Source organism: Pseudomonas nitroreducens NBRC 12694 (assembly GCF_002091755.1).
GTDB lineage: Bacteria > Pseudomonadota > Gammaproteobacteria > Pseudomonadales > Pseudomonadaceae > Pseudomonas > Pseudomonas nitroreducens.
Window position 1 is genome coordinate 1,063,227 of the sequence record NZ_BDAI01000001.1, and the last position, 109,610, is coordinate 1,172,836.

General features: G+C 62.6%; 118 protein-coding genes, 3 pseudogenes and 1 riboswitch (2 of these 122 cut by a window edge). Of the genes and pseudogenes, 39 read left to right on the forward strand and 82 right to left on the reverse strand.

Going from position 1 to position 109,610, the window contains the following annotated elements:
* From queC to PNI01S_RS05110, 15 genes are all read right to left on the reverse strand, one after another.
* Window positions 1-197, reverse strand: partial view of a 7-cyano-7-deazaguanine synthase QueC gene (gene queC, locus PNI01S_RS05040; RefSeq protein ID WP_024763372.1) — the 5' end (the start) only. Its footprint begins 496 nt before the window's first position; the window shows 197 of its 693 coding nt (coding positions 1-197); its start codon is at window positions 195-197; its stop codon lies off the left edge, out of view.
* A gap of 20 nt (window positions 198-217) precedes the next feature.
* A complete protein-coding gene (queE, locus tag PNI01S_RS05045; protein ID WP_084357528.1) occupies window positions 218-865 on the reverse strand; it encodes a 7-carboxy-7-deazaguanine synthase QueE in 648 nt (215 codons plus the stop codon).
* Window positions 866-1,062: 197 nt separating this feature from the next.
* Entirely contained in the window at window positions 1,063-1,905 is an 843-nt protein-coding gene (gene ybgF, locus PNI01S_RS05050) for a tol-pal system protein YbgF (protein ID WP_065084497.1), read from the reverse strand.
* Window positions 1,906-1,911: 6 nt separating this feature from the next.
* Window positions 1,912-2,418: a peptidoglycan-associated lipoprotein Pal gene (pal, locus tag PNI01S_RS05055; RefSeq protein WP_017522099.1), complete on the reverse strand. Its 507-nt coding sequence runs from the start codon at window positions 2,416-2,418 to the stop codon at window positions 1,912-1,914.
* Window positions 2,419-2,470: 52 nt separating this feature from the next.
* Window positions 2,471-3,769 carry a Tol-Pal system beta propeller repeat protein TolB gene (gene tolB, locus PNI01S_RS05060; protein ID WP_065084496.1) on the reverse strand — a complete coding sequence of 433 codons (1,299 nt, stop codon included), beginning with the start codon at window positions 3,767-3,769 and terminating at the stop codon, window positions 2,471-2,473.
* Complete coding sequence (gene tolA, locus PNI01S_RS05065; protein WP_089285722.1) at window positions 3,766-4,821, reverse strand: cell envelope integrity protein TolA; 1,056 nt, start codon at window positions 4,819-4,821, stop codon at window positions 3,766-3,768. The genes tolB and tolA overlap by 4 nt, the downstream gene beginning before the upstream one ends.
* Window positions 4,818-5,282, reverse strand: coding sequence for a protein TolR (tolR, locus tag PNI01S_RS05070; RefSeq protein WP_024763368.1), 465 nt, complete (start codon window positions 5,280-5,282; stop codon window positions 4,818-4,820). Before tolR ends, tolA begins: the two co-directional genes overlap by 4 nt.
* A 23-nt stretch (window positions 5,283-5,305) precedes the next feature.
* A complete protein-coding gene (tolQ, locus tag PNI01S_RS05075; protein WP_024763367.1) occupies window positions 5,306-6,001 on the reverse strand; it encodes a protein TolQ in 696 nt (231 codons plus the stop codon).
* A 1-nt stretch (window position 6,002) separates the two neighbouring features.
* Window positions 6,003-6,449, reverse strand: a complete 447-nt coding sequence (ybgC, locus tag PNI01S_RS05080; protein ID WP_015478279.1) for a tol-pal system-associated acyl-CoA thioesterase — start codon at window positions 6,447-6,449, stop codon at window positions 6,003-6,005.
* 52 nt (window positions 6,450-6,501) lie between these two features.
* Window positions 6,502-7,560, reverse strand: a complete 1,059-nt coding sequence (gene ruvB / locus PNI01S_RS05085) for a Holliday junction branch migration DNA helicase RuvB (RefSeq protein ID WP_017522105.1) — start codon at window positions 7,558-7,560, stop codon at window positions 6,502-6,504.
* Between the two features lie 10 nt (window positions 7,561-7,570).
* Window positions 7,571-8,176, reverse strand: coding sequence for a Holliday junction branch migration protein RuvA (gene ruvA, locus PNI01S_RS05090; RefSeq protein WP_024763366.1), 606 nt, complete (start codon window positions 8,174-8,176; stop codon window positions 7,571-7,573).
* A gap of 34 nt (window positions 8,177-8,210) precedes the next feature.
* Complete coding sequence (ruvC, locus tag PNI01S_RS05095; RefSeq protein WP_024763365.1) at window positions 8,211-8,735, reverse strand: crossover junction endodeoxyribonuclease RuvC; 525 nt, start codon at window positions 8,733-8,735, stop codon at window positions 8,211-8,213.
* A gap of 116 nt (window positions 8,736-8,851) precedes the next feature.
* On the reverse strand, window positions 8,852-9,598 hold the full coding sequence (locus tag PNI01S_RS05100; protein ID WP_024763364.1) for a YebC/PmpR family DNA-binding transcriptional regulator: 747 nt from the start codon (window positions 9,596-9,598) through the stop codon (window positions 8,852-8,854).
* Between the two features lie 74 nt (window positions 9,599-9,672).
* Entirely contained in the window at window positions 9,673-11,451 is a 1,779-nt protein-coding gene (gene aspS / locus PNI01S_RS05105) for an aspartate--tRNA ligase (RefSeq protein ID WP_024763363.1), read from the reverse strand.
* Window positions 11,452-11,494: 43 nt separating this feature from the next.
* The gene (locus tag PNI01S_RS05110) at window positions 11,495-11,764 is read right to left on the reverse strand and encodes an FmdB family zinc ribbon protein (RefSeq protein ID WP_017522110.1); all 270 of its coding nucleotides are present in this window, start codon (window positions 11,762-11,764) and stop codon (window positions 11,495-11,497) included.
* A gap of 240 nt (window positions 11,765-12,004) precedes the next feature.
* Between PNI01S_RS05110 and PNI01S_RS05115 the strand changes: the two genes are divergently transcribed.
* From PNI01S_RS05115 to PNI01S_RS28785, 3 genes and pseudogenes are all read left to right on the forward strand, one after another.
* On the forward strand, window positions 12,005-12,475 hold the full coding sequence (locus PNI01S_RS05115; RefSeq protein WP_024763362.1) for a Dps family protein: 471 nt from the start codon (window positions 12,005-12,007) through the stop codon (window positions 12,473-12,475).
* Between the two features lie 217 nt (window positions 12,476-12,692).
* Window positions 12,693-13,004, forward strand: a pseudogene (locus PNI01S_RS28780) (cold shock domain-containing protein membrane protein); the annotation flags it as partial.
* A gap of 45 nt (window positions 13,005-13,049) precedes the next feature.
* The gene (locus tag PNI01S_RS28785; RefSeq protein WP_192430913.1) at window positions 13,050-13,289 is read left to right on the forward strand and encodes a cold-shock protein; all 240 of its coding nucleotides are present in this window, start codon (window positions 13,050-13,052) and stop codon (window positions 13,287-13,289) included.
* A 448-nt stretch (window positions 13,290-13,737) separates the two neighbouring features.
* Here PNI01S_RS28785 and PNI01S_RS05125 read toward each other — a convergent pair whose 3' ends face one another.
* From PNI01S_RS05125 to PNI01S_RS05180, 15 genes and pseudogenes are all read right to left on the reverse strand, one after another.
* Window positions 13,738-14,496 (reverse strand): hypothetical protein, encoded by a 759-nt coding sequence (locus tag PNI01S_RS05125; protein WP_024763359.1) that lies wholly within the window; start codon window positions 14,494-14,496, stop codon window positions 13,738-13,740.
* A gap of 99 nt (window positions 14,497-14,595) precedes the next feature.
* Window positions 14,596-14,700, reverse strand: a pseudogene (locus PNI01S_RS05130) (transposase); the annotation flags it as partial.
* 322 nt (window positions 14,701-15,022) lie between these two features.
* Window positions 15,023-15,265, reverse strand: a complete 243-nt coding sequence (locus PNI01S_RS28270; protein WP_128082494.1) for a hypothetical protein — start codon at window positions 15,263-15,265, stop codon at window positions 15,023-15,025.
* On the reverse strand, window positions 15,266-16,555 hold the full coding sequence (locus PNI01S_RS05135) for a DUF637 domain-containing protein (protein ID WP_024763358.1): 1,290 nt from the start codon (window positions 16,553-16,555) through the stop codon (window positions 15,266-15,268). It abuts the gene before it with no gap.
* Between the two features lie 150 nt (window positions 16,556-16,705).
* A complete protein-coding gene (locus PNI01S_RS05140) occupies window positions 16,706-17,026 on the reverse strand; it encodes a hypothetical protein (protein WP_081753970.1) in 321 nt (106 codons plus the stop codon).
* Window positions 17,027-17,796: 770 nt separating this feature from the next.
* The gene (locus tag PNI01S_RS05145; RefSeq protein WP_081753969.1) at window positions 17,797-18,171 is read right to left on the reverse strand and encodes a hypothetical protein; all 375 of its coding nucleotides are present in this window, start codon (window positions 18,169-18,171) and stop codon (window positions 17,797-17,799) included.
* A gap of 2 nt (window positions 18,172-18,173) precedes the next feature.
* Window positions 18,174-18,437, reverse strand: a complete 264-nt coding sequence (locus tag PNI01S_RS28755; RefSeq protein WP_081753968.1) for a deaminase domain-containing protein — start codon at window positions 18,435-18,437, stop codon at window positions 18,174-18,176.
* Window positions 18,438-18,479: 42 nt separating this feature from the next.
* A complete protein-coding gene (locus tag PNI01S_RS05155) occupies window positions 18,480-18,938 on the reverse strand; it encodes an Imm42 family immunity protein (protein WP_024763356.1) in 459 nt (152 codons plus the stop codon).
* 189 nt (window positions 18,939-19,127) lie between these two features.
* Window positions 19,128-19,373: a hypothetical protein gene (locus PNI01S_RS28275; protein WP_143514244.1), complete on the reverse strand. Its 246-nt coding sequence runs from the start codon at window positions 19,371-19,373 to the stop codon at window positions 19,128-19,130.
* Window positions 19,370-23,728, reverse strand: a pseudogene (locus tag PNI01S_RS28590) (hemagglutinin repeat-containing protein); the annotation flags it as partial. The gene PNI01S_RS28275 and the pseudogene PNI01S_RS28590, both read right to left, overlap by 4 nt.
* 141 nt (window positions 23,729-23,869) lie before the next feature.
* A complete protein-coding gene (locus tag PNI01S_RS05160) occupies window positions 23,870-30,394 on the reverse strand; it encodes a two-partner secretion domain-containing protein (RefSeq protein ID WP_256576529.1) in 6,525 nt (2,174 codons plus the stop codon).
* 39 nt (window positions 30,395-30,433) lie between these two features.
* Window positions 30,434-32,134, reverse strand: a complete 1,701-nt coding sequence (locus tag PNI01S_RS05165) for a ShlB/FhaC/HecB family hemolysin secretion/activation protein (RefSeq protein ID WP_084357529.1) — start codon at window positions 32,132-32,134, stop codon at window positions 30,434-30,436.
* A 250-nt stretch (window positions 32,135-32,384) separates the two neighbouring features.
* On the reverse strand, window positions 32,385-32,591 hold the full coding sequence (locus PNI01S_RS05170) for a SlyX family protein (protein ID WP_024763353.1): 207 nt from the start codon (window positions 32,589-32,591) through the stop codon (window positions 32,385-32,387).
* A 3-nt stretch (window positions 32,592-32,594) separates the two neighbouring features.
* A complete protein-coding gene (locus tag PNI01S_RS05175) occupies window positions 32,595-33,020 on the reverse strand; it encodes an HIT family protein (protein WP_024763352.1) in 426 nt (141 codons plus the stop codon).
* Between the two features lie 29 nt (window positions 33,021-33,049).
* Window positions 33,050-33,292: a hypothetical protein gene (locus PNI01S_RS05180; RefSeq protein WP_024763351.1), complete on the reverse strand. Its 243-nt coding sequence runs from the start codon at window positions 33,290-33,292 to the stop codon at window positions 33,050-33,052.
* A 441-nt stretch (window positions 33,293-33,733) separates the two neighbouring features.
* Here PNI01S_RS05180 and PNI01S_RS05185 point away from each other — a divergent pair, with 441 nt between their 5' ends.
* Window positions 33,734-35,077 (forward strand): OprD family porin, encoded by a 1,344-nt coding sequence (locus PNI01S_RS05185; protein WP_084357530.1) that lies wholly within the window; start codon window positions 33,734-33,736, stop codon window positions 35,075-35,077.
* 85 nt (window positions 35,078-35,162) lie between these two features.
* Here the strand turns inward: PNI01S_RS05185 and PNI01S_RS05190 are convergent, their stop codons facing one another.
* Complete coding sequence (locus PNI01S_RS05190) at window positions 35,163-35,525, reverse strand: PaaI family thioesterase (protein WP_089285724.1); 363 nt, start codon at window positions 35,523-35,525, stop codon at window positions 35,163-35,165.
* A gap of 156 nt (window positions 35,526-35,681) precedes the next feature.
* Between PNI01S_RS05190 and PNI01S_RS05195 the strand changes: the two genes are divergently transcribed.
* Complete coding sequence (locus PNI01S_RS05195; protein ID WP_024764549.1) at window positions 35,682-37,397, forward strand: proline--tRNA ligase; 1,716 nt, start codon at window positions 35,682-35,684, stop codon at window positions 37,395-37,397.
* 8 nt (window positions 37,398-37,405) lie between these two features.
* Window positions 37,406-38,362 (forward strand): YceB family lipoprotein, encoded by a 957-nt coding sequence (locus PNI01S_RS05200; RefSeq protein WP_084357531.1) that lies wholly within the window; start codon window positions 37,406-37,408, stop codon window positions 38,360-38,362.
* 3 nt (window positions 38,363-38,365) lie between these two features.
* Here PNI01S_RS05200 and PNI01S_RS05205 read toward each other — a convergent pair whose 3' ends face one another.
* Together PNI01S_RS05205 and PNI01S_RS05210 are read right to left on the reverse strand one after the other, a co-directional pair.
* A complete protein-coding gene (locus PNI01S_RS05205) occupies window positions 38,366-38,641 on the reverse strand; it encodes an acylphosphatase (RefSeq protein ID WP_024764551.1) in 276 nt (91 codons plus the stop codon).
* The gene (locus PNI01S_RS05210; RefSeq protein ID WP_065085797.1) at window positions 38,641-39,111 is read right to left on the reverse strand and encodes a TlpA disulfide reductase family protein; all 471 of its coding nucleotides are present in this window, start codon (window positions 39,109-39,111) and stop codon (window positions 38,641-38,643) included. Before PNI01S_RS05210 ends, PNI01S_RS05205 begins: the two co-directional genes overlap by 1 nt.
* A 30-nt stretch (window positions 39,112-39,141) precedes the next feature.
* Here PNI01S_RS05210 and PNI01S_RS05215 point away from each other — a divergent pair, with 30 nt between their 5' ends.
* Window positions 39,142-40,551 carry a PilZ domain-containing protein gene (locus tag PNI01S_RS05215; protein WP_024764553.1) on the forward strand — a complete coding sequence of 470 codons (1,410 nt, stop codon included), beginning with the start codon at window positions 39,142-39,144 and terminating at the stop codon, window positions 40,549-40,551.
* Between the two features lie 185 nt (window positions 40,552-40,736).
* The gene (locus tag PNI01S_RS05220; RefSeq protein ID WP_037013718.1) at window positions 40,737-41,132 is read left to right on the forward strand and encodes a hypothetical protein; all 396 of its coding nucleotides are present in this window, start codon (window positions 40,737-40,739) and stop codon (window positions 41,130-41,132) included.
* 3 nt (window positions 41,133-41,135) lie between these two features.
* Here PNI01S_RS05220 and PNI01S_RS05225 read toward each other — a convergent pair whose 3' ends face one another.
* Together PNI01S_RS05225 and PNI01S_RS05230 are read right to left on the reverse strand one after the other, a co-directional pair.
* Window positions 41,136-41,330, reverse strand: coding sequence for a hypothetical protein (locus PNI01S_RS05225; RefSeq protein ID WP_084357532.1), 195 nt, complete (start codon window positions 41,328-41,330; stop codon window positions 41,136-41,138).
* Between the two features lie 158 nt (window positions 41,331-41,488).
* Window positions 41,489-42,718 carry a YihY family inner membrane protein gene (locus PNI01S_RS05230; RefSeq protein ID WP_024764555.1) on the reverse strand — a complete coding sequence of 410 codons (1,230 nt, stop codon included), beginning with the start codon at window positions 42,716-42,718 and terminating at the stop codon, window positions 41,489-41,491.
* A gap of 125 nt (window positions 42,719-42,843) precedes the next feature.
* On the opposite strand from PNI01S_RS05230, the gene arsC reads away from it, so the two are divergent.
* From arsC to PNI01S_RS05245, 3 genes are read left to right on the forward strand one after another with little or no spacing between them, the layout of a single operon-like run.
* Complete coding sequence (gene arsC / locus PNI01S_RS05235) at window positions 42,844-43,197, forward strand: arsenate reductase (glutaredoxin) (protein ID WP_084357533.1); 354 nt, start codon at window positions 42,844-42,846, stop codon at window positions 43,195-43,197.
* Window positions 43,194-43,790 (forward strand): NAD(P)H:quinone oxidoreductase, encoded by a 597-nt coding sequence (gene wrbA / locus PNI01S_RS05240; protein ID WP_024764557.1) that lies wholly within the window; start codon window positions 43,194-43,196, stop codon window positions 43,788-43,790. The genes arsC and wrbA overlap by 4 nt, the downstream gene beginning before the upstream one ends.
* Complete coding sequence (locus PNI01S_RS05245; protein WP_065085793.1) at window positions 43,791-44,240, forward strand: DUF2069 domain-containing protein; 450 nt, start codon at window positions 43,791-43,793, stop codon at window positions 44,238-44,240.
* Window positions 44,241-44,264: 24 nt separating this feature from the next.
* Here PNI01S_RS05245 and hda read toward each other — a convergent pair whose 3' ends face one another.
* Window positions 44,265-44,969 (reverse strand): DnaA regulatory inactivator Hda, encoded by a 705-nt coding sequence (gene hda / locus PNI01S_RS05250; RefSeq protein WP_024764559.1) that lies wholly within the window; start codon window positions 44,967-44,969, stop codon window positions 44,265-44,267.
* 145 nt (window positions 44,970-45,114) lie between these two features.
* Window positions 45,115-46,155: a DUF2066 domain-containing protein gene (locus PNI01S_RS05255; RefSeq protein ID WP_065085792.1), complete on the reverse strand. Its 1,041-nt coding sequence runs from the start codon at window positions 46,153-46,155 to the stop codon at window positions 45,115-45,117.
* 213 nt (window positions 46,156-46,368) lie between these two features.
* Between PNI01S_RS05255 and purM the strand changes: the two genes are divergently transcribed.
* Genes purM through PNI01S_RS05270 form a run of 3 tightly spaced genes read left to right on the forward strand, consistent with a single transcriptional unit; the run spans window position 46,369 to window position 48,807 of the window.
* Window positions 46,369-47,430: a phosphoribosylformylglycinamidine cyclo-ligase gene (purM, locus tag PNI01S_RS05260; RefSeq protein ID WP_084357534.1), complete on the forward strand. Its 1,062-nt coding sequence runs from the start codon at window positions 46,369-46,371 to the stop codon at window positions 47,428-47,430.
* Window positions 47,430-48,080 carry a phosphoribosylglycinamide formyltransferase gene (purN, locus tag PNI01S_RS05265; RefSeq protein ID WP_024764561.1) on the forward strand — a complete coding sequence of 217 codons (651 nt, stop codon included), beginning with the start codon at window positions 47,430-47,432 and terminating at the stop codon, window positions 48,078-48,080. The genes purM and purN overlap by 1 nt, the downstream gene beginning before the upstream one ends.
* 10 nt (window positions 48,081-48,090) lie before the next feature.
* On the forward strand, window positions 48,091-48,807 hold the full coding sequence (locus PNI01S_RS05270) for a DUF3108 domain-containing protein (RefSeq protein WP_024764562.1): 717 nt from the start codon (window positions 48,091-48,093) through the stop codon (window positions 48,805-48,807).
* 250 nt (window positions 48,808-49,057) lie between these two features.
* On the opposite strand, the gene PNI01S_RS05275 is transcribed toward PNI01S_RS05270, so the two are convergent.
* The 5 genes from PNI01S_RS05275 to PNI01S_RS05290 all read right to left on the reverse strand — a co-directional run bounded on the left by PNI01S_RS05275 (window position 49,058) and on the right by PNI01S_RS05290 (window position 52,573).
* Entirely contained in the window at window positions 49,058-49,990 is a 933-nt protein-coding gene (locus tag PNI01S_RS05275; RefSeq protein WP_038803295.1) for a DUF2167 domain-containing protein, read from the reverse strand.
* Between the two features lie 179 nt (window positions 49,991-50,169).
* Window positions 50,170-50,721 carry a glutathione peroxidase gene (locus tag PNI01S_RS05280; RefSeq protein WP_037007123.1) on the reverse strand — a complete coding sequence of 184 codons (552 nt, stop codon included), beginning with the start codon at window positions 50,719-50,721 and terminating at the stop codon, window positions 50,170-50,172.
* A gap of 48 nt (window positions 50,722-50,769) precedes the next feature.
* On the reverse strand, window positions 50,770-50,892 hold the full coding sequence (locus tag PNI01S_RS28595; RefSeq protein ID WP_255302887.1) for a hypothetical protein: 123 nt from the start codon (window positions 50,890-50,892) through the stop codon (window positions 50,770-50,772).
* Complete coding sequence (locus PNI01S_RS05285; protein ID WP_089285744.1) at window positions 50,889-52,082, reverse strand: MFS transporter; 1,194 nt, start codon at window positions 52,080-52,082, stop codon at window positions 50,889-50,891. Before PNI01S_RS05285 ends, PNI01S_RS28595 begins: the two co-directional genes overlap by 4 nt.
* A 74-nt stretch (window positions 52,083-52,156) precedes the next feature.
* Window positions 52,157-52,573, reverse strand: coding sequence for a MarR family winged helix-turn-helix transcriptional regulator (locus PNI01S_RS05290; RefSeq protein WP_084357535.1), 417 nt, complete (start codon window positions 52,571-52,573; stop codon window positions 52,157-52,159).
* A 174-nt stretch (window positions 52,574-52,747) separates the two neighbouring features.
* Here PNI01S_RS05290 and PNI01S_RS05295 point away from each other — a divergent pair, with 174 nt between their 5' ends.
* Window positions 52,748-54,568, forward strand: coding sequence for an acyl-CoA dehydrogenase C-terminal domain-containing protein (locus PNI01S_RS05295; RefSeq protein ID WP_084357536.1), 1,821 nt, complete (start codon window positions 52,748-52,750; stop codon window positions 54,566-54,568).
* 162 nt (window positions 54,569-54,730) lie between these two features.
* Here the strand turns inward: PNI01S_RS05295 and PNI01S_RS05300 are convergent, their stop codons facing one another.
* Genes PNI01S_RS05300 through cobO form a run of 10 tightly spaced genes read right to left on the reverse strand, consistent with a single transcriptional unit; the run spans window position 54,731 to window position 63,724 of the window.
* Entirely contained in the window at window positions 54,731-55,549 is an 819-nt protein-coding gene (locus PNI01S_RS05300) for an adenosylcobinamide-GDP ribazoletransferase (RefSeq protein ID WP_178072229.1), read from the reverse strand.
* Window positions 55,550-55,560: 11 nt separating this feature from the next.
* Window positions 55,561-56,148: an alpha-ribazole phosphatase family protein gene (gene cobC, locus PNI01S_RS05305; protein ID WP_084357537.1), complete on the reverse strand. Its 588-nt coding sequence runs from the start codon at window positions 56,146-56,148 to the stop codon at window positions 55,561-55,563.
* Window positions 56,145-57,200: a nicotinate-nucleotide--dimethylbenzimidazole phosphoribosyltransferase gene (gene cobT, locus PNI01S_RS05310; RefSeq protein ID WP_084357538.1), complete on the reverse strand. Its 1,056-nt coding sequence runs from the start codon at window positions 57,198-57,200 to the stop codon at window positions 56,145-56,147. The genes cobC and cobT overlap by 4 nt, the downstream gene beginning before the upstream one ends.
* Window positions 57,197-57,718, reverse strand: coding sequence for a bifunctional adenosylcobinamide kinase/adenosylcobinamide-phosphate guanylyltransferase (gene cobU, locus PNI01S_RS05315; RefSeq protein ID WP_024764569.1), 522 nt, complete (start codon window positions 57,716-57,718; stop codon window positions 57,197-57,199). The genes cobT and cobU overlap by 4 nt, the downstream gene beginning before the upstream one ends.
* Window positions 57,719-57,745: 27 nt before the next feature.
* Entirely contained in the window at window positions 57,746-59,185 is a 1,440-nt protein-coding gene (locus tag PNI01S_RS05320) for a cobyric acid synthase (protein ID WP_084357603.1), read from the reverse strand.
* Window positions 59,186-59,214: 29 nt separating this feature from the next.
* Window positions 59,215-60,216: a threonine-phosphate decarboxylase CobD gene (gene cobD, locus PNI01S_RS05325; protein WP_084357539.1), complete on the reverse strand. Its 1,002-nt coding sequence runs from the start codon at window positions 60,214-60,216 to the stop codon at window positions 59,215-59,217.
* Complete coding sequence (gene cbiB / locus PNI01S_RS05330; protein ID WP_084357540.1) at window positions 60,216-61,145, reverse strand: adenosylcobinamide-phosphate synthase CbiB; 930 nt, start codon at window positions 61,143-61,145, stop codon at window positions 60,216-60,218. Before cbiB ends, cobD begins: the two co-directional genes overlap by 1 nt.
* Entirely contained in the window at window positions 61,142-61,792 is a 651-nt protein-coding gene (bluB, locus tag PNI01S_RS05335; protein WP_084357541.1) for a 5,6-dimethylbenzimidazole synthase, read from the reverse strand. The genes cbiB and bluB overlap by 4 nt, the downstream gene beginning before the upstream one ends.
* A complete protein-coding gene (locus PNI01S_RS05340) occupies window positions 61,789-63,084 on the reverse strand; it encodes a cobyrinic acid a,c-diamide synthase CobB (RefSeq protein WP_084357542.1) in 1,296 nt (431 codons plus the stop codon). The genes bluB and PNI01S_RS05340 overlap by 4 nt, the downstream gene beginning before the upstream one ends.
* Before the next feature lie 28 nt (window positions 63,085-63,112).
* Window positions 63,113-63,724 carry a cob(I)yrinic acid a,c-diamide adenosyltransferase gene (gene cobO, locus PNI01S_RS05345; RefSeq protein ID WP_024764575.1) on the reverse strand — a complete coding sequence of 204 codons (612 nt, stop codon included), beginning with the start codon at window positions 63,722-63,724 and terminating at the stop codon, window positions 63,113-63,115.
* Window positions 63,725-63,994: 270 nt separating this feature from the next.
* Window positions 63,995-64,219: riboswitch (cobalamin riboswitch) on the reverse strand.
* 131 nt (window positions 64,220-64,350) lie between these two features.
* On the opposite strand from cobO, the gene PNI01S_RS05350 reads away from it, so the two are divergent.
* The 4 genes from PNI01S_RS05350 to PNI01S_RS05365 are packed head-to-tail and all read left to right on the forward strand — an operon-like array spanning window position 64,351 to window position 67,840.
* The gene (locus PNI01S_RS05350) at window positions 64,351-65,496 is read left to right on the forward strand and encodes an ABC transporter permease (protein ID WP_084357543.1); all 1,146 of its coding nucleotides are present in this window, start codon (window positions 64,351-64,353) and stop codon (window positions 65,494-65,496) included.
* Complete coding sequence (locus PNI01S_RS05355) at window positions 65,493-66,278, forward strand: ABC transporter ATP-binding protein (RefSeq protein ID WP_024764577.1); 786 nt, start codon at window positions 65,493-65,495, stop codon at window positions 66,276-66,278. Before PNI01S_RS05350 ends, PNI01S_RS05355 begins: the two co-directional genes overlap by 4 nt.
* Window positions 66,279-67,217: an MlaD family protein gene (locus tag PNI01S_RS05360; RefSeq protein WP_024764578.1), complete on the forward strand. Its 939-nt coding sequence runs from the start codon at window positions 66,279-66,281 to the stop codon at window positions 67,215-67,217.
* Entirely contained in the window at window positions 67,214-67,840 is a 627-nt protein-coding gene (locus PNI01S_RS05365) for an ABC-type transport auxiliary lipoprotein family protein (protein WP_084357544.1), read from the forward strand. The genes PNI01S_RS05360 and PNI01S_RS05365 overlap by 4 nt, the downstream gene beginning before the upstream one ends.
* Before the next feature lie 6 nt (window positions 67,841-67,846).
* Here the strand turns inward: PNI01S_RS05365 and PNI01S_RS05370 are convergent, their stop codons facing one another.
* From PNI01S_RS05370 to PNI01S_RS05380, 3 genes are all read right to left on the reverse strand, one after another.
* Window positions 67,847-68,098 (reverse strand): hypothetical protein, encoded by a 252-nt coding sequence (locus PNI01S_RS05370; protein WP_024764580.1) that lies wholly within the window; start codon window positions 68,096-68,098, stop codon window positions 67,847-67,849.
* A gap of 200 nt (window positions 68,099-68,298) precedes the next feature.
* On the reverse strand, window positions 68,299-68,505 hold the full coding sequence (locus PNI01S_RS05375) for a hypothetical protein (RefSeq protein WP_024764581.1): 207 nt from the start codon (window positions 68,503-68,505) through the stop codon (window positions 68,299-68,301).
* A gap of 120 nt (window positions 68,506-68,625) precedes the next feature.
* Entirely contained in the window at window positions 68,626-68,988 is a 363-nt protein-coding gene (locus PNI01S_RS05380; protein ID WP_037007137.1) for a hypothetical protein, read from the reverse strand.
* Between the two features lie 325 nt (window positions 68,989-69,313).
* Here PNI01S_RS05380 and PNI01S_RS05385 point away from each other — a divergent pair, with 325 nt between their 5' ends.
* The 5 genes from PNI01S_RS05385 (at window position 69,314) to PNI01S_RS05405 (ending at window position 73,495) form a co-directional block, all read left to right on the forward strand.
* Entirely contained in the window at window positions 69,314-70,315 is a 1,002-nt protein-coding gene (locus tag PNI01S_RS05385) for a D-cysteine desulfhydrase (protein ID WP_084357545.1), read from the forward strand.
* A 119-nt stretch (window positions 70,316-70,434) separates the two neighbouring features.
* Window positions 70,435-71,235: a cystine ABC transporter substrate-binding protein gene (gene tcyJ / locus PNI01S_RS05390; RefSeq protein ID WP_065085781.1), complete on the forward strand. Its 801-nt coding sequence runs from the start codon at window positions 70,435-70,437 to the stop codon at window positions 71,233-71,235.
* A complete protein-coding gene (gene tcyL / locus PNI01S_RS05395) occupies window positions 71,235-71,906 on the forward strand; it encodes a cystine ABC transporter permease (protein WP_024764585.1) in 672 nt (223 codons plus the stop codon). Before tcyJ ends, tcyL begins: the two co-directional genes overlap by 1 nt.
* Window positions 71,903-72,670, forward strand: coding sequence for an L-cystine ABC transporter ATP-binding protein TcyN (tcyN, locus tag PNI01S_RS05400; protein ID WP_024764586.1), 768 nt, complete (start codon window positions 71,903-71,905; stop codon window positions 72,668-72,670). The genes tcyL and tcyN overlap by 4 nt, the downstream gene beginning before the upstream one ends.
* A 126-nt stretch (window positions 72,671-72,796) precedes the next feature.
* On the forward strand, window positions 72,797-73,495 hold the full coding sequence (locus tag PNI01S_RS05405; RefSeq protein ID WP_024764587.1) for a pirin family protein: 699 nt from the start codon (window positions 72,797-72,799) through the stop codon (window positions 73,493-73,495).
* Between the two features lie 62 nt (window positions 73,496-73,557).
* Here PNI01S_RS05405 and PNI01S_RS05410 read toward each other — a convergent pair whose 3' ends face one another.
* The 6 genes from PNI01S_RS05410 to ttcA all read right to left on the reverse strand — a co-directional run bounded on the left by PNI01S_RS05410 (window position 73,558) and on the right by ttcA (window position 77,853).
* Window positions 73,558-74,220, reverse strand: a complete 663-nt coding sequence (locus tag PNI01S_RS05410; protein WP_065085779.1) for a class I SAM-dependent methyltransferase — start codon at window positions 74,218-74,220, stop codon at window positions 73,558-73,560.
* A gap of 15 nt (window positions 74,221-74,235) precedes the next feature.
* On the reverse strand, window positions 74,236-74,766 hold the full coding sequence (locus PNI01S_RS05415; RefSeq protein ID WP_037010232.1) for a C40 family peptidase: 531 nt from the start codon (window positions 74,764-74,766) through the stop codon (window positions 74,236-74,238).
* An 80-nt stretch (window positions 74,767-74,846) separates the two neighbouring features.
* Window positions 74,847-75,437, reverse strand: coding sequence for a C40 family peptidase (locus PNI01S_RS05420; RefSeq protein WP_081754010.1), 591 nt, complete (start codon window positions 75,435-75,437; stop codon window positions 74,847-74,849).
* Window positions 75,438-75,542: 105 nt separating this feature from the next.
* Complete coding sequence (locus tag PNI01S_RS05425; RefSeq protein WP_024764591.1) at window positions 75,543-76,307, reverse strand: NAD-dependent deacylase; 765 nt, start codon at window positions 76,305-76,307, stop codon at window positions 75,543-75,545.
* A 28-nt stretch (window positions 76,308-76,335) separates the two neighbouring features.
* Window positions 76,336-77,007, reverse strand: a complete 672-nt coding sequence (locus PNI01S_RS05430; protein ID WP_024764592.1) for a DNA-3-methyladenine glycosylase I — start codon at window positions 77,005-77,007, stop codon at window positions 76,336-76,338.
* Between the two features lie 18 nt (window positions 77,008-77,025).
* Window positions 77,026-77,853, reverse strand: coding sequence for a tRNA 2-thiocytidine(32) synthetase TtcA (gene ttcA / locus PNI01S_RS05435; protein WP_084357546.1), 828 nt, complete (start codon window positions 77,851-77,853; stop codon window positions 77,026-77,028).
* 269 nt (window positions 77,854-78,122) lie between these two features.
* Here ttcA and PNI01S_RS05440 point away from each other — a divergent pair, with 269 nt between their 5' ends.
* A complete protein-coding gene (locus PNI01S_RS05440; RefSeq protein WP_159457341.1) occupies window positions 78,123-79,310 on the forward strand; it encodes an AlbA family DNA-binding domain-containing protein in 1,188 nt (395 codons plus the stop codon).
* Between the two features lie 56 nt (window positions 79,311-79,366).
* On the opposite strand, the gene PNI01S_RS05445 is transcribed toward PNI01S_RS05440, so the two are convergent.
* The 11 genes from PNI01S_RS05445 to PNI01S_RS05500 form a co-directional block, all read right to left on the reverse strand.
* Window positions 79,367-80,365 carry a phage integrase gene (locus PNI01S_RS05445; protein WP_084357548.1) on the reverse strand — a complete coding sequence of 333 codons (999 nt, stop codon included), beginning with the start codon at window positions 80,363-80,365 and terminating at the stop codon, window positions 79,367-79,369.
* Window positions 80,365-81,660, reverse strand: coding sequence for a phage replication initiation factor (locus tag PNI01S_RS05450; protein ID WP_084357549.1), 1,296 nt, complete (start codon window positions 81,658-81,660; stop codon window positions 80,365-80,367). Before PNI01S_RS05450 ends, PNI01S_RS05445 begins: the two co-directional genes overlap by 1 nt.
* A gap of 233 nt (window positions 81,661-81,893) precedes the next feature.
* A complete protein-coding gene (locus tag PNI01S_RS05455; protein WP_084357550.1) occupies window positions 81,894-83,189 on the reverse strand; it encodes a zonular occludens toxin domain-containing protein in 1,296 nt (431 codons plus the stop codon).
* 7 nt (window positions 83,190-83,196) lie between these two features.
* Window positions 83,197-83,553: a DUF2523 family protein gene (locus PNI01S_RS05460; RefSeq protein ID WP_084357551.1), complete on the reverse strand. Its 357-nt coding sequence runs from the start codon at window positions 83,551-83,553 to the stop codon at window positions 83,197-83,199.
* Between the two features lie 4 nt (window positions 83,554-83,557).
* On the reverse strand, window positions 83,558-84,532 hold the full coding sequence (locus tag PNI01S_RS28435; protein ID WP_159457342.1) for a hypothetical protein: 975 nt from the start codon (window positions 84,530-84,532) through the stop codon (window positions 83,558-83,560).
* A gap of 356 nt (window positions 84,533-84,888) precedes the next feature.
* On the reverse strand, window positions 84,889-85,140 hold the full coding sequence (locus PNI01S_RS05470; protein WP_084357552.1) for a major capsid protein: 252 nt from the start codon (window positions 85,138-85,140) through the stop codon (window positions 84,889-84,891).
* Window positions 85,141-85,153: 13 nt separating this feature from the next.
* Entirely contained in the window at window positions 85,154-85,405 is a 252-nt protein-coding gene (locus tag PNI01S_RS05475; RefSeq protein ID WP_084357553.1) for a hypothetical protein, read from the reverse strand.
* 1 nt (window position 85,406) lies between these two features.
* A complete protein-coding gene (locus PNI01S_RS05480) occupies window positions 85,407-85,628 on the reverse strand; it encodes a hypothetical protein (RefSeq protein ID WP_084357554.1) in 222 nt (73 codons plus the stop codon).
* A gap of 16 nt (window positions 85,629-85,644) precedes the next feature.
* Window positions 85,645-86,079, reverse strand: coding sequence for a DNA-binding protein (locus tag PNI01S_RS05485; protein ID WP_084357555.1), 435 nt, complete (start codon window positions 86,077-86,079; stop codon window positions 85,645-85,647).
* Window positions 86,080-86,626: 547 nt separating this feature from the next.
* Window positions 86,627-86,956, reverse strand: coding sequence for a lysogeny maintenance protein PflM (gene pflM / locus PNI01S_RS05495; protein ID WP_084357557.1), 330 nt, complete (start codon window positions 86,954-86,956; stop codon window positions 86,627-86,629).
* A 267-nt stretch (window positions 86,957-87,223) separates the two neighbouring features.
* Window positions 87,224-87,445, reverse strand: coding sequence for a hypothetical protein (locus tag PNI01S_RS05500; protein ID WP_084357558.1), 222 nt, complete (start codon window positions 87,443-87,445; stop codon window positions 87,224-87,226).
* A 263-nt stretch (window positions 87,446-87,708) separates the two neighbouring features.
* Here PNI01S_RS05500 and PNI01S_RS28605 point away from each other — a divergent pair, with 263 nt between their 5' ends.
* The 7 genes from PNI01S_RS28605 (at window position 87,709) to PNI01S_RS05525 (ending at window position 93,285) form a co-directional block, all read left to right on the forward strand.
* Entirely contained in the window at window positions 87,709-87,972 is a 264-nt protein-coding gene (locus PNI01S_RS28605) for a hypothetical protein (RefSeq protein WP_256576537.1), read from the forward strand.
* 437 nt (window positions 87,973-88,409) lie between these two features.
* Window positions 88,410-89,231, forward strand: a complete 822-nt coding sequence (locus tag PNI01S_RS05510; RefSeq protein ID WP_084357560.1) for a TIGR04255 family protein — start codon at window positions 88,410-88,412, stop codon at window positions 89,229-89,231.
* Window positions 89,231-89,923 carry a hypothetical protein gene (locus tag PNI01S_RS28290; protein ID WP_143514245.1) on the forward strand — a complete coding sequence of 231 codons (693 nt, stop codon included), beginning with the start codon at window positions 89,231-89,233 and terminating at the stop codon, window positions 89,921-89,923. The genes PNI01S_RS05510 and PNI01S_RS28290 overlap by 1 nt, the downstream gene beginning before the upstream one ends.
* Window positions 89,913-90,809 carry a hypothetical protein gene (locus PNI01S_RS28295; protein ID WP_143514246.1) on the forward strand — a complete coding sequence of 299 codons (897 nt, stop codon included), beginning with the start codon at window positions 89,913-89,915 and terminating at the stop codon, window positions 90,807-90,809. Before PNI01S_RS28290 ends, PNI01S_RS28295 begins: the two co-directional genes overlap by 11 nt.
* 392 nt (window positions 90,810-91,201) lie before the next feature.
* Window positions 91,202-91,798, forward strand: coding sequence for a DNA-J related domain-containing protein (locus PNI01S_RS05515; RefSeq protein ID WP_024764593.1), 597 nt, complete (start codon window positions 91,202-91,204; stop codon window positions 91,796-91,798).
* 160 nt (window positions 91,799-91,958) lie between these two features.
* Window positions 91,959-92,555, forward strand: coding sequence for a Yip1 family protein (locus tag PNI01S_RS05520; RefSeq protein ID WP_024764594.1), 597 nt, complete (start codon window positions 91,959-91,961; stop codon window positions 92,553-92,555).
* Between the two features lie 232 nt (window positions 92,556-92,787).
* Window positions 92,788-93,285 (forward strand): SprT family zinc-dependent metalloprotease, encoded by a 498-nt coding sequence (locus PNI01S_RS05525; RefSeq protein WP_024764595.1) that lies wholly within the window; start codon window positions 92,788-92,790, stop codon window positions 93,283-93,285.
* A gap of 6 nt (window positions 93,286-93,291) precedes the next feature.
* On the opposite strand, the gene PNI01S_RS05530 is transcribed toward PNI01S_RS05525, so the two are convergent.
* Complete coding sequence (locus PNI01S_RS05530; RefSeq protein WP_084357561.1) at window positions 93,292-94,473, reverse strand: CaiB/BaiF CoA transferase family protein; 1,182 nt, start codon at window positions 94,471-94,473, stop codon at window positions 93,292-93,294.
* Window positions 94,474-94,515: 42 nt separating this feature from the next.
* Window positions 94,516-95,655: an acyl-CoA dehydrogenase family protein gene (locus tag PNI01S_RS05535; RefSeq protein ID WP_024764596.1), complete on the reverse strand. Its 1,140-nt coding sequence runs from the start codon at window positions 95,653-95,655 to the stop codon at window positions 94,516-94,518.
* A 145-nt stretch (window positions 95,656-95,800) separates the two neighbouring features.
* Here PNI01S_RS05535 and PNI01S_RS05540 point away from each other — a divergent pair, with 145 nt between their 5' ends.
* Window positions 95,801-96,265 (forward strand): GNAT family N-acetyltransferase, encoded by a 465-nt coding sequence (locus tag PNI01S_RS05540; RefSeq protein ID WP_084357562.1) that lies wholly within the window; start codon window positions 95,801-95,803, stop codon window positions 96,263-96,265.
* A gap of 195 nt (window positions 96,266-96,460) precedes the next feature.
* Here the strand turns inward: PNI01S_RS05540 and PNI01S_RS05545 are convergent, their stop codons facing one another.
* Window positions 96,461-97,777: an OprO/OprP family phosphate-selective porin gene (locus tag PNI01S_RS05545; RefSeq protein WP_084357563.1), complete on the reverse strand. Its 1,317-nt coding sequence runs from the start codon at window positions 97,775-97,777 to the stop codon at window positions 96,461-96,463.
* A gap of 299 nt (window positions 97,778-98,076) precedes the next feature.
* On the opposite strand from PNI01S_RS05545, the gene PNI01S_RS05550 reads away from it, so the two are divergent.
* Complete coding sequence (locus PNI01S_RS05550; RefSeq protein ID WP_024764599.1) at window positions 98,077-98,991, forward strand: DedA family protein/thiosulfate sulfurtransferase GlpE; 915 nt, start codon at window positions 98,077-98,079, stop codon at window positions 98,989-98,991.
* A gap of 133 nt (window positions 98,992-99,124) precedes the next feature.
* Here PNI01S_RS05550 and PNI01S_RS05555 read toward each other — a convergent pair whose 3' ends face one another.
* Genes PNI01S_RS05555 through PNI01S_RS05565 form a run of 3 tightly spaced genes read right to left on the reverse strand, consistent with a single transcriptional unit; the run spans window position 99,125 to window position 101,090 of the window.
* On the reverse strand, window positions 99,125-99,364 hold the full coding sequence (locus PNI01S_RS05555; RefSeq protein ID WP_037010226.1) for an anti-sigma factor family protein: 240 nt from the start codon (window positions 99,362-99,364) through the stop codon (window positions 99,125-99,127).
* Entirely contained in the window at window positions 99,358-99,966 is a 609-nt protein-coding gene (locus PNI01S_RS05560; protein ID WP_024764601.1) for an RNA polymerase sigma factor, read from the reverse strand. The genes PNI01S_RS05555 and PNI01S_RS05560 overlap by 7 nt, the downstream gene beginning before the upstream one ends.
* 2 nt (window positions 99,967-99,968) lie before the next feature.
* Window positions 99,969-101,090: a beta-ketoacyl-ACP synthase III gene (locus PNI01S_RS05565; protein ID WP_037010238.1), complete on the reverse strand. Its 1,122-nt coding sequence runs from the start codon at window positions 101,088-101,090 to the stop codon at window positions 99,969-99,971.
* A gap of 426 nt (window positions 101,091-101,516) precedes the next feature.
* Here PNI01S_RS05565 and PNI01S_RS05570 point away from each other — a divergent pair, with 426 nt between their 5' ends.
* On the forward strand, window positions 101,517-102,029 hold the full coding sequence (locus PNI01S_RS05570) for an ankyrin repeat domain-containing protein (RefSeq protein ID WP_084357564.1): 513 nt from the start codon (window positions 101,517-101,519) through the stop codon (window positions 102,027-102,029).
* Window position 102,030: 1 nt separating this feature from the next.
* Here the strand turns inward: PNI01S_RS05570 and PNI01S_RS05575 are convergent, their stop codons facing one another.
* The gene (locus PNI01S_RS05575) at window positions 102,031-102,933 is read right to left on the reverse strand and encodes a LysR family transcriptional regulator (protein WP_084357565.1); all 903 of its coding nucleotides are present in this window, start codon (window positions 102,931-102,933) and stop codon (window positions 102,031-102,033) included.
* A 115-nt stretch (window positions 102,934-103,048) separates the two neighbouring features.
* On the opposite strand from PNI01S_RS05575, the gene PNI01S_RS05580 reads away from it, so the two are divergent.
* A complete protein-coding gene (locus tag PNI01S_RS05580; RefSeq protein WP_084357566.1) occupies window positions 103,049-104,233 on the forward strand; it encodes an MFS transporter in 1,185 nt (394 codons plus the stop codon).
* An 87-nt stretch (window positions 104,234-104,320) separates the two neighbouring features.
* Window positions 104,321-105,364, forward strand: a complete 1,044-nt coding sequence (locus PNI01S_RS05585) for an acyltransferase family protein (RefSeq protein WP_084357567.1) — start codon at window positions 104,321-104,323, stop codon at window positions 105,362-105,364.
* On the opposite strand, the gene PNI01S_RS05590 is transcribed toward PNI01S_RS05585, so the two are convergent.
* On the reverse strand, window positions 105,346-106,410 hold the full coding sequence (locus tag PNI01S_RS05590) for a GGDEF domain-containing protein (protein WP_024764607.1): 1,065 nt from the start codon (window positions 106,408-106,410) through the stop codon (window positions 105,346-105,348). The genes PNI01S_RS05585 and PNI01S_RS05590 overlap by 19 nt on opposite strands.
* A 174-nt stretch (window positions 106,411-106,584) precedes the next feature.
* Here PNI01S_RS05590 and PNI01S_RS05595 point away from each other — a divergent pair, with 174 nt between their 5' ends.
* A complete protein-coding gene (locus tag PNI01S_RS05595; protein WP_024764608.1) occupies window positions 106,585-107,004 on the forward strand; it encodes a hypothetical protein in 420 nt (139 codons plus the stop codon).
* A 14-nt stretch (window positions 107,005-107,018) separates the two neighbouring features.
* Here PNI01S_RS05595 and PNI01S_RS05600 read toward each other — a convergent pair whose 3' ends face one another.
* Window positions 107,019-107,456, reverse strand: coding sequence for an HIT family protein (locus tag PNI01S_RS05600; protein WP_065085771.1), 438 nt, complete (start codon window positions 107,454-107,456; stop codon window positions 107,019-107,021).
* Window positions 107,457-107,588: 132 nt separating this feature from the next.
* Here PNI01S_RS05600 and PNI01S_RS05605 point away from each other — a divergent pair, with 132 nt between their 5' ends.
* Window positions 107,589-108,293 carry a glutathione binding-like protein gene (locus tag PNI01S_RS05605; RefSeq protein ID WP_084357568.1) on the forward strand — a complete coding sequence of 235 codons (705 nt, stop codon included), beginning with the start codon at window positions 107,589-107,591 and terminating at the stop codon, window positions 108,291-108,293.
* Window positions 108,294-108,424: 131 nt separating this feature from the next.
* Here PNI01S_RS05605 and hrpA read toward each other — a convergent pair whose 3' ends face one another.
* Window positions 108,425-109,610, reverse strand: partial view of an ATP-dependent RNA helicase HrpA gene (gene hrpA, locus PNI01S_RS05610; protein WP_084357569.1) — the end only. 2,834 nt of this gene lie beyond the right edge of the window; the window shows 1,186 of its 4,020 coding nt (coding positions 2,835-4,020); the start codon falls outside the window, past its right edge — the gene reads right to left on this strand; it ends in the stop codon at window positions 108,425-108,427.

Genomic DNA, 109,610 nt, shown 5'->3' on the forward strand with positions numbered 1-109,610 from the left:
TGCTCGACCACGCCCAATTGGCGGGCGACGCGCTCGGCGGCCTGCAACTCGGCACGGTGACGCTGGCCGTAGTCGAAGCTCATGGTGTAGCAGGCGTAGCCCTCGGCCTTGGCCATGGCGACCACTGTCGCGGAATCCAGGCCGCCGGAGAGCAGGATCACGGCTTTCTTGTCGTTCGCAGCATTCTTGTCGGACATAAACAGGGGCTCCTCCGCGCTCAGTGGCCCGGCTCATCGTTCCAGAGAATCTTGTGCAATTGCAGCTGCAGGCGGACCGGCAGGTTGTCGCTGACGATCCAGTCGGCCAGCGCGCGCGCATCCACCTGGCGATGGCTGGGCGAGAACAGAACCTCGCCGGCTCGCTCATCCAGGCGGTACTCGATCAGCTTGGACACCGCCCAGTCATAGTCCTCGCGGGAACAGATGACGAACTTGACCTGATCGTTGAGCGTCAGCTCGCCGATGTTCTCGTAACGATTGCGCGCCACTTCGCCGGAGCCGGGGGTCTTCAGGTCGAGGATACGGCTGACGCGGCGGTCGGTGGCCGAGATGTCCAGCGCGCCACTGGTTTCCAGCGATACTTCGTAGCCGGCATGGCACAGCCGTTCGAGCAGCGGGATACAGTTGGGCTGCGCCAGCGGCTCGCCGCCGGTCACACAGATGTAGCGCGGGCGATACCGCGCAACCTGGTCGAGGATGGCGTCAAGGCTCTGGATTTCGCCGCCACTGAAGGCATAGGCGGTATCGCAGTAGTTGCAGCGCAGGGGGCAGCCAGTCAGGCGTACGAACACGGTCGGCAAGCCGGCGGTGCGCGTTTCCCCCTGCAACGAGTAGAAAATCTCGGTAATGCGCAGGGTCTGTTGCATATCAGCCACGGGCGTGACGGCTATACAGGCCATCCGCCTCCGTTGCGTTGGAGTCGTGGGCGCACTGGAGAGGCGCCCGGCAATCCCGGAACACAGCAGACATCAGCGCAGCTGAAACCACTGGCTTTTCCGGGGGCGGCAATTCTAACGAAAAAACCCGCGGCGGGCGCGGGTTTTCAGACTGCGAGATAGGAAGCCTACTTCAGGTTCTTCAGATCACGCTGGGACAGTTGGGCAGCGGAAGTGCCCGGATACTGCGCGACCACCTGCTGCAGGATGCCGCGAGCCTTGTCATTGTTACCCAGGCGGCGCTCGACATCGGCGAGCTTGTACAGCGAGTCCGGCACCTTGGCGCTGCTCGGGTAGGCCTGGCTGACGCGGGCGAAAGCCTGGCCGGCGCCCTGCAGGTCGCCTTTCGCGAGATTCACTTCACCCAGCCAATACTGCGCGTTACCCGCGTACTGGCTGTTCGGGTACTTGCGCAGGAAGGCGCCGAAGGCCTGGCTGGCCTTGTCGAAGTCCTTGGCCTTGATCAGGTCGAAGGCGGCGTCGTAGTAGAGCTTCTCTTTGGCCGGGTCACCCGGCTCGCTGCTGGCGGCGGGCTGCTGTTGCTGGGCGGCGGCTACGCCTGCTCCGGTAGCAGCTCCGGCACTGGCGCCGGCAGCGGGGGAATTCTGTTGAACAGCAGCACCGGCCGCTCCTGCACCTGCACCGCTGGAAAGGCGGCTGTCGATGTCCTGGAAGCGCTCCTGGTTCTCCTGCTTCATTTGCTGGATCTGGTTCTGCTGCTCTTCGAGCATGCCGCGCAGACGGGACATTTCGTCCTGCATCTGCTGCAGCTGCATGAACAGCTGAGCCTGACCGGAGACGGGAGTTGTCATCCCGCCTCCGGCGTAGGCGCCATCAGCGCCTGCGGTGCCATAACCCGAGGGCGGCGTGCTGGCATAGCCACCATTGCCGTCCTGTACCGGAACCGCGGCTGCCGCCATGAGGGGCAGTCCGCATGCGATCAAGGTCAGAAAACGCAGGCGCATCGGCATCACGTCTTACTTCTTCAGCTCAACGCGACGGTTCTGGGCCCAGGACTGCTCGTCGTGGCCAGTGGCAACCGGACGCTCTTTGCCGTAGGAAACCAGTTCCAGCTGAGCCGGGGAAACGCCCTGCAGTACCAGGTAGCGCTGAACGGCCTTGGCACGACGCTCGCCCAGAGCCATGTTGTACTCGCGGGTGCCGCGCTCGTCAGTGTGACCTTCCAGGACTACGCGCTGGCCGGAACCTTTCAGGTCCTTGGCGTGTACGTCCAGGGCACGCATGGCTTCCGGCTTCAGGTCGGAGCTGTCGTACTCGAAGTAGAAGGTGGTGATAGCGCGCAGAGCGGCTTCGTCGCTCAGGGAGCCGTCAACGGCACCGCTGTTGGCGCCGTAGCCAGCGTTCGGGTCAACGCCGCCATTGGCGCCTTCACCAGTTGCATCGCCTTTCTTGGACGAGCAACCAACGGCTACGGCCATGGCGAGGGCGATAACGGCAAATTTGCCGAATTTCAGCATTTCCATCATGTAACTCCTAATGAACCCCAGTGTATAAGTTTGAAACAGTTGGCAACCGTCAGTTCAGGTAAGGGGACCAGGAAGGCTCGCGCACGTCGCCTTGAGCGGTGGGTAGCGGTAACCGAACACGTCCGTTGATGCTCACGAGCATCAACACGCCCCGGTCCTGCTGGCGGGTGGCGTATATTAGCATCGTGCCATTTGGCGCAACAGTGGGCGAATCGTCCAGATTGGTGTTGGAAAGTACCCGGAGATTACCGCGCTGAAGGTCCTGCGCTGCGATCTGGAAGTTGGTGAATCCGTCCTGGCGGTGAACCATCACCAGGGTCTTCTCATCCGCCGAGAGTTTCGGGTTGGCGTTGTAGTTGCCGATGAAGGTCACGCGGTCGGTAGCGCCCGAGTTCACGTTCATCTTGTAGATCTGCGGTTTGCCGCCACGGTCCGAGGTGAAGTACAGGGTCGAGCCGTCCGCGCCCCAGAAAGGTTCGGTGTCGATCGCCGAGTTGTTGGTCAGGCGACGCAGCTGGCGGCTGCCCAGGTCCATCACGTAGATCTCCGGGTTGCCGTCGCGCGACAGCACGAAGGCCAGGCGGTTGCCGTCCGGCGAGAAGGCCGGGGCGCCGTTGAGGCCTTCGAAGTTGGAGATCTGCTCGCGGCGGCCGGTGTCGACGTACTGCATGAAGATGCGCGGACGCTTCTGCTCGAAGGACACATAGGCGATACGGCGACCATCAGGCGAGAAGCGCGGCGAAAGGATCGGCTCGCGCGATTGCAGCAGGGTCACCGGGCGAGCGCCGTCATAGTCGGAGCGCTGCAGGGTGTAGCGGGTGTTGTCCACCGAGAAGCGCTCGGCAGTCACGTAGAGCAGCCGGGTGGAGAACGCACCCTTGATGCCGGTGAGCTTCTCGAACGACTGGTCGGCGATGTAGTGCGACATGTCGCGCAGTTGGTCGGTAGTGCCGCCCACGCTGCCGGTCAGGACCTGCTGCTGGGTCGCCACGTTGAGCAGGGCATACTGGATCTGCAGGCGGCCACCGTTGGGCACGATGCTGCCGACCAGCACGTACTGCGCGCCGAGGGCCTGCCAGTCACGGTAGATCACTTCGCTGGCCTGGACCGGCTGGCTGATCATGTTCTGGCGCGGGATCGGCTCGAAGTAACCGGAATTGCGCAGGTCGTTGCCGATGATGTTCGACATGTCTTCGGGCAGCACATTACCGCCCTGCCAGCCGAACGGAACCACGGCGATCGGGACGGCCGAGTCACGACCGCTGGAGATCACCAGCGGGTCGGCGGCCTGCGCTGCGCCGGCCACCAGGGCCAGGGCGAAGAGCGCGAAGCGAATCAGGGTACTCACAGATCTAAATCCTCCGGTTTGAAGACCATTCGGCGCTGACGATACAGGCTATCGAACGTGGCGCGATCCAGTTTTTGCAGTTCGGGAATACGGCCCACATTTCGGACCGCTGCCACTGCCGAATCGTCGAAAGGCTTGTCACCACTGGAGCGAGTCACGCTCACATTAGTGATGGCGCCGCTCGGCAACATCTGAATCAGCACTTCTACGCTCATTCCATTACGAGCTGAAGGAGGACGGCTCCACTGCTGGCTCACCAGGCTGACGATCAGGTCGTCAAAGTTGCCCGCCACCTCATTACCTTGCTCGTCGGCCAGGGCCTGCTGCCGCTGCGTGTCATCCGACAGCAGTTCAGCCAGGGCCTGGGCCTTCTTGTCTTCCGTCGCCTTGCGAGCTGCGGCAGCGGCTGCGGCAGCAGCCTTTTTCTTCGCAGCCTCGACCGCGGCAGCCTTCTTCTTGGCTTCATCCGCGGCGGCTTTTTTCTTCGCGTCCTCGGCGGCCTTCTTCTTGGCCTCCTCGGCAGCTTTCTTCTTCGCCTCTTCTGCGGCCTCTTTCTTGGCCTCTTCCTCGGCTTTCTTCTTGGCTATGTCAGCCTGCTGCTTCTGCTCGGCGGCCTTGGCCTCAGCTGCTTTCTTGGCGGCTGCGGCAGCATCGGCCGCCTTCTTGGCGTCATCTGCCTTCTTCGCTTCTGCAGCTTTCTCAGCGGCATCTGCAGCCTTTTGAGCCGCATCGGCCTTCTTTTGTTCCTCGGCTTTCGCAGCAGCCAATGCCTGCTGCTCAGCCTTCTTCTGCTCGAGCTGCTCCTGCTCGTATTGCTTGGCCGAGGTTTTCTTCGCCTCGCCGGCTATCTTCTGGTTGGTCTGCTGGGTCGCCTGGCTCTTGGACTTCAGCTGGTACAGGGTAGCCTGGACGATCGGCCGCGAAGGCGGCAGTTCAGGCGTGCTGGCCCAGCTGACGAACAACATGGCAAAAATCAGCACATGCAGGGCCACGGCCAGGACCGTTGGCCAGAAGTAGCCTTCCGATTGAGAGCGCTCGAGCTGGTGCATCAACTACCTGGTGCCTCGGTAATCAGACCGACGTTGCCGACCCCGGCTTTCTGCAGACCGCCCATGACGGCCATGACCGAGCCATAGTCGACTGCCTTGTCCCCACGGACGAAGACCTGGACTTTCTTACCCTGGCGGCTGTTCTCGGCCATGATGCCGGTGGCAGCGTTGACCAGCTGATCGAGGTCCACGGCAGTCTGGCTGCCCTTGCCCTGATCCGGGTCCACTTCCGAGCCCATGTTCCAGTAGTAGGTCTTGTCGGCCTTGATGGAGATGGTGAGCACGCGGGAATCGTTATCCTGCGGCAGCGCTTCGCTGGAAACCTTGGGCAGGTCGACCTTGACCCCCTGGTTGAGCATGGGCGCGGTCACCATGAAAATGACCAGCAGTACCAACATCACGTCGATGTAGGGCACCACGTTCATTTCCGCGACCGGCTTGCGCTTGTGACGAACTCTTGCCATGACGGCTTACCTCTTGGTCGTCTTCAATCGTCGCTGGTGTGCACTTTGCGGTGCAGGATGGCCTGGAACTCGTCGGCGAAGGTGTAGTAGCGGCCGATGAGCATTTCCGAGCGAGCGGCGAAACGGTTGTAGGCGATGACCGCGGGGATGGCCGCGAACAGGCCGATGGCGGTAGCGATCAGCGCTTCGGCGATACCCGGCGCCACGGTGGCGAGGGTGGCCTGCTGCACGGTGGCCAGGCCACGGAAGGAGTTCATGATGCCCCACACGGTGCCGAACAGACCAATGTACGGGCTGGTGGAACCGACGGTAGCAAGGAACGGCAGGCTGGTTTCCAGCTTCTCTTCCTCGCGGGAAATGGCGACGCGCATGGCGCGGGAAACGCCCTCCATCACTGCATCCGGGTCAACGCCGGCCTGCTGGCGCAGACGGGAGAATTCCTTGAAGCCGGCACGGAAGATCTGCTCGACCCCCGAATCCGGATCGGGGTTGCTGCCCGCCTGACGATAGAGCTTGGACAGGTCGATGCCCGACCAGAAGCGCTCTTCGAAAGTATCCAGGGCCTTCTTCGCCGAGCGCATCATGTTGCTGCGCTGGAAAATCATGATCCAGGAAGTGACCGATGCGGCCACCAGGGTCAGCATCACCAGCTGTACCACGACGCTGGCGTTACTGATCAAGCTCCACATGGAAGTATGGTCGACGACGTTCGGTTCCACGTTAATCTCCTGCTGAAAGGGTGTCCGGACTGCCGGCAAATGCCGCACGCAACACATCTGGGATAGCGCGGGGTTTCAGGGTGTCCGCCCGCACGCACGCCACCAGGAATCGCCCCTCGCAGAGCAAGGTCGAATCCGACGCCCGTCGAACCTGTTGACGAAACTTCAGGCTCGCACGGTTCAACTCCTCCACTTCGGCGCTGACGAGCAGTTCGTCGTCCAGGCGAGCCGGCGCGTGATAGCGCGCCTCGGCCGAATGAACGACGAAAAGCAGGTTCTCCCCCGCCAGCTGCGACTGGGCAAAGCCCAGATCACGCAGCCGCTCGGTACGAGCCCGCTCCATGAACTTGAGGTAGTTGACGTAGTAGACGATGCCGCCGGCATCGGTGTCCTCGTAATAGACCCGATACCGCTGCTGGAACGGCTGACCCCCGTGTTGCGCGCGCATACTCTAAAACCAAGTCCTGGCTTTGCCAATCGGCAATCGCCTACAAATGCAATTAATTACCATCTTCAGGGGCGAACAGATCCGGCGTTGCCCCCTCCCCCATCCGCTTCGGCACATTCAGGCCGAAATGCAGGTACGCATGCCGGGTCACTACACGGCCGCGCGGTGTGCGCATGATATAGCCTTGCTGGATCAGATAGGGCTCCAGCACATCTTCAATCGTGTGTCTTTCTTCGCTGATGGCGGCCGCCAGGTTGTCGACACCCACCGGCCCTCCGTCGAACTTGTCGATCATGGTCAGCAACAGGCGGCGATCCTGGTGATCGAAGCCCCTTTCGTCCACGTCCAACAGGTTCAGCGCCTTGTCGGCGATGTCGCGACTGATGTGTCCGGTGCCACGCACCTCGGCGAAATCCCGTACACGGCGCAGCAGCCGGTTGGCGATCCGCGGCGTACCACGGGCGCGCCGGGCGATCTCGAAGGCACCCGCCGGCTCGATCTCCAGGCCGAGAATCCCCGCCGAGCGGGCGACGATGCTGGACAGGTCGTCCACACCGTAGAACTCAAGACGCTGCACGATACCGAAGCGGTCACGCAGCGGATTGGTCAGCATGCCGGCGCGAGTCGTCGCGCCGACCAGGGTGAAGGGCGGCAGGTCGAGCTTGATCGAGCGCGCGGCCGGGCCTTCGCCGATCATGATGTCCAGCTGGAAGTCTTCCATGGCCGGGTACAGCACTTCCTCGACGATGGGCGACAGGCGATGGATCTCGTCCACGAACAGCACGTCGTTGGGCTCGAGGTTGGTCAGGATCGCCGCCAGGTCGCCAGGGCGTTCCAGCACCGGGCCGGAGGTGCTCTTGATCGAAACCCCCATCTCCTGGGCGATGATGTTCGCCAGGGTGGTCTTGCCCAGGCCGGGCGGGCCGAAGATCAGCGTGTGATCCAGCGCTTCCTGACGCCCGCGGGCCGCCTGGATGAACAGCTCCATCTGCTCGCGCACCACCGGCTGACCGACGTAGTCCGCCAGCTTGAGCGGGCGGATGGCGCGGTCGAACTGCTCTTCGCGGTCGCGACTGGAGGCTGAGGAAATCAGGCGATCGGCTTCGATCATCAATATCTACCTAGACCATGCCCTTGAGGGAACGGCGGATGAGTTCTTCGCTGGACAAGCCTTCCTCCTGCACGGCGGCCACGGCGCGGCTCGCCTCCTGAGGTTTGAAACCCAGGGCGATCAGCGCGCTGACCGCATCGGACTCGGCGCTTGAGACTGCGGCAACCCGCATGGGTTCCACCACCAGCGGCGCGATGGACGGAATATTCTCCCACGCCTTGAAGCGATCCTTCAGCTCCACCAGCAGGCGCTCGGCAGTTTTCTTGCCGACGCCCGGAATCTTCACCAGGGTCGAAGTATCCTGCGCCTGCACGCAACGCACCAGCTCATCGACCTCCAGCCCCGACATCAGCGCCAGTGCCAGCTTCGGCCCCACGCCGTTGAGGCGGATCAGCTCGCGGAACAGCTCGCGCTCGCGCTTCTCGGCGAAGCCGTAGAGCAGGTGGGCATCCTCGCGCACCACCAGATGGGTATGCAGGGTCACCGGCTCGCCCAGGCTCGGCAGGCGGTACAGGGTGGTCATCGGCACTTCCAGCTCGTAGCCCACGCCGTTCACATCGACGATCAGGTGCGGCGGCTGCTTCTCCGCCAGGGTGCCACGCAGGCGTCCAATCACGGGTGTTTGTCCTTGCTCAAAGTTTTTCCGGATATCACAGGCGCAGACGTCCGCCGCGACGGCGGGCGCCCATCAGGCCATGCGGCACCAGGCTTTGCCGGGTGTGCGCGTGGCACAGGGCGATGGCCAGGGCGTCGGAGGCGTCGATCTGCGGCTTCTGCACCAGCTTGAGCAGGTGCATCACCATCATCTGTACCTGCTGCTTGTCCGCACCACCGGTGCCGGCAATCGCCTGCTTGACCTGGCTGGCGGTGTACTCGGCGATCTGCAATCCCTCTTCCGCCGCCGCGACTATGGCCGCGCCGCGCGCCTGCCCCAGCTTCAGCGCCGAATCGGCGTTGCGCGCCATGAACACCTGCTCGATGCCCATCATGGTCGGCTGGTAGGTCTGGATGACCTCGCGCACACCACGGAAGACGATCTGCAGGCGCTCGAACAGCTCGCCATTGCCGGTGCGGATGCAGCCCGAGGCCACGTATTCACAACCACGGCCGGTGTCGCGCACCACGCCGAAGCCGGTAATTCGTGAACCTGGGTCGATGCCGAGAATCAGGGTCATGTCCGTTCGATCACACCTAGTCTGCAACGCGCATTTCAGATAACAAAAACCGGAAGCGGGAGGCGCCGCTGACGACCACTCCCGCTTCCGGCTTCAGCACATCGCCGATGGTGGGATCAGCCCAGCTGGGCCATCACCTCGTCCGGGATGTCCGCATTCGAGTAGACGTTCTGCACGTCGTCCAGGTCTTCCAGCATGTCGATCAGCTTGAGGACCTTCTGCGCGGTGTCCAGGTCCAGGGTCGCCACGGTCGACGGGATCATGGTGATCTCCGCGTCCTCGCCCTTGAAGCCCGCTTCGGTCAGTGCTTCGTTGACCGAGATGAAATCGGCGAAGGTGGTGAAGACGTCGATGGAACCGTCGTCGTTGACCACTACATCGTCGGCGCCGGCTTCCAGCGCGGCATCCATCAGGGCCTCTTCGTTCACGCCCGGCGCATAGCTGATCTGCCCCTTGCGCTCGAACATGTAGGCCACCGAACCATCGGTACCCAGGTTGCCGCCGCACTTGCTGAAGGCATGGCGCACTTCGGCCGCGGTGCGGTTGCGGTTGTCGGTCATGGCCTCGACGATGATCGCCACGCCGCTGGGCGCGTAACCTTCGTAGGTCAGCTCAGCCATGTTGTCCGCTTCGCTGGAGCCCACGCCGCGCTGGATGGCACGGTCGATGGTGTCGCGGGTCATGTTGGCGGTCAGCGCCTTGTCCACGGCCAGGCGCAGGCGCGGGTTGTCCGCCGGCACCCCGCCGCCCTGCTTGGCGGCGACGGTCAGCTCACGAATGAGCTTGGTGAAGATCTTGCCCTTCTTGGCGTCCTGACGTTCCTTGCGGTGCTTGATGTTGGCCCATTTGGAATGACCAGCCATAACTCACTCCGTATCGCTTGTTTGCTTCGCTGGCGGCGCCCGCAGTGCAGGTACCGCCAGCTATTCGAATCGACTTACTCGGCGGCCTTCTGCTGCTCGCGCAGGCGGATGTTCAGCTCGCGCAGAGCCTTGGCATCCACGGTGCCCGGAGCCTGGGTCATGACGTCGCCGGCGCTCTGGGTTTTCGGGAAGGCGATGACTTCGCGGATCGAGGCCGCGCCGGTCATCAGCATCACCAGACGGTCCAGGCCGAAGGCCAGGCCACCGTGCGGCGGTGCGCCGTACTTCAGGGCGTCCAGCAGGAAGCCGAACTTCTCTTCCTGCTCCGCATCGTCGATGCCCAGCACGCGGAAGACCGCCTGCTGCATGGCCTTGTCGTGGATACGGATGGAACCGCCGCCCAGCTCGGTGCCGTTGAGCACCATGTCGTAGGCACGGGACAGCTTGCCGGCCGGGTTGGCCTCCAGCTCTTCCGGGGTGCACTTGGGCGCGGTGAACGGGTGGTGCAGCGAGGTCAGGCTGCCGTCGTCGTTCTCTTCGAACATCGGGAAGTCCACGACCCACATCGGCGCCCACTCCTTGGTGAGCAGGTTGAGGTCATGCCCGACCTTGATGCGCAGCGCGCCCAGGGCGTCGCAGACGATCTTGGCCTTGTCCGCGCCGAAGAACACGATGTCGCCATCGACCGCACCGACGCGATCGAGGATCTCGTTCAGGTTCGGCTCGGCGATGTTCTTCACGATCGGCGACTGCAGGCCTTCCACGCCCTTGGCGCGCTCGTTGACCTTGATATAGGCCAGGCCCTTGGCACCGTAGATGCCGACGAACTTGGTGTAGTCGTCGATCTGCTTGCGCGGCATGCTCGCACCGCCCGGAACGCGCAGGGCGGCAACACGGCCCTTCGGATCGTTGGCCGGGCCGGAGAAGACCTTGAACTCGACGTCCTTCAGTTGATCGGCGACGTCGACCAGTTCCAGCGGGATACGCAGGTCAGGCTTGTCCGAACCGTAGCGGCGCATGGCCTCTTCGAACGGCATATGCGGGAATTCGTCGAACTCGACGTTCAGCACTTCCTTGAACAGCTGGCGCACCATCTTCTCGGTGATCTCGATGATGTCGCTTTCTTCGAGGAAGCTGGTCTCGATGTCGATCTGGGTGAATTCCGGCTGGCGGTCGGCACGCAGGTCTTCGTCGCGGAAGCACTTGGCGATCTGGTAGTAACGGTCGAAGCCGGCCACCATCAGCAGCTGCTTGAACAGCTGTGGCGACTGCGGCAGGGCGAAGAAGTGGCCCGGATAGGTGCGGCTCGGCACCAGGTAGTCACGCGCGCCTTCCGGTGTCGGGCGACCGAGGATCGGGGTTTCCACGTCGAGGAAGCCGTTCTCGTCCAGGTAGCGGCGGATGCTGCTGGTGATGCGCGCGCGCAGCTTCAGCTTGGCGGCCATCTCCGGACGACGCAGGTCGATGAAGCGGTAGCGCAGGCGGGTTTCCTCGCCAACGTCGGAGTACTCGTCCAGCGGGAACGGCGGGGTCTCGGCCTGGTTCAGTACTTCCAGCTCGTGGCCCAGCACTTCGATGGCACCGGAAGCCATGTTCGAGTTGCGCGCGCCTTCCGGGCGCAGGCGCACCTTGCCGGTGATCTTCACCACGTACTCGCTGCGCACGCGGTCGGCCTTGGCGAAAGTCTCGACGCGATCCGGGTCGAACACCACCTGGGCCAGACCTTCACGATCACGCACGTCGAGGAAGATCACCCCGCCGTGGTCGCGGCGACGGTGTACCCAACCGCAAAGAGTGACTACCTGGCCGTCCAGGCTCTCGTTCAACTGGCCGCAATAGTGGCTGCGCATCATGGTGTGTTTCGCTTCTCGAAAGTCTTGAATTCTAGGGAACCGCTCATTCGCTGGCGGAGCAGGCGCCGGCACCGCAACCGGTGGCCGGACAGGCCGCTGGGGCATCGCCGGAGGCCAGGTTCTTCTTCGCTCCGGTCTTGAAGTCGGTCTCGTACCAACCGCTGCCGCCCAGGCGGAAGCCCGGAGCCGACAACATCTTCTTCAATTCGGGAGCCTTGCAGGCCGGACAATCGACCAACGGCGCATCGCTGATCTTCTGCAGCGATTCCAGCTGATGCGCGCAGGACTGGCACTGGTACTCGTAAATCGGCATGGAACACCTTGGCTGTGTAACGCCACGGGTCCGCGTCCCGCGGCAAAGAGGCCGATTATAGCCTGAAAAATCCGCAGGTTGCAGCCGGGCTCCGGTGGCGGAAAAGCCTGCCGGGCGCACAGCCTTTTAATAGAAAACATCAATCGATTGCCTTGATATAGACCAAGAGCTTCGCACCTACCCCGGTGATAGCCTCGAATCCAGCGTTTTAAATCATTCATGCTCGATGAGGAGATCGCCATGGACATCGATATCGGAATCGCCAAAGAAGATCGCGCCGCCATCGCCGACGGCCTGTCCCGCCTGCTGGCCGACACCTACACGCTGTACCTGAAGACCCACAACTTCCACTGGAACGTCACCGGGCCGATGTTCAACACCCTGCACCTGATGTTCGAAGGGCAGTACAACGAACTGGCGCTGGCCGTGGACAGCATCGCCGAACGCATCCGCGCCCTGGGCTTCCCGGCGCCCGGCACCTACGCCGCCTACGCCCGCCTGTCCTCGATCAAGGAAGAAGAAGGCGTACCGGACGCCCAGGAAATGATCCGCCTGCTGGTGCAGGGCCAGGAAGCCGTGGTGCGCACCGCCCGCAGCATCTTCCCGCTGGCCGACAAGGTGGCGGACGAGCCCACCGCCGACCTACTGACCCAGCGCATGCAGGTCCACGAAAAGACCGCCTGGATGCTGCGTAGCCTGCTCGCCGAATAACCCCTTCCCTTTATAAGCAGCCGGCCAGAAAGCCGGCTGCCTCCCCCTACGAATGGCCTAAGCGGTTGATTTGAGAAGGCAACTGGATTGCGGTTAAATACCCGCCGTGCGTTTCTCGCATAGGCCGCCCGGCACGCTTTCATTTTTCCTTTCTGGCGTCGCACCCGGGGCTGGCTGCTTCTTTATCTCGTTACCCGCTCAAGGTGAATCCGTAGCCATGTTGAAGATCGTCCATCTCGTGACGGGCGTCGCCGCACTCTTGCTGTCCTTGATCCCGAGTCTGCGTAGTGATGCCCTGCCCTACCTGCAACAGAGCGATGCCATCTACCTGGCACTGCTCGGTCTGACCAGCCTCCTGCTCGCCCCGAGCAGCAACCTGAAACACCCCTCTGCCCTGCAAAGCCTCGCCACCGCCCTGGTCGTGCTGGCCGTGGTCCTGCAGATCCTGATCCTGCTCGCCCCCCTGCCCTTCATCGGCGATCAACCGGCCATCGTGCTGCCGCTGCTAAGCCTGGCCGGCGCCGTCATCCTGCAATGGATCGCCAGCCTCAACAAACCGAGCGCCAGCGCTTCCATCGAAACCTTCGCCGGCGTCGACCGCGAAACCGGCACGGTGAAGTGGTTCAACACCTCCAAGGGCTTCGGCTTCATCTCCCGCGACTCCGGCGAGGACATCTTCGTCCACTTCCGCGCCATCCGCGGCGAAGGCCACCGCATCCTGATCGAAGGGCAGCGGGTGGAGTTCTCCGTTGTCCAGCGTGACAAGGGGTTGCAGGCTGAGGATGTGATTGCTGCGCTGCCTAACCGGCGCTAAATATCGCTGAAATGAAAAGCCCGCCAATTGGCGGGCTTTTTCTTGGTGATACTTATTGGGGAAATTAAAAATGGCGGGGGCAGGTTTACTTTCCGCACCCTAACCCCTTGGCCTTATCCGGAGCAAAAAAGGGGACAGATCTATTTTTCTACTCTAACCCTGACTCCGCGTCCAGTTTCAGAGTAGAAAAATAGATCTGTCCCCTTTTCAGTCCCTCGGAGATGAAATCCAGCCAGGCGGCCAGAGCTGACTCGAACTCCTCAAGGCTGACCGTCGCGCTACAACGTTCCTCATACAGCGAGCGGAGAGTGACTTGCTCAACGGTCAGCGTTGCTGCCCAAGAGGAGACAAAAGGGGACAGATTTATTTTCTATACTCCAACCCGAACTCACAATTCGGCTTTAGATTAGAGAGTAAATTCTTTCGATTTTCGCTGCTCAGCAAGGCGCTAACGCTTAAGGCTCTGTATTTCCTTTTCCAATCCTTCACTGAATGCCTCCGCTCCCGGACAGTCCTGTGCTTGAGCTTTCTGTATGCGACTCCGCGCCTCATCGACCTGCCCAAAGGTCGGAATAGTGAGGATGGCCACCAGCAGGTTCGCCTCTCCCTGGAACTCGGTGTAACTGGTCATCCGAGAGGGTCGAATTGGGATCGGTGAACCTGGAATCGACACCCGTTCGGGCGGAGGGACGCACATCCCCATGAACAACGGTAGGGGATACCACCTCCAATTGGCGTCCTTCGCTTCGGCCATTCTGGCAAGCCGTGAGAGCATTCTGTGATGCTCACGATCCCCGAAGTCCTGCTTTCTGAATCCATCATCGCACTTGTATATCTGAACGACTGCTGCTGCCAAAAGCCCGCTTTCCGCCGCCTTATCAATCAGCTGACAGTACTCTTCGCGCTTCTTAGGGTTACCGATGGCCTGCTTGTCCACCAACTGGGCCAGGTAGAACTGTGCGACCGGATGGCCTGACTGGGCGGCGCTGACAAGTGACCTTTGCATTTCGAACCCGGCTTTGAGGGCAGCACTTTTCAACCCTGCAGCAGCTTCTGGGCTTGTCTCGCTGGCCTGCTCACTCAAGAGCTGTTGCAACGTTTGGCGGGCCTGCAAGGCGTTATTCAACTCCTGCTCTCCCAACGACGCGCCTGCCAAGGCAAGTTCCGACAGAAGCAATAGAGATAACAAAACCTTTTTGAAAATCATCTGTTACCTCAAAAACAGAGAAAACGGGGACAGATTTATTTTCGACACTCTAATCCTGACTCCGCGTCCAGCTTTAGAGTAGAAAAATAAATCTGTCCCCTTTTCGTAGTCCTCGCTCTCAACGAACACCACCTGTCGGTTATGGCCCCGTTGAACGACATGGTGTGGGTAGTTAGGCAATATGACACGACCAACCCTAGGCATCGCTCTCTCCATGCGTATTGGGTTTTGGAGAAAGGCTGCCACCTATAAAGGTACCTAGTCACCTTCGCATCAGCCGAGATTAGAGTAGGAAAAATAAATCTGTCCCCTTTCTTCTCTCACGAGACAGATGATGTCGGCTGGTCGCTCAGCGGTAAACGCAGGAAATCAGAGGAGAGACGCGAAGAAATTCAGTCGAAAATCCGACAAGCGGGAGGTAGTAGCAGGCGTTTTTGACGCCTAACCCACGAAAATCCTCCCGCCAATTAAGCAGGGAAATTGAATTGGACGCTTGGACGGGACAACGGGACAACGGGACAGTAAACTATGAAAAATCCCCATTCTCTAATGCCTCCGGGAGAAATTCAGCCCCCCGGCTAAGTATCTCCCTGAGGTCACCTGCACTAAGGTACAAATTTAAGGCGCGTGAATACACCACGAATTCGAGGCTTCGATCTTCAGCAACTGATATTTCCATGAACGGCTCTTTTTCTTCAGAAAAATAGACGCACAAATATGGATATTCACTATGAATATCACCAACTTTTTCGAATACAAGATCTTTCATTTAATTCTTCACCCCTCTAAACCCAATAAACTCACCATTTACCCCCCAACTAGCTGCCCGTCCATCAGGAAGAGTATAGGTTACCCATCCACCAGGATACCGACCACCCGCACCGGCAGTCCTAACGCCGCCTTGGAGTATTTCTTGGATGGCGTTACCTGCCAACTCATTCAGCATGGCATCAGATCTATAAATCTGACGCAATTCCAGAGTAGAATTAAAGCCAAAGCACTCAGGATGTTTAGTTACCCCCCGACCAGCGGCACTAATAACTTGTCCACTTGTATATGGTTCTTTGGCCGACTGCCAAAACAAGCCCATTTCTCTCGCAGCATTTGCGGAAGGCAGGTACCGACCTGCCACCCCCAATGCCACTCCCAGACTTAGCTCACCCCAGAATCCAGGCTCCGTCAACATGTAGCCATAATGGTCAAATGCAGGTGAGAACTCCCCATCGAACATTCTTTGGGTGTAGGAGGAAAGATCGAGCTTCCAGGCAGGCTCCATCATGTAGCCTTCCTGCCAAGCTACCGGCAACTGGCTATACAGCCCGAACTCCTTGGGCTCCATGATCATCAACGGTTGGCCGCTTTCCCCCAAAATGGTGTAGCTGACCACGTTACCCGAGGAATCCAGATTCCTAATGACGCCGTCATCCATTGGTTGCGACGATGTGCCCGCCATTTTGAGAATCGTGGAACAACCTGCACTAGAAGGGTTCTTCTGGCAGGCACTGAAGTCCTCCTCGAAGTCATCCCAATGTGAAGAGTAGTTGTACTGCGTGGCATTCTCCGCCACCCACTTGCCTTTATTCAGATCATCGATAGTGGCGTCCTTCTGCGCTGCAGCCGCCAACACACCCACCAGTTGCGAAGTCATGTTCAGCAGAGTTTGATCGCCACCGACCCAGGTGTTGAGCTGGTCTACCAGCGCCTCGTTGGCGCCCCCGGCTAATGCACCAGTCTTGAAGTCGCCGCCGCTCGCTTCCGCAAGTAAGCCGCCGACCATGGCGTGGATCATGATCTTCTGGATGCTGCCGTCTGCGTAGACACCTTTGGTGTAGTCACCCACCGCGTTGAAGCTGGCGGCGGCCAGGGTGTTGTAAAGCGTGTTTTGCAGGACGTCTCCCAGATTGCCCCCCTGACCGAGAATCTTGCTCAGGCCAGCGGCAGTGCCGTTCTGAAGGGCCTGCTGTGCAGCAAATCGACCGATGCCTTCGAACGAATTGAGGCCAACACCGGAAGTGAAGGATATTTTTCCTGTATTGATATCGGTATATGTGCCCGTCAAAAGAAAAAGGGGACAGATTTATTTTCGACACTCTAATCCTGACTCCGCGTCCAGCTTTAGAGTAGAAAAATAAATCTGCCCCCCTTTTTCGCAAATAGCTCTTTCATACCAACTCTCATTCTGGATGGAAGTTAGTAACCCGGTGCATTTCTAGAATACTTCATGCCTGAGCAGCTTAAAGCATGCACCCTTCTTGATTGCCTCCTCTACGTCAGATGAACGTGCTGTGGCGTTTATATAGAGCAGAACAGGGTAGTCAGGAAAACTTTGCTCCACTGGCTCATCATCAAAAGGGTCAAGATTAGCCTTCAGAATAAAATTCTCCGAGTCATTACCACCAAACATGTAGTAAATCCCTCCTTGATAAGTGCTATTTCTTTCATCAAGAGATACTCCAAAAACCCCCTCTATATGCTCTCTTGCCAGCAGAAGGCTGAGGGTTTTCGCTCCGTACAAGTCATATGCAATCATTTTGGAAGTACCAAGCTCGGCGCGCGGCTGGCAGCCGTTGCCGCGGAGTCATAAATCATAAAATTAACCTCACGTCCTGCCTGTGCGCTTAGCTTGCTAGCTAGGTCTTTTAATCCAAGTGCTTGCAAATCTCTTGCACTCAGAGGACCGGTGCGAGTACCGCCGCTTCTTAAGCCTATTCCTAACGACTGCGCACGCTGAAGGAGAAAAAGGGGACAGATTTATTTTCGACACTCTAATCCTGACTCCGCGTCCAGCTTTAGAGTAGAAAAATAAATCCGTCCCCTTTTCGGTCCAGAGCAAAAGACTCCCGAAGACAAGAATAAAATCTTCACCAGAACCTTTTTTGCAAATCCATAAAGACCTCAATATGGAACAGTTTGAGCAGGAAGAGAGTATAAAAAAGGGGACAGATTTATTTTCCGTACTCTAAGCCTAACTCCGCGCCTAGTTGTAGAGTAGAAAAATAAATCTGTCCCCTTTTCAGTCCCCTTTTCAACCCGTATTTGGTTTTGGAGAAAAGCTGCCACCTCTAAAGGTACCTAGTCACCTTCACATCAGCCGAGATTAGAGTAGGAAAAATAAATCTGTCCCCCTTTTTTCTTAATCGGCGCTGAGTGTTACGCCCATGAAAAAGCCTGCCGATTGGCGGGCTTTTTATTGCGGCCTCAATGAAAAAAGGGGGAATTTATTTTCCGCACTCTAATTCTGTCTCCGCGTCCAGTTTTAGAGTAGAAAAAATTCGTCCCCTTTTCGATTTCTTGATACAACTATTCAGAGAATAGATATTTCTCTCGAACCTGCCTCATGCAGTCAATCACACTCTCCAACCGCTCGCCCTCAAGACCAATCGCTACCAAATCGTCAGCGCAGCAATTATCATACGCTCTAGCCAAAACCTCCAGCAGGTCTTCTGCATAAGGACTTTCTCTAGAAAGCTCCAATCCATAGCGCATTCCCTCCTTAAATATTGCTGTCTGCAATACCGCAAAAAATCCTACATCATCAGTCGTACAAAGAGAGCCCGCTTCATCCTGGACATATGCAAAGGCTTGCTCTGGCCGAAGGTTAATCTGAGATATCGCCTTTTCATAAAGTCGAGAAACTACTGAGCATATCTCCTCCACGGTCAAGCCGAATGACATCTTCATTTCTCCATGGTAAAGATATTTAATTGAATATTAGGATATCTCTCGCGAAACTGATTAACAATATCACTACAGCTTGGGCAGACCATTTTTTCTGAAATCAAATTTATGCGGCCTGATGCTTGCGAACTCAAAAAAGGGGACAGATTTATTTTCCGTACTCTAACCATGACTCCGCGCCTAGTTTTAGAGTAGAAAAATAAATCTGTCCCCTTTTCTTCACTAACTCGTTTCGCGCATCTGTACCAAACGCGCGAAATCATCGACACTCGTGAAAACTTTGGGAATCGTAGTCCAATTTGAAACTATAAATCACAGGAGCGAAGCTCCCTGATCGCATCCAAAACGGAGCCCTCTTCCAGATAAACTTCTTTTACAGGTCCCCCATTTGCACTCCAAACAAGTCTATCCCCAAAGCTAGTCCTTATAAAATAAAGGAAACACTTGCTGTCACTCATCGCAGTGGGCGTCAAGTCAAACAAACCATCCACCAACTCAATACCGTCGCCCCAAAAATAGTCACTAGCACTCTTGTAAAGCTCAGCCTTATTAAGCTCTGAGTCATTAACAGGCAACCTCTCTACCAGAGCATTGGAGTAGAAAGAAAATATCGCCCTCAACTCAAATACATCAACCGCGCTAAAAACCCTCTCACCTTTTATATACAAAGAGAAAACGCCATTCCTCCAAGAGTCACCAGGCAAATTCCAACCAACAACAACGTCAAATTGAAGAGCAAAACAAAAAGGATCCCCTACTATCACTTTACTTTCACCCCCAACTGTTTCTGTACATCACTTGGTATCTAGCTGCCCGCCAATGGGTTTCTCCAACCAAAAAGGGGACAGATTTATTTTCTGCACTCTAATTCTGACTCGCCAGCCAGTTTTAGAGTGGAAAAATAAATCTGTCCCTTTTTTCCATTTTCTTGTAAGGCGGGATCGGTGCAGGTATCAGCCACCACGAGATTTAAAGTAATTAACCGCAACAACAACCCCAAGAAATAACGCCATCACCCCCCCACCTCTCAATGCATTTTTTGCAGCAGAAACCATAACACTTAAAAAATCGAATTCCTGCCCTCTAAAATACAGGACAAATGCTATTGAAATGGCCGACGCCAGAAAAATCGCTCCTCCACATATTAGAAACCATTTAACAACCAGAACAGTCAGTTTAATAATTTTTGCACTAGTCATTTCTTACTCGCACCGCTACTGACGGCATCACTAACAATTTCAGAGGATATTGCACCACCAATGGTTTCCGCATGCTCTCTAACAGTTGCAGACACCTCCGACGCTATACCATTCCCCAGAGCTTTCCCAGCTGCGCTGCCTCCCACAGCCCCCACTCCCGCCCCAATGACTGCGGGAAGAGGGTCGGCACCCTTCACTTGGCTTCCTATGTAGGCGCCTCCCATGTTTGTGGCGACAGAGGCAGGAATAGATTTACCTTGAGTAAATACTCCGACTAAAGCAGCCACCGTAAGGTCGGGGAAGCTGAATTGAGTCGGGTCTTTTGTCAGTTGGTAACTTGCGTTTGCACCGCCTCCAATAGCCCCTCCAGCAAGCGCCCCACGAATCCCAACCGCAATGCCTCCTTCAAGTGCAAAAGGTGCTGCAGACACCACGACACCCCAAGCTTGAAGATAATCCCCAATAATATTCGGCCCTACATATCCTACATTTCTATCAACAGCTATCGCTGCTTCTCGAACCTGTTCCGGTGTAGCACCAGCAAGAGCTTCCTGTATTTTTTTCGCAATGTAGTACTCACTACCTGTTGCCATTTGCTGAGCGTTGGCGGGGAAAAGATCATTGTTTTCCACAGCATTTTTCCCGGCTGCTGCTCCAGCTACTACACCACTTGAATCCCCACCTACCAACCCGCCTGTCATTCCCGCAGCAAGGGTCGAGAGTGCAGATACGATCTGGCGCTCTTTTTCGGTGAGCTGGTCGTGAGGCTTATTTGGGTAGAGCTGCTTAGCAATCAGCTCACCCGTCGCAGCCCCCGCAGCACCGGCCACGCCGGAGTTGCCCTGGGCATTCGCCACAATGGCCCCGAGTACCGCTTGGGCCATGATGCGGGCGGTGTCGTTGTCGCCGGTTTGCTTCTTGATCAGCGTCGCCACATAGGGCGCCGAGGCTCCCGCGACGGCCCCACCGATATCTCCACCGACCAGGTACTGCAGTGCTGCGGTGACGGCCTGGGCAGCCTGCTGATAATTGCTGCCCGTGCCGTATTCACGCATTACATCCTGGTAGGCCTTGGAGTTGACCAGAGCGTCGTTGTACTTCTTGATCTCATCGGCCGAGGCGCCTTCACCCGGCGGATACTTGCCGTCCTTCTCCAGCGCCTTGCGCCCTTCTTCGTTCGCCTTGATCTCGCCGTTGGTGCGAATGATGTCCATCGACTGGCTGCCGATCTGGGCGATCAGTTGCACTTCCTGCAGGCGGCGCTGTTCTTTCTCCTTGTCGAAGATGGGGCTGATGCTGCCGTTGGCGTGTTCGACGTCGCGGCTCAGGCTGGCGACGTCCTGCTGCTGGGCTTCGCCATTGCGGATGTCGATCGTGCCGGCGGAGATGGCGGAGTGGGTGGTGCCGCTGTCGCTGTCGCCGTGGGTGTAGGCGGTGACCATGCCGTTGGGCGCGTTACCGATGAACATCGGCCCATCGCCACCGCCGGAGCTGACGCTGACGCCCTGTTGCTGCGTCTTGTAGTCGGCCTCGTTGCGGATATCGCGCCAGCCGAGGGTGTCGGTGCTCAGGCGGTTCTGGTCGGCGTTAGCGGTACTGGAGATGACGGCGCCGTCGAGCTGGGTGTGCTTGCCCACCTCGATGTCGTAGCCGCCCTTGCCGGCATAGAGCCCGGTCTGTTCCTGCACGCTGTCGTAGTTGGAGTGGATCTTGCTCTTGTCGACCGAGAGGCTGGCGCTGCCGCCGGAGCCGATGATGGCGACGCTGACGCCGCCGCTGACGTTCTTCTGCTCCGATTTGTACTCGTCAGTATCCTGCAGGCTGCGCAGGGTAAGGTCGCGGCCGACCTTGGCGGTGATCTGCTCGCCACTGACCTGGGCACCGATGAGGCTGGTATCGCGGCCGCTGACGAGGGTGACCTGGCGGCCGGCATCGACGGTGGTTTCGCTCCAGGTTGTGCCGTTGCCGTGTTCGAAACCGGTGCCCTTGTTGCCGTTGGCGAAGACGCTCAGGCCACCACCACTGCCGCCGAAGCCCAGGCTGACACCGACGTTGCCGCCGCTGCTGCTGTTCTTGCCGTCGAGCTTCTGGGTGTTGGAGGCCGCTTCGAGGAGGAGGTCACGATTGGCGGCAAGCATGACGTCCTGGCCGGCCTTGAGCTGGCTGCCCTGGATGCGGATATCGCCGTCTTCACCGACCTTGCCCGCGCCAGTGGCGAGGATGTTCAGGTTGTTGCCGGCGGTCAGGGTGCTGCCCAGGCCGAGGCTTTGCTCCTGGACGGTTTTCGACTTGGATTGCTGCGAACCGGCGGATATGGAGATGCCGACGAACTGGTCGGCGTTGGCAGCGGTCATGCCGCCGTTCTGCTGCGCCGCCTGCCACGCCTGGTAGCCGGTCAGGCCAGCCTTGATGCCCTGCAAGGCGCTCAGGCGGGAGTCATCTTCGTCGCGCGCTTGGCGGGAGGTTTCGTAAGCGCTGTTCACCGCGCTGCCGACGCTGCCGGACAGGGCCAGGGTCAGGCCGCTCTTCTTCTGCTCGCGAGTCTGCTCGCTGCGGTTCTGGTTCTGCGCCTCGAGGATGCTGACGTTTTGCCCGATGAGGTTGATGTCCTTGCCGGCGACGAGGTCGGAACCACGGATGGTGAGGTCCTTGCCGGCCTGGATGTCGACGTTGCCGAGCACGCTGCCGATGGTGCTGCCACGGGTCTGTTCGGTGTGGTCGTCCTGGGTGGTCTTCAGGCTGCTGGTACCAACGGTGAAGCCGATCCCACCGCTGCTCATGAGGCCGGATTTCTTTTTGGACTCGGCGTGGCTGCTCTCGAAGGTCTCGGTGGCACCATCGATCAGCACGTTGCGCCCGGCCAACAGGCTGGTGCCGTTGGTAGAGGCGACGTCGCTGCCTTGCACGGCAATGTCCTGGCCGGCGCGGATGGCGATCTTGTCGGCGCTGACCAGGGAGCCGGTCTGGGTGGTGCTACTGCTGCTGTCGACGCGGGTCTTGGTGGTGCTGGAGAGGCCGGAGCTGCTGGTCTTGGTCTTGCGGTAGTAGCTGTAGTCGCTGTCCTGCTCGGAGACCAGGCTGACGTCACGCCCCGCATACAGGTAGGCCTCACCGGAGGCGCTGACGCTGCTGGCCTTGAGAGCCAGGTCCTGCCCGGCGGCGATGCTGACGTCGCCGCCGGCGGTCAGCTCGGTGCCCTGCTGTTCGACGTGATCCTTCTGGCTGCTGATCTTGCGGGTGTTGCTATAGCCATGGCTCTCATCCGCTGCCGAAGCGAGGGTCACATCGCGGCCGGCGCTCAGCGCCGCGTCACGCGCGGCGTCGAGGCGGCTGGCAACGGCGTTGAGGTCGCGCCCGGCGCTGATGTCGAGGTCGCGCCCGGCACTGGCTTCGGCGCCCAGCTGGGTGGTGGTTTCGCTGTAGTAGCGGCGGCCGTTGAGCTGGCCGTTGGTGACTTCCACCGAGGCGATGTTGACGTCGCGGTCGGCGCCGATGAACAGGTCGCCACGGCTTTGCAGCACACCACCGAGGTTGCTGACGTCACGACCGGCGCTGATGTCGAGGCTGTTGGCGGCCTCGATGCGCGCGGCGCTGTCGGCGAAGCTGGTGGTCCAGGTGCGGTTGGCGCTCTGAGCGCTGTCGATGCGGGTGACGCTGCGTTCGTTGATCACATCGCCGGTGAGCGCGGTGAGGCTGACGTCGCGCCCGGCGATGATGCCGCCGGCGGCGTTGCGGATGCTGTCGTCGGCGAGCAGGTCGAGGCGGTTGCCGGCCTGGATCAGCCCGCTGTTGTTCAGGTTGCCGGCGCTGGCGCTGAGGTTGTTGCTGGCGCGCAGGGTGCCGGCGTTGTTGAGGTCGCCGCCGCTGATGAGGCTGACGTCCTGGCCCTGGATCAGCGCGCCGGTGGGGCCGAGGCGGTTTTCGGCCTGGGCGAGGTAGAGCACCGGGACGAGGACCTTCTCGCCATTCACCTCGGCTTCTTCGAGCCAGACGATGTCGTGGGTCAGGGCCGCGACCTGTTCGGCGGAGAGGCCGACGCCGACGGAGAGCTGCAGGCTGTCCTTGTAGGCGATGGCGTTATCCATCAGGTAGCGGAACAGGGCTTCGTCGCTGGCCATGCCATCGATGAAGCGCTGGCCGGTGCGCGCGGCCACAGCCTGCTGGATCAGGCGCTGCTCGTAGAGGCCGTCGCCGAGGCGCTTCTGTGACTTGTCCGGGTCATAGCCGAGCTGGCCAAGCAGGTAGTCGGAGCTGAGGAAGCTCTTCAGGCTGGTCAGCTCGGGGTTGGTTTCGATCAGGTATTTGTGGCTGTTGCTCGGCGTGGCGCTGCTGGGCAGGCCCTGCACGCGTGGAATGTCGAAGCCGGGCTGGGCGTTGGCGGCCGACGCGCCACCGCTCACGGCCACATTGTCTGCACCGCTGGCGCTGTCGCCCTGTGCCTGTTCACGTTGGGCGGTATCGAGGTTCTGGCCGTTGAAGCCAAGCTCACCGACGCCCTACACATTGCCGGCGCTGCCGCCGCTGCCTTCCTGGCCGCTCAGGCGGAACAGACCGTTGCTGCCAGTAGGCAGGCTGAAGCCCGGCAGGGTGATGGGGTTGACCTGCTGCTGGGCGAGGTCGGGCGGCAGTTGCGAGTTGATCGGCACCACGGTGGCCACCGGACTGGTACCGATGGTGGTATCGCCGGTCTTCTGGCCCGGATTGACGAAAGTGTAGTAATCCCGGATGACGCTGTTGTTGATCTTGCTGGTGGCGGTGATGCTGACGTTGCCAGCAGCCTGGATGATGCCGGCGTAGCTCTGGTCGCCGCTGTTGAGCTGGGTGCTGGAGCCGTACTGCGGGTATTCCTTCTCGGTACGGGCGATGAAGTGGCTGAGGGCGGTGGCCAGACCAGCCGGGTCGTTGACGTAGTTGGGGCTGTCGATCCAGTACTGGTCGGTGAAGGCCTTGGCCTCGTTGCTGCGGCTGGCGTGGTCGCGAGTACGCTCAGAGCGCAGCACGCGCAGGGTTTCGGTTTCGCCGGTGACGACACCTTCGTTGCTCAGGCTGGCAACGTTTGCATAGAGGTTCTGCCCGGCGCTGATGACGCTGCTGGCGTTGTTGATCGAGTCGCCCAGCAGGTTGAGGTTGCCGCCAGCGCTGATGGAAGAAGCCGCGCTGGCCTGGAGCACTTCGAGCTTGTCGCGCTCGGTGACTTCCCAGACCTGGTTTTCCTTGCCGCCACTGCAGTCGGCGTTGTTGTCGTTGAAGTACTTGTAGCAGCTGACTTCGATGATCTGCGCGGTGTATTTGCCTGCGTTATTGACCACGAGCACGACGCGCTGATTGTTCAGCGCGCCGACGTTCAGGCGCATGTCGCCCTGGCTCTCCAGGGTGGCGGAGAGGTTGTCCAGGCGAGCGGCTCGGCCGCCGTTGTCGTCGCCGGCGAAATCGAGAGTGCCGAGGCTGTAGATGCTGGCGAAGCGGTTTGTGAGGTTTTGCGCACGCAGCAGCATGTTGCCGCCGCTGAAGATCAGCGCACCGTTCTGCTCGCCATCGTTGCGCAGGTTCCAGGCGCTGAGGCGAACGTCGCCGGCGCTGCCCAGGGTGCCGTAGTTGTCGAGAGTGCCGGCGCTGACGATGAGATCACCGCCAGCCGTAATGCGACCTCGGTTGCTCAGGGTGTTGGCATTCAGGGTGACGCCCTGGCCGCCGGCGAGGCTGCCAGTCAAGTCGATGACGGTGGCACCGAGGGTGAAACCGCCCACGCTGGAGACGCGGCCGGCGCCTGCGTAAGTACCGCCGAGCTGGACGTCGAGGCTGCCATCACTGGCGATCAGCCCGCTGTTGGTCCAGTCGCCGCCGCGACCGATCAGGCTCTGCGCGGCCAGCAGTTGGCCGTAGAGGCCCTGGTTGAGCTGGCCGATGGTCAGGTTCAGGTTGCGCGCCTGGATGACAGCGTTGTTGGTCCAGTTGTCGGCCTGATAGGTCAGGCTGCCGTTGGAGGTGAAGTTGCCGCCGGCCTGACCGGCCTGGGCGAGGTCAATGCCGAAGGTGCCGGTGCCGACATGCAGCACGTTACCGCCGCCGTTCTGCAGGGCGCCGGTCTGCAGGATCAGATCCTGGGTGGCGCTCTCGATGCGGCCGAGGTTGTTGTTGAGCAGGCCGCCGCTGGTGATCTTCATCTGCGTCGGGCTGGCCGCCAGTAGCAGGCTGCCGGGCGCCTGACCGAGTGCGCGGATAGAGCCCACCACGTTGTTGATACTGGCCGCGCCGAGCGTCAGGTTGCCGCTGCTTTCGATCAGGCCGAACTGGTTGTTCAGCGCGCCAGTGAGGCTGGCGTCGATGTTGCCGGCGCCGATCTTGCCGCCCTGGCCGAGGGCCGCGCCGTCGTTGAGCAACTGGTTGCCGCGCAGGTAGAGCAGGCCGCCGGCATACAGGCCGCCGCCCTGGTTGTTCAGGTCGCTGGTGCTGATGCGGTTGTCGCCGCTGACGGCCGAGAGGTGGCCGGTGCGGTTGTCGATACCGCCGGTGGCGGTGATGTCGAGGCCCTTCGCCTGGGTGGTGCCGGCGCTGTTGCTGAAGGTGCCGGTGATCAGCTTGAGGCTGCCGTCTGCAGCGTTGAGAACGCCGCCGTTGCTGTTGTCGAGGCTGGCGCTGCCCAGGTCGAGCTGGCCGCTCTGGCTGATAATGTGGCCACTTTGGTTAGCAATCGCGCCGGTGGTCGTGAGGGTGGTGTCGCCCTGGCCCTGCAGGGTGCCGGCGCTGTTGTCGATGCGGCTGGCGCTGGCGTTGAGCTGGCCAGTCTTGGCGAAGATGAGGCCGTCCTGGCCGTTGAGCAGTTCGCCGGTGAGTGTCAGGGTCAGGTCGGTCTGAGCGGCCACGGTTCCGCCGGCGCTGTTGTCGAAGCTGCCGGCGAGAACCTTGAGCAAGCCCTGGCTGGCGAGCTGACCGCCACGGTTCTGCAGGCTGCCGACATTCAGGTTGAGCGGGCCGCCGCTGGCGATCTTCGAGCCGGCGCCGTTGTTGAGCAGCGCGCCGAGCAGGCCCAGGCGCAGGGCGCCCTGGCTGACCAGGCTGCCACCGCTGTTGTCGAGGCTGCTGGCGTCATAGTCGATGCTGGCGGCGCTGATCTGCCCGCCACGGTTGTCGATGGCCTGGGCGCTGCCGGTCAGGCTGCCCTGGGTGCTGAGCAGGCCTGCAGCGCTGTTGTCCAGGTCGCCGCTGAGGGTCAGGCCGAGGTCGCCCTGGGTGGAAACGATGCCGCCGGCGTTGTTCAGACTGCCGGCGCCGAGGGTGAGTTTGCCTTTGCTGACCAGCGCGCCTTCGTTGTGGTTGTCGAGGGCGCCGCTGAGCGTCAGGGTCAGCGCGCCGTCGCGGCTCGACAGCGTGCCGCCGCTGCTGTTGTCCAGGCTGGCGGCGTTGACCACCAGGCCCTGCCAGCCGGAGAGCAGGCCCTGGTTGGCGTTGCGCAGGGTGCTGGCGTTCAGGTTGAGTTGGCCGGCGCTGATGATCCGCCCGCTGTCGCCGTTGTCGAGAGTGCCGCTGGCGGTCAGGGTGAAGCCCTGGCTGGCGGAGATTTCCCCGCCGCGGTTGTCGAGGCTGCCCAGGCCGTTGATTGCCAGGAGGCCACCTGCGCTGAGCAGGCCGCCACGGTTGTCGAAGTCGCCGCGCTGGGCGCCGTTGCCCAGGTCGAGCGTGACCTTGCCTTCGCCGATCAGTGCCGCCTGCTGCTGGATGAGCTGGGCAACGATCAGGTGCAGATCGCCCTTGGCGGAGATTTCCCCGCCGCCGGTGGATTCGAGCTTGCCGCCGCGCAAGGTCAGCGCGGCCTGGCTGGTGATCAGGCCACCGGGTTTGCCAGTAGCGCTGGCGCCGTTGAGGACGTTGCCAGCGCCAAGGTCGAGGCCCTGGGCGCCGCTGATGACGCCGTCGCGGTTATCGAGGTCGGCCGTGGTGCCGTCGAGGCGCCCTTGAGCGAGCAGGCGACCGTCGCGATTGTCGGTGGTGCCGGTGGCCAGCAGCAGGTTGCCGCTGGCGGAAAGCAGGCCGCCCTGGTTGTTCAGGCTGGCGCTGCCGACATCGAGTTTGCCACCGGCGACCAGTGCGCCGTCGCCGTGGTTGTCCAGCGTCCCTTGGCTACGCACGAGCAGGTCAGCACGGCTGGCGAGGGTGCCGCCCTGGCTGTTGTCGAGGCTGGCGGCGTTGACGGTGAGGCCGTTGTTGCCAGACAGCACGCCGGCGCCGCTATTGTTGAGCGCGCCCGTGGTGAGGGTCAGTCGATCGCTGGAGATCAGCTTGCCACCCTGGTTGAGCAAGGCGCCGGTGGTCAGGGTGAAGGCGCGGTCGCTGGAGATTTCGCCGCCGCGGTTGTCGAGGCTGGCGACGTTGCGCAGGACCAGTTGGCCGGGGCTGCCGAGCAGGCCGCCGGCGTTGTTCAGGGCGCCGCCCTGCAGGTCGAGGTCGATGCCACCCTGGCCAATCAGTTGGCCGCCACCGTGCTGGTCGAGGCCAGTGACACGACCATCGATGACGCCGCGCGCGGACAGGCTGCCGCCCTGGCTGTTGTCCAATTGGGCGGTGGCGAGGTGGATGGCGGCGTCGGTGACGATGCGGCCCTTCTGGCTGTTGTCGAACCGGGCGCCTTGAAGGCTGATGTCACCCGCCGCGCTGAGGATGCCGCCGGCGTTGTTCAGGTCGGCTCCGGAGAGGTCGATAGCCGCGTCGCTGAGCAGCTTGCCGCCCTGGTTGTTCAGGGCGCCGGCCAGGCGCGAGAACAGTTGGCCAGCGCTGGAGACAGTGCCGGCGCGGTTGTCGAGGCTGCCGGCGTTGAGGGTCAAGGTGCCTTGGCTGAGCAGCGCGCCGTTGCCGCTGTTATCGAGGGCGCCGGCCAGTTGCAGCCAGAGATTCTTCTGGCTGTTGAGCAGGCCGCCCTGGCTGTTGTCCAGGCTCTGCCCGGTGACAGTCAGGCCGTCGCGGCCGGATAGGGTGCCGGCGCTGTTGGCGATGCGTTGCACCTGCAGGTTGAGGCCGGCGTCGCCGATGACCTTGCCGGCTCCGTTTTCCAGGCTAGCGGCCTGTACGTCGACCTTGGCGCGGCTGGAGATTTCGCCGCCCTGGTTGAGCAGGTCGGCGCCCGCGAGGGTCACACCGTTGTTGGCGGCGATGAGGCCGCCGTTACGGTTGTCGAGCTGCCCGGCTTCGAGGCTCAGCGCACCCTGGGCGAGCAGTTCCCCGCCCTGCTGGCTGAAGCGGTCGGCCTTGGCCTGCAGGTCGCCCTTGGCGCTGACGCTGCCTTTAGTGTTGTTCACCTGCCCAGCAGTCAAGCGCAATGAAGCGCTGCTATCGAGTACGCCGCCCTGGCTGTTGTCCAACTGGCCGATGTCGAGCTTCAGCTCGCCCAGGCTGCTGATCACGCCCAGCGCGCTGTTGTTCAGGCTGGTGCCGGTGAGGGTGACGGCGCTGTCGCCGACCACCAGCCCGCCACGGTTGTCGAGGTTGCCGGCCTGTACGCCGAGCGCGCCCTTGGCCGAGAGCAGGCCGTCTGCCTGGTTGTCGAGCTTCTGCTGAAGGCGGGCCTGCAAGGTGCCGTTGCTGACCAGGGTGCCCTTGCCGCTGTTGTCCAGGCTGTCGAGGGTGAAGTCCAGCGACTGGTCGGCGGAGAACAGGCCGAGGCGGTTGTCCAGCGCGCCGCCGCTGACCTGCAGGCGATTGGCGACGGCCTGGCCGTTGCGGTTGTCCAGGCGCACGGCGCTGAGCGTCAGTTGATTGCCGGCGAGCAGGCGCCCCTGACGGTTGTCCAGCGTCGCGGCGGTGATCCGGGTGTCGGCGCCCTTGAATGCGCCGCCCTGGTTGTCCAGGGTGCCGCTGGCGTTGGCTTCGAGGTTGCGGCTGGCCACCACGCTGCCGCTGTTGCGCAGGTTCTGCGCAGTGATCGCCACGTCGCCCTGGGCGTTGCGGCTGTTATCCGGGTTGACCCCGGCTTCGACGATGCCGCTGTTGCTGACCTGCGCGGCACTGAGTGCCACGCGCTGGCCGGCGGCCAGACTCTGGCTGTTGCTCAGTTGACCGGTCGCGCTCAACTCGGCGACGCCGGCCGCATAGGTCTGGCCGTTGAGAGCGATGTCACTGGCCTTGGCGCGCAGGCTGCCGGCAGCACTGGTTTGCGCGAGGGACAACTGACCATTGGCATCGATCTGGATATCGCCGCCACTGGCGGCCATGTTGCCGGCCAGCTTCACGCCCACCCCCTGCTCGGTGCCCACCAGGCGAATGGCGCCGGCGTACATGCCGCCCAATGCGGAGCTATCGATGGCCAGCTGTGGCTTGGCGCTGCCGTCGTCGGCCTTGGCGGTAGCGGCCAGGCTTTCAGCGTCCACCTGGTTGCGCCCGGTCACCACCGCGAGCTGCTTGGCGTAAAGGTCGGCGTTGAGCTTGGCGCTGCGGGTAATGAGTTCGAACCTGTCGATATTGCTGGCATTCAGGCCGGCGCCTTCGATGGCGATCTCGCCGCCGTCGACGTCATAGCCGCGCAGGCTCTCGCCGTCCATCAACGGCTTGCCGGTGGTCAGGGTGGCGCGCGGGGTGTTGATGAAGCCGCAGCCGTTGCAAGTGATGCCGTGGGGATTTGCGACGATGACGTGGGCGGACTGACCGGCCACTTCGGTGTAGCCGCGCAATTGCGAGGGATTGGCCCCGGTGACTTCGTTGAGGATCTTCTGCGCCGCGCCGCCCTTGAGGTTCGGATTCCCAACAATGATTCCACCCAGTTGGGTGGCCTGGGTCTTGCCGGTGGCGTTGTTGAGGATCAGGCCGTTCTGCCCGACGTTGTAGTCGGTGAATTTATTGTGCGAGAGCCCTGCGCCGTTGGGCGTAGCGATGTTCACCACCGGCACGCCGTTGCCCGCTGCACCCAGGTGGGTATTGCCCCCCGCCGCCGCATCCACTGCCAGCTCGGCCGCAGCCGCGACGATGGGGTTGAGGATCAGGATGCCGGCGAGGACGCTGGCGATGGCCTGGTACAACGGGTGGCGGATGTCCATGTGGGAATCTCCCAAGTACTAGCTAAAGAGCGAAGCGGTTCAGAAGAAGAGATCGACGCGGAAATAAACCGGGTGTTCGCGTCGCTCGATGATGTCGGGACGCTCCAGCGAGCGCGCCAGGATGACGGAGGCGGCGGCGTACTGCCCGCGCGCGCTGAATTCCACGCCGTGGCCACTCATGCGACCGGAGAGGCCCTGGTTATAGCGGCCGTGCTCGATGGCGCCGACGTCATAGGCGTAGGCGACACCGTACTCCTGCACCCAAGGCAGCAACGGCTCCCAGGTCACGGCGCGGCGCCAGCGCAACTGGTTGCGCCAGTAGTAGCCGGAGTCGCCGGAGAGGGTCTGGTCCTTGAAGCCACGGATCGAGCTGAGGCCGCCCAGGCTGATGCGCTGTGGGCTATAGAGCACATCCTCGCTGTGTTGGCCGGTGGCGAGGCTTTCGAAACTGAAGGCTTGGTCCCACAGCGTGAACGGCTGCAGGTAGCTCAGGATCAGGCTGTATTTGTTGTAGCGGGCGGTGGGGCTGCCATGAGGCGCAGCATGATCGTCGTCCTGTGCGCCGAAGGCGCCGATGCCGCGCTGCCAGCCGATATCGGCGTTGACGAAGGCGCTGCCGATGCGCCGGCCATGGTTGAGGCCAAAGCGAAACTCACTGAGGTGGGTGCTGGAGACATCCAGCAGAGTGTCGTCGATGTAGTTGCGGGTGCGCTGGTGGCTGAGTCCGAAGTTCACCCCGGTCTTGCTCACATCGTCGCGATACAACACGCGCTCGGCGCCGAGCTGGTGGGTCTCGTTGTCGCCGTCGTACTTGAAGGCGAAGCCGGCGTCTTCGTTGCGGGTGCGGTAGTAGTTGCGGCTGTAGCTGTAGTTGAAGGTCCACCACCCATAGGGAACGCTGTACCACAGGCTCTGGTTGTCGGAGTGCTTCCAGTGGTCGCTGACCACGTCCTCGCCATAACGCAGGCCGAACTGGTCGGCCAGGCCCAGCGGGCTATCCCAGTCCAGGCCGACACCGGCCTGCTGCTCGCCGGAGGTCGCATCGCCGTTGTTATCGCGGCTGGCGGAGACGCGCCAGGGCTTGCTGCGCTCACCCTTGAGCTGCACCCGGCTGCCGCCCACTTCCTGGCCTGGCACCAGCTCCATCTGTGCCTGGCGTGAGGGCAGGCGGTTGATCTGGTCGACCAGTTGCTCCAGCTCGCGCAGGTTCAAGACGTCACCGGTGGCACCGGGAAAGGTCATGGCCAGTTCGCGATCACTGGCCAGCTCCGACTGGTCGAAACCTTCGAAGCGCCCTTCGACCACGATGACCTTCAGCTCGCCACTGGAAAGGTCCTGCTGCGGCAGGTAGGCGCGGGTCGTAACGAAACCTCGGGAGAGGTAATGGTCGGTGATGCCCTTGAGCAACTCGTTGAGCTGGTTGACCCCCAGGCATTGGTCGCGATAAGGCGCCAGCAGCGCTTCACGCGAACGCGCATCGAGGTGCTCGGCACCTTCGAGGCTGATGCTGCGGATAGTGAAGCAACGGGTGTCCGGCGCGGTGGTCGGGCGTTCCTCGCTGGGCGCCTTGCCAGGGAGCTGCTGGAGCTCCTCCAGGCGCTTCTGCTGCTCACGCAGGAGTTGTTCCTGGCGCTGACGCTGGAGGTCGTTGTCACCCGGTGTGGGCAGTGGTGCAGCAAAGCTTGCCGAAGCACAGCAGAATGCCAGGACCGGCATCCAGCCACGGTAGAGAACACGCATCCTTACGATCCCCGTCTTCCGGCCGAGCGGCCAGTCCATCCCAAAAGACGGATTGGATCATATTTGATACATGATGCCCTTAGGCCATTATCCCGATGAAATGTAGGCTGTTTCCCATTTTCTGGGAGACATTGCGCACAAGCAGCAGTTGCCTGTGCGCCCGATTGTCACAGCTCAGGAATGCGCAACAGTTGCCGGGAGATGACTTTGCGCTCAGCAAGGTGGTGTTGGGAAACCGGGCGCTTGCTGCTCAATAATGGGGAGGAGGCGCCTCGTCGTCCGAGACACCCACCTGCCCCTGCAGGTCTTCCAGGCGCTTGAGCAATGCCTGCATCTGCAGGCGCAGGCGCTCGATCACCCGCTCCTGCTCATAGACCACATCGCTCATTGTCTGTAGCGCGTCATCCTGGAAGGCCAGTCGGCTCTCCAGATCGGCCATCCGTTTTTCCAGATCCATCACTTACTCCTGGCTGAAGCGAAAACCGTCGCCCAGCACCATGCGCAATTTCTCGCGTAGGCGAGCCAGCTCTTCTTCTTTATAAGGCACAGCCGCGTGCTTGCCCCAAACCGGGCCCGGCCAGGCGGCATCGCTTGCCTTGCGCACGATGACGTGCACGTGCAGCTGACTGACGACGTTGCCCAGGTTGGCGACGTTCATCTTGTCGGCATCGAAAGTGTCCTTGAGCACTTCAGCCAGTTGGGTCGCCTCGCGCCACAGCTGTTGCTGGTCAGCGACGTCCAGCTGGAAGATTTCGCTCACATCCTCGCGGCGCGGCACCAGGATGAACCAGGGGTACTGTGAGTCATTCATCAGCAGCAGGCTGCTCAGTGGGAAATCCCCCAGTGCAACGGTGTCCTGCTGGAGACGGGAATCCAGGGCGAACATAAGACTTCTCCTGCTCGACGAGCCTTGTTTTAGCCTAGCTCCGCGAAGGAGCCGAAGGGCGCGAAGAATACTAGAGAGCCGTTGCGGCGAACATGCTCAGGCGCAGCCCCATCCCGGAGCAAGCCGCCCAAGGCCTTGCCCCAGTATCGGGCATGACGCGAATTGGCATATCCCGACAACAGGCGCGTGCAGGAAACCACACGGCAATCCCGGCCATCAGCGCTGAAAAATCGTTTAAACAGCGGGATCTGCGGAATGTCGGAAAACGACATCGGCGCGCTTCCATGTTGCAAATCCCCAACAGAAGCCGTGAAATGGCGCCAACACGTCGCAAGACGCGCACTGTGAAAGCGGCTCCGGGCATTTGTGCACGGTTGTTGCTAGATGCAAGGACATCGCTCCGACGGCCACCCCTTTCAGAAAGTGGGCGCGGAAGCGTGAGAAAGCATGAAGTGGTTGAGGGAGAGCAAAACCACAAGACTGAAGCAACATTGGAGCAATGAGGGGGACAACCTCTTTTTGCAACATCGAAACTGCTTGAATGCGACATGTGTCATGCAGCTTTGCGACAGTCCCGTAACGTTTCCGTGTGTTTATTTGGGCAACTATCGCCAACTGAACACGCGTGCTATAAGTTAGCGCCGACAAAAAGAATGAGCCGTCACCGCGGCACTGTGATGGCAGATAATTTCAAAACCAAAGGAGCAATCACAATGAAAGTGATGAAGTGGAGCGCCATCGCCCTGGCGGTTTCTGCAGGCAGCACACAACTGGCAATGGCCGAACCCTTCGTAGGTAATCAGGCTGACGCTAAAGGCTTTGTCGAAGACAGCAGCCTGAACTTCCTGGTTCGCAACTACTACTTCAATCGCAACAACTTCAATGGTTCCCACGACTCCAAAGACTGGACTCAAGGCTTCTGGGCAACCTACAACTCCGGCTTTACCCAAGGCACCGTTGGTTTCGGCGTTGATGCCTTCGGCTACCTCGGCATCAAGCTGGATGGCGGTCGCGGCACTACGGGCACCGGTAACCTGCCCGTCGAAAATGACGGCCGTCCTGCCGACGATTACGGCAAAGCTGGCGCAGCCATCAAGGTTCGCGTCTCCAAGACCGAGCTGAAGGCCGGCGACATGCAGCCTGCCAACCCGGTGTTCGCCGTAGGCGGCACCCGCCCGGTTCCGCAGACCGCCAGCGGCCTCAGCCTGATGAGCAGCGAGATCGAAGGCCTTGACGTTGAAGCCGGTCACTTCTACTCGTCCACCAGCCAGACCACCACCGCCCGTGATGGCGAGCTCTACGCCACCTACGCTGGAGCTCCGGCCAAGTCCGCAGACTTCATCGGCGGCAAGTACGCATTCAACGATAGCTTCAGCGCTTCGCTGTACGGCTCCAAGCTGGAAGACATCTGGAACCAGTACTACGTCAACCTGAACTACACCCTGGCGGTTGCCGAGAATCAATCCCTGGGCCTGGACTTCAACTACTACAACACCCAGGACGAAGGTAAGTCGCTCGCCGGCGACATCAACAACAACACCTTCTCCCTGGCTGCCGCTTACACCCTGAGCGCCCACACCTTCACCCTGGCCTTCCAGAAAGTGAACGGTGACACTCCGTTCGACTACCTCGGTGTAGGTGGCCAGGAAGGCGATCGCAACGGCAACAAGGGCGGCGACTCCATCTTCCTCGCCAACTCCGTGCAATACTCCGACTTCAACGGCCCGGGCGAGAAATCCTGGCAGGCTCGCTACGACCTGAACATGGCCGAGTACGGTGTGCCGGGCCTGACCTTCATGGCTCGCTACATCAAGGGTACCGACATCGACGGTAGCCACGCACCGACCAACGGCCAGTACAGCTACGCAGGCCTCTACGGTGACGACGACAAGCACCACGAAACCAACGTCGAAGCCAAATATGTGATCCAGGAAGGCCCGGCGAAGGATCTGTCCTTCCGCATCCGCCAAGCCTGGCACCGCGCCAACTCCACTCAGCTGGATGGCGACGCCGACGAGTTCCGCCTGATCGTCGACTACCCGCTGTCCGTCCTGTAATACAGAACGAACCGCAGGTAACTAAAAAGCCCGGCTTCTGCCGGGCTTTTTTATTGCAACTTACCTACAACTTCGAACGTATCCGTTACATCGGCAATACATAAGTCCCAGTCACATGGGCGACCAATTCCTCGGGATTGCTGACCGAGTAGACAGCTACTTCGCAAACCACCTGCCGCCGACCGAGTTTCAATATCTTGGCTTCCGCCAACAGATCTTCCGGCTTCGGCTTGCTGAGAAAGTTGATATTGAGGTTGGAAGTAACAGCCATCTCGACGTTATCCAGCTGCGCCAGAATCACTGCGTACATCGCCGCATCCGCCAGCGACATGATGGTCGGCCCGGAGACCGTACCCCCCGGACGCACCATCCGCCCGTGGAACGGAACCCGCACGAAGGCGCTGCGTCCTTCCAGTGCATCGATGCGCAGATCCATGTCGTCCGCCATGGGCAATCCCGCGCGAATGAACGCCTGTACCTGCGCCGCAGTTAAACGACTCACGCCACTCCTCCCTCTCCGTCCGCCGCGCCCTGTACGCAGCCAGACCTGCACCGTACAATGCCCAGCCTATATTCCCCTTCGCAACCGACAAAACGGCCAAAGATGCGTACCAGTCAGTACCTGCTGTCCACCCTGAAAGAAACCCCTTCCGATGCGGTCGTGATCAGCCATCAGCTGATGCTGCGCGCCGGCATGATCCGCAAGCTGGCGTCCGGTCTGTACACCTGGCTGCCAATGGGTCTGCGGGTGCTGCGCAAGGTGGAGACCATCGTTCGCGAAGAAATGAACGCCGCCGGTGCCCTGGAGGTGCTGATGCCGGCCATCCAGCCCGCCGAACTGTGGCAGGAATCCGGTCGCTGGCAGCAGTACGGCCCCGAGCTGCTGCGCCTGAAGGATCGTCATGACCGCGACTTCTGCGTCGGCCCGACGCACGAGGAAGTGATTACCGATCTGGCACGCAATGAGCTGAACAGCTACAAGCAGCTGCCGATCAACATGTACCAGATCCAGACCAAGTTCCGTGACGAGATCCGTCCGCGCTTCGGCCTGATGCGTGGCCGCGAGTTCATCATGAAGGATGCCTACTCCTTCCACGCCAGTCAGGACTCGCTGCAGGCGACCTACGATGTCATGTATGGCGCGTACAGCAAGATCTTCACCCGCCTCGGCCTGGATTTCCGTGCCGTGCAGGCGGACAACGGCTCCATCGGCGGTAGTGGTTCCCACGAATTCCACGTGCTGGCCGGATCCGGTGAAGACGATATCGTCTTCGGCGAGTCCACCGATTACGCCGCCAACATCGAGAAGGCCGAGGCCCTGCCCCGCGAGACCGCTCGTGGCGCTGCCAGCGAAGAACTGCGCCTGGTCGATACTCCCGAGACCAAGACCATCGCCGCCCTGGTGGAGAAGTTCGGCCTGCCGATCGAGAAGACCATCAAGACCCTGGTGGTGCACGCCGCCGAGGAAGGCAAGCTGATCGCCCTGGTCGTCCGTGGCGACCACGAACTCAACGAGATCAAGGCCGGCAACCACCCGCTGGTGGCCAGCCCCCTGCAGATGGCCAGCGAAGCGGACATCAAGGCCGCCATCGGCGCCGCGCCCGGCTCCCTCGGCCCGCTGAACCTGCCGCTGCCCTGCATCATCGACCGCTCCGTCGCCCTGATGAGCGACTTTGCCGCCGGCGCCAACGTCGACGACAAGCACTACTTCGGCGTGAACTGGGAACGCGACCTGCCGGTGCCGGAAGTCGCCGACCTGCGTAACGTCGTGGAAGGCGACCCGAGCCCGGACGGCAAGGGCACGCTGGTGATTCGTCGCGGCATCGAAGTGGGCCACATCTTCCAGCTCGGCACCAAGTACAGCGAAGCCATGAAGCTTGCCGTACTGGGCGAGAACGGCAAGCCGGTCACCCTGATCATGGGCTGCTACGGCATCGGTGTATCCCGCGTAGTCGCCGCCGCCATCGAGCAGAACTACGACGACCGCGGCATCCTCTGGCCGGCCGCCCTGGCGCCCTTCCAGATCGCCATCGTGCCGATGAAGTACGAGAACGAGGCCGTGCGCGCCGCCACTGACAAGCTCTACGCGGACCTCACCGCCGCTGGCTTCGAAGTGCTGCTGGACGACCGCGACAAGAAGACCAGCCCCGGCGTGAAGTTCGCCGACATGGAGCTGATCGGCATCCCGCACCGCATCGTGGTCAGCGAGCGCGGCCTGGACGAAGGCACCCTGGAGTACAAGGGTCGCCGTGACGCCGAGTCGCAGCCTGTCGCCCTGTCCGACCTGCAAGCTTTCATCACGGCCAAGATCGGCAACTGAGCAGAGCGATGTCCACCCGAAGTACCTCAAGCCTCGTGGCTGCCGCCCTGTGCGGCAGCCTTCTGCTGAGCGGCTGCGCCAACCAGCTGCCGCAACGCAGCGAGCATGAAGAGCGTGTCGAGCGCAAATTGCTCGACCACAGCCTGCAGATCGACGTGGGCACCCCGGGCACGCTGGAACTGCCGCAGCGGCGTATTCGCGTGCAGGAACAGAAGACCTTCGAAGTCACCGAGTTCGAGGTCACCCGCCGCTACGACCGCTACACGCCGTACCAGGGCTGGCGCAAGGTCTACGAAATGCCGCTGGGCGTCGTCGCCTTCGTTGGCGGTATCGGCGCCAACGTGGTCAACGTGTTCGCCCTGGGCAACCTGCCCGAGAGCGTCACCCGCGGCTGGATCCGCTACGGCATCGATGGCATGAATCCGTTCATGAACGTCGAGTCCAACGGCCGTGCCGAGCAGAACCTGGCCTCGATCGACGAAAAACAGCGCGACAAGCGCACCGAGTACTCCAGCCTGCCCTGGTCGAAGCGCCCGGTGACCGTCACCGCCGGCAAGAACTCACAGGAGCTGCTGACCGACCGTCACGGCGTGCTGCGCCTGAATCTGCTGGAAGGCCCGTTCAGCGACGACGAGGTCAGCCGCATCGGCCGCCTGCAGTTCAGCGTCCAGGACCCTTCCGACGACACCCGCGCCGACGCCAGCCTGCTGGTCAGCCGCTCTCTGCGCGGCAAGCTGCAGGAAGCCCACGCGCTGATTTACGATGACCTGGAAGGTGACGATGTGCACCACTGGGTACACCGGGTGAAACGCCTCTCCGACCTGGGCCTGGAAGAGGAAGCGAGCGAACTGGAACAGAGCCTGATCGAGCTGACCCGCAACGATCCGGAGCTGCAGAAGGAGTTCCTCCACAGCCTGATGACCGACGCCGGTCGCCTGGCAGCGGACCCCGGCGTCAGCAACTGACACCTAGCGGCGAACGATGAAGCCGGTGATGCCCTGGGGTGTCATCGGCTGCAGCTCCACCGCCGCCACCTTCGCCTTCACCGGCCCGCGCGCCAACCATTTCTCCAGCTCGCGTACCGCGTCTTCCTCGCCTTCGACCAACAGCTCCACGCGCCCATCTTCGAGGTTGCGTACCCAGCCGTCGATTTCCAGGCGCTCGGCCTGCTCCTGGGTGCTCTGGCGGTAATAAACACCCTGTACCTTGCCGCTGATGTAGCCGTGCAGACAGATCCTGGCCATTACTGTTTCTCCTCGCGCAACGCGCCAAGGCGCGCCAGCACGCCGGCGGCGGTCTGCTCGCCGAGCAACTGCTCGCGCAGCTTGCCCTCAGGGTCGACGATGTAGGTTACAGGCAAGGCTTCACTGCGCGGCAGGCTGAACCGCGGTGCGGGGTCATCGGCCAGCACGGTGTATTGCACGCCCAGCGCCTGTGAAGCCTTTGCCAGGTCCGCATCACGCAGCCCATCGAAGTTCACCCCCAGCACCCGGAAGCCCTTGGCCTTGCCCTCCTCCGCCAGGTGATTCAGCTCGGGAATCTCCTTGCGACAGGGCGCGCACCACTCGGCCCAGTAATTAATAACTAGCCACTGGCCATCTACGCCGGCAGCGGGTACTTTCTGTCCATGCTGATCGGTGCCATAGTCCGCCGAGCAGCCGGCCAGGATCAGGCCGGCCATCAAGCCCATCACAATACGGAGCCGCACTCCCATGCCTTCAATCCTCGTGTATGCGGGGTGGTCATGATGCTCGATGCCCTGCGCCTGGAGGTGCCGGACATCCTCGAAGAAGACGCCGAGGCAATGAGCAACCTGGCGGCCGGGCTCCAGGAATCGCGGCAGCAACCCCTGCAGGAAGGTTTGCAGAAGGCTCTGGGCACGCTGTTCCGCCTCAACCGATGCGCGCTGACCTTACTGGAAAGGCAGCGCGCCCTGCAAAGCCTCAGCGAAGAATACCGGCATTACGAACGGCTGATCCGCCAGGAAAAGACGCCGCCGGCGTTGTTCGTGCACTTCTGCAGCGAGCTGGCCGCCGGCTTCAAGCGCCTGTTGCTGCAGATCCTGCACGGCCACAAGCCTTCGCGGCCGCACATGGCCTGGTGCTTGTACATGGCCCAGCATTTCCTCGCCCAGGCCCTGTTGCGCCATTACCAGCAATACCAGCAGCCGCCCGGCAGCCTCTGGCGTGACAGCCACCTGCTCTACTGGATCGGCGAGCATCAGGAGTGCCTGGACGAGCCGGTTGCCGCCGCTTTCGACCCGGTGCCCGCAGGCACCTTGCGCGGGCTGTACCAGCAGATCCTGCTGCTGGCCCTGAGCAATCCGTTCCACCTGACCGAAGGGGAAGCCCCGCAACTGTTCAGCGCGCTGGCACCGCTGGCCGCACTGGGTCGACTGCTGCCCTGGGACGATGAGGAACAGGAAGGCTTCGTGGTCGACCTGGGCTCTGACCAACCGTGCCTGGCCGCAGAGCAGGCACGCGATGCCCCGAAGGAGCAACTGCGCCGGCTGGAACTGGGTGCCCTGCTGATCGCCCTGCACGATCCCGCGCCGCTGCGTCGACTGGAGCAAGGCGCACTGCTGGATCGCGTCCGCCACCACTGGCTGGGCCACCAGACGCGCCGCCATGAGCGTGCAGAACAAACCGGCAACTGCCGCGTGGTAGTCGGCCTCCCAGCCATCCAGCAGCACCTGCTGGACAGCTCAGCCAGCCCCTGCCGGGAAGCCACGCTGATGGATGCCAGCGCGGGCGGCGCGCGCATTCTCTGTTCCGGCCAGCAGGCCGGGCAGCTCCCGGTCGGCCAACTCCTGCTGATCCCCAGCAACGGCGGCACTCCCACCCTGGCCGTGGTGCGCTGGCGACACCTCAACAGTGACGGGCTGCACCTGGGCCTGCGTTACCTCAAAGGGCTTCCCCGCCCGGTCTGGCTGCGCCGCGCACCTGACGCGCAGCGTCACCCCGGCGTGCTGCAGAGCACACCGGAACCGGGCAACGGCTGGTATCACGGGCTCTGGGTCGCCCAGGGGCAATTCGTCGAAGGCGAGAACCTCTGGCTGCAGCTGGCCAGCTTCGACAACCAGACCATCCTGCCCCTGCCGGCAGCCAACCTCAGCACGCCACTGGTAGCTCGCCACCCGCTGCGCCTGGCCTGATTGTCGATTTTGGGAGAGATGTCACAGGCAAGATCGGCAGTAGGCCCGATATGCCAGGCATCTGCCTCCCTATAATTCGAACGTTCGTTCTGACTCTCGGGACGATTCTCGCTCGCCGATAACTCAGCGGCCTTCAGAATGCGACTGGCGCCATGCACGCCAGCCTCCAGCGACAGGACAGCCAGATGCAGCCTACAGACCAGCTTGTCAGCAAGGTTCCCAGCCATATTGTCGCCAGCGCCCGGCCGGCCAATGCGGCGAATGGAGGACGGCTGGCCGACTTCAATGTCGCGGTCTGGCTACATCTGCCCGGCGTAGCGGACCTGCCGGTGACACTGTTGCTCAACTACCGCGATGGGGAGCGCAGCCGGGAAGTGGTGATCGACCATGGCACGGTCAATAAACAGAGTCGCATCCTGCTCTCAGGTGTGGCCCGACTGCCGTTCTCCCTGCGGATCGAGGATGCGCAGATCAAGCTTCGCGCGGCCGTTCCTCTGTCGCGGGTGATTGCCGAGGAGGTCTTCATGCAGGCGGTAGAGCAACAGGCGGGCGCCGCGCGTCCGGTAGCCACCAGCCTCTAAGGGTCAGCCCAGCTGTCGCACCGGAGTTTCATCCGACGACTCGGTCGCAACGCTTTCGGCGTTGTCGTGCGGGACGGACGGCAGGAGCGATTCAGGCCAGCGGCTGAATTGCAGACCAGTGATTCGATTCAACCGCTCCAGAGCGCTCGTCAGATCGCGCTGATGCAGGTGCACTACGTTGTTCTGGTCTTTTTTCATGGATTCGCTGGCCTTGGAGGAACTTCTGAAGGACTTCTGTGTCCTGTTACCTCCATAGCCAGAACTGTGCCAATTCTGAAATAGCGAGAATTGGCGCATTTCCTGAAGTGGTACAAAGCCGCGACAGAATCAGATTCGCCGCAAACTGACGTTTTGCGTCACTCGGAATGTGACGGCTTCAACCATTTCGCCAGGCTATCGCCGAACAGCTCCTGTCGGTCAGCCTGATAGCGCGCCAGCGTTTCTCGCAACTGCGGGTACCACGGCTCATCCAGAGTCGTCGGCAAGGCCTCCAGACACGGCAATGGCCAGGGGCTGCGGTTGAGCAGGTGGTGCAGGCTGTAGCTGCCCAGGTCGCGGCACAGCACCCAGGCCGCGGTGGTCGAGCCGGCGCGGCAGACCAGTTGCTCGCCCTCCAGGAAATCCAGCACCTCTTCCCACTCGTCTTCCGGCAGCAACCAGCCCGCCCGATGCAGGTGCGCCAGGCGCGTCGGCAAGCCATGGCGCTGGCGGTCGAAGAACACCCGCAGTACGCCGAGGATGACCAGCAGGCGTGGCATGGCGCGTCGACGCCAGAGCCGGGTCGACGACAGGTTGCAGACCAGCTCCGCACCAAACAGCACGATCAGCCACGACAGGTAGATCCACAGCAGGAACAGCGGCACCGTGGCGAAGGCACCGTAGATCAGCTTGTAGCCGGGGAAGAAGCTGACATAGAAGCCGAACAGCGACTTCGCCGCTTCGAACAGGATCGAGGTGAACACCCCGCCGGCCAGGGCGTGCAGGAACGGCACCCGCGCGTTGGGCACCGCCGCATAGATCAGGGTGAAGGCCGCCACGCTGGCCAGCAATGGCATGAACTTCAGCAGCATCGCCGCACCCGGCAGCGCATGGGGACCGGAGAGCAGCGACAGCGAAGTGATGTAGGTGGACACGGCGAAACCGGTCCCCAGCAGCAACGGGCCCAGGCTGAGGATCGCCCAGTACAGCAGGAAGCGCGTTACGCCCCGCCGTGGTTGACGCACACGCCAGATGGCGTTGAAGGCCTTCTCGATGGTCACCAGCATGGTGAACGCAGTCACCGCCAGGAAGGCCACGCCCAGCCAGGTCAGGTGGCGCGCCTGCACGGTGAAGTTGCGCAGGTAGGCCTCCACCGCCTCGCCGGTAGAGGGCACGAAGTTGCGGAACACGAACAGCTGGATGCGCTCGCCCATGCCCTCGAAGGCCGGTACGGCCGAGAGCATGGCGAAGGTCACCGTCATCATCGGGACGACCGCGAACAGCGTGGTGTAGGTCAGGGCCGCGGCGCTGTTGGGCGCCTTGTCGGCCAGGAAGCGCTGGACCAGATAGCGGCCGAATTCGACCAGGCCCTGCAAGCGTTCGTGCATGAAGTGTCCTTTGGCTGCACTGAAAAAACCGTCCTCGTAGATCGCGGCGAACGACAGCGGTTCAGTCCAGTCCGAGGAGGCGGTTAGAATAGCCGCCACTTCATCGGCCTTGCGAGTCCCGGCACATGAGCCAGATTTCACTTTTTCATAATCCGCGCTGCTCCAAATCCCGCGGCGCCCTCGAACTGCTCGAGGAACGCGCCATCCAGCCCGAGATCATCCGCTACCTGGAAACTCCGCCCAGCGCGGCCGAACTCAAGGCGCTGCTCGGCAAGCTGGGTATCGGCGCACGCCAACTGCTGCGCACCGGCGAGGACGAATACAAGGAGCTGAACCTGGCCAACCCGGCACTGGGCGACGACCGACTGATCGAGGCAATGGCCAGCCATCCCAAGCTGATCGAGCGGCCGATCCTCGTCGTCGGCGACAAGGCGGTGATCGGCCGCCCGCCGGAGAAGGTTCTGGAGATCCTGCCTTGAGCGCGCCTTACGTCCTCGTCCTCTACTACAGCCGCCACGGCGCCACCGCCGAAATGGCCCGGCAGATTGCCCGCGGCGTCGAGGCCGGCGGCCTGGAAGCGCGCGTGCGCACAGTGCCGGCGGTGTCCACCGAGTGCGAAGCCGTCGCCCCGGACATTCCGGCAGAAGGCGCGCTCTACGCCACCCTGGATGACCTGAAGGACTGCTCCGGCCTGGTCCTCGGCAGCCCGACCCGCTTCGGCAACATGGCCGCGCCGCTCAAGTACTTCCTCGATGGCACCAGCAGCCTGTGGCTGACCGGTGGCCTGGTAGGCAAGCCGGCGGCAGTCTTCACCTCGACCGCCAGCCTGCATGGCGGCCAGGAAACCACCCAGCTGTCGATGCTGCTGCCACTGCTGCACCACGGCATGATCGTCACCGGCATTCCCTACAGCGAGCCCGCCCTGCTGGAAACCCGCGGCGGCGGCACGCCTTACGGCGCCAGCCATTTCGCCGGCGCCGATGGCAAGCGCAGCCTGGACGAACACGAGATCACCCTGTGCCGCGCGCTCGGAAAGCGCCTGGCCGAAGTCGCCCGCAAACTGGAGAGCTGAATGGCCCGCAAGAACAAACCGCTGCCGCCCATGGACTGGCTCAAACCCCGGCTGGCCGCCAGCCGCGCGGTGGCGCTGGGCAGCTTCATCGGGCTGATCCTGCTCATCGTCATCTGGGACCTGCTGTTCGCCGACGCCCACGGCGGCGCGCGCTGGGTACCCTGGGTGTTCCTGGGCTTCAAGCTGCTGCCGCTGCTGGTCGTGGCGCCGGGCATCCTGATCGGTAGCGCGCGTGGCCATGCCTGGGCGTGCTACGTGATCAACCTGTACTTCATCCTCGGCGTGCTCAACGCCTTCGATCCCAACCACGCCATCTTCGGCTGGGCGGAGATCATCCTCAGCGTGTCGCTGTTCTGCTCGGCGCTGATGTACACGCGCTGGCGCTTCCAGTACGACCGCAAGCTGGCCGGCGAAGGCCAGGAACCGCAGCAGGAAGCGACGAGCGTCTGATAAGGGAGTCGGGGAAACCGGGGCTTACCAGCCCATGGTTTCCTTGAGGAAGGGAATGGTCAGCTTGCGCTGCGCCTGCAGCGAAGCCTTGTCCAGCTCGTCCAGCAGGTCGAAGAGGAACTGCATGCTGCGCGCGCCACGGGTAAGGATAAAGCGCCCCACTTCATCGGTCAGGTGCAGCCCACGGCGCGAGGCGCGCAGCTGAAGGGCGCGCAGCTTCTCGTCATCGGTCAGCGGGTGCAGCTGGAAGATCAGCGAGAGCGTCAGGCGGGATTTCAGGTCCGGCAGCTTCACCCCCAGCTCGCGCGGCGACACCGAGGCCGACAGCAGCAGCTTGCGGCCGGAATCGCGCAGGCGGTTGAACAGGTGGAACAGCGCCTCTTCCCATTCGCGCTTGCCGGCCAGGGCGTCGAGATCGTCCAGGCACACCAGCTCGCGCTGTTCGAGGTTGTCGAAGATTTCCGGACCGTAGGCCACCAGGTCCGCCATCGGCAGGTAGACGGACGGCTCACCCAGTTGCTCGGAACGAATGCAGGCAGCCTGCAGCAGGTGACTGCGGCCCACGCCTTCGGCGCCCCAGAGATAGATCAGGCTTTCCGTCCACCCCGCCTCGGGCTCGCACAGACGCTCGACATAGCCGAGCGCCGCGGCGTTGGCACCGGGGTAGTAGTTGGCGAACGTTGCGTCATCGCGCAGACGTACGCTGAGTGGGAGCTGCATAGGAGTCATGCCGGGCCGGGCGTTTCTTCAATCGCTTGGGGTGGGCCTTGGTGACTGAAAGTTTATCCAAATCAGAAGGATAACGCAGCTACCACGTGCGACTCAGAGCCACCGGCGCCGGGAAGCGGGACTTTGCCCGCCTCCGCAGGGCTCATTACCAGTGGAAGCGCAGGGTGTTCTGCGCCGGCACGGCCGCGTTCGGCACCGGTTGGCCATTGGCGTCGACCGCCGGTTGCGCCGGCTCCGCCGGGGCTTCCTGCAGGCGGGCCAGAGCCAGTTGCGCACGCAGTTGCTCGGGGCTGGCGGTGACGCGGTAGACGAGACGGTTGCCCTGTACCTCCACCAGCTTGGCGCCCATGGGCTCCAGCAGGCGCGAGACTTCGGCGTAGCGCGCCAGGTCGGCGCCCTCGATCTGCAGGACCTGGGCCGAAGCCGAGCCTGCCGAACCGACGAAACGCTGCGACAGGCGCTGGGACACGCCGAGCATTACCGCATCGGCCAGCGCGTCCGGGGTATCGCCCTGGGCCTGGCCCTGTTCGCGGCTGTCGCCCATCCACACGCGCCAGGTGGCGGTCCACTTGCCGTCGGCTTCCTTGGCGTCCACCGCCAGCAGGGCATCGGCGCCGTAGCGTTCGGAGGCGGACTTCAAAACATCCGGCTGGGCGGCGTTGAGATTTTCGGGAGTACCGACCTGCTGTTCGCTGAGGTCGGCGATCGGCAGGCGCAGCGGCAGGCCGCGGCGCTGGGCGGCGCGGTTCAGCGGGGCGGAGGCTTCCTGGCTGTCGCCGACCAGGCTGCTGCCGTTGGCGCTTTCGTTTAGCCACCAGGCCAGCACGCTCGGGCGGCTGGCACCCCAGACCGGCAGGCCGGCCTGGCGCAGGGCGTTGTCGGTGGCAGTCGGGTCGAAGTCCACCACCAGCGCCATGGGCGGGCCATTCTCGAAGCCGTACTGGCTGATCAGTTGCTGCGGGTCCTTGAAGTAGCCGGCCAGGGCCGGGCTCTGCGCAGCGCTGGCATTGCCGGTCAGGCGCAGTACCAGGGTCTGCAGGGCGCGGGTCAGGCCGGCGTTGCGCTCGTCCGGCTGCTGGGAGGCGACCGGTTCGTGCACCTGGTACAGGTTGCCCAGCGTTTCAGCGAAGGACGGCAGGCTGAACAGCGTCAGGCAGAGGATCAACAGGCGGGCGGTCAGGCGCATGGCGGGTTCTCGCGCAGGAAAACGAAGGCACCGTCGACAAACGCGACGGCAAGGAAGGCCTATACCTTAAACAGCCGTCCGGCCAGCGGCAACAGCGCGAGATGGCCGCTGCCGGGCAAGCCTGATAAAATCCCGCGCCTCCCGCGCAGGCCGGGAAGCGCAAACGGCGCACCCGGCGGCAAGACGAATCATCCCTTCTATAGGCCTGGATTTATGAGCAGCAAGCAACCCTCGTTGAGCTACAAGGACGCCGGTGTGGACATCGACGCCGGCGAAGCCCTGGTCGAACGCATCAAAGGCGTCGCCAAGCGCACCGCACGTCCTGAAGTGATGGGAGGCCTGGGTGGCTTTGGCGCTCTGTGCGAAATCCCGGCTGGCTACAAGCAACCCGTGCTGGTGTCCGGCACCGATGGCGTCGGCACCAAGCTGCGCCTGGCGCTGAACCTGAACAAGCACGACAGCATCGGCCAGGACCTGGTCGCCATGTGCGTGAACGACCTGGTCGTCTGCGGCGCCGAGCCACTGTTCTTCCTCGACTACTACGCCACCGGCAAACTCAATGTCGACGTGGCCGCCACCGTGGTCACCGGCATCGGCGCCGGCTGCGAGCTGGCCGGCTGCTCCCTGGTCGGTGGCGAGACCGCCGAAATGCCGGGCATGTACGAAGGCGAAGACTACGACCTGGCTGGCTTCTGCGTCGGCGTGGTGGAAAAATCGGAAATCATCGACGGCTCGAAAGTGGTTGCCGGCGACGCCCTGATCGCCCTGCCCTCCTCCGGCCCGCACTCCAACGGTTACTCGCTGATCCGCAAGATCATCGAAGTCTCCGGCGCCGACATCGAATCCACCCAGCTGAACGGAAAGCCCCTCGCCGACCTGCTGATGGCCCCGACCCGCATTTACGTCAAGCCGCTGCTGCAACTGATCAAGCAGACCGGCGCGGTCAAGGCCATGGCCCACATTACCGGCGGCGGCCTGCTGGACAACATCCCGCGCGTACTGCCGGACAACGCCCAGGCGGTGGTCGATGTAGCCAGCTGGCAGCGCCCGGCGGTCTTCGACTGGCTGCAGGAAAAAGGCAACGTCGACGAGACCGAGATGCACCGCGTGCTGAACTGCGGCGTCGGCATGGTCATCTGCGTCGCCCAGGATCAGGTCGATGCTTCCCTGAAGGCCCTGCGTGACGCCGGCGAGCAGCCGTGGGTCATCGGCCGCATCGAGGCTTGTGCCGCCGACGCCGAGCGCGTGGTCCTGCACAACCTGAAAGGCCACTGATGTCCACACCTTGCAATGTCGTGGTGCTGATTTCCGGCTCCGGCAGCAACCTGCAAGCCCTGATCGACAGTCTCGCCGGCGCCGACACGCCGGCAGTGATCCGCGCGGTGATCTCCAACCGCGCGGACGCTTACGGCCTGGAGCGCGCGCGTAAGGCCGGCATCGAGACCCGTTTCCTCGACCACAAGGCCTACGCCGACCGCGAAAGCTTCGATGCCGCGCTGATCCAGGCCATCGATGGCTTCGACGCCGACCTGGTGCTGCTCGCCGGCTTCATGCGCATCCTCAGCGCGGACTTCGTGCGTCACTATCAGGGCCGCCTGCTGAACATCCATCCGTCCCTGTTGCCCAAGTACAAGGGCCTGCACACGCACCAGCGGGCGCTGGAGGCTGGCGATGCCGAGCACGGCTGCAGCGTACACTTCGTCACGGAGGAACTTGATGGTGGGCCTCTGGTCGTACAGGCGGCAATCCCGGTAGAGTCTGACGACACGCCGGAAACGCTGGCCCAGCGCGTGCACGTGCAGGAACATGTGATCTATCCGCTGGCCATGCGCTGGTTCGCCGAAGGCCGAGTCAGGCTCGGCGAACATGGCGCCATGCTGGATGGGGAGCTTCTGCCCGCATCCGGCCATTCGTACCGAACCTAGGAGATTCGCGATGCGTAGAGCTCTGTTATTCCTGATGGCCGTGCTGACCCTGCCGGCCCAGGCTTATGAGCTGGAACCGTTCGACGCCAGCTACACCGCCGACTGGAAGCAGATGCCCATCAGCGGCACCGCCTCCCGCAGCCTCAAGCAAGGCGACGGCGGCCGCTGGGAGCTGAATTTCAAGGCCTCCATGCTGCTCGCCAGCCTGACCGAGAACAGCACGTTCAAGGTCGAGAACGACACCTACCTGCCGCTGACCTACCGCTGGGCCCGCGAAGGCCTGGGCAAGAACAAGCAGACCGAGCTCGATTTCGACTGGGCCGAGAAGCAGGTGCTGGGCAGCGACCGTGGCGACCAGGTACGCCAGCCGCTGAACAAGGGCCAACTGGACAAGTCCACCTACCAACTCGCGCTGCAGCATGACGTGGCCGTTGGCAAGAAGGCCATGAGCTACCAGGTCATCGAGGGAACCGACGTCGATACCTACGACTTCCGTGTTCTCGGCGAGGAGAAGGTGCGTACCCAGGCCGGCCTGATCACCGCGATCAAGGTGGAGCGCGTGCGTGACCCCACCAAGAGCAACCGCAAGACCATCCTCTGGTTTGCCAAGGATTGGGACTTCCTCCTCGTGCGCCTGTACCAGCAGGAGTCCGACGGCAAGGAGTACCAGATCATGCTCAAGGAAGGCACCGTGAACGGCAAGGCGGTTCAGGGCGAGAAAGGCTGATCCTTCAGCGCACAAGAAAAGCCGGGCGATGCCCGGCTTTTTTATTGGCCGCTCACTGCGGCGTACAGCGCTTCGTAGGAACGAGGGGGAAGCCCAGTCCTTGCTCGCGAACAGAGCCACCCGGCGACATCGATGTTGGTCGATCCGCGGGCAATAACGATGGCGCCCCCTCGCACCCACAGGGCCTACGCCACGAGTGGCGCAGAAACGAAAGAGCCGGGCAACGCCCGGCTTTTCCTTGCTTGGAGAATCAGCCTTCGTTCGACGGCTTGCGCTTGAATCGCCGTGCGATCCAGCCGATGGCCAGGGCCGGGACGATCCACAGCTTCTTCAGCAGAACCAGCAGGGTGGCGAACAGCCCGACCTTGGCGGCAACCTTGCCGGCGATCAGCGCGCCCAGGCCGTAGGCGGCAACCTTGTCGACGCTGGGATTGAAGTCGACGTAGCGGTTGCCCGGGTTGAACTCGGTCATCGCCAATACCTTGCCGACGTTCTTCTCGATTTCCGGCAGTTGCTCCATGCCCGCGACAAAATTCAGCACCAGCACGCCTTTGCGGCCCAGCGCGCGGATGTTGTAGTTCAGCGTGTGCTCCTTGGCGTCGCCGAACTGCAGCTCCTTGGCCCAGTAGAGCTTCTTCTCGGCGGCGTCGTAACGCGGCGGCGCGGCCCAGCCAATCAGCTGGATGGCCTCGAAACCCTGCTGCTCGCGCTGCGGATTGGCCTGCTTGAGGTCGTCCTGCATGTCCTTGAGCATCTCGGCGTAATCGATCTTCGCCGCGTCCTCGTCGGACACGTAGCCGCTCTCCTCGTATTGCACAGTCACTGCCCAGGAGGCGGCTTCGAAAGGCGAGACGCCGGCCGGCATCAGCATGCCCAGCGGCGGCTCGGAGCTGGGCGGGTTACCCCAGGCTTCCAGCACGCGCTCGGCATCCTTGCTGTCGAGGAAGACGAAATTATCCGGCAGGTCGAAGGTGGCGAGGTTGTCGCCCACCACCACCTTGCCCTTCTGGAAATGCAGGCTGGCGACGAAGGTCTCGGGCGACATCTCCTCGTCCGACTCGGCGGCAGGCGCAGCGGCAGCCGCGGGGGCTTCGCTCTGGTTGGACGTAGCGGGTGCAGCGAACGCCGGGGCAGCGACGGCCTGGGCGAGCAAGGCAACGAGGAAGAGGGCTTTGCCATCCATAGGGGTGAATCTCCTGAATCGAATCCATGACATCGGCGGCCACCGGTGGTGGCGCCGGGCACGGATTGTCTCACTGACCCAGCCGGTCTGTAACAGGAAATTTCTGCATTCGGGCACGGAGCCAGCATTCATCTGCAGGGGCGAGCAAGCTCGCTCCTACGAAGAGCTCATTCGCACGCTCACGGCTGGCTGGCGATGGCCTTTTCGATTGCCGCTTGCAGCTCCGGATCATCCGGCTTGGTCAGGCTGGAAAACTCCGCCACCACCTTGCCCTGGCGGTCCACTACGTACTTGAAGAAATTCCAGCGCGGCACCTGGTCGGCCTGCTGGGCGAGGTCCTTGAACAGCGGGATCGCCTCGTCGCCGCTGACGTGCTGCACCGAGGTCATGTTGAAGGTCACACCGTAGTTGCCGTAGCAGATCTTCGCGGTCTCGGCGGCGTCCGCGTCTTCCTGCTTGAAATCGTCGGAGGGCACGCCGAGTACTTCCAGGCCCTGGCCCTTGTACTTCTGGTAGACGGCTTCGAGCCCTTTGAATTGCGGGGTGAAGCCGCAGTGGCTGGCGGTATTCACAATCACCAGCGGCTTGCCGGCGTACAGCTTGCACAGGTCGAGCACATCCTTGGAACGCAGTTTGGGCAGTTCGCCCTGGGTCTTGAGCAGCGCCGGGCAATCGGCGGCCTGGGCCGCCAGCGGCAAGAGAAGAGAGAGAGCGAGCAGGGAAAGACGCATGGCAGTGATCCTCGAATTATCCCGTCACGCTACCCCGCACGACGGGCATCAGCAACTGCCCATGCCCAACTGCATCAGCGCGAGGCCACCACGTTGCCAGCCCCACCACGCCAGGCCCGCCAGCGCCAGGCCGAGGCCCAGCACCAGCGCGATCACCACTGGGCGCTTCACGCCGTCCCCAGCGCGGCGCGCTCGACAGGACGCTCGCGCACCGGCCAGTTGAGCAGGCCGGCCAGCAGGCTGAGGAGGATGGAAATCTGCCAGACCAGGTCGTAGTTGCCGGTGTGGTCATACACGTAGCCGCCCAGCCAACCGCCGAGGAAGGCGCCGATCTGGTGGAACAGGAAGGTGATGCCGCCGAGCATCGACAGATTGCGTACGCCGAACAGCGTGGCCACCGTGCCGTTGGTGAGCGGCACCGTGGACAGCCACAGCAGGCCCATGGCAATGCCGAACAGGTAGGCAGTCCAGACCGTCAACGGCGCCCAGAGGAAGGCGATGATCACCACGCCGCGCAGCAGGTACAGGCCGGTGAGCAGCTTGGGCTTGCTCATTCGCCCGCCGAGCCAGCCGGCGATATAGGTGCCGAACACGTTGAACAACCCCACCAGCGCCAGCACCGTGGTACCGACGGTGGCCGGCAGGTGACGGTCCACCAGGTATGCCGGCAGATGTACGCCGATGAACACTACCTGGAAGCCGCAAACGAAGAAGCCCAGAGACAGCAGCCAGAAGCCGGAATGCCCCGCCGCCTCGCGCAGCGCCTCGGCCAGGGTTTGCTCGTGACCCTGCATCGGCAGCGGCTTGTCCTTCATCAGCGCGGCCAGCGGCACGATCAGCGCCACCATCAGGCCGAGGGCGAGCAGCGCGGCAGACCAGCCGAGCCAGCTGATCAGCCCGAGCGTGCCGGGCAGCATGGCGAACTGGCCGAACGAGCCCGCCGCCGCCGAGATGCCCATCGCCATGCTGCGCTGCTCCAGCGGCACCGCGCGGCCGACCGCGCCGAGAATCACCGAGAACGAGGTACCTGACAGGCCGATGCCGATCAACAGGCCGGCGCTCATCGACAGGCTGAAGGCCGAATCGGAATAGCCCATCAGCACCAGGCCGATGGCATAGAGGATGCCGCCCACCACCACCGTGCGCATCGCGCCGAAGCGGTCGGCAATGGCCCCGGTGAACGGCTGGGCGATGCCCCAGATCAGGTTCTGCAGGGCGATGGCGAAGGCGAAGGTCTCGCGCCCCCAGCCGAATTCGGCGCTCATCGGCGCCAGGAACAGGCCGAAGCCGTGGCGGGTGCCCAGGGACAGGGCGAGGATCAGGGCGCCGGATAGCAGTATCCAGAACCCCGTACGCGACAGCTTCGACATCACTTGCTCCTACACGGGTATATACCCGCTTCTAATCGTTCGTATCCAGTGCACGCTGGCCTGCGCTAGCTCTCCAGCGCGGCCAGTTCATCCAGCAGGGCTTCCAGTTGCCGACGCTTGTCATCGCCCAGGTGGACCGCTACATCCTGCTGCGCCGCGTCCCAGGCTTCGCCGCCGCGGACAATGCGTTCCAACCCTGCGGGAGTCAGCGCGACGATGCGGTTGCGCAGGTCCTCACCCTCTTCCAGCTTCACCAGGCCGTCGGCTTCCAGCGGCTTGAGGTTGCGCCCCAGCGTACTGCGGTCCAGGCCCATGGCCTCGGCCAGGTCGGAGATGCTCGGCTGCTCCAGCCGCGACAGATGCCGCAACAGGGAAAACTGCGCAGTCGTCAGCCCGACGCTTTTCAAGGCATCGTCGTAGACGCGGGTCACGGCACGGGCCGAGCGGCGCAGTTTGGTACAGAGACATTGGGTGGTCAGCATGGGATACGTGTATATACCCGCAATCGCTCAAGCGCAATGGCCGATGCGACCGATTGTCCCATCTGCCAGCGCCCGGCGTTGGCGCAGCCAAGGGCACCGCATCGCGCCAGCCGTATAACTGCGGCCATCCAGCCCCGCGATTTCGGCGGGGCGCATCACGGTCCGAGGTCCCCGATGCCCGTCTACAAAGCCCCGCTGCGCGACACCCGCTTCCTGCTCAACGAAGTCTTCGATTTCCCCGGCCACTACCAGAACCTGGTGAATGGCGGTGAAGCCACGCCGGACATGGTCGATGCCATCCTCGGCGAATGCGCCAGGCTCTGCGAAGAGGTGATCGCCCCGCTCTACCACAGCGGCGACGAGGAAGGCTGCCACCTGGAGAACGGCGAAGTACGCACGCCCAAGGGTTTCAAGGAAGCCTACGACGCCTACGTGGCCGGCGGCTGGCAGGGCCTGTCGCACCCGGTGGAATATGGCGGCCAGGGCCTGCCGATGAGCCTGGGCGCGCTCAAGCAGGAAATGCTGGGCACCGCCAACTGGCCGTTCTCCATGTACCCGGGCCTGTCGCTGGGCGCGATGAACACCGTGATGCAGCACGGCACCGAGGAGCAGAAACACACCTACCTCACCCCGCTCACCGAAGGCCGCTGGGGCGGCACCATGTGCCTCACCGAGCCACAGTGCGGCACCGACCTGGGCCAGGTGAAGACACGCGCGGAATCCAACGCCGACGGCAGCTACGCCATCACCGGCACCAAGATCTTCATCTCCTCGGGCGAGCACGATCTCACCGAGAACATCGTGCACATCGTCCTCGCCCGCCTGCCGGATGCACCGAAAGGCACGCGCGGCATCTCGCTGTTCATCGTGCCCAAGTTCCTTCCAGGCGAAGGCGGCTCCCTCGGCCCGCGCAACGGCGTGAGCTGCGGTGCGCTGGAGAAGAAGATGGGTATCAAGGCCTCGGCCACCTGCGTGATGAACTTCGACGGCGCCACCGGCTACCTGATCGGCGAGCCGAACAAGGGCCTGGAATGCATGTTCACCTTCATGAACAGCGCGCGCATCGGCACCGCGATCCAGGGCGTGGCCACCGCCGAGCTGGCCTACCAGGGCGCGCTGGCCTATGCCCGCGAGCGTCGCTCCATGCGTGCCCTTTCCGGCACCAAGGAGCCGGGGGAGATCGCCGACACGCTGATGCACCACGGCGATGTGCGCCGCATGCTGCTGACCCAGAAGGCCGTGGCCGAGGGCGGCCGCGCGCTGATCTACCTGGCCACCCAGTACGCCGACAAGATGATCCAGGGCCTGCTGACCAACGATAACGCCGAGTACGACCGCTGGGACGACAAGCTCGGCTTCCTCACCCCGATCCTCAAGGGCTGCCTGACTGAACTGGGCCTGGAGAGCGCCAACCTCGGCATGCAGGTGTTCGGCGGCCACGGCTACATCAAGGAACACGGCATGGAGCAGATCGTCCGCGATGCGCGGATCGCCACGCTCTACGAGGGCACCACCGGCATCCAGGCGCTGGACCTGCTCGGCCGCAAGGTGCTGCTGATGACCCAGGGCAAGGCCGTACGCGACTTCACCCGGCAAGTGGCGAAATTCGCCGTCGACCTGCTCAAGCAGGAACCGGCCATGCGTGGCCGCGCGCTCACGCTGCTCAAGCTCTGCGCGCAGTGGAACATCCTCACGCTGCGTATCGCCCTCACCGCCCGCAAACAGCGCGACCTGGTGAGCACCGCCAGCCACGACTATCTGATGTTCTCCGGCTACGCCGCGCTGGCGTATTCCTGGGCGCTGCAGGAAGCCGCCGCACGCAAGCGCCTGCGCCAAGGCGGCAGCGAGTCGAGCGACTTCTACAAGGCGAAGATCGCCACCAGCGACTTCTACTTCGCCCGCCTGCTACCCCGCGCCAAGGGGCACGCGGCGGCGATGGCCAAGCCGGTACGGTCGATCATGGGGTTGAAGACGGAGCATTTCGCGTTCGATTGATGCTAGGCACAGCTATCCCGCTCTCCCATGGGAGAGCGGGAGTGAAGGCATTTTGTAGGAGCGGGCTTGCTCGCGAACAAGCTTCCCGGGAGCAGCGGTGCCCTGCAGTTCGCGAGCAAGCTCGCTCCTACACAAACAGCCCACGCGCCTATCCGTTGGACTCTAGAGCGCCAACGCCACCAGCACCGCGCACTCGATCATCTCCAGCATCGCCCCGGCGGTATCCCCGGTGGTGCCGCCCAGGCGGGCGATGAAGCGGCTGCGCAGCCAAACGAACATCACCAGCGCGACCGCCAGCGCCAGCATGCCGGTCAAGCCCACCAGCACCATCAGTGCGGCGTTGGCCGCCAGCATCCACGGCATCGCACCGCGCGGCAGGTGATCGGCCAGCGCCTGGCCCAGGCCGCCCTTGCGCGCGTAATCGGTGGTGTAGAACAGCAGCGGCAACGCGCAGCGACCCAGCCAGGGCGCCAGCAGCAAACCCCAGTGCTGGTGGTTGCCGAGAATGGAGGTGATCGCCGCGAACTTCAGCAGCAGCAACAGCACCAGGGCGACCACCGCGGCCGGGCCGCAGCGCGGGTCCTTCATGATTGCGAGCGTGCGTTCGCGGTCGCCCAGCCCGCCGATCCAGGCATCCGCCGTGTCGGCCAGGCCGTCGAGGTGCAGCGCGCCGGTGAAGGCCACCCACACCAGAAGGATGAGTGCCGCCTGCAACAGCAGGTGCACACCGCTGAGCAACTCTCCCATGGCGAACAGCACCGAACCGATCAGCAGGCCCACCAGCGGGTAATACAGCGTGGCGCGGCCGAACTGCTGCGGCGTCGGCATGTGCCCCAGGCGCACCGGCAGGCGAGTCAGGAACTGCAACGCCACCAGCGGCAGGCACCAGTCACTGAGCTGGGCGGCGCACGCGTCTTCGCCACTCGCTTCAGCAGGCGGCTCGGGGGCTTCCTGGTCGCGTTCCGGGTGCAGGTTGTTCATCAGAGGTCGACTTATGGTTGCGCCTTTTGGATACGCCAGCCATCACCCTCGCGGGTCACGTCCAGCACCATACATTCGCCGTGGGCCACCACCACTTCCAACAGACGCTCCGCCGGCAGGCCGCTGGCCAGGGCGCCGAACAGGCGCATCACACCGCCATGGGTGACGACCAGTACGGAAGATCCGGCATGGGCCTGGTAGAGCCGCTCCAGCGCCGCAAAGACGCGGGATTCGAAGTCGCCCATGGCCTCGCCGCCCGGTGGAGGGAAAGCGTAGGGATCGTCCCAGAAGCGTCCGAGCGCCTGCGCATCCGTCTCCATCAGCTTAGCTGGCGAAATGCCTTCCCACTGGCCGAAATCCAGCTCCTGCAAGCCTGGCTCAAAGCCCAGCGGCAGGCTGTGGCGCGCCGCCAGCTCCCGAGCGAAGGCAGCGCAACGCTGCAACGGCGAGCTGACCAGCGCCGCCCAGCGACATTCGTCGCCCACCGCCGCGCGCATCTGCGCCCAACCGCTCTCGGTCAACGCGTCGTCCAGCCGCCCGCGAAAGCCACCGCCGCGCTCGGTCTCGCCGTGGCGCAGCAATTCCAGCCGCAGCGTCATGCCGGGCGATCCGATACCGCCGCTTCGGCGAAGGTCGCCATCTCGCTGTGCAGCCGGCAGGCCTGGCGCAGCAGCGGCACTGCCAGCGCCGCGCCACTGCCCTCGCCCAGGCGCAGGCCAAGGTCCAGCAACGGCTGCGCGTCGAGCGCGGCCAGCACACGATTGTGCCCCGGTTCGGCACCGGCATGGGCGAACAGCAGCCAGTCGCGGCAGGCCGGATTCAGATGAATCGCGCACAGCGCGGCAGTACTGCAGATGAAGCCGTCCACCAGCACGGCAATACCCTTCTGCGCACATGCCAGGTAGGCGCCGACCAGTGCGGCAATCTCGAAGCCGCCCAGGCGGCACAGCGCTTCGAACGGTTCGTCGCAGTGGGCGCGGTGCAGCGCCAGCGCGCGGTCGATCACCTCGACCTTGCGGGCGACACCCTGCGAGTCCAGCCCCGTGCCGGGGCCGACCAGCGCGCGGGCCGGTTCGTCGAGCAGCGCGCAGGCCAGCGCAGCGGCGGCACTGGTGTTGCCGATACCCATCTCGCCGCCGATGAACAGCTCGGCGCCGGCCTGTTGCGCGCGGCGCACGGACTCGCGGCCCGCTTCCAGGGCAATCAGGCATTGCGCGGCGGTCATCGCCGGCTCCTTGGCGAAGTTCGCCGTACCGGCGCCGACCATCACATGCAGCACACCCGGCAGCGGCTCCAGCGGCGTTGCCGTGCCGAGGTCGATGACCTCCAGGCGCGCATCGAGGTCGCGCGCCAGCACGCTGATCGCCGCGCCGCCGCGCACGAAGTTGCGCAGCATCTCGACCGTCACCGCCTGCGGATAGGCCGATACGCCCTCGGCCACCACCCCGTGGTCACCGGCGAACAGGGCGATCCAGACATGCTCCAGGCCCGGCCGCTCGCGGCCCTGCAGGCCGGCCAGGCGGATGGTTTCCTCTTCCAGCCGGCCCAGTGCGCCACGCGGCTTGGTCAGTTGGTCCTGACGCGCGGCGGCCTTGTCCTGCGCCACGCGGTCGATCGGCTGGGTACCTTGCAGCCACCATTGCAGACTCATAACGCTTCCCCCTTCAACACCATGGGCAGGCCGGCGACGGTGAACACCACGCGCTCGCTGACCTCGGCCAGGGACTGGTGCAACCAGCCGGCCTCGTCGACATATCGGCGGCTGAGCTCGCCCATCGGCACCACGCCCAGCCCGGTTTCGTTGCTGACCAGAAGGATGCGCCCCGGCAGGTGCGGCAGCGTTTCCAGCAGCGCGTCGATCTCGCCACGCAGGCGCCAGCCGTCTTCATGGATCAGCAGGTTGGTGACCCACAGGGTCAGGCAATCGACCAGCACACAGTGGCCGGGTGCAGCCAGGCGCTCCAGTGCGTCGGCCAGGGCCAGCGGTTCTTCCACCAGGCCCCAGTGTTCCGGGCGGCGCTCGCGGTGCTGGAGAATGCGCGTGGACATCTCGCCGTCGCCGGCCTGGGCCGTGGCGACGTAGGTGACCGGCAGGCCGCTGTCCTGCGCCAGGCGCTCGGCCAGGCGGCTCTTGCCCGAGCGGGCGCCGCCGAGAATCAGTTCAAGCATGGGTTCCCGCTCCTACGAAAGACAGTTTCAGAGCCCACACAGCCGCCTCAGTTTCTCGGTATCCAGATGCGCCTCGACCTGGTCGGCCAGACGCTCGATGTCGCGCTCGCGCAGGGCGTGGTAATCGATCTGCTGCACCTCGTGCAGCCCCGCCCAGCGCAACAGTGCGGCGCTGGACGCGGAGGACTCGAACAGCCCGTGCAGATAAGTGCCCATCACCTGGCCATCGTCGCTCAACGCGCCATCGGCACGGCCATCGCTCAGGCGCACGGCGGGATTGGCCAGCGCCGGGCCTCGGGTGACGCCAGCGTGAATCTCGTAACCACTCACCGCAGCATCTTCCAGCGCCAGCCGGCCACTGACGTTGCGCAACTGCTTCTGCGGCTCCAGCACGGTGAGCAGGTCCAGCAGGCCGAGCCCCTCGCTCTCCCCCGCCGCACCTTCCAGCCCATGCGGATCGGCCAGAGTACGGCCGAGCATCTGCAGGCCACCGCAGATACCCAGCACCTTGCCGCCGTAGCGCAGGTGGCGCTGGATCGCCGCTTCCCAGCCCTGCGCGCGCAGGAAAGCGAGATCAGGACGCACGCTCTTGGAGCCGGGCAGGATGATCAGGTCCGCCGGTGGGATCGGCTGGCCAGGGCCGACGAAGGTCAGCTCCACCTGCGGGTGCAGGCGCAGCGGATCGAAATCGGTGTGGTTGCTGATGCGCGGCAAAACCGGCACGACGACCCGCAGTCGCTCGCCGGTCTTGGCGGCCTGGCGGGTGTCGATGGCATCCTCGGCTTCCAGGTGGAAGTCCATCAGGTACGGCAACACGCCCAGCACCGGCACGCCGGTGCGCTCCTCCAGCCAATCGAGGCCGTTCTGCAACAACGCGATATCGCCGCGGAAACGGTTGATGACGAAGCCCTTTACCCGCGCCCGCTCGCTCTCGGAGAGCAGCTCCAGGGTGCCCACGAGGTGGGCGAACACGCCGCCACGATCGATATCGGCGATCAGGATCACCGGGCAGTCCACTGCCTCGGCGAAGCCCATGTTGGCGATGTCGTTGGCGCGCAGGTTGATCTCCGCCGGCGAGCCCGCACCTTCGACCATCACCACCGGGTACTGCGCGCTCAGGCGCTGGTGGGACTCGAGCACCGCCTTCATCGCCACGCGCTTGTAGTCGTGGTAGGCCACCGCGTTCATGCTGGTGACCGCGCGGCCATGGATGATCACCTGGGCACCGGTGTCGCTGTTGGGCTTGAGCAGCACCGGGTTCATGTCGGTGTGCGGCGCCAGGTGGCAGGCCTGCGCCTGCACCGCCTGGGCGCGTCCGATTTCGCCGCCATCGGCAGTCACCGCACTATTGAGCGCCATGTTCTGCGGCTTGAACGGCACCACCGCCACGCCCTGGCGGCGCAGCCAGCGGCACAGCGCCGTCACCAACGTGCTTTTGCCGGCATCCGAAGTGGTGCCCTGCACCATCAAGGTCGCGCTGTGTGCGCTGTGCAACGTCACCGCAGGCTCTCCATCTGGTTGAAGGTGCGCAGGCCATGCTCCAGGCGCTCCCAGCCCTTCTCGTCCGGCGGCAGACCGAAGCGCAGGCTGCCGGGCGTCTCGAACAGGCGCACGAGAATCCCCTGGCGCGCCAGATGGTCGCGCAGCGCGTGAGCACGCATGGACACCACCCACTGGAACAGCGACGTTCCGCCCTGGGGCGCGAAGCCGTGTTCGCCCAGCAGGCCGGCCAGGCGCCGGCTCGCCTCGTTGAGGTCACGGCGCCGCTGGATCTGTTCCTGGAACTCCCCCAGCACCGCCTGGGCAACCCAGCGCGTGGGGCCGTTGACCGCCCAGGGGCCGAGCAGCTTCGCCAGGCTTTCCAGCAGGCGCGGTTCGGCGAAGGCGAAGCCCAGCCGCGCACCGGCCAGGCCGAAGAACTTGCCGAAGGAGCGCAGCACGATCAGCCCCGGACGGCTGGCGCAACTGGGCGCCAGGCTGTGCTCGGGAGTGCAGTCCATGAAGGCTTCGTCCACCACCAGCCAGCCGCCACGTTCCTGCAGGCGTGCGTGCCATTCCAGCAGCACACCGGCCTCTATGCGCTTGCCCGTGGGGTTGTTCGGGTTGACCACCACGAGCACGTCGAAACGCTCCAGGTGATGGGGGACTTCCTGGTCGCTGACCTCTCGCAGGATGTGCCCGGCGGCACGCCAGGATTCGGCGTGCTCGGCGTAACAGGGCGAAACCACGCCGACCTTGCCCGGTCGGCGCAAGCGCGGCAGCAGCTGGATCGCCGCCTGGCTGCCGGGTAACGGCAGCAGCTTCTCGGCACCGTAGTAGCGCCGCGCGGCGGCTTCAAGGCCGTCGCTGTCCTCGGGCAGGCGCATCCAGGCCGCCGCCGGCACGCTGGGCAACGCCCAGGACCAGGGCGAAATGCCAGTGGACAGGTCCAGCCACTCGGAGAGCGGAATTCCGTACTGCTGCGCCGCTTTGCGCAACCGGCCGCCATGTTCGAGCATCAGAGCACTCCCAGAATCAGGATGATCAGCAACCACAACAACACTCCCTGACGCACCAGGGCAAGCGCGCGCCAGATATCCACGGCAGTCGGCGCCGGGCCTTTGCCCAGCTGCGGGCGTTCGTGGAGCTCGCCGTGGTAGCGGGCGGAGCCGCCGAGCGAAACGCCCAGAGCCCCCGCGCCGGCGGCCATCACCGGGCCGGCGTTGGGGCTGTCCCATTTTGGCGCCTGTGTGCGCCAGCAGCGCAGGGCCAGCCGGGTGTGGCCCAGCAGCGCGTAGGTCAGCGCCACCAGCCGGGCGGGAATGTAGTTGAGCCCATCGTCGATCTTCGCCGCGGCCCAGCCGAACCGTTCGAAGCGCGCATTGCGGTAGCCCCACATGGCATCGAGGGTGTTGCTCAGGCGGTAGAGCACCACGCCCGGAGCACCCGCCACGGCGAACCAGAACAGCGCCGCGAAGACCGCGTCGCTGCCATTCTCCAGCACCGACTCGGTGGCCGCGCGGGCCACCGCGGTTTCGTCCAGCTCGGCAGTTTCGCGGCTGACCACGTAACCCACGCGCAGGCGCGCTTCGTTGAGGTCGCCACTGCGCAGCGCCAGCACCACCGGATCGGCGTGCTCGCCCAGGCTGCGCAGACCCAGGGCGGCGTACAGCGCCAGCACCTGGACGATCCAGCCGACGTAAGGCAGCAGGCTTAGCAACAGCGCGATGAGGGTCAGCGGAATGACCGCGATGATCCATGCGGTGACGCCATGGCTGCGCCAGCCGAGGCCAGGGGTGTCGCTTCCGGCATCGGCGCGGGAGCGATTGAACCTTCGCTCCAGCCGGTCCGCCAACCGCCCGAACGCCACCAGCGGATGCCAGCGTTTCGGCTCGCCCAGCAGGGCGTCCAGCGCCACGCCGAGGACGCTCAGCAAGGCCAGGCTCATGCCTTCTCTCCCCAGCGGTTTTCGAACACCAGCTCGTCCAGCGAGCGCGGCTGGCGCCAGCCTTCCAGGGCCAGCATCGGGGCGGAATAGAACGCGCTGACCGGCCCCAGGCAGATCACCGCAACCGCCTCGGCACCGTCCGGAAGGCCAAGCAGGTCGCCGAGCGCGGCAGGATCGAACAGCGACACCCAGCCCATGCCCAGCCCTTCCGCGCGCGAAGCCAGCCAGAGATTCTGGATGGCACAGGACAGCGAGGCCAGATCCATGTTCGGCAGCGTGCGACGGCCGAAGACATGCGCCTCGCGGCCGTCCATCAGCGCAGCCACCAGCACCTCGGCGCAGTCGAGCACGCCCTCGACCTTCAGCTTCATGAATTCGTCGGAGCGCTCGCCCAGCGCTTCGGCGGTACGAATGCGCTCCTCTTCCACCAATTGGTGGATCGACTGGCGCACGTCCCTGGACGTCACGCGGATGAAGCGCCAAGGCTGCATCATGCCGACGCTCGGCGCCTGGTGTGCGGCTTCCAGCAGGCGCGCGAGCAATTCGGGCGCCACCTCGCCACCGTTGAAATGACGCATGTCGCGGCGCTCGGCGATGGCGCGGTAAAGCGCGGCGCGTTCCTCGGGGCTGTAGGCGTGATCGGTCATGGTCTGAAGAGTGCGGCTGCGGCATCCGGATCGGATGGCAGGTAGAAGTGGATGTAGGACGCCGTGAGCCGGCCACGCCGGAACACGGCCTCGGCCACCGGCTTGTCGTTCGGGCAGACGCCACGGGCCAGCGGTACTTCAGCGCTGTCGAGCAACGAATGGTGGAAGGTGTGCCCGCGCAGGGTGCCCTCGGGCAGCGTCACGGCCTGCAACGCCAGCGCGGCGAGACGCTTCTGCATGCGCGCCTCACCCGGCAGCAGGGCCAGCAGCTCCTCGCGTTCGCCGGCCACGTCGGTCAGGGCATCGAGCAGATAGAGCATGCCGCCGCACTCGGCGAGGATCGGCTTGCCCCTCTCGTGGTGGGCGTGAATCGCCTGGGCCATGGCGCGGTTGTCGGCCAGCGCTTGCAGGTGCAGCTCCGGGTAGCCGCCGGGCAGGTAGAGGCTGTCCACCTCCGGCAGCGATGCGTCACGCAGCGGCGAGAAGAACACCAGTTCGGCGCCCAGCTCGCGCAACAGATCGAGGTTGGCCTGATAGAGGAAGGCGAAGGCGTTGTCCCGCGCCACGCCAATGCGCACGCCGTCGAGGCGGGAAGACTCGCTGCGCGGTTCGGGCGCGGCGAAGCTCACCGGCGCCGGCAACTCGGTGCTGGCGCTGGCGGCCAGGGCATCGGCGGCGGCGTCCAGGCGCGCGTCGAGGTCCGCCAGTTCGCCGGCCTGCACCAGGCCGAGGTGGCGGCTGGGCAACTCGACCTCGGTGTCGCGCGGCAGCGCGCCATACCAGCGAATCCATTCCGGCAGGCTGTCACGCACCAGGTCACGGTGGCGCTGGCTGCCGATGCGGTTGGCGAGCACGCCGGAGAACGGCAGGTCGCGCTGGTAGGTGGCCATGCCGACGGCCATCGCGCCGAAGGTCTGGGCCATGGACTGGCCATTGATCACCGCCATCACCGGCACGTTGAAGCGCCGCGCCAGATCGGCGGCCGAGGGCGAGCCGTCGAACAGGCCCATCACGCCTTCGATGAGGATCAGGTCGGCCTCACCGGCCGCCTCCCAGAGCAACCGGCGGCTTTCGCCCTCGCCGACCATCCACAGGTCCAGCTGATAAACCGGTGCGCCGCTGGCGCGGGCGAGGATCATCGGATCGAGGAAGTCCGGGCCGCACTTGAACACCCGCACCTTGCGCCCGAGGCGCGTGTGCAGGCGCGCCAGGGCGGCGGTCACGGTGGTCTTGCCCTGCCCGGAGGCGGGGGCAGCGATCAGCAGGGCGGGGCATTGGCGCGCATCGAGCATCAGGAGCACTCCGCCATAACGAAGGGCATCAGAACTCCACCCCTTTCTGCGCCTTGATGCCAGCCTTGAAGGCATGTTTCACCAGGCCCATCTCGGTCACGGTATCGGCGGCCTCGACCATGGCCGGTTGCACGCCTCGGCCGGTGGCGACCACATGCTGCATCGACGGGCGGGCGGCAATGTCGGCGAGCACGGTGTCCAGCTCCAGATAGCCGTGCTTGAGGGCGATGTTCACCTCGTCCAGCACCACCAGGCCTATCTGCGGATCGGCCAGCAGTTGCCGTGCCACATCCCAGGCCGCCTGTGCCTTGGCAATATCGCGCTGGCGGTCCTGGGTTTCCCAGGTAAAGCCTTCACCCATGACATGGAAGCTGACTTCCTCGGGGAAGCGGCGGAAGAACGCCTCCTCGCCGGTGGTCGCAGCACCCTTGATGAACTGCACCACCCCGACCTTCATGCCGTGGCCCAGCGCGCGGGCGACCATGCCAAAGGCCGAGCTGCTCTTGCCCTTGCCGTTGCCGCTGTTGACCAGGAACACTCCGCGTTCGCCCTGGGCCTGGGCGATCTTCTCGTCGATCACCGATTTCTTGCGCTGCATGCGCGAACGGTGGCGTTCGTCCTTTTCAGGGGATTCAGTCATGGGGTTTGCCTCTAGAAAGGGAGCGCGCAGGCGCCAGCTCGCCGGCCGGGCGGCAGCGAGCGGAGAATGGGATGGGCAGGAACGAACCGCCGGCGTGCGTAGGCGCCATGCGGTATAAGCCGCTCGGCGCGAAAGCCGTCGGCTTGGGAAACAGGGAATTCACCTGAAGGATTCTCCGCCGCTCTCACCCGCGCGGCACTGACCAGTCGGGGCAGGCGGAGGACGGCAACGCGCGGCGCACATGGCCTGCGTCGACAGCGCCTCCCGCGATGCCATGCGATGCAGCAGGCCGGTCTCCGGGCTTGCGAGTGGAAGCGCCTGGCGTTTCCGAAAGAACCGCGCCTTCCCATGCCAGTGGCACAGTGGCGGATGCGGTTCGAAGCTCGCTTACCGTTGCGGGGGCAGCGCCGGAATGCTCGATTGCGCATCGAATTCACCGGCTTCCCTGTTTCACCCTCGACTTGCGCCTCGGGCACCTGTAGCAGGCGCGCAGCTTAGTGGCTGGCGGGCTGGGGCGTCAATTGAACAGACTGTCGCCGGGGGCCCGCCCGTCGAACCGCCGAGGCTCTATAAAGGGTCACACAAGTCAAGTGGTCAGGCCGCTCAACTTCGCTAGAATGCGAATCATGACGACGACTGCCCAACCCGGCCAGCTTCAGCTCGACACCTCCGCGACCCCGTCCCTGATGCACATCAGCGGCGACTGGACACTCGCGCACTTCGCCTCGCTGCAAGCCCAGGTCGCCGCCCAGCGCAGCGCCGAGTCCCCCGCGGAGCTGGATTTCGCCGGCCTTGGCGCGCTGGATACCGCCGGCGCCGCGCTGCTCGCCGAGATCATCGGCGGCGCGCGCATGAGCCAGCTCGACCAGATCGCCCGCAACCTCCCCGCCGAACGCCAGGCGCTGCTGCGCACGGTGGGCAGCGCGATCACCCAGTGCCGGCTGGACGAGAAAGGCCCGGCACCGGGCAACGCACTGGCCGACGTACTGGAGCGCATCGGCGTCGCCACCCTGACGTTCAAGGACCACCTGATCGGCGTGCTGGGCTTCATCGGCCTGACCCTGCAAACCCTGGTGCGCAACCTGTTCCGGCCGCGTCGCTGGCGGTTGACCTCGCTGACCGCGCACATGGAGGAAACCGGCCTGGACGCCGTGCCCATCGTCGCCCTGCTCACCTTCATGGTCGGCGCGGTGGTGGCCTTCCTCGGCGCCACGGTGCTGCAGAAATTCGGCGCGGCGATCTACACGGTCGACCTGGTGGGCTTCTCCTTCCTGCGTGAATTCGGCGTGCTGCTCACCGCAATCCTGCTGGCCGGCCGTACCGCCAGCGCCTTCACCGCACAGATCGGCTCGATGAAGGCCAACCAGGAGATCGACGCCATCCAGGCCCTGGGCCTCGACCCCGTGGAGTTGCTGGTGCTGCCGCGCGTGCTGGCGCTGCTGCTGACCCTGCCGATGCTGACCTTCCTGGCGATGCTCTCCGGCATCTTCGGCGGCGGCGTGGTCTGCGCCCTGAGCCTGGACATCTCGCCGCGCATGTTCCTCTACATGCTGCAGAACGACATTGCCGTGCAGCACTTCCTGGTCGGCATCGTCAAAGCCCCGGTGTTCGCCTTCATCATCGCCGTGATCGGCTGCCTGGAAGGCTTCCGCGTCAGCGGCAGCGCACAGTCGGTGGGCGAGCACACGACTTCCAGCGTGGTCCAGTCGATCTTCGTGGTGATCCTGCTGGATGCGATGTTTGCGCTGTTCTTCATGGAGATGGGCTGGTGAGCGAACCGATCATCGTCGTCCGCGACCTGGCCAACCGCTTCGGCACCCACGCCGTGCACGAGCATCTCGACCTCGATGTGATGAAGGGCGAAATCCTTGGCGTAGTCGGCGGCTCGGGCACCGGCAAGTCGGTGCTGCTGCGCAGCATAATCGGCCTGCGCCAGCCCAGCGAAGGCAGCGTCCACGTGTTCGGGCAGAACCTGCCGGCGCTGCCGCCGCTGGAGCGCTCGAAGCTCGAACGGCGCTTTGGCGTGCTGTTCCAGAATGGTGCGCTGTTCTCCTCGCTGACCGTGAGCGAGAACATCTGCCTGCCACTGATCGAGCACGCCGGCCTGTCGCGCAGCGACGCCGAGTTCATGGCCAAGGTGAAGATTTCCCTCGCCGGCCTGCCGCCGGATGCAGGGGCCAAGTATCCGGCCGAACTGTCCGGCGGGATGGTCAAGCGCGCCGCGCTGGCCCGCGCCCTGGCGCTGGACCCGGACATCCTGTTCCTCGACGAGCCCACCGCCGGCCTCGACCCCATCGGCGCGGCGGCCTTCGACCAACTCATCCTGACCCTGCGCGACGCCTTCGGTCTCACCGTGTTCCTGGTCACTCACGACCTGGACACCCTCTACACCATCTGCGACCGCGTCGCCGTGCTCTCGCAGAAGCGGGTGCTGGTGGTCGGGCCGCTGGACCAGGTCGCCCAGACCGACGACGCCTGGGTACAGGATTATTTCCACGGCCCACGCGGCCGTGCCGCGCTGCAGGCCACCGAACACCTGCGGGAGGAAAGCTGAATGGAAACCCGTGCCCATCACGTACTGATCGGCCTGTTCACTCTGGTCGTGTCGATCGGCGCGCTGCTCTTCGCGCTCTGGCTGGCGCAATCGAGCAACGACCAGCGCTACAAGATCTACGACGTGATCTTCAGCGAGGCGGTGACCGGCCTGTCCGAAGGCGGCACCGTGCAGTACAGCGGCATCCGCGTCGGCGACGTGGTCTCCCTGCGCCTGGACCCGAACGACCCGCGCAAGGTCCGCGCGCGCATCCGCGTCTACGACAGCACGCCAATCCGCGAGGATACGCGCGCCAAGCTGGCCCTCACCGGCGTCACCGGCCAGGCCATCATCCAGCTCTCCAGCGCCGGCCAGGACAGCCCGCCACTGGAAGCCAAGGATGGCGGAATCCCGGTGATCAAGACCATCCCGTCGCCTTTCGCCAAGCTGCTCGCCAACGGCGAGGACATCGCCACCAACATCAACAACCTGATCAACAACGTGAACCGCATGTTCTCCCAGGAGAACGTCGACCGCATCAGCCGCACCCTGGACCACATCGACCAGGCGACCGGCGTGGTCGCCGAACAGCGCGACGACATCCGGCGGACCTTCAAGGAACTGGCCACCGCCAGCGAGCAGGCGCGCATTACCCTGGCCAATGCCAGCCAGCTGCTCGACCGCGCGAACCAGACCCTGGGCGGCAAGGGCCAGACGATTCTCGACGACACCCAGAAAACCCTCGCCTCCCTGCGCACCAGCAGCGAACGGGTGGAGCAACTGCTGAACAGCAACTACGACTCGGTGAACGGCGGCCTCAACGGCCTGGGCGAAATCGGCCCGGCGATCCGCGAACTGCGCTCCACCCTGGAAGACCTGCGCGGCGTCACCCGCCGCCTGCAGGAGAATCCCACCGGCTACCTGCTCGGCCGCGAACGCAACAAGGAGTTCCAGCCATGACCGCCCTTCCCCGCCTGCTCGCCGCCGCCCTGGTCAGCCTGTTGGGCGCCTGCTCGATCCTCCCGGAAGCGGAAAGCCCGGACTTCTACCTGCTGCCGGCCACCCAGCAACCCGTGCGCGGCAGCACGGCGGTAAACTGGTCGCTGCGGGTCAGCGCGCCTACCGCCAGCCTGGTGCTGGACAGCAACCGCATCGCCGTGGTCCCGCAGGGCAACCAGTTGAGCAGCTACCAGGGCGCACGCTGGAGCAACCGCGCGCCGGGCCTGCTGCGTGATCGCCTGCTCGACGCCTTCACCGCCAACGGCAGCATCCGCGCCCTGAGCAGCGACGAAGCCAGCCTGCAGGCCGACCTCGACCTGACCGGCGAACTGCGCGCCTTCCAGAGCGAGTACCAGAACGGCAAGCCAGTGATCCACATCCGCTACGATGCCCGCCTGGTGCGCACCCTCGACCAGCGCATCGTCGCCTCGCGCAGCTTCGAGGTCAGCCAGCCAGTGGACGGCAAGCAGGTGCCCGAAGTGGTCAGCGCCTTCGGCAAGGCCGCCGATCAGCTTTCCGCGCAGGTCGTGGAGTGGACGTTGCAGCAGGGACAGCAGCAGAAGTTCACACCGCCAGCCCCATGAGAGGACTCAGCGACAGTGGTAAGGGCTTTCGCCCTCCAGCTCCTGGTCCGTCTCCACGTCCTTGATGGTGACGATGGCCTTCGGATAGACCGAGCACAGTGAGTTGCGCACGGTGTAGATGCCGCTGCCATGGGCGAGGAACTTGCCATTGCTCAAGGCCTTGCCGGACTCGTCATGGGCGCTGACTTCGTAGTTGCCGGTCATGGTGATGCAGCCGGCGAGCGCCAGCAGGGAAAGGATAGGAACGAGGACTTTCATGGATTCTCCTTGGACGCGAGGCGCTCCTTCAACCAGGTTGCAGGACCGCGCGAGTGTCAATCCGTGACGGGTTCGCGAAAGCGGGAAATGGCCAGCCAGCATGGCAGGGCCGCTGCGGATACGACCGACGCCGGTTGCCGCAGTTCAGCCAGCGCCCCCGCAAGAGTGCTGGCTGAAGGTATTTCTGACGAGAGGCTGCCTCAGCGCTTGCCCATCGAGCGACGCGAGCCGCGCGGGTGCGGCGGGCGATACTCAGCCTTGTCGTGCGCCTTGCGGTGCTGGTAGGCGGAAGCGGCCTGCTTCTGCGCAGCAAGCGCAGCCTTGGCCAATTCTGCCAGGGAGAGCGAAGGTTGTTCCTGGGTGTTGTCCGCGTTTTCGTCGCGCGGCGGCTGCTGGGAGGACGTCATGGGGTAACCGGATAGAAAGAGTTTGACCGGCGCACATGATAGCCGAAGCACAGGCTTCCCGGCTGCAGTCCGCTCGGAGGAATCTCGCGAGCGGCAAGGCGTGGTCTGGCGAATTGTCCGTCAGCTCGGCGGGAAGAGAGTTCCCGGACGGTTTACATACTCTGTCGCTTCCCGCTCGGTGAGCACCCATATCTGGCTGATGCGACTGTCCAGGCCGACCTTGATGCCGACGAATTTTCCGGTGATGTTGGGTAACAGGCCGTAAACCATGAATCGGTTGTTCTCATCACGGATACGCACCGAAACGGACAATGGATAGCTGACGGTCCTCTTGTACAGCCCCAGCGTCATGACCCGGCGCAGCAGACTCGGTTTCGGTCGCTTCAAGGTGATCACCGGATACACCGCACTGTCGACGAAGCCCACCATCATCCCCGAGGGAATCACCCGGTCGGCCAGTGCCGGGCTGCTCAGCCCCAGCATCAGGGCCAGTGCGCCGAGCAACCGGAGTGTCCAGCGTTGCAACGAAGCGCATGAAGGTACTGCTGAAGTCATCGGATTTCCCGCCCTGGTTTTCCTGTTTTCGTTATCGCCCGGTTGAAGACTCCGGATCTGAGCGTGGAGCGTAGCGGTTCGCCGAGCCGCTGTCCGCACATTGATTCACAGCCTCCGGAGATTCCCATGGCGAGATGGCGGATCGTCACGCGACATTCCCGTGCAGCCCGGCGTCAAGCGGCCGCTCGGCACATTGCGAGAGGACTTGCCGCGCTCTATCGTGACGAATCCGCTGCCATACCGAGAATCCTTCATGAGCGCCCTTCGCGAAGCCCTCGCCCGCTTTCCCCGCCTCGACCTGGCCGGCGGCCCGACGCCGCTGGACAAGCTGGAACGGCTGTCCACTTCCCTGGGCCGCGATCTGTATGTGAAACGCGACGACACCACACCCTTCGCCCTGGGCGGCAACAAGGTGCGCAAGCTCGAATTCCTCGCCGCCGATGCGCTTAAGGTCGGCGCCGATACGCTGGTCACCGCTGGCGCGATCCAGTCCAACCATGTGCGCCAGACCGCCGCCGCCGCGGCGAAGCTCGGCCTGCGCTGCGTGGCGTTGCTGGAAAACCCCATCGGCACCGAGGATCGCAATTACCTGAGCAACGGCAACCGCCTGCTGCTGGACCTGTTCGGCACCGACATCGAACTCGTGCCCAACCTCGATAGCGCGGACGAGCGGCTGGCACAAACCGGTGAACGCCTGCTCAGCGAGGGTCGCAAGCCTTACATCGTACCCATTGGCGGCTCCAACGCGCTGGGCGCCCTGGGCTACGTACGCGCCGGGCTGGAGCTGGCCGAGCAGGTTCGGGCCAGCGGCCAGGAGTTCTCCGCCGTGGTACTCGCCTCGGGAAGCGCCGGTACCCATGCCGGCCTTGCGATCGCACTGGCCGATGTGCTGCCGCAGCTGGACGTGATCGGCGTGACCGTTTCGCGCACCGATGCGGCACAGAGGCCAAAGGTGGAAGGACTGGTTGAGCGCACGCTGCAACTGCTCGGCCACGAAGCGCAGGCGGTGCCGAACGTACATTTGTGGGACCAGTACTTTGGCCCGCGCTACGGCGAAGCCAATGCCGGGACGCTCGATGCGATCCGCCTGCTGGCAAGCCAGGAAGGCCTGCTGCTGGACCCTGTCTACACCGGCAAGGCCATGGCGGGATTGCTCGACGGCATCCGCCAGGATCGCTTCGTAAAACCCGGACCTATCCTGTTCCTGCACACCGGCGGGTCGCCGGCCTTGTTCGCCTATCATTCGTCGACCTGACCTACATACCATCCAGAACTAGGCATGTAATTTTTTATTATTTTATTGCATAACGATTCTGCCCATATAGTCGCCACGCGTTGACTAACCTGCTTAAAACACCAAAAACGGGGACCACCATGACCTTCTCCGCACTGCGACGTCATTTCCTGCTTGCCAGCCTGACCCTCACCCTCGGCGCCGGCCTCTTTGGCCAGGCCCAGGCCGCCGACGACCTGCTCGCCCAGATCAAGGAAAAAGGCCAGGTGCGCGTGGGCCTGGAAGGCACCTACCCGCCCTTCAGCTTCCAGGACGAAAACGGCAAGCTCGCCGGCTTCGAAGTGGACTTCTCCGAACTGATCGCCAAGGAGCTGGGCGTCACCGCCAAGCTGCAGCCGACCAAATGGGACGGCATCCTCGCCGCGCTGGAATCCAAGCGCCTGGACCTGGTGATCAACCAGGTGACCATCTCCGAAGAGCGCAAGAAGAAGTACGACTTCTCCGAGGCGTACACCGTCTCCGGCATCCAGGCGCTGGTGCGCAAGGGTGACGAAGGCAAATACGACTCGCCGGAGAAACTCGCCGGCGTGAAAGTCGGCGTGGGCCTGGGCACCAACTACGAGCAATGGCTGCGCGAGCACGTGCCGCAAGCCGACGTCCGCACTTACGAAGACGACCCGACCAAATTCCAGGACCTGCGCAGCGGCCGCATCGACGTGATCCTGGTGGACCGCCTGGCCGCCTTCGACATGGTCAACAAGACCAAGGGCGCCATGGCACTGACCGGCGCTCCCTTCGCTCGTCAGGAAGCCGGCATCGCCCTGCGCAAGGGCAACCCGGAATTGCTCGCAGCGCTGAACAAGGCCATCGAGAAATTCCGCGCCGACGGTACGCTGAAGAAACTCTCGGAGAAATGGTTCCAGGCTGACGTCACCCAATGATCGAGGAAAGCCTGCAGCTTGCGCTGGATTCCGCGCCCTTCCTGCTCAAGGGCGCGATCTTCACAGTAGTCCTCAGCGTAGGCGGCATGTTCTTCGGACTGCTGCTCGGATTTGTACTGGCGCTGATGCGCCTGTACGGATTCACTGCCGTGCGCTGGCTGGCACGCATCTACGTGTCGTTCTTCCGCGGCACGCCATTGCTGGTCCAGCTGTTCATGATCTATTACGGCCTGCCCCAGGCCGGCATCGAACTCGACCCTCTGCCGGCGGCGCTGATCGGCTTCTCGTTGAACATGGCCGCCTATGTCTGCGAAATCCTCCGCGCCGCCATCGGCTCCATCGACAAGGGCCAATGGGAGGCCGCCGCCAGCATCGGCATGACCCGCGCCGAGACCCTGCGCCGGGTGATCCTGCCGCAGGCCGCGCGCACCGCCCTGCCGCCGCTGGGCAACAGCTTCATCTCGCTGGTCAAGGACACCGCCCTGGCCGCCACCATCCAGGTCCCTGAACTGTTCCGCCAGGCCCAGTTGATCACCGCGCGCACCTTCGAAGTCTTCACCATGTACCTCGCCGCCGCACTGATCTACTGGATCCTCGCCAGCATCCTGTCGCACCTGCAGAACCGCCTGGAAGACCGGGTCAACCGCCACGACCGGGAGCAAGACGCATGATCGAAGTCCGCCAGCTGACCAAGCAGTTCCGCGGCCAGGAGGTGCTCAAGGGCATCGACCTGACCGTCCAGCCCGGCGAAGTGGTCGCGATCATCGGCCCCAGTGGCTCGGGCAAGACCACCCTGCTGCGCTGCCTGAACCTGCTGGAGGTGCCCAACGGCGGGACCATCCAGGTCGGCGACATCCTCATTGACGCCTCGCGGCCGCTCAGCGGCCAGCAGGGGCTGATCCGCAAGCTGCGGCAGCACGTGGGTTTCGTCTTCCAGAACTTCAACCTGTTTCCCCACCGCACCGCGCTGGAGAACGTGGTGGAAGGCCCGATCATCGTAAAGAAGGAACCGCGCGCCCAGGCCATCGAGCGCGCCCGCCAGTTACTGGCAAAGGTCGGACTGGCCGGCAAGGAAGACTCCTATCCCAAGCGCCTCTCCGGCGGGCAGCAGCAGCGCGTCGCCATCGCCCGCGCCCTGGCCATGCAGCCGGACGTGATTCTCTTCGACGAACCGACTTCGGCACTGGACCCGGAGCTGGTCGGAGAGGTCCTGGCGACCATCCGCGGCCTGGCCCAGGAAAAGCGCACCATGGTCATCGTCACCCATGAGATGAGCTTCGCCCGCGACGTCGCCAACCGGGCGATCTTCATCGACAAGGGCGTGATCGTCGAACAGGGCGATGCCAAAGCGCTGTTCGCCCACCCGAAGGAAGAGCGCACCCGCCAGTTCCTCAGCAAATTCCTCGATCAGGGCGACAGGCACGCTGCCGAATAGAATCGAATTAATCGATCTATATCTGCCGATATTTGCGCTTTTTTATCGATCATCTGCGAGAGAAGATAGTCCCATGAACCGCGCGGACTGGCCCACCGGCCAGCCGCGCCCCACGAGGACTAAGTCATGATCGAACGCAGACCCTTCCAGCAACTCGGCGGCGCCAACCACGGCTGGCTCAACGCCAAGCACCACTTCTCCTTCGCCGAGTACTACGACGCCGAGCGTATGGACTGGGGTAACCTCCGCGTCTGGAACGATGACGAAATCGCCGCGGGCACCGGCTTCCCACCGCACCCGCACCGCGAGATGGAAATCATCACCTACGTTCGCCAGGGCGCGATCACCCACCAGGACAGCCTGGGCAACAAGGGCCGCACCGAAGCGGGTGACGTGCAGGTAATGAGCGCAGGCTCTGGCATCGTGCACTCCGAGTACAACCTGGAGAAGGACGTCACCAAGATCTTCCAGATCTGGATCATCCCCTCGATCCGCGGCGGCACGCCGTCCTGGGGCGCCAAACCCTTCCCGAAGGGCGATCGCGCCGGGCGCTTCGTAACCCTGGCCAGCGGCTATGAAAACGACGCCGACGCCCTGCGCATCCGCGCCGAAGGCCGCCTGGTCGCCGCCACCCTGAAGGCCGGCCAGACTGCCGAGTACGAGCTTGGCGGCAATCGCCGGGCCTATCTGGTTCCGGCGGTGGGCAAGGTCGAGGTCAACGGTATCGAGCTACTGGCCCGTGACGGCGCCGCAATCGCCGATGAGGCCGTGGTGAAGGTCACCGCACTCGAAGACAGCGAAGTGATTCTGGTGGATGTTGCCTGACCCAGGCCGCAGTAACGAAAAAGGCACGCGTCACGGCGTGCCTTTTTTTGGCCCAAGGTTTTTCAACGCTTGCGACAAAGGCTCATGCCATCGCCAATCGGCACCAGCGAATAGTCCACTCGCTCATCCACCTTCAAGGCCAGGTTGAGTTGCTGGATCGCGCGGGTATCCGCACTCTCCGGGTTGGCCTCCAACACTCGTCCACTCCACAGTACGTTGTCGAAGACCACCAGCCCGCCCACACGCAGCAGAGCCAGCGCGTGCTCCAGGTAGGTGAGGTAATTCGCCTTGTCGGCGTCGATGAATACCAGGTCGAAAGCGCCTTGCTGATCGCCCGCAACCAGGGCTTCCAGGGTGGCCAGTGCAGGTCCGAGCCGCAGCTCGATGCGCGAGTCGACGCCAGCGTCGTGCCAGTGGCTGCGTGCAATGTCGTTGTACTCACCCGGCAGGTCGCAGCAGAGGATATGGCCGCCTTCGGGCAGCGCCTCGGCCATGCACAGGGCGCTGTAGCCGGTGAAGGTGCCGATCTCGAGGATTCGTTTCGCGCCGGTCAGCCCGACTAGCAGCGCGAGGAACTGCCCCTGCTCCGGAGCGACCTGCCAGCGAGACATCGGTAACCTGGCCGTCTCGGCGCGCAATCGTGCCTTCACTGGCGAATCGCGCAGGGAAACGTCGAGCAGATACTGATAAAGCGAGTCGTCGAGGTTCAGCGTGCGAGTGGTCATGGGCCCTCCTAAGTATCAGGGATGGAGGGCGAGACTCTGCACGGCGAGGACGCGCTTGGCTTCCAGGAAGGCTTTCTGCCAATAGGCGCTGTCAAGGCTGTCCAGGCGCACGGTCCCGCCCGTTCTGGGCGCGTGAACGAAGCGCCCTTCCCCGACATAGATACCCGCATGGCTGACGCCACGTCCACCGCTGGTAGCAAAGAACACCAGGTCGCCACTCTGCAAGGATTCGCGGCCAACGGTCGGCGCACGCATGGAAATCATCTCGCGAGTGGAACGCGGCAGCATCAGGCCGGTGGCATCGCGATAGACGTAGCCGATCAGGCCGCTGCAATCGAATCCGCTATCCGGCGTATTACCGCCCCAGCGATACGGAGTGCCGACCAGGCCAATGGCACGGATCAGAACATCGTCGGCAGCCTGGGTGTTGTAGACGGGAGCAGCGTTAGCGCGCACTACGGGAGGCGGCGCAGGCGGAGTGCGACTGGCGCAGGCAGCCAGCGAGGCGAGAAAAGCGAGGAGAATGATGCGCTGAGGAACGAGCATGTGATGGCATCCCGTCAAGGAGTGCCATCACTTTGTACCAACAGTGACTTGAGCGCAATACTTAAAGTAAAACTTTAAGTTCAGCGACTCACAGTGTGAGGTTCGTAGCCTGGTTCGAGCACCCGCTTGGCTTCCATGTAGCTCAGGCGCCAGTAGCTCTCGTCCAGGCTGTCCACGCGGACACCACCACCACGGCGGCTGGCAGAGTGGATGAACTGTCCGTCACCGATATAGATGCCGGCATGGCTGACCCGGCCGCGACCACGGTTGTTGAAGAAGATCAGGTCGCCCGGCTGCAGGTCTTCTTTCGAGACCAGCGGGACATCCATGTTGATCATCTCACGCGTGGAACGCGGCAGGCTGATGCCCGCTTCTTCGCGGAACAGATAGCCCACGAAGCCGCTGCAATCGAAGCCGGTCCGCTCCGACTTCCCACCAAAGCGGTACGGCGTACCGATCAGCGAAAAAGCGCGGTCCAGAATGTCGGATACATGGGCAGTCGAACTGCCGTTATCGTTTTTGGCCCCCTCGTCCTGCGACTCATTCATCAGCACTATGTTGTGCTGATTTACCTGGAGCGCTGCTCGAGTGGCAGGTGCTGAAGCGACCTGGTTCGGCTGCGATTCCGGCGAATGGCTGGCGCAAGCTGCCAGCAGCAGAACGAAACTCATGGGCACGAGGGGTGCTAAGCGTTTAAGCATGGGCACGACCGTGTCTCATTAGCTCCATTTATTAGCGGGCTAATTTGCCCGCTCAATGGGACCAATGCAAGTTTTTTATCGCGGAATGTGACTCAGCAGGCGCGGCATAATGTCTAAGGCTCGACCCACCATTCTTTCTTCGACCACCGAACTCAGGTCGGTCAGCCCCGGGTTCACCTCGGCGGTGAAGCCTCCAGCATCCCGAGTTCGCAGCACGGGCTCGATGATGTACGGGAAGCTCGCGGTGGTCCCGACCAGCAGAACGGCATCGAATCCCTTGCGCAGTTGCGCGTAGAGCGTATCGACGGCCTCTTCCGGCAACATCTCCTCGAACAGTACTACCGGCGGGCGCAGCACACCTGCACAGCGCACGCACTTCGGTGGTAGCGGGCCATCCAGGTGCCCTGCCAGCTCGGTGCTTTCCAAGCCGCACGACTGGCAGTACAGCGGTGCAAGTTCGCCATGGATCTCGATCAGCCGTTCAGGCGGCGAGCCGGCGCGGCGGTGAAACCCATCGATGTTCTGGGTGAGCACCCAGCACTCCGGCTTGAGCCTCTGCAGCTCCGCGATGGCTTCATGGCCAACGTTGGGCTGCGCGCCCAGGCAGGCCTTGCCGAGTTCCGCCAGATACTTCCAGCACAGCGCCGGATCCTTCTGCAGCATCGGCCCGGAGATCGCTACTTCGATCGGTACGCCTTCCGCCGTCCGGCCGTTGTACAGACCACCCAGGCCGCGATAGGTGGGCATCCCGGAGTCGGCGGAGAGCCCGGCACCGGTAACTACCAGGATACGTTCTGCACGAGCAAGCGCTGCGCCAGTGCGTTCGATCGCCGAGTCCATGCGCCCTCCTACGCGGCAGGACCGCGTATCAGTGGTTGACCGTGAAAGCCAGCATCATGGAAATCTGGCACAGCGGACGGCCGCTTTGTTCCTGCCATTGATTAAAGGCAGCCTGCACCAACGCCAGATCCTTCTGGCTGGTGGGCGCCTTGTCGACTATCTCCTGAGCCTTGAGCGCGGCAACCACATCGTCGCCGAGGACGAACGTGTCCTTGCCGGCCATGCGCAGGAAACGCGGCGCGGACATGCCGCCCAACTGACTACCACGCTTGGCCAGCAGCTTCCAGAGACCGACGATGTCGCTGGACGGCCAACTGGCCAGGAGTTTGCCGAAGCTGCCGTATTCGCGAGCAATGTCTAAGACGAACTGGGCGTTGCGCGGCACGCTCTTGAGCTTGCCCAGGTGACGAATCAGCCGGGCGTCCTGCATCAGGTTTTCCAAGCGCTCGCCGCCCATCAGCACGACCTTCTCCGGGTCGAAGCCGAAGAAGACCTCCTCGAAGGCCGGCCACTTGGCATCCACCAGGCTGTGCTTGAGGCCGGCGCGAAAGATACGCAGGCTAATCAGCGACAGGTAGCGATCATCAGTCACCGCCGCCAGCTCGTCCGCTGACTTGGCCTGCGGAAGCCGGGCATCCAGCGCCTCGACCGAGCCGAAGCGGTTCAGACAGTACTCATACAGCCACTGGTAATCGCGCATCAGGCGTCCTTGCGAGTTTTACAGGTTCATCACGTCTAGGAAGCGCGGCGTCGCAGTCTCGTCGATGCGCAGGCTGTTGAAGTCGAACAGGTTGCGGTCCGCCAGTTGCGACGGCACCACGTTCTGCAAGGCACGGAACATGATCTCGGTGCGGCCCGGCGACTTGCGCTCCCAATCCAGCAGCATCTCCTTGACCACCTGGCGCTGCAGGTTCTCCTGCGAACCACACAGGTTGCACGGAATGATCGGGAACTCCTTGAGCACCGAGTAGGCTTCGATGTCCTTCTCGTTGCAGTACGCCAACGGGCGGATCACCATGTTGCGGCCGTCGTCGGAGAGCAGCTTGGGCGGCATCGCCTTGAGGGTGCCGCCGTAGAACATATTAAGGAAGAAGGTTTCCAGGATGTCGTCGCGGTGGTGTCCCAGCGCCATCTTGGTCGCGCCGATTTCGTCAGCATAGGTATAAAGAGTGCCACGGCGCAGGCGCGAGCACAGCGAGCAGGTGGTCTTGCCCTCCGGGATTTTCTCCTTCACCACCGAGTAGGTGTCCTTCTCGATGATGTGGTACTGCACGCCGATGGATTCCAGGTAGGCCGGCAGCACGTGTTCGGGGAAGCCGGGCTGCTTCTGGTCCATGTTCACCGCAACGATCTCGAACTGAATCGGGGCGACCTTTTGCAGGTACAGCAGGATGTCCAGCAGGGTGTAGCTGTCCTTGCCGCCGGACAGGCAGACCATCACCTTGTCGCCGTCCTCGATCATGTTGAAGTCGGTGACCGCTTCGCCAACCTGGCGGCGCAGGCGTTTCTGCAGTTTGTTCTGGTTGACCGAAAGGGTACTGGCCATGGTGCTCTGGAATCCGAAGGCAAGACGAAAAGCCGGTCATTTTACGCGCAAATCGCCCATGGCGGACACCACGCATTCAAGCCATTGATCCATAAAGAATTTTCTTAAGCAATCAGATCGCATGTCGAAGAAGTGTCGAAGCAATTCCCTGCCTTGTTACAAGGCGCCTCCACCCCACCACCCAGTGACGGTGAAATGCTGACGCTACCATCCAGCCCATGATAAAAGTAACCAACAGGGATCAAGCAGGAAGTGAAAGGAAGGCAAGAATGCTTAGCGATGAAAATTTAGAGCAGCTTCGATATAAGGGCGAGAGTGTAGACCTAGACTTCAAACAAGCCCAGTATCCTTTCTCTGGCGCAACTGACCATCAGAAATCTGAATTACTGAAAGACATCCTAGCGATGGCTAATTCGTACCGGACAGAGCCGGGCCACATACTTATTGGCTTTAAAGACCAAACCCCGCACCCCGCAGAGGTTGTCGGGCTTACTGATAGCGATCATATTGACGACGCTACCCTTCAACAGTTCGTTCATAGCAAGGTGGCCCCAAACCTTGAATTCCAATACGAAGAACGCCTGTTCGATGGCAAGCATATTGCGATCATCACCATCCCCAAGCAACCTCGACCATTTGCACCAAACAAAGATTATGGGAAATTAAAAAAGAACACTGTCTATGTGCGACGTGGAAGCTCAACAGACGAGGCCTCAATCACCGAAATAGCAAAGATGGCGGTACTTGACGCAGGATCATCAAAGACAGCCCAAGTCAAATTACAAATCGACACTGATAAAAACACTCCCTTGCCCGACCACTTAACCCTTCGCTTTTTGCGTTTCGAAACTCTTCCTGACTACGAAGAAAACAACTGGATAGACATGGGATTTGGAATAAAACGGCAAATTCCCTCCATCACCCCTGTCAATAGCGACTACTACCGCGATTGCGCGGATTACTGTAGCACTAGAAGCCGAATGGCCCTGATCAGGCTGTCACTGTCAAATAGATCAGATTTCTCGCTAAGAGAGGTTAAGCTCGAAGTATCGTGCGCCGCAAATCAAGGACAGACTATCAGAATGTTGCGCTCTGACGATCTGCCCGACGAGCCTGAATCTAAACTAAACCTTATTCACGGCGGAATTCAAGCAGTGGTAAATCGCATGAGGCAGAGAGTCATAATAGATCAGCGCTCTCGCGATCCGATCTGCCATATAGACCTGGAAACACTTCGACCAGGCGAAACGGGCAGAGCAGAAACCGACATCGCAGTGCTTTTCAGTGGCCCAGGTGATTACCTAATCAAGTTCAGAATACTAGCCAATGAAATATCCGCCCCCATCACCCAAGAACACACCATCACCGTAACAGGTACAACGGAAGAATTGAGCTTTAATGACTTACAAGAAATAATTTACGGAGAGGGAACTCAAATTGAAAGCCCTACCCAATAACTTAAAAACCAACACTAACGCACGATAAGGAACTACACACTCCCAACGTCTTAGAGTTACGAACAAGCATCAAGAGCAGACAATGGATTGAGTCGAATCGCATCTTGCAGATACTCGGGCGAAAGATGGGCATAGCGCATCGTCATATTGAGCGACGTGTGTCCAAGAATCTCTTTGAGAGCAAGTATGTTTCCGCCATTCATCATGAAGTGCGACGCGAAGGTGTGGCGCAGCACGTGGGTGCACTGGCCTCTCGGCAGCACGATATTGCATCGCTTCACCATGCGAGCGAATGCCTCTCGGCAGCTCGGGAAGCGGTCCTTCTTAGTGAAATAGGCCTCCAGGCGGTCTTGCAGCTCCTGGGAGATCGGCACAGTCCGTACTCGCTTCGACTTGGTGTTGGCGAACACCACACAGCCCGCACGAACCATCGGCCAAGTCAGTCGTTGAGCTTCCGACCATCTCGCTCCCGTCGCCAAGCAAATCTCTGATATCAGGGCCAAGTGTGGGAACGTCGAATAGTCCCGCAGTGCAGACACCAGGGTCGCGACCTGAGCTTTCGACAGGAACGACACCACTTCCTGCTGAGGCTTTAGCGGCTTCAATGTGTCCAGGGGATTGGCGTAGTCGATGTCACCAAGTCGGCGCAGCTCGGTATAGATGGACTTGAGGTAGGAGTAACGCACGTTGATCGAGCGCGGAAGTGCCCCCTCCTCCAACTCCACCTTACGCAGTGCAACCAAGTCTGAGACGGTAAACGTCTGAGCGATGGGATTGCCCAGCTTCGCAGCGATGAAGAGCAGCATGTTCCTGCGGCGCCGTCCGCTGGTGATCGCATGCCCGTGCAGCTCATACCAACGCTCAATGAGCTGAGACAGTCGGCGTGTGTCCTTCGGCCTGGGATTCCACTCCGGTGTCACCGCCAGTTTCGCGCGCACTGACGCTTCGAAGCGTTGGGCCTCGCCCTTGGTCTTGAACCGCTTGCGGAAGCGCTTCCCCTTGATGGGTTCGACGTCGACGAACCAGCGACCATCCTCCAGCTTGGTAATCGCCATTAGATCGCGTACCCCCGCTTCAAGTACCGATCATTTATGAGTCCAATGACGTGCCTTTCGAGGTCGCGAGTGCTGTAGCCCTTGGCGGTGTAGTGATCCTCTATCACGTGCCAGAAGGGAAGCGTTCTCCCGACCTCCAGGGCCTTTTTTGGTGGCACGCGCTCCCGTGCGATCAGGCTGGCGAACTGGCCGAGAAACATCTCGCAGTTCTTGCCGGAGAAGCCCTGAGCCGTCTTGTAGTAACGGCGGTATTCGGTGCGATCAATGAGCGGATCGGCCTCTACCTGCACCTGGGTATCCAGGGTGATGAGCGACCAGAACGGATTGAACTCCTTCGGGCTGTCCAACAGCCGGAAGTTCTCACAGGCGTAGCCCCACAGGCCTTGCAGATGCGGGCACAGCCCTGAGTACGTGCGGCAACCGATCACCTCGCCGGAGGTCATCGTGGAGCCTTCGGAGAACTGCTGTACCACCGAATGGTGGAAGCGGAACTCGATACGCCACACCGTTTCCAGCGGGTTGAAGGCGGGTTCGCCATCACCGAAGGGATCGCCGTTGAGGGAAGCCCAGACGTTTTCCCAGTAGTCGAGCTTGTCGGTTGCCCGAGCTTGGAGCGTCTTGTTGTAGATGCTCAGTTGCAGGCCGCTGGCCGAGCCGAACATGTACGTTTCACCGCGACCGTAGACCGAGGCGTTGCCGTCGAACTCGATACGCTCGATGCCGCTGATTTGGCGAACGCGCCGGGACCGGCAGTGCATGCGATCCACCAAGTCAGACGGAGGGGTCCAACCCTGCACATCAAGGGCGAGGTGCACAGCGCATTGGTTGGTTTCGCAGGCAGAAAGAACGCCTTCGGCCAAGTCATCGAGCACGCCTTGCAGGATCGATGGATCGGCTCCATCCAGGGCGTGCGGGGACACCTCAATCTTGAGGTGCGGGCCAATGTTCTCCAGCTTCACATTATGGTTCTTGATCAGCAGGATCAGGCCCATATCAGCGTTCTGTAGCCGGTACTGGTAGCCGGGGTCGCGACCAAGACGGCCCTTGGCCCACTGATACCCGGCGAACTCTACGATGTCTTCCGGCTCATCAAAGATCGCCATGATCTCGGGTCGAATCAGGCCGTTGTACAACTGGCGAACCGTATCTACGCCGCAGCGCAGCAGACGCACACCGGAAAGGTCAGTGAACTCCCCTGCCCTACTGCTGAAAAAGATGCGCCCTTTGGGCGACTCAAAGAACTGCCCGTCTTCCTGAAGTACTGCGCGAATCTGGTGTTCTGCTGCCTTAGTCATGATTCAAACCTATCCAATGCTATCCAATGAGTAACTGGGTTATCCGACGTGTTACAGGGTCGTCGGCCGCGCCTTCGGCCTACCGCTCGTGCCTGGCGCTCCCGGCCGGCGGCGCGGCTCGCCGACTCAAAACGGAAACGCCGCCACCGGCTGCATCACCTGCAGGGCGGTCAGAAATCCGAGCGCATAGGCGAGTGCGAGCAGCCCTAGGGCGTTGATCAGGCCATGCAGGGTCATTGGGTCCTCCAGGGGCGGGCGGGGTATTCGGAGTCAGGGACGATGGTCAGCGTTGGCCCTGCGGGCGCTGCTGGGGCGACTGCGACTTCTACGGATGGTGTTGCGGGCGTCTGCGCCGGCTTGGGGAAGGCTCCAGCGCACACCACCGTCTCGTGGTAGCTCTGGTAGAACAGCTCGGCAACGCACTCGGAGCGGGGCCGCACGCGGTAGCCGGATTCGCTCAGCTGCTGCGAGTTGAGCATCAGCCGTCGCCCTTCTGGGTCGATGATGGCGAACAGGTAGACCGTGCCCTTCTTGCCGAACTGCTCGCCTTGCTTGTCGCCCTTCACCACGCCGGCCACGACGATCTGCCGGCCCGCGAAGGGATGCTCAGCTAGTGGAAGAGTCGAAACACTTGGTTGGCCAAGTACAGAACTAGTAGGAAGAGTGCTACGCGCAGCAGCAGGCGTTGGAGCAGGTACAGCAGCCCCTTGAGGATGAGGCGCACTAGCTGGCTGAGGATGGGCAGGATCAGTTCCTTGCTGAGCGCCACCACCGATGACCTTGAGAGGTCCCATATAGCTGACAAAGCCAATAGTGCCGGCCAGCAGTGCCAGTAGAAGAACCAACTTAGGCGACCGGAAGAGACTCTTGCCGGCCTTGGTGTCCTGGGTCTTTCCGGTGGCGGTGGACTGGTAGAGGGCGAAGGTCTGCTTTCGGATTCGCTTGTATTCGACGATGGTGCCGTCAGCGGGTGGTCGGTTGAGCTGGGCGTCATGCTGGGCCTCCTTGTACCGGCCGGGGATACCGATGACCGCGAGGTTGGAGTGTTTGTAGGCCATCTCGCAGGTCATGCGGATGTCGTCGCGGATGTAGCTGATGTTCGGGGTGGTCAGGACGATGTCCCAGTTGAAGTGCCGGTGCCGGGTCCAGGCATCCAGCCAGCCCATGGGCCGATCCGCTTCATGGGCCGCCTCGGGGCCGCCGGGGTAGTCGAATTTCTCCAGGTCCTTTTCACGCCAGGATTTGGGGAACAAGAGTTGGGTTTCATCAAAGATCAGGAACGCGCCCCGCGGCGCCCACTGAAACCACGTGCGCATCTTGTCGAGGTCGGCCAGCGATTCGAGATCGAGGTTGATGATCTGCGCGGAGTTGGGCAGCTGCGGGAAGACGCTGTAGGCGCGCTCCAGGGTGAAGCCACGGACGTTGGTGATGATGACGCGGCCATCCTTGAGGGCCGGGACGGCATCGTCTTGGATCGCACCGGAAGTTTTGTAGGAGCCGTTGGGGCCGTGGTGAATCTTGATCGACATGATTCACTCACCTCCCAATGAAGGGCACAAAGCGCATACAGAAGCGTGTGGCCAGGGCGGAGAACAGGATGTTGAGGGCCTGCGGCACGCCGAGAAATTGCAGCGCGGCAGCCAGCGGGGCGGGCAACGTGGCGTACATGGAGCGCACCATGTTGGAGACGCCGAGGCTGTCGATCAGCTCGCGGGCGACGGTGTAGCTGACATCGAGCAGGAACAGGAAACCCTGGAGCGCGCTGTACATCGCCCACTTGGTGGCAACGACGAAGCCGTCCTTGATGAAGTCGTAGATGCCTTGGGTCATGAACTCCCAGATCCATTGGAAGAACAGGATGATCTGGTCGAAAGAGCTGGATAGCCATTCCATGAGGTCACTCCTTCAAAATGGCGAACGCGGCCAGCACCGATGCCATGAACATCAGCGCGTAGCGCAGGTAGGAGAGTTTTTCTTCGTAGGCGGTGAAGCAGAGGCTGACGCTCTTCTTCCACACGGTGAAGGTGTCGCAGGGGAGCTTGCCGCCGCCCTCGCCCAGGTTCAGGTCAAACACGCCTCTGAGCTGATCAGCGTTGGTTTTGATCTTGTCGCGGAAGGTGTCTTTGGCTTCTTCGACTTTGGCGTCCCACTCTTTGAGTGCTTCGTCCCAACTGCCCTGCTTGGGCTGCTCCAGTTCCTCCGTGGGGCCGTCGCCGCCATCGGAGCCGTCATCACCGCCACCGCCGCCGGTATTGCCGCCGTCGCCGCCACCCTCACCACTGCCCGTACCAGGATTGGTGCCGCCATCGCTGCCGCCGCCGTTGTTTCCGCCACCGTTGTTGCCCCCGCCCGAACCGCTACCGCTGTTGTTGTTTTCAGCGGGGCCGCCCGGTGTGGCGACACAGGTGGTGCCTGACCACGAGTAGCCGGGAAAGCAACGATGGTCGGGATCGACATCCGGCGGGGTCTGTTGCGCATTGGTGCAGCCGATGTAGCCGTTCACCGTTTTCACGCAATCGAACTTCTTGGCAAGGTCATCCAGATAGTCCTGTAGCGACTTCTCCGGATCGGTGCCGTCGGCGTTATCCGAGGGATCGTCATTGCCGCTGGGCGACATGTCGAATTCGCACTGCGTGGCGGTGCAGTTCTGCGGCTCGCCCGGCTCGTAAATGCAGTGATCCTTGATCTCCGGATCAACCGGGATTACGGCCTGCCCATCGACGAAGGAGAACTGGACAATCTTGGTGTAGGGATCGCGGGTCTTGCAGTCATCGTCGCTAGGTGCCGGAGGATCATCACAGGCACCTGTCGCGGAGTTATAAACCTTCGGCGCAACACACTCCGTTCCATACCTGTACGTCGAGCTGTACAAGTAATCCCGATCATCATTTTCGCCGTAGCGATAGACACACTGAGCACTCCTGCCATTAGCACTCATATCAACCCGCTTAAATCTTGGGTAGATGGCAGTGCAAGCCGCAACAGCAGAAGGCCATTGCCCAGAGCGCCCCGAGACAGTCCAGTAATAATCAGCGGACGCGGAGAAAGACAAAAAGAGCAGCACAATAAGAAATATATGCCGCATATACCTATCTCCATGAAAAAAGAACCCCGCCGAAGCGGGGTCCAGGTTCGGCACTTGCAGTGCAGTCAGAAGAATTCGCCGCAGCGGTACCCGGTGATGAAGGCGCCGGCGAAGAACGCCCCCAACCACACCGACCAGAGCACTTACGCCTTGCGCAGCATGCTGTAGATCAGGCCGGCGACCGCGAGGATGACCAGGGCACCGACGATGTAGCCGCCGATGTTGGACATGTCGCCCTTGCCGTCGGTGATGGCCTGCTCGACCGAGCTGGTGTCGATGACGCTGGCGGCCCACACCGGCATCGAGGAGGCAGCGGTGACGGTGCCCGCGATGCAGACGTTTCGGAACGAGCGGATCGGGTTGAACTTGGCGATCTGTTGTTTCATGCCTTTCATGGGTATTTCCTCTCTACTTGGCTTTACGAAGAAGTGACGCGACCCAGCCAGTTAAAAGCCCCGTCACGAATGCCCCGAGAACGCCCGCAGCACCGATGCTGAAGGCCTCCAGGGAGAACCCGCCGTTGACCAGGATTTCAATTGCTCCAGCGGCCTCGGGCGGAATCAGATAGGCCTGTTGCCATTCGATCTGCTGGCAGCGCATGAGGCCGCCCGCCGTGGACGCCCAGCTGGTGCAGACCTGAACGGCGACCACGCCTGACATGTCAGCGGGCCTCCTTGCGTGGCTGGTCGCACCAGCCCCAGAAGGAGCGCAGGACGAACCACCACAGGGCGAAGAAGGCGAACGCAGCCGCGACCACAGCGATCACGGAATCCAGCGGGTAGGGTTCGAGGAATTCGCGCACCGCACGCACGGCAGGCGATACGGCGCAAAGGATTGCCACGTACAACACCCAGCCGAAGGCGAAACGGAGCGGCGCTTTCATCTACCTACCCTCGCCGTCAGGACTTGCTGCTGTCGGAGGGTTTCTCAGCGGCAGGCTTCTCGCTGGCCGGCTGCTGAGTTGGGCGCTGGGCTTGTGCCTGGGGTTGCAGTTGGCGGCTCGGTGCGGGGGTGTGCACGTCCTTGCCGGTGGCGAGCAGTTCGGTCAGTACCTGGGTGTTCTTGGTGTTGCCGAAGCGGTCTTTGGTCGGGCGCACCACGGTGGCGAACTTGCACAGCACCGGGGAGCCTTCGAAGACGATGGCATCGAGAAGGGTCGGCTCAATGTCGTACTGGGTGATTTCGAAGCCCTTGGCGTTGCCGCGAGCACCTTCTGGGATAGGGGAAATGGCCTGCACGCTGGCGAAGACTTCGCCGGAGGCTTTCGAGGTGAAGGTGTCAGTCTGGATGACCCACAGTTCAACGACACCGCCAGTGGTTGCAAACATGTTCATTGGTAGTTCTCCTTTTGCCTTTTTTAGGCATGAGTTGGCCCGCAACCTGATTAGGCTGTTCGCATCAAATGGCGGGAATTACTGCCTTGCCGAATTATTCAAACATCTATTTCTACTGAAATTTCATACATCAATTAATTTCAGATAGATACTTTCAAACTGGATACTGTTGGATAGGACACGACTCTATTTTTATGCCAACTTTCAATACATAAGAAAGTTTGATGTTCTTAAGAGAAACGTCGTAAGGACTCTGCCCTTACCATCCCGCTCTCGCCGCCGAGGGCTCAGGAGCGCGGGGCGGTGGTGCTGCCCCTCACTCCCGCGCGGAGGCTATTCAGGGAGGGGGACGGTCAAGGGTGCGCTTCGCCCGGCGCTCCGTTTGACCGAACGGGAAAGCGCGTTCGGACAAGCCGGTGCGGCGGCCCTGGACCTGATTGGCCCAGGTGGGGATGGTGTGGCGAGCGTGGTAGCGGCCAATCACTGCACCAACCATCAGCAGGACGAGCCAGAAGATCAGGTGCGGGAGTGGGTTAGAGACCATGGCTCAACCCTCCAGCTCGAAGGGGGCGCGCACGGGGACGAAGGGAGTCGGCCTGCCGCTGTCGTAGATAACGTGCCAGTACTTCGGGGGACGGAGCGCGGGCATGTGTTTCGCGCAAGTAGAACCCCGTTCCACCCGGTACGTCGAGTGGATCGAGCGCCACACTCCCGCGACCTTGGCCATCGTGGTAACGACCGTGAAGACTCGCGTAGGGCGGCACTCGGTACAGGGTATGCACTGGGAGGGATCGGGCTTCGCCAGTTCGCGACGGGACCAGCAGACAGAGCAGTCGCAATCCGGGGCGTGAGGTTGACGAACGTACTTCGACAGCATCGGAAGTCACCTCGCGATCAGAAGGCAGACGCGGATGAATCACAGCGAGAGAGAGCAGGCACCGCATAGAAGGAAGAACGTCATCATCGCGGTTGGCTTCGACGGTCAAACGTGCGGAGGCAAGCTCCATCCGTCCTTCTTCATGGAATCGGCGCGCTGCATCTGCAAAGCCATCGGCCACTGCCTTGCGCATCAGCCGGAACGACATGCGCGCAGCGGCGAGTTTTTCTCGTACACGCTGAGCGCTGAGAGGAGAAAGAAGGCTCATCAGAGGCCCTCCTGTTCCAGCAGATGACGATTCAACAGCGCCACATTCACCATGACGTGAGTTCCGATCTTGTAGCGCGGGATATACCCGCTCCTGATCCAGCCCCACACGATTTGCTCGTCGTCCCCCATTCCTATCCACCTCGCAAATTCTTTCCAAGGAAGAAGCGGCGGTGCCCCTCTGAGGTCGGCGACTGAAACTTTGACTCCATCCAAATCCATGACCCTACTCCTAGCACTCGACAACAAGGGATCACCGTGGTCCACCGGCAGATAAAACCACCGTGGTCCCATTGCTGTCAAGACCACCGTGGTCCATCATCGCCACCATGAGCAGAGAAGACCCACAATTCAAACTTCGAATGCCGCAGTCCTTGCGAGATCAGGCGGAGCAGGCAGCCAAGAGTGCAAGCAGATCGCTAAACGCGGAGCTAGTTGCGCGCTTGGAGGCAAGCTTTCTCTCGGCCGCAGAACCTGGGGAGTTGATGCGTGCCGAACGGGCAAGGGAGCTCGCTGCAATTGCGCGCGAGGGAGTTCCTGAAGAAATTCGGAGACGTGTACTAAAAGCGATCAACCGCGCCGTAGAGCTTGGGCACAGTGCGGTAATCGTGGATTTCAAAGACCTCAAGCTCGATGGAATGGCGGAACCCATCTTTGAGGAGCTGACACGCAATATCAGCCTCGAACTGACTAGTGCAGGCTACGAGATCGAATGGGACGGAGGGGCGGCACTCTGGATCAACTTCTGATCAATCCTGCCCGCCACTAGACATCGCTTTCCGCTCCCGCGACCGTCACAGAGCGATCCTCATTCATCGCACCAAGGTTCCGCCTCTCCACCCGCTCTTCGGCAAGTCAGGTAAACAGAACGGCTGGCTTTCGGGACAATCTCGTCTTGCCGGGATAACGCTCCTTACCTTTCTATGAGACAAGACGCCTGCGTCAAAGCAACCTATTGCTACCAGGTAGCTCTGCGCCGCACGAGGCTCTGGAGATGGGAAATGCTCGCCCCGATAGAAAATCCTTAAAAATCAATAGCTTTATCAAAAGACCTCTTCGCTTTACGTCGGCCATCTGCTCTGGCAAATCGAATTTTCATACAGAAAAGTCGGAGAAATCTGACCCAAAGCCCGAAAACAGCGTGTTTACTTTGGTGTATAGTTAACGCAGTTTTTGTAATCCACCTATGGGCTACCTCCTCATGACGTCTCGTACTGGCATCCTGAAAAACTCCCCTCTCGCCCACGTGATTGCTTCCGTCCGGTTTGCGCCTTGGCCGCTCATCGCCAAGCACATGGCCGACATCCAAAATGCACTGCGAGAAATCGCACCGCTGATGAGCGAGATTCAATTGGAGCAGTTGGGACCAGATGGGCAACCGCTGGGAACTCCACGTCAGTCTTGGGTGCTGATAGCTGCTGACCACAGCTTCTCTATTCAGTTTTCTTCTGACCAGATGTTGATCCACTCATATAAATACTCTCGCTTTTCCGACTTTTCGGAGAGATTTGATAGATCAATTTCAACCTTGCTTCAACATATGGGCTTTATTGACGTCATAAACATGGGCGTTAGATATATTGACCACATAAAACCAAAAAACAACGAAGATATAGAGCAATATATAAACAAAAAATTCCTACCAGCAACTACAAGTGACCACAAATCAATCGGCGGACAATCAGTAGCCGACTACCTGATAAGCGAAACAACTCGCTTGCGAGTTAATATATTGAGCATGCCCGGCACTCCAAATCTTCCTCAGGATGTTATCAGTGTCTCCATGATGGATAGCGCTCCATATAGACAACTTCAAATTGAGGTTCTTCAGGAAAATCAGCTTACACTTGACATGGACGCAATATTTACCCCTCCGACTCCGTCCAGAATTAAGCGCGAAGATATTCTAGAAAAGCTGAAATATCTTCATGATGTGAACAATGCATTCTTCAGGCACCCTGAAGTCTGCTCAGAGCATGCATTTAAAGTCTGGAAAGGAGAGCAGTAATGGATTATTACGGAACCAACTCCCAAGCCTACAGCGCACCACCCTATATCATAGATAGCAAAAGCCTATTTACCTCTGGCGCCAGTGGCAGAAAGTTTCCAAATAAAAAGCCGCCGGCTACAGCAACAATCATTTTCAATACTGGGCATCAAAACATCAGCACAGGGGCAAGGCCGTTTAATGGCGGGAGAATTCGAGTCCTCATAAATGATGTAGTATTTGAAACATCAAAAATAGAATTTAAAGAAACCCCAATAGAATCCACATCCGTAATAGCCTCACCGACAACAACATCAGAAAAACTATCACTACTTCAGAGCTCCTTCGGAATATCAATAACGCAAATGTCCGACATTCTAGGAGTTACAAGAAAAACAATCTATGACTGGATTGACGGATCAGAGCCAAGACCTGCTTCTTCTCAGAAGATTGATATACTTACGGAGATCTCCGAAAGGCACTCCAACATCAACTTGTCGCGCCTAAAAACAGTCTGGAACATACCAATCAACGGAAAGTCTTTACGCCAAGTATTGGCCGAAGACTCGACAGATAGGACTGGCGTGCTAGAAGATGCCTCTGCTAAAATCGCTGCGCTTGCCCCCAAGCTTGGGGCTCCAAGCAAGCCATCTAAGGCAAAGATAAGAATGGCTCACCTTTCTGATATTGACAGGGCATCAGATGTCGGATGAAGGTTTAGTTGAAGCTATCCGGAACAATGGATGGTGGCAGGGATCAGTGATCTCGGCCGCCGAGCTCAGTTCCTATCTGGAGCTGCCGGAAGGCATTGAGTTCCTAGTGGTCGCCTCTCAGACATGCAATCTCTACAACTTCAGTTTGACAAATATTCCTGTTTTCGAGCTGGTCGGCGCAAAACGTCTGGATAATTGTAATAACGCGTATACGAAAGGTGATCACCCTCGCATTCTACACCTAGAGTCAATCACTCAAGATCAAGAAACAATACTCCTCGAGGTCAATATATTACAACGATATTGGCTAGATCGCAGGATATTAGCTTCCACATCTCCTATAGCATCTATTCGTGACTCATGCGACCTTCACGATCCAGACATCATGAAAAAGCAATGGCTGGACAAGTTTTCAGGATGGCTGGCCCGCAGCTATACCCGAGTAACCTTACCAGATGAATTTAATACCGCCCTCGAAAAGGGTCGATTGAAAAAATACATAAACAGTAAGCTAACGGCCGATGCAGACTCGCTACATGGTATATATTTTAACATCTCTCACGATAGCGAAGACCCGTATGATGGCTCGCTTGGCCTGATGCCGCCTCCCTACCTCTTGGAAATCACAGTAGTAACAAACTCCGGCGTTTCTTCAGAGTCTTTAGAAACCCGCATGAAACAGGAGCTTTTCGAGAGAAAAAAGAATGGAGATCAAGAGCCTCTTCCTTCTATCGCAGACACATGCCTTGCACAGGGTATTACCATCTCTGAACTAGGAATCATTGGCCGAACGACAGATGACTTGACACTTGGAGAGCTTAGCAACCTTACAAGATACTCCATGGTAGATCACCTTTCAGACTCAAAATTCTCCTCACCTGAATGACCACAAGTTTACTTTTAATTAATCCAATAAACTTAAACAAGCTTAACTCATTACACTCCAAAGCATTGCCACCCAATCACAGCCCAGCACATCAGCATCATCTATCCTTATATAAAAATAAATATAACCAACCACTAATCAGTGAAATTTATTCCGCATTTTTTCGTTTGAATTCAACTGACCTTTGACAGCATACAGGTGTCGAAAAAGTGTCGAAATTGCTGATCAGTGCTATCCAAAGCAAACCAACTCGAGCTCCATGAAAGCCCCCTCCGTTCCTAATCTATCCGGAGCTTTCCAACGCTATCCACTCAAAAAGCCTGTCTAGCTTTTCTACGCGCAAAGCGACGCGTACCCCAGCCCCTCTATCGGGCTGCTGCTAATCTGACAGCATGACGCGCGATCTCGATCCTTCCCTCGAACTGACTGACCAGCTTCTGCAGTTGCTACGGGAAGCGCATGAAGGAATCTCCGAATTCCAGCTGATCCAGCAATTGAAGGCTCGGCACTCCACTCACGTGCCCAACCTGCCGCTGACCGACAAGCTGGTGCTGTTCCGCACCCACTTTCTGGTGTTCAACGCGTTGTATCGCCTGCGCGACCAGCTCTGGGCGGAGGGCGCCGCGCACCTGGAGATCGGGCCGCTGCAGATTCGTCTCTCTCCTTTTATGAATGGCGCACAGGCCCTCGCCGAGCGGGACGCACTACGCGCCTACTACCTGGATGAGAAGCACCTGAAGGAAACCACCGAGCACGATGTGGAGAAGTTGCTGGAAAGCTTCTGGACACGTATGCAGGGCAACGAGGAAAAAGCCGCGGCATTGGCACTCTTCGAGCTGGAGGACGGCCCGGTGGATTACGCGCTGATCAAGCTGCGATACCGCCAACTGGTGAGCCTGCACCATCCCGACAGAGGCGGCAGCACCACTCGATTGCAGTCGATCAACAAGGCGATGGAAATACTGGAGCGCTATTACAGCCGCCCGTGAAACTTCCATTTGCTCTAAACCCACGGACGACGTGGCTTGCAGCCATTCCTATACTGCGACTTAAGGTCGCATAGGTCGGCTGGGCACCGGATGACGCTGGCTACGCGTACTCGGCGCCTCGCTGGGGGGCGGCCTTCTATAAGAAGAGGAGAATGCTGACATGATCCATCATGTGTGGGGGCTCTTCACCCATCCCGATCAGGAATGGCAGGACATCCGCGGCGAGGAAGAATCCATCAGCCACATGTACCTGACCCACGTCCTGATCCTCGCTGCCATCCCGGTCATTTCCGCCTACATCGGCACCACGCAGGTTGGCTGGGTATTGGGTAATGCGGGACCGGTCAAGCTGACGGCCGCCAGCGCGATCCAGCTGACCATCATGACTTACATCGCCATGCTCGCCGGCGTCGCCGTGATGGGCGCCTTCATCCACTGGATGGCTCGTACGTACGACGCGTCGCCATCGCTGACCCAATGCATCGTCTTTGCTGCGTACACCGCGACTCCGCTGTTCATCGGCGGCCTGGCGGCTCTCTATCCACACCTGTGGCTGGGCATGATCATCGGCACGGCCGCGATCTGCTACACCGTCTACCTGCTCTACGTCGGCATCCCGACCTTCATGAACATTCCCAAGGATGAAGGTTTCCTGTTCTCCAGCTCCGTGCTGGCGGTAGGACTGGTGGTGCTGGTGGCGATGATGGCCCTGTCGGTCATCCTCTGGGGCAGCGGCGTCGGCCCGGAATACACCTGATCTCACGCTCTGCGGAAGAAACCGGGCCCTTGTGGCCCGGTTTCTTTTGGGCTCCTCGCAGGAGCGAGCCGTCGCTGAACGGGTTCGCGAGCAAACTCGCTCCTGCAGAGAGCGGCACTTGCCTGAAACTCGTCCGGCTTGCCTGAAGCTGCACCCCGGACGAGCGGCCACGAGAAATCCTCCACCGGCGCGCCGACTGCGGCATAATCTTGCCCCGTCGGAGAACCACTGTATGCCTGAACAGCTCAACGCTCGCGTCGAAGCCTGCTACCAGCAGGCCGAAGCCTTCTTCCAGCGGCGCTTTCCCCGCCCGGAAGTGAGCTTCCGGCTACGCGGCCAGAAGGCCGGCGTCGCCCACCTGGATGAAAACCTGCTACGTTTCAACCCGCAGTTGTACCGTGAAAACCACGAACACTTCCTGCAGCAAACCGTGGCCCATGAAGTGGCGCACCTGATCGCCCACCAGATGTTCGGTCCGCGCATTCGCCCCCACGGCGAGGAGTGGCAACTGATCATGCGCGGCATCTACGGCTTGCCGCCGGACCGCTGCCACACCTATGAAATCAAGCGTCGCCGCTCCACCCGCTACCTGTATCGCTGTCACTGTGGAGAGGGAAACGAATTCCCCTTCTCCTCCCAGCGTCACAACCTGGTCGCCCAGGGCCGCCGCTACTATTGCCGGCGGTGCCGCGCCACCCTGGTATTCACCGGCGAAACCCGCCGCGAGTGATGCTGCTCAGGCGATGACCTTGGCCGCCTTCAGCGCAGCAACCTGTTCGTCGGTGTAACCCAGTTCTGCCATCACCTGCACCGTGTGCGCTCCCAACGCAGCGCCGATATGGCGTGGCTCGGGCAGGCCGGCGGAGAAACGGATCGGGCAGGCCGCCTGCCGTTGCGCCCCGCCCTTGCCGTTGGGCACCTGCGTGACCACACCCCGTTCACGCAACTGCGGATGTTCCACCGCCTCGGCCAGGGACAACATCGGCTCGACACAGGCGTCCAGCGCGGCAAAGCGCTCCAGCCAGTGAGTGAAGTCCTGCTTCTCGAACTCGATGGCGATTTCGCGCTTGAGCGACTGCTGCTCTTCCGGTTTGGGCGACAGCCCGCGCGCGGCCAGTTCCGGGCGGCCGATGGCGGTGCAGAACTGTTGCATGAACTGCGGCTCCAGGCTGCCCACCGAGAACCAGCGGCCATCGCGGGTGCGGTAGTAGTCGTAGAAGCTGCCACCGTTGAGCGCGAGGCCTTCCATCTCCGGCTCCACTCCCGCCGCAAGATAGCCGGCACCCGCCATGCCGTGCAGGCTGAAGGCGCAGTCGGTCATGCTCACGTCAACCTGCTGCCCCTCGCCCGTCTGTTGCCGATGGATGACTGCCGCCAACAGGCCCATCACGCCATGCAGCGAACCACCGGCGATGTCCGCCAGTTGCACGCCCAGCGGCAGCGGGCCGCTCTCGCGGCGGCCGGTGTAGCTGGCCACACCGGCCAGGGCCAGGTAGTTGATGTCATGCCCGGCGCGGTCGCGCAGCGGCCCGGTCTGGCCGTAACCGGTGATCGATACGTAGATCAGCTTCGGGTTGATCGCCTTGAGCGCCTCGTAACCGACGCCGAGCTTGTCCATCACGCCGGGGCGGAACTGCTCCAGCACGATGTCGTATTCCTGCACCAGTTGCTTCACCACCTCCACCGCCTCGGCCTGCTTGAGATCCAGAGCAATGCAGCGTTTGTTGCGGTTGAGGTAGGCGTGGCTGGCGGAGGTGCCGTCCACGTGCGGCGGCAGCACGCGCACCAGGTCCATGCGCGTGGGCGACTCCACGCGCAACACCTGGGCGCCCATGTCGGCCAGCAGCAGCGAGGCGAACGGCCCCGGCAGCAGGGTGGAGAAATCGAGGATCTTCAGGGAGGCGAGCGGGCCGTTCATGGGCACTCCTGTTTCGCTCAATCGATGCGTGGGCGCCGCGCCTCAGAGCTTCATGCCGCGGCTGATGATCTCTTTCATGATCTCCGAAGTACCGGCGAAAATGCGCTGGATGCGCGCGTTCGCGTACATCTTGCAGATCGGATACTCCCACATGTAACCCCAGCCACCGTGCAGTTGCACGCCCTCATCCACCACCTTGCAGAGCAGTTCGGTGGTGAACAGCTTGGCCTCGGCGGCCACTTCGGGAGTGAGCTTCTTCTGGTTGTGGTCCATTACGCAACGATCGGTGAAGACCTGCGCCACGTCGATCTGCGTACGCATCTCGGCGAGCTTGAAGCGGGTGTTCTGGAAGTGCGCGATCGGGCGATCGAACGCCTTGCGCTCCTTCACGTAGTCGACGGTCGCGTTCAGCGCGGCCTCGGCGCCGGCCACCGCGCCACAGGCGTTGGTCAGGCGTTCCTGGGCCAGCATGTTCATCAAGTAGAAGAAACCGCCCTTGGCGTCGCCCAGCAGATTTTCCTTCGGCACTTTCACGTTGTTGAAGAACAGCTCGGCGGTGTCCTGGCTCTTCATGCCCAGTTTCTTCAGATTGCGCCCGCGCTCGAAGCCTTCCATGCCACGTTCAACCACGAACAGCCCCATGGCGTGCTTGTTCGAAGGATCAGTCTTCGCCGCGACTATCACCAGGTCCGCCAGCAGGCCGTTGGAGATGAACACCTTGGAGCCGTTGAGGACGAAATGGTCCCCCTTGTCCACCGCCGTGGTGCGCATGCCAGCCAGGTCCGAGCCGGCCGACGGCTCAGTCATCGCCACCGCCAGGATGCTTTCGCCACGAATGATCCCCGGTAACCAGCGGGCCTTCTGCTCGGCATTGCCGTACTCGGCGATGTAGGGGCCGCACAGCGCCGAATGCAGCGGGATCATGAAACCAGGCTCGTTGATGGCAGCCAATTCCTCACACATGATCTGTTCGTAGCGAAAATCCTTCAGAGCGGATCCACCGTATTCCTCTTCCGCCCAGGGCAGCAGAAAGCCCATCTCCCCCGCCTTACGCCAGACACTGCGGTCCACCACGCCGGCTTCCTCCCATTCCTCCTGGTGAGGCACCACTTCCTTGTTGAGGAAGGATCGGAACGCATCGCGGAACAGGTTGTGTTCGGTCTCGAAGTGATTGCGCAGCATGGTCGACTCCCGGTGGGTTGAGTGCCCGCAGGGTAGGTGCTGGCCGCGCGCGGCCTCAATGACGCGAGCGCTCAGGGTCGATTGACGCAATCGCCCAGCAGATGCGAGTGTGAAATATCCCAAAGCTGCACCGGAGAGCGCCCGCATGCAGATTCGCCCTTTCCAGGCGGAAGACTTCCCGCCGTACGAAAGCTGGTTCGCCGACCCCGTGCTCTTTGCGCAGCTTGGCCCGATGGACCGTGAATGGCTGGAACAGCTGCTGAACGCTCCGGACAGAGTCCTGTACAGCATCCTGCGCGGCGATCTGCTGGTGGCGGTTGTGGGGATTTGCCTGCCCAACCCCGACCACCCGTACTATTTCGTCACCGATCTCGCCGTGCGCCCGGAGTTGCGTGGTTCAGGTGTTGGGCGCGCGGTGATGGCGCTGGTGATGAGCCGAGCGGAACTGCAGAGCAGCCCCTTGTGGCGCGCCAGCGTGAGGCCGGACAACCTGGGGGCGCTGGCCTTCCTCATCAAGCTGGGCTGGACACGACTGGAAATGGGCAATCCGTTCGATGAGCTGCTCGAGTTCGAATTCCGCCGGCGCCCGGCGGGCCCCTTGCTCCGCTGATCCGGCAAGGGTGCTGTAGTGGACTCCGCCCGGGATGATTTCATTCTCGACGTGAAGCGAGCCGATCGAGGGCAAATCGCTCCCGCGCAATCGGGATGTTCGGCGTTCATAAAGAAGCAATTTCCCGGCTCGCATAAAAAACCCCCGCCGGGGCGGGGGTTCACACAAAGGAGTCAAACGGTATTGCTGTAGTTCTTAGAACACGTACTGCAGGCGGGTCACGACACCGTTGCCGTCGTCGTCACCGTTGGCGTTGCGGATGCCATCGGTACTGACGTGAACGTAGTCCAGGGAGACCTTCACGGCTTCGTTGGCGTACCAGTTCACACCGATGGTGTTGGTGCTGGCCTTGGTGTCGCCCACGTCGCGGGTGGCGGTAGCCACGACCACGTTCGGGTCATCGACCTTGATGTGGTCGTAGCGGTAGAAGACTTCCCAGGCACCGATTTCCTTGTTGGCCGGCTTGATGGTGTCGAACTTGGCGCCATCGAGCTTGTAAACGCGGGATTCGCCGGTGATGGTGTAGGCCAGTTGGCCGTAGTAGCCGTCAGCCTTGATGTCCTGGAAGGCATCGGCATCAGCCTTCAGCTTGCGCTTCAGGTATTCGGCCTGAGCGGAGAACGGGCCGAAGGCGTAGGCGAATTCTGCGCCCCAGGTGGAGTCGTCCTTGTAGGAACCGGCCGGGCTCAGGGTGGCGCCGCCGAAGGTCGCGCGGTTGCCATTGTCGCCAGCGTCGTTACCGCCGTTGGTGGCGATACCACGCATGCCCAGACGCGGACGGATGCGGGAATCGAAGGCGGTGTCGTTCAGGTCACGGTAGGCGTAATCCAGGCCGACATGCAGGACGTTGCCGTCGGTGTTCAGCGGAGCGAACACGCCGCGGAAGTTGAACTGCTTGACGCTGTCGCCGTCGGTGTCGTCGGCGTCCTTGGCATATACGCCGGCGTCCAGGTAGGCCATGTTGGCGACGACGCCGCCAACCTGGGCCCCCATGCCATCCTGGTGGGTGTTGATCCAGTCAGCCAGTTCGTAGGCGCTGGTACGCTCGGTGGCGGTCACCCACTTGGAGCTGGTGGCTTTCTCCAGACCGAAGTCCGGGTCGAAACGGCCGAACTTCAGGGTTACCGGAGCGAAGCCGGTGTAGCTGAAGGAAGCCTCGTCGAAGTAGCCGTTGTCAGCGTTACCGGAGTTGTGGGACATGTCGTAGTTGATCTGGTATTTCCAGTCTTTGTAGACAGTGCCGCCCAGTTCCAGGTAGGCGCGGCGGAAATAGGCGCCGTCACCGTTGTTGCCGTTCTTGGTGTAGAACCCATCGAAGCGGCTGTAATCCGCTTGCAGACGGCCACCGAGCTTGAAGCTGAACTCCTTGTCGGTGGTACCGACTTCAAGACCGCCCTTGGTCTTGATAACGATATCGGCGCCATCGGTGGTGACTGTGCCTGCGAAAGCCTGGGCGGAAACGACCAGTGCCAGGGCAGTGGCGGCGTAACCGGCGAAGTGCTTACGGATCATCGAAGATTCCCCTTAATGGTATTTGCGTTGAACACGCCGAGTGCCTGGCTGCTGCGCGCCCCCCAAGGACTCGCACAGGCCGTTCTGGCGGCCCCCGTTTGTGTTGCTGGGAATCTTGGCGAGGGGTTATTTCAGATCGGTTGCTCGTAGATAAAACTTTTATTACAAAGGAACTTTTGATTTCCTTATCGCATAAAGGATCAGGACCACGCCCGACTAGGCTTTCAGCCGTTTCTTTCGGCCTCTTTGGCGGTATGCTCCGACCTCACTTCTGAAAGACAGCGCCTTCAGGCTTACCCATGCATGAACTGCAACCCTTGATCCAGCAGCACGGCCTGACACTGCTGTTCTTTAACGTCCTGCTGGAACAACTCGGCTTGCCGATTCCCGCGTATCCGGCGTTGATCGTCGCCGGAGCGCTTGCCCTGCAGGGAAGCGGCGTTCCATTGGGGCAGGCGCTGGCCGTGGCCGTGTGCGCCTGCCTGATTGCCGATTTGATCTGGTTCAGCGCCGGGCGACGCTATGGCGGCTTCATGCTGCGCAGCGTGTGCAAGGTTTCGCTGTCACCTGACAGTTGCATCCGCCAGAGCCAGAGCCTGTACCTGCGCATCGGTCCGCGGGCGCTGCTGATCTCGCGATTCCTCCCCGGTGCCAGCGCGCTGACCACCACCATGGCCGGCATGACCCGCACGCCGCTGCCACGCTTCCTTGCGTACGACTGTGCCGGCGCCGCGCTCTGGGCGGGCTCGGCGCTGATGCTCGGGAGCATCTTCAGCGATGCCGTGGACCGTGTCCTGGGTTGGCTCACCGAGTACGCGAGCCTTGGTGTAGCGGTGCTGCTGGGCGCCTTCGCGCTGTTCATCGCCTGGAAGCTCTGGCAGCGCTTCAGCCTGCTCAAGCGCACCGCGCGGATTCCACGCATCAGCGTCGATGAGCTGCGCGCACGCCTGGACGCCGGCGAGCCGCCGCTGATCCTCGATGTGCGCGCGCAATTCGATGACGAGGCGATTCCCGGCTCCATCGCCTTCAGCCTGGACGGGAAGCTGGACGAGTTGCGCGACAGCCTGGAGGACAAGGACGTGGTGATCTACTGCGCCTGCCCCCACGAGCTTTCCGCAGCGATGCTGGCGGAGCGACTGCAGGCTTTTGGGCATCCGCGTACCTGGGCGCTGTCGGGGGGATTGGATGCGTGGCGGGCGCAAAGCCTGAGCTGAGGAGTCGCCTGCCGGAGCGCGCCATGCGCGCGACCGCAGGCATCGGCATCACCCGGACGTCTCCGGCAAACGCCATCCTACGGCGCTGCTGGGAACGCCAGTTCGTGAGCAAGCTCGCTCCTACAGAAAGCTCTTAGCGCCGTGCGCTGTCCCGGCGAAACTCGGCGAGATGGTCAGCCAGGCGCTCCGAGTCCGGGCGAGGCGGTTCTGGCAGCAGGCGCAGGGTCGCCTGGGTCAGGCGCATCTGCCGCAGGTAGCGCCGGCAGTGGCGGCACAACAGCAGGTGCCGGCGCAATGCGATCTTCTCGCGCCAGCCCAACCGTTCGTCCAGCAGGTCGCTGGAGCGCGCCACCAGTTCCTTGCAGGTCAGCATTCCCCGGTCTCCTCGAAGTGCTCCACGGTGGCGAACACCTTCAGCCGCGCACGGTGCAGCAGTACCCTGGCATTGGAGAGCGAAACCTCCAGCAGATTACAGATTTCCTCCAATTCCAGGCCCTGGCGCTCACGCAGCAGCAACACGCTGCGCTGCAATTCGGAGAGGCTGAGCAGGGTCTTTTCCAGGCATTGGCGCAGCTCGTCCTCGGCCAGCAGGGCCTCGGGCGAGTCCTCGTGCCACGCCAGCGGCGCCGGGCTCCAGTGGCCGTCGGCGGCGAAGCGGGAATCGTCGATGCTGCCGTGGGGCGCAGGCAGCTCGTCCAGCGAAACGTCGCGACGAACCTTGCGCAGGCGGGATTTGGCGGTGTTGGCAGTGATGGTCAGCAGCCAGGTCTTGAGGCTGGAGCGGCCCTGGAATCCATCGAGGTTGCGCACGGCGGCCAGCCAGGCGTCCTGCACCACCTCGTCGGCATGGGCGCTGCCGACGATCGCAATGGCGACGGCGCGCATCGCACCCTGGTAGGTGGCTACCAGGGTGCGAAAGGCCTGCTGGTCACCGGCCAGCAGGCGCGACAACAGCTCGTTGTCGTCGGCGGGCACGATCAGCGCTTGCGCAGGATCACGCTGCCGATCGAGTAACCGGCGCCGAAGGAGCTCAGCACGCCGATGGAGCCGGCGGGCAGGTCGTCCTGGTACTTGTGCAGGGCGATCACCGAGCCAGCCGAGCTGGTGTTGGCGTAGGTGTCGAGGATCACCGGCGCCTCGTGCGGCTCGGCGTCGCGGCCGATCAGCTTGCGGGTGATCAGCAGGTTCATGTTCAGGTTGGCCTGGTGCAGCCAGAAGCGCTTCACGTCGCTGACCGGGATATCGTTCTGCGCCAGGTGCTCGCCGATCAGCTCGGCCACCATCGGACAGACGTCCTTGAACACCTTGCGGCCTTCCTGCACGAACAGCTTGTCGCGAGTGCCGATGCCCTCTTCCGCCGCGCGGTTGAGGAAGCCGAAGTTGTTGCGGATGTTGTTGGAGAACTGGGTCAGCAGCTTGGTGCTGACTACGTCGAACTGGTGCTTGGAAGTCGCCTGGTCGGCGCGCTCGATGATCACGGCGGTAGCGGCGTCACCGAAAATGAAGTGGCTGTCGCGGTCGCGGAAATTCAGGTGGCCGGTACAGATCTCCGGGTTGACCATCAGGATCGCCCGGGCCTGGCCCAACTGCACGCTGTTCACCGCGGCCTGGATGCCGAAGGTGGCCGAGGAGCAGGCGACGTTCATGTCGTAGCCGAAGCCCTGGATGCCCAGGGCAGCCTGCACTTCGATGGCCACGGCCGGGTAGGCGCGCTGCAGGTTGGAGCAGGCGACGATCACCCCGTCGATGTCTTCGGGAGTACGGCCGGCGCGCTGTAGGGCCTGCTTCGCGGCGGCGGTCGCCATCTCGCAGAGGATGCCCCAGTCTTCGTTGGAACGCTCCGGAATACGTGGCGCCATGCGCTGAGGGTCGAGGATACCTTCCTTGTTCACCACGAAGCGGCTCTTGATGCCGGAAGCCTTCTCGATGAACGCCGAGCTGGACTCGGAGAGGGCCTCCACTTCGCCCTTGGCAATGGCGTCGGCGTGCTGGTCGTTGTAGCTGCGGACGTAGCTGTTGAAGGATTCCACCAGTTCATCGTTGGAGATGCTGAACGGCGGGGTATACAGGCCGGTTCCGCTGATCACGACTTTATGCACGGTCAATCCTCTTCAATTCTCAAAGCCGCCGGGCCGGGCAGCTGGGTTAGGCAGCAAGGTGCCCGCGCATTGGCCGGCACCGAATATTCATGGGCTTGCGCGCCCTGCGCGAAGCCTCTGGGATGGCAATCCCTGCAACCGGGCAGTGTGCCACTCCCTTGCCGGGGCGGCACCTTTGCCCGCCCGGCGGTTTGCGGTTTCTCCTAAGGTGCAACCGCTGGTCGCTGATTATGCTGCAAAATTCGCCGAAAAGCCGCCGTGCGAGGACGGCATTTGCGCAAGATTACAGACGCAAATCACGCCGTGCCTGCCTTGAAGCAAGGGATTGATTTTTTCCACCGGCACCATAGGCACGGCGTTAGCGCGCCAGAGCGCGCGAATCCTTATCCTGCGAATCATTCCCGACATTGCCAAGGAGACTTCAGGATGAATGCTGCGAATCGCCCGGAAATGGACGAACAGACCCTGGAATTCGCCAACCAGGTGATCGACCTCGCCCGCCAGGGCGACACCGAGCGCCTGGCCAACCTGCTGAGCCAGGGCCTGCCGGCCAACCTGCGCAACCACAAGGGCGACAGCCTGCTGATGCTGGCCAGCTACTATGGCCACCACGACACCGCGGCCGTGCTACTGGAGCACGGCGCCGACCCGGACCTGCGCAACAATGCAGGCCAGACACCGCTGGCCGGCGCCGCTTTCAAGGGCGATCTGGAGATGGTCCGCCTGCTGCTCGGCCGCGGCGCCCAGGTGGAAGGCGCCTCGCCCGACGGCAAGACCGCGCTGATGATGGCCGCGATGTTCAACCGTCCGGAGATTGTCCGCTGCCTGCTGGAACATGGCGCGAACCGCGATGCTCGCGACGCCAGCGGCCTGACTCCGCTGGCCGCGGCAAGAATGATGGGTGCAACCGACACCCTGGCACTGCTCGAAGCCGCCTGAGTCAGTCGATGCGCACGTGCTCGGCGAGGAAGTCGAGCACCGCGCGTACCCGTGCGGGCAGGTGCCCCGGCTTGCCCAGGTAGAGCGCATGCATGGGCTTGCGATCACCAGGGTTGAAGTCCGCCAGCACCTCTACCAGCCGGCCGGCAGCAATATCTCCGCGCACCTGAAACTCTGCCAGCCGCGCCAGCCCCAACCCGGCCAGCGCCAGGCGACGCACGCTGTCACCGTCGCTGGCCAGCAGGTTGCCGCAGGGCTCAGGGGCATCCGCCGGCTTGCCGAGAAATGGCCAGTCCGGCTCGACGCGCCGGTAGCTGAAGCCCAGGCAGTTGTATTCGTCCAGCTCACGCGGATGCTGTGGCGTACCGTGCCGAGCCAGGTACTCGGGTGCGGCGACAATCTTGTGCCCGGACTCCCCCAGTGAACGCGCCACCAGCCGCGAATCCCGCAGCGGGCCGCTGCGCACGGCGACGTCTGCACGCACTTCCAGCAGGTCCACCACTTCATCGGTCAGTTGCAGGTCGAGGCTGACGCCGGGGTAGCGCTCGAAGAACAGCGGCAGCGCCGGAATGAGGAACTGCCGCCCCACCGGCAGGTTGCAACTGATGCGTACCCGGCCCAGGGGCTCGGCGCTGGCCGAGGCTTCGCGCTCAGCTTCGTCCAGGTCGGCGAGGATGCGCAGGCTGCGCTCGTAGAAGGCCGCGCCCTCGGCCGTGAGCTGCTGGCGTCGGGTGGAACGGTTGAACAGCCGCGCGCCGAGGCGATCCTCCAGGCGCGCCACCAGCTTGCTCACCGCCGAGGGTGTCATCCCGCACTGCTGCGCGGCGGCGGTGAAACCGCCGGTTTCCACCACGCGGATGAAGACTTCCATTTCGCCGAAGCGGTTGACGTCAGGGCGCGCCATGTTGAATTCAATTCACAGGTGATTTGCTCAAAGGCAGTCTATATCAGCAATACGCGCGGGGATAAGGTGGCGCCCATTCTTCACTGTTTATGCAAATCAGCCAGGGAGAGCCATCGTGCCCATTGCCTTGTATGCCTTGACCGCCGGTGCCTTTGGCATCGGCGTTACCGAATTCGTGATCATGGGATTGCTGCTGGAGGTCGGCCAGGACTTCGGCGTGTCGATCTCCGCTGCCGGCCTGCTGATCTCCGGCTACGCCCTGGGCGTGGTGCTCGGCGCGCCGCTGCTCACCGCCCTCACCGCGCGCTGGCCGCAGCGCCGCACGCTGCTGGGGCTGATGGTGATCTTCACCCTCGGCAACCTGGCCTGTGCCCTGGCACCGGACTACGCCACGTTGATGGCCGCGCGGGTGCTGACCTCCTTCGCCCACGGCACCTTCTTCGGCGTCGGCTCGGTGGTCGCCACCAGCCTGGTGCCAGCCGAGCGCCGCGCCTCGGCCATCGCCCTGATGTTCACCGGCCTGACCGTCGCCACCATCCTCGGCGTCCCGCTCGGCACCTGGCTCGGCCAACTCTATGGCTGGCGTGCGGCCTTCTGGGTGGTGACCGGCATCGGTGTGCTGGCCCTGGCGATTCTGGCGATCTACCTGCCGCGCAACGGCGCCCCGCCGCCGGCCGGCAACCTGCGCGACGATTTCCGCGTGCTGAAGCGCCCGGCCGTGCTGCTTGGCCTGCTGACCACCGTGCTCGGTTTCGGCGGCGTGTTCACCGTGTTCAGCTACGTGTCGCCGCTGCTGACCCGCCTTGCCGGTTTCTCCGAGAGCGCCGTGTCGCCGGTGCTGCTGGTGTTCGGCGGCGGCTTGGTGCTGGGCAACCTGCTCGGCGGCAAGCTGGCCGACCGCAGGCTGGTGCCCGCCCTGCTTGGCAGCCTGGTGGCACTGGCAGTGGTCATGGGGTTGATGAGTTTTGCGCTGCAGAACCAGATCGCCGTGGTCGTCTTCATCGCCCTGCTCGGCGCCGCCGGCTTCGCCACCGTGCCACCGCTGCAGATGTGGGTGCTGGAGAAAGCCCATGGCGCCGGCCAGAGCGTGGCGGCCAGTTTCAACATCGCCGCGTTCAACCTCGGCAACGCGCTGGGTGCCTGGCTCGGCGGCATGACCATCGACCACGGCCCCGGCCTCGCCGCACTGCCCTGGGTCGGCGCCCTGCTGCCAGTGGCGGCCATCGCCACGGCGCTGATCTGCCTGCGCCTGGAGCGCGGCCCGGCGCTGCCGGCGGGCACCGTCCAGCAGGCACGGTGAACGATCGGCGAATCCGCACTGTCGAGGAAAGGGGCGCGCACTGTCGCGCCTCTTTTCTTTTCCCACAGACGGAGGGCTCGCCCACCCATGCTGGTTTCGCTTCAGGCTCTGCGGGCACTGGCCGCCTGGCTGGTGGTATTCCATCACTTCATGCAGGTGTTCTTCGATTTCCGCGCCGACAGCCTCGGCGGCAGATTGCTCTCCACCCGTGGCCAGGTCGGCGTCGACATCTTCTTCGTCCTCAGCGGCTTCGTGATCCACCTTTCCAGCGCCGGCCGACCGATGTCGCCGCTGACCTTCCTGGTCCAGCGCCTGGCCCGCGTCGCCCCGGCCTACTGGCTATACACGGCGATCACCGCGTTGATCATCTACGCCTTCGCCGACGTGATGCCGGCCTACGGTGTCGGCGGCAAGTCACTGCTGCTGTCCATGCTGTTCATCCCCAGCGAGAACCCCGGCGGCTTCGGCAAGTACCCGGTGCTACCGGTGGGCTGGACGCTGAACTTCGAGATGCTCTTCTACGGCCTGTTCGCCCTCTCCTTCCTGGTTGCCGAACGCTGGCGGCCCTGGCTGGTGACCGCACTGGTGCTGCTGGTGGCGCAGGTACTGGCGCGCGAACCGTGGGTCAGCAACTTCTACCGCAACCCGATCATCTTCGAGTTCCTCCTCGGCCCGGGCCTCGCGGCGCTGTACCGGCGCGGCTGGCTGAACTGGCCGCGACCGCTGGCGCTGGCGACAGCCGCCATGGCAGTGACGACCCTCTTGCTGTTCCCTGCCGACCATCCCTGGCGCCTGCTCACCTGGGGCCTGCCCGCCGCCGCGCTGCTCGCCGCCTGCGTGGCGCTGGAACCACTGTTCGAGCGCAACCGGGTGCTGCATGCGCTGGGTGACTGGTCCTATTCGGTCTACCTGCTGCACGTGATCGTGCTCTGGCTGGCCGCGTACTGGCTGCATGAACGGCTGGGCCTGACGCCCTACCAGACGCTGGGCATCAGCGTGCCAGCCATCCTGTTGCTGTCCTGGCTGAGCTACGAATGGGTTGAACGGAAGATGGCCCGCCAGGTGCGCACGGCCTATGCGCGCCTGGCCGAGCCGCTGGCCGCCAGGCGCACTCAGACCGGATCGCTGTAGACCAGGCGGTTGCGCCCCTCGGCCTTGCCGCGATACAGGCGACGGTCGGTGCAGCGGTACAGTTCGTCCGCATCCAGCCCATCGCCCGGCCATTCGGCGAGGCCGAAGGTGGCGGAGATCGGGATACGCTGGCCGTGGTACATCAGCGGCGCCTCGTCGATATCCCGGCGCAGGGACTCCACCAGCGGCTTGGCGTCGAAGCGGTCGGTGAAGGGCAGCAACAGGCCGAATTCCTCGCCGCCCAGCCGGCCGATCAGGTCGGTGGCGCGCAGGCGGTGGCGCAGGCGATTGCACAGGTGCTGCAGCGCCTTGTCGCCGGCATCGTGGCCCCACTGGTCGTTGATGTTCTTGAAATGGTCGACGTCCAGCACCACCAGCACAAGCCGCGTCTCGTAGCGCGCCGCCTCCTGGATGCAACGGCGCAACGTGCGCTGAAAACTCTCGCGGCTGGCCACGCCAGTCAGCGCGTCGGTCAGCGCCAGGTTCCGCAGCTGCTTGTAGGCGGCCGCACGCCGCTCCTCGTACACGTGCATGAAGGCGATCACCAGGACGCCACAGAAGATGCCATTGCCGATGTCGATCAATCCCGGGGCATCCAGGCGCAGGTGATTGGCGTGCAGGTACATGACCGTGGCGATCAGCATGAACGGCACGGCAAGCAGGAAGCCGCGCCACTTGCCCAGCAGCAGGTAAGCCATCACGGGCATCAGGTAGACCCAGACGAAGGCCGATGCCGAAGCGTTGGGCATGACGATGATGTAGAGGATGAAGCAGAAGGTCGGCAGCAGGTAGGCGATGATCCAGGGCACCAGGCGCGTTACCCGCTTGAGCCGCTGCGTGGCCCACAGCAGCAGGCCGCAGGTGGCCAGTTCGGCGCCGGCCAGCCAGTAGTTGCCGGCGAAGCACTGGAGAATCGAGAACAATCCCAGCGTCGCGCCGGTACAGGTAAAGATCAACCGCATCAGCAGACGATGGTCTGCCTCCTCCAGGCCGGTCGGTCCGGCGCTGGACTCGAACAGATGGTCGGGATCGCTGTTGCGGTGCATCGCCCTGCTCCTTGGCTCAACCGCCCGGCGGGTCGGCCTCGATGGCGGCGGCCGAGCGCTCCAGCCCGGCTCACGTTTGCTGAAGACTACTCCAAATTCCTACAGCGCGTTGCCAAGCCGACGGAAACCCGCCGGATGGGCTAGCCTAGGCTGCATTGTCCATGGAGGAAATCTATGCGTTCGATTCTTGCCGTCCTGTCCGTGCTCGCGCTTTCCGGTTGTGCCTCGTACCAGAACGACGAGGTCCATCCCGTCCCCACCGACCGCCTGCTGGCCTACCAGCAATCCGGCAAGGACAGCGTCAAGGTCGACGTCACCCGCGACGTCGGCTATCTCGGTGGCGGCTGCTACGTCGCCATCACCATCGACCACGAAATAGCCGCGCGCATCGGCAAGGGCGAGTCGGCCAGCTTCCACGTGCCGGCGGGCAAGCACGTGGTCGGCATCATCGGCGACAAGGACGGCGAAGGCCTGTGCAGCAAGGCCATGCTGCGCCGCGAACTGCTGGTGCCGCTCGAGCCGGGCGGCAACAACGCCTTCCGCATCGTCAGCGACAACCGCACCGGTTTCGACATCAAGCCCGCCGTCGAATAACCGCCTGGCGCGCCTCAGCCGTTCAGACGGGCAACGAGGCGCGCCTGCAGCTTCTCCAGTTCAGCCGCCTCGGCCTTGTTCGCCGCGTGGATGCCCAGGCCCTCGCCGGCATAGCGCGGGACGATGTGCACGTGGATGTGGAACACCGTCTGCCCGGCGGGCGCGCCGTTGAACTGGGCGACCTGCACGCCATCGGGATTGAGCTCTTCGACGATCACGCCGGTCAGGCGCTGCACCACCCGCATCACCTTGGCCAAGGCGTCGGGGTCGACTTCGAGGATGTTGCGCGCCGGCGAGTTCTTCGGAATCACCAGCGCATGGCCGTAGGACTGCGGGAACAGGTCGAGGAAGGCGAGCACGTCGTCGTCCTCGTACAGCTTGTAGCAGGGGGCCTCGCCGCGAATGATCTGGGCGAAGATGTTCTGCGGATCGTAGGTGCCGTGCAGGCTCATGGTGGGTTCCTTCTCCGTTGACTATGGGGCCGCACCTTACCTTTTTGTCGCGTGCGGGTCATGACCGGCCGCTTCCGGAGGTCTATCCTGAGGCCTTCCGCTGCTTTTCCCAGTGACCTGACCGGAGTATGCATGTCAGACCTTTCCGCGTTCCCCATCACCCGCAAATGGCCCGCCGAACACCCTGACCGCCTGCAGCTGTACTCGCTGCCCACGCCCAATGGCGTGAAGGTGTCGATCATGCTGGAAGAGCTCGGCCTGCCCTACGAGCCGCACCTGGTCAGCTTCGAGCGCAACGACCAGATGAGCCCGGAATTCCTGTCGCTGAACCCGAACAACAAGATTCCGGCGATCCTCGACCCCAACGGGCCGGACGGCCAGCCGCTGGCGCTGTTCGAGTCCGGCGCGATCCTGGTCTACCTCGCCGACAAGACCGACTCGCTGATCGCCCCCGGCGCCAGCGGTCGCTACGAGACGCTGCAGTGGCTGATGTTCCAGATGGGCGGGATCGGCCCGATGTTCGGCCAGATCGGCTTCTTCAACAAATTCGCCGGCAAGGACTACGAGGACAAGCGCCCGCTGCAGCGCTACGTCGACGAAGCCAGGCGCCTGCTGGCCGTGCTCGACCAGCGCCTGGAAGGCCGCGACTGGATCATGGGCGAGCGCTACACCATCGCCGACATCGCCACCTTCCCGTGGATCCGCAACCTGGTCGGTTTCTACGAGGCGGGTGAGCTGGTCGGTTTCGAGAACTTCCAGAACGTGAAGCGCGTGCTGGAGCGCTTCCTGGCGCGGCCTGCGGTGCAGCGCGGGCTGAACATCCCCAAGCGCGACTGACGGTTCATACCCTGTAGGCGCGAGCTTGCTCGCGAACCCATTTCCGGCAGCTAAAGCTGGGCAGGTTCGCGAGCGAGCTCGCTCCTACAAAGAGCACGAAAGTCGCAGCCCGGACAACGCGAGCCTGACCGTCAGGCCTCGACCTGGCTCCACTGCTTCGACAAGCGCTTGTCCGACACCGGAATCTTCGTCCCCAGTTGCTGGGCGAACAGCGAAACGCGGTACTCCTCCAGCATCCAGCGATAGAGCACCAGCTCCGGGTCGCGCTTGCCTTCCTGGGCGTGCTTGGCCAGGCGCGCCGAGTACTGTTCCCAGTAGCCGGCCATCTCACCGCTCCACACGCGGTCGCGCTGGACCTGACCGGCGACCTTGTCCAGACGCTGTTCCACAGCCTTCAGATAGCGCGGGATTTCCTTCAGCCATTCCAGCGGCGTGTCACGCACGAAGCCGGGGTAGACCAGCCTGGCCAGTTGCCCCTTCACATCGTTGAGCGGCACCGTCATGGCCAGGTCGACCTTGCCCTTGAAGCGCTTCTGCAAGCCATGCCAGAGCTTGAGGATTTCCAGGGTCAGGCGGGCGATACGCTCGGCGTGCTCGGTCCAGGCGCCGCGCTTCTTCTCGGCCAGTGACGCGAGGCCGGCGCCATCGCGCGGCAGGTTGGCTTCACCGTCGAGAATGGCGCTGTCCAGGCTGGCCAGCAGGATGTCTTCCACCAGCGACTCGACCCGGCCCAGCTCGCGATAGAGCAGACCCATGTCGGTCTGCCCCGGCAGCTTGCTGCGCAGGAACTTGGCCGGCTCGGCGAGCTGTTGCAGGAGCAGGCGTTGCAGGGCGCGGCGGTGCTGGTAGTCGGCCTCGGCCTGGGTCGGGAAGCGGTTTTCCTTGACCACGCCGGCCTCCTCCACCAGCGCCGGATAGACCGTCATCGACAGCCCGGCGACCTTCTGCTGGACCTTTTCCGCGACCCCGGCGAAGCCCTTGGCTTCCACCGGTTTCTGCGGCTTGTCGGCCTGCGGGATCGCCAGCGCGGCCTGGCTGGCCTCGGCGAAGCGCGCGGTGAGTTCCACCAGATCACGACCTGCGCCAAGGAACTTGCCACGGGCGTCGACCACTTCGATGTTCATCCGCAGGTGGCTTTCCACCTGGGTCTCGGCTTCCGCCCAGGCCTCTTCCGGCACACGGCTGCCGGTCATGCGCTGCAGCTCGCGGCCGAGGGATTCGGACAGCGCGCCCTCGGCGAAGACCATCTTGCCCAGCGCCGCCCGGACGAAGTCCGGCACCGGCACGAAGTTCTTGCGGATGGCCTTGGGCAGGCAG

Bases quoted from the DNA above. Each gene is read 5' to 3' on its own strand.
- PNI01S_RS05590 (WP_024764607.1), bottom strand. From the start codon at position 106,410: ATGCACCGCAACAGCGATCCCGACCATCTGTTCGAGTCCAGCGCCGGA.
- PNI01S_RS05595 (WP_024764608.1), top strand. From the start codon at position 106,585: ATGCGTTCGATTCTTGCCGTCCTGTCCGTGCTCGCGCTTTCCGGTTGT.
- PNI01S_RS05485 (WP_084357555.1), bottom strand. From the start codon at position 86,079: ATGAACATGTTTGCAACCACTGGCGGTGTCGTTGAACTGTGGGTCATC.
- PNI01S_RS28275 (WP_143514244.1), bottom strand. From the start codon at position 19,373: ATGACTAGTGCAAAAATTATTAAACTGACTGTTCTGGTTGTTAAATGG.
- PNI01S_RS05125 (WP_024763359.1), bottom strand. From the start codon at position 14,496: ATGATTTTCAAAAAGGTTTTGTTATCTCTATTGCTTCTGTCGGAACTT.
- PNI01S_RS05280 (WP_037007123.1), bottom strand. From the start codon at position 50,721: ATGCGTCTTTCCCTGCTCGCTCTCTCTCTTCTCTTGCCGCTGGCGGCC.
- PNI01S_RS05175 (WP_024763352.1), bottom strand. From the start codon at position 33,020: ATGTTCGCCCTGGATTCCCGTCTCCAGCAGGACACCGTTGCACTGGGG.
- tcyN (WP_024764586.1), top strand. From the start codon at position 71,903: ATGATCGAAGTCCGCCAGCTGACCAAGCAGTTCCGCGGCCAGGAGGTG.
- PNI01S_RS05420 (WP_081754010.1), bottom strand. From the start codon at position 75,437: ATGAGTTTCGTTCTGCTGCTGGCAGCTTGCGCCAGCCATTCGCCGGAA.
- PNI01S_RS05270 (WP_024764562.1), top strand. From the start codon at position 48,091: ATGCGTAGAGCTCTGTTATTCCTGATGGCCGTGCTGACCCTGCCGGCC.
- PNI01S_RS05440 (WP_159457341.1), top strand. From the start codon at position 78,123: ATGCTTAGCGATGAAAATTTAGAGCAGCTTCGATATAAGGGCGAGAGT.
- cobT (WP_084357538.1), bottom strand. From the start codon at position 57,200: ATGAGTCTGCAATGGTGGCTGCAAGGTACCCAGCCGATCGACCGCGTG.
- PNI01S_RS05255 (WP_065085792.1), bottom strand. From the start codon at position 46,155: ATGCGCCTGACCGCCCGCCTGTTGATCCTCTGCCTGACGCTGTTCAGC.
- PNI01S_RS05110 (WP_017522110.1), bottom strand. From the start codon at position 11,764: ATGCCGATTTACGAGTACCAGTGCCAGTCCTGCGCGCATCAGCTGGAA.
- PNI01S_RS05445 (WP_084357548.1), bottom strand. From the start codon at position 80,365: ATGGCGATTACCAAGCTGGAGGATGGTCGCTGGTTCGTCGACGTCGAA.
- PNI01S_RS05225 (WP_084357532.1), bottom strand. From the start codon at position 41,330: ATGAAAAAAGACCAGAACAACGTAGTGCACCTGCATCAGCGCGATCTG.
- PNI01S_RS05220 (WP_037013718.1), top strand. From the start codon at position 40,737: ATGCAGCCTACAGACCAGCTTGTCAGCAAGGTTCCCAGCCATATTGTC.
- aspS (WP_024763363.1), bottom strand. From the start codon at position 11,451: ATGATGCGCAGCCACTATTGCGGCCAGTTGAACGAGAGCCTGGACGGC.
- PNI01S_RS05405 (WP_024764587.1), top strand. From the start codon at position 72,797: ATGATCGAACGCAGACCCTTCCAGCAACTCGGCGGCGCCAACCACGGC.
- hda (WP_024764559.1), bottom strand. From the start codon at position 44,969: ATGACTCCTATGCAGCTCCCACTCAGCGTACGTCTGCGCGATGACGCA.
- PNI01S_RS05290 (WP_084357535.1), bottom strand. From the start codon at position 52,573: ATGCTGACCACCCAATGTCTCTGTACCAAACTGCGCCGCTCGGCCCGT.
- cobO (WP_024764575.1), bottom strand. From the start codon at position 63,724: ATGACTGAATCCCCTGAAAAGGACGAACGCCACCGTTCGCGCATGCAG.
- ttcA (WP_084357546.1), bottom strand. From the start codon at position 77,853: ATGGCCAGTACCCTTTCGGTCAACCAGAACAAACTGCAGAAACGCCTG.
- bluB (WP_084357541.1), bottom strand. From the start codon at position 61,792: ATGACCGATCACGCCTACAGCCCCGAGGAACGCGCCGCGCTTTACCGC.
- PNI01S_RS05350 (WP_084357543.1), top strand. From the start codon at position 64,351: ATGACGACGACTGCCCAACCCGGCCAGCTTCAGCTCGACACCTCCGCG.
- PNI01S_RS05475 (WP_084357553.1), bottom strand. From the start codon at position 85,405: ATGTCAGGCGTGGTCGCCGTTCAGGTCTGCACCAGCTGGGCGTCCACG.
- PNI01S_RS05375 (WP_024764581.1), bottom strand. From the start codon at position 68,505: ATGACGTCCTCCCAGCAGCCGCCGCGCGACGAAAACGCGGACAACACC.
- PNI01S_RS05510 (WP_084357560.1), top strand. From the start codon at position 88,410: ATGGGCTACCTCCTCATGACGTCTCGTACTGGCATCCTGAAAAACTCC.
- queE (WP_084357528.1), bottom strand. From the start codon at position 865: ATGCAACAGACCCTGCGCATTACCGAGATTTTCTACTCGTTGCAGGGG.
- PNI01S_RS05520 (WP_024764594.1), top strand. From the start codon at position 91,959: ATGATCCATCATGTGTGGGGGCTCTTCACCCATCCCGATCAGGAATGG.
- PNI01S_RS05340 (WP_084357542.1), bottom strand. From the start codon at position 63,084: ATGCTCGATGCGCGCCAATGCCCCGCCCTGCTGATCGCTGCCCCCGCC.
- PNI01S_RS05200 (WP_084357531.1), top strand. From the start codon at position 37,406: ATGTCCACCCGAAGTACCTCAAGCCTCGTGGCTGCCGCCCTGTGCGGC.
- PNI01S_RS05480 (WP_084357554.1), bottom strand. From the start codon at position 85,628: ATGAAAGCGCCGCTCCGTTTCGCCTTCGGCTGGGTGTTGTACGTGGCA.
- PNI01S_RS05115 (WP_024763362.1), top strand. From the start codon at position 12,005: ATGGACATCGATATCGGAATCGCCAAAGAAGATCGCGCCGCCATCGCC.
- cobD (WP_084357539.1), bottom strand. From the start codon at position 60,216: ATGCTCGAACATGGCGGCCGGTTGCGCAAAGCGGCGCAGCAGTACGGA.
- PNI01S_RS05500 (WP_084357558.1), bottom strand. From the start codon at position 87,445: ATGGATTTGGATGGAGTCAAAGTTTCAGTCGCCGACCTCAGAGGGGCA.
- PNI01S_RS05540 (WP_084357562.1), top strand. From the start codon at position 95,801: ATGCAGATTCGCCCTTTCCAGGCGGAAGACTTCCCGCCGTACGAAAGC.
- PNI01S_RS05525 (WP_024764595.1), top strand. From the start codon at position 92,788: ATGCCTGAACAGCTCAACGCTCGCGTCGAAGCCTGCTACCAGCAGGCC.
- PNI01S_RS28755 (WP_081753968.1), bottom strand. From the start codon at position 18,437: ATGATTTCGCGCGTTTGGTACAGATGCGCGAAACGAGTTAGTGAAGAA.
- PNI01S_RS05210 (WP_065085797.1), bottom strand. From the start codon at position 39,111: ATGGGAGTGCGGCTCCGTATTGTGATGGGCTTGATGGCCGGCCTGATC.
- PNI01S_RS28295 (WP_143514246.1), top strand. From the start codon at position 89,913: ATGTCGGATGAAGGTTTAGTTGAAGCTATCCGGAACAATGGATGGTGG.
- PNI01S_RS05170 (WP_024763353.1), bottom strand. From the start codon at position 32,591: ATGGATCTGGAAAAACGGATGGCCGATCTGGAGAGCCGACTGGCCTTC.
- PNI01S_RS05550 (WP_024764599.1), top strand. From the start codon at position 98,077: ATGCATGAACTGCAACCCTTGATCCAGCAGCACGGCCTGACACTGCTG.
- cobC (WP_084357537.1), bottom strand. From the start codon at position 56,148: ATGACGCTGCGGCTGGAATTGCTGCGCCACGGCGAGACCGAGCGCGGC.
- PNI01S_RS05165 (WP_084357529.1), bottom strand. From the start codon at position 32,134: ATGCGTGTTCTCTACCGTGGCTGGATGCCGGTCCTGGCATTCTGCTGT.
- PNI01S_RS05430 (WP_024764592.1), bottom strand. From the start codon at position 77,007: ATGCGCGATTACCAGTGGCTGTATGAGTACTGTCTGAACCGCTTCGGC.
- PNI01S_RS05190 (WP_089285724.1), bottom strand. From the start codon at position 35,525: ATGGCGGACGACATGGATCTGCGCATCGATGCACTGGAAGGACGCAGC.
- PNI01S_RS05320 (WP_084357603.1), bottom strand. From the start codon at position 59,185: ATGGTGCAGGGCACCACTTCGGATGCCGGCAAAAGCACGTTGGTGACG.
- PNI01S_RS05215 (WP_024764553.1), top strand. From the start codon at position 39,142: ATGATGCTCGATGCCCTGCGCCTGGAGGTGCCGGACATCCTCGAAGAA.
- PNI01S_RS05245 (WP_065085793.1), top strand. From the start codon at position 43,791: ATGGCCCGCAAGAACAAACCGCTGCCGCCCATGGACTGGCTCAAACCC.
- PNI01S_RS05230 (WP_024764555.1), bottom strand. From the start codon at position 42,718: ATGCACGAACGCTTGCAGGGCCTGGTCGAATTCGGCCGCTATCTGGTC.
- PNI01S_RS05275 (WP_038803295.1), bottom strand. From the start codon at position 49,990: ATGGATGGCAAAGCCCTCTTCCTCGTTGCCTTGCTCGCCCAGGCCGTC.
- PNI01S_RS05195 (WP_024764549.1), top strand. From the start codon at position 35,682: ATGCGTACCAGTCAGTACCTGCTGTCCACCCTGAAAGAAACCCCTTCC.
- tolR (WP_024763368.1), bottom strand. From the start codon at position 5,282: ATGGCAAGAGTTCGTCACAAGCGCAAGCCGGTCGCGGAAATGAACGTG.
- ruvC (WP_024763365.1), bottom strand. From the start codon at position 8,735: ATGACCCTGATTCTCGGCATCGACCCAGGTTCACGAATTACCGGCTTC.
- PNI01S_RS05600 (WP_065085771.1), bottom strand. From the start codon at position 107,456: ATGAGCCTGCACGGCACCTACGATCCGCAGAACATCTTCGCCCAGATC.
- ruvB (WP_017522105.1), bottom strand. From the start codon at position 7,560: ATGATCGAAGCCGATCGCCTGATTTCCTCAGCCTCCAGTCGCGACCGC.
- PNI01S_RS05575 (WP_084357565.1), bottom strand. From the start codon at position 102,933: ATGGCGCGCCCTGACGTCAACCGCTTCGGCGAAATGGAAGTCTTCATC.
- PNI01S_RS05100 (WP_024763364.1), bottom strand. From the start codon at position 9,598: ATGGCTGGTCATTCCAAATGGGCCAACATCAAGCACCGCAAGGAACGT.
- PNI01S_RS05585 (WP_084357567.1), top strand. From the start codon at position 104,321: ATGCTGGTTTCGCTTCAGGCTCTGCGGGCACTGGCCGCCTGGCTGGTG.
- PNI01S_RS05365 (WP_084357544.1), top strand. From the start codon at position 67,214: ATGACCGCCCTTCCCCGCCTGCTCGCCGCCGCCCTGGTCAGCCTGTTG.
- PNI01S_RS05470 (WP_084357552.1), bottom strand. From the start codon at position 85,140: ATGAAAGGCATGAAACAACAGATCGCCAAGTTCAACCCGATCCGCTCG.
- pflM (WP_084357557.1), bottom strand. From the start codon at position 86,956: ATGCTGTCGAAGTACGTTCGTCAACCTCACGCCCCGGATTGCGACTGC.
- PNI01S_RS05425 (WP_024764591.1), bottom strand. From the start codon at position 76,307: ATGGACTCGGCGATCGAACGCACTGGCGCAGCGCTTGCTCGTGCAGAA.
- PNI01S_RS05295 (WP_084357536.1), top strand. From the start codon at position 52,748: ATGCCCGTCTACAAAGCCCCGCTGCGCGACACCCGCTTCCTGCTCAAC.
- PNI01S_RS05460 (WP_084357551.1), bottom strand. From the start codon at position 83,553: ATGGAATGGCTATCCAGCTCTTTCGACCAGATCATCCTGTTCTTCCAA.
- purM (WP_084357534.1), top strand. From the start codon at position 46,369: ATGAGCAGCAAGCAACCCTCGTTGAGCTACAAGGACGCCGGTGTGGAC.
- PNI01S_RS05160 (WP_256576529.1), bottom strand. From the start codon at position 30,394: ATGGACATCCGCCACCCGTTGTACCAGGCCATCGCCAGCGTCCTCGCC.
- PNI01S_RS05300 (WP_178072229.1), bottom strand. From the start codon at position 55,549: ATGAACAACCTGCACCCGGAACGCGACCAGGAAGCCCCCGAGCCGCCT.
- PNI01S_RS05385 (WP_084357545.1), top strand. From the start codon at position 69,314: ATGAGCGCCCTTCGCGAAGCCCTCGCCCGCTTTCCCCGCCTCGACCTG.
- cbiB (WP_084357540.1), bottom strand. From the start codon at position 61,145: ATGAGCCTGGCCTTGCTGAGCGTCCTCGGCGTGGCGCTGGACGCCCTG.
- cobU (WP_024764569.1), bottom strand. From the start codon at position 57,718: ATGCTTGAACTGATTCTCGGCGGCGCCCGCTCGGGCAAGAGCCGCCTG.
- PNI01S_RS28605 (WP_256576537.1), top strand. From the start codon at position 87,709: ATGCGTGCCGAACGGGCAAGGGAGCTCGCTGCAATTGCGCGCGAGGGA.
- PNI01S_RS05370 (WP_024764580.1), bottom strand. From the start codon at position 68,098: ATGAAAGTCCTCGTTCCTATCCTTTCCCTGCTGGCGCTCGCCGGCTGC.
- PNI01S_RS05535 (WP_024764596.1), bottom strand. From the start codon at position 95,655: ATGCTGCGCAATCACTTCGAGACCGAACACAACCTGTTCCGCGATGCG.
- PNI01S_RS05515 (WP_024764593.1), top strand. From the start codon at position 91,202: ATGACGCGCGATCTCGATCCTTCCCTCGAACTGACTGACCAGCTTCTG.
- PNI01S_RS05555 (WP_037010226.1), bottom strand. From the start codon at position 99,364: ATGCTGACCTGCAAGGAACTGGTGGCGCGCTCCAGCGACCTGCTGGAC.
- PNI01S_RS05145 (WP_081753969.1), bottom strand. From the start codon at position 18,171: ATGTCATTCGGCTTGACCGTGGAGGAGATATGCTCAGTAGTTTCTCGA.
- PNI01S_RS05450 (WP_084357549.1), bottom strand. From the start codon at position 81,660: ATGACTAAGGCAGCAGAACACCAGATTCGCGCAGTACTTCAGGAAGAC.
- PNI01S_RS05545 (WP_084357563.1), bottom strand. From the start codon at position 97,777: ATGATCCGTAAGCACTTCGCCGGTTACGCCGCCACTGCCCTGGCACTG.
- pal (WP_017522099.1), bottom strand. From the start codon at position 2,418: ATGGAAATGCTGAAATTCGGCAAATTTGCCGTTATCGCCCTCGCCATG.
- PNI01S_RS05570 (WP_084357564.1), top strand. From the start codon at position 101,517: ATGAATGCTGCGAATCGCCCGGAAATGGACGAACAGACCCTGGAATTC.
- PNI01S_RS05185 (WP_084357530.1), top strand. From the start codon at position 33,734: ATGAAAGTGATGAAGTGGAGCGCCATCGCCCTGGCGGTTTCTGCAGGC.
- PNI01S_RS05360 (WP_024764578.1), top strand. From the start codon at position 66,279: ATGGAAACCCGTGCCCATCACGTACTGATCGGCCTGTTCACTCTGGTC.
- purN (WP_024764561.1), top strand. From the start codon at position 47,430: ATGTCCACACCTTGCAATGTCGTGGTGCTGATTTCCGGCTCCGGCAGC.
- PNI01S_RS05410 (WP_065085779.1), bottom strand. From the start codon at position 74,220: ATGACCACTCGCACGCTGAACCTCGACGACTCGCTTTATCAGTATCTG.
- ybgC (WP_015478279.1), bottom strand. From the start codon at position 6,449: ATGCGCGCGCAACACGGGGGTCAGCCGTTCCAGCAGCGGTATCGGGTC.
- PNI01S_RS05180 (WP_024763351.1), bottom strand. From the start codon at position 33,292: ATGTCGTTTTCCGACATTCCGCAGATCCCGCTGTTTAAACGATTTTTC.
- PNI01S_RS05530 (WP_084357561.1), bottom strand. From the start codon at position 94,473: ATGAACGGCCCGCTCGCCTCCCTGAAGATCCTCGATTTCTCCACCCTG.
- PNI01S_RS05140 (WP_081753970.1), bottom strand. From the start codon at position 17,026: ATGATTGCATATGACTTGTACGGAGCGAAAACCCTCAGCCTTCTGCTG.
- PNI01S_RS05205 (WP_024764551.1), bottom strand. From the start codon at position 38,641: ATGGCCAGGATCTGTCTGCACGGCTACATCAGCGGCAAGGTACAGGGT.
- PNI01S_RS05605 (WP_084357568.1), top strand. From the start codon at position 107,589: ATGTCAGACCTTTCCGCGTTCCCCATCACCCGCAAATGGCCCGCCGAA.
- tcyJ (WP_065085781.1), top strand. From the start codon at position 70,435: ATGACCTTCTCCGCACTGCGACGTCATTTCCTGCTTGCCAGCCTGACC.
- PNI01S_RS05380 (WP_037007137.1), bottom strand. From the start codon at position 68,988: ATGCTGGGGCTGAGCAGCCCGGCACTGGCCGACCGGGTGATTCCCTCG.
- arsC (WP_084357533.1), top strand. From the start codon at position 42,844: ATGAGCCAGATTTCACTTTTTCATAATCCGCGCTGCTCCAAATCCCGC.
- PNI01S_RS28270 (WP_128082494.1), bottom strand. From the start codon at position 15,265: ATGAAAGATCTTGTATTCGAAAAAGTTGGTGATATTCATAGTGAATAT.
- PNI01S_RS28290 (WP_143514245.1), top strand. From the start codon at position 89,231: ATGGATTATTACGGAACCAACTCCCAAGCCTACAGCGCACCACCCTAT.
- ybgF (WP_065084497.1), bottom strand. From the start codon at position 1,905: ATGCCGATGCGCCTGCGTTTTCTGACCTTGATCGCATGCGGACTGCCC.
- PNI01S_RS05455 (WP_084357550.1), bottom strand. From the start codon at position 83,189: ATGTCGATCAAGATTCACCACGGCCCCAACGGCTCCTACAAAACTTCC.
- PNI01S_RS05415 (WP_037010232.1), bottom strand. From the start codon at position 74,766: ATGCTCGTTCCTCAGCGCATCATTCTCCTCGCTTTTCTCGCCTCGCTG.